Origin of the sequence: Pseudomonas parafulva (assembly GCF_002021815.1) — a bacterium.
Taxonomy (GTDB): domain Bacteria; phylum Pseudomonadota; class Gammaproteobacteria; order Pseudomonadales; family Pseudomonadaceae; genus Aquipseudomonas; species Aquipseudomonas parafulva_B.
Genome location: NZ_CP019952.1, coordinates 3,995,291 through 4,110,633, shown reverse-complemented (window position 1 = coordinate 4,110,633; position 115,343 = coordinate 3,995,291). Strand labels below are relative to the sequence as shown.

At 62.3% G+C, this 115,343-nt stretch carries 95 protein-coding genes, 5 tRNA genes, 3 rRNA genes, 3 pseudogenes and 1 riboswitch (2 of these 107 running past the window's edge); of the genes and pseudogenes, 48 read left to right on the top strand and 58 right to left on the bottom strand.

Translation table 11 applies throughout. From position 1 onward, the window contains the following. Positions 1-612, top strand: partial view of a cobalamin-binding protein gene (locus B2J77_RS18425; protein WP_078479189.1) — the 3' portion only. Its footprint begins 207 nt before the window's first position; the window shows 612 of its 819 coding nt (coding positions 208-819); the start codon falls outside the window, past its left edge; its stop codon occupies positions 610-612. Here the strand turns inward: B2J77_RS18425 and B2J77_RS18420 are convergent. From B2J77_RS18420 to B2J77_RS18385, 8 genes are all read right to left on the bottom strand, one after another. Next, complete coding sequence (locus B2J77_RS18420) at positions 584-2,455, bottom strand: TonB-dependent receptor domain-containing protein (protein ID WP_078479188.1); 1,872 nt, start codon at positions 2,453-2,455, stop codon at positions 584-586. The genes B2J77_RS18425 and B2J77_RS18420 overlap by 29 nt on opposite strands. Before the next feature lie 176 nt (positions 2,456-2,631). Then, positions 2,632-4,527 carry a 1-deoxy-D-xylulose-5-phosphate synthase gene (gene dxs / locus B2J77_RS18415; RefSeq protein WP_078479187.1) on the bottom strand — a complete coding sequence of 632 codons (1,896 nt, stop codon included), beginning with the start codon at positions 4,525-4,527 and terminating at the stop codon, positions 2,632-2,634. 118 nt (positions 4,528-4,645) lie between these two features. Continuing rightward, positions 4,646-5,533: a (2E,6E)-farnesyl diphosphate synthase gene (gene ispA / locus B2J77_RS18410; RefSeq protein WP_058638665.1), complete on the bottom strand. Its 888-nt coding sequence runs from the start codon at positions 5,531-5,533 to the stop codon at positions 4,646-4,648. Further along, on the bottom strand, positions 5,530-5,772 hold the full coding sequence (locus B2J77_RS18405) for an exodeoxyribonuclease VII small subunit (RefSeq protein ID WP_023534977.1): 243 nt from the start codon (positions 5,770-5,772) through the stop codon (positions 5,530-5,532). Before B2J77_RS18405 ends, ispA begins: the two co-directional genes overlap by 4 nt. Positions 5,773-5,897: 125 nt before the next feature. Next, a complete protein-coding gene (gene ribB / locus B2J77_RS18400) occupies positions 5,898-6,548 on the bottom strand; it encodes a 3,4-dihydroxy-2-butanone-4-phosphate synthase (protein WP_058638664.1) in 651 nt (216 codons plus the stop codon). An 80-nt stretch (positions 6,549-6,628) separates the two neighbouring features. After that, positions 6,629-6,770, bottom strand: a riboswitch (FMN riboswitch). Between the two features lie 58 nt (positions 6,771-6,828). Continuing rightward, entirely contained in the window at positions 6,829-7,749 is a 921-nt protein-coding gene (locus B2J77_RS18395; protein WP_078479186.1) for an alpha/beta hydrolase, read from the bottom strand. An 80-nt stretch (positions 7,750-7,829) separates the two neighbouring features. Continuing rightward, positions 7,830-9,176, bottom strand: a complete 1,347-nt coding sequence (locus B2J77_RS18390; protein WP_058638662.1) for a sensor histidine kinase — start codon at positions 9,174-9,176, stop codon at positions 7,830-7,832. Beyond that, the gene (locus B2J77_RS18385; RefSeq protein ID WP_058638661.1) at positions 9,176-9,868 is read right to left on the bottom strand and encodes a response regulator transcription factor; all 693 of its coding nucleotides are present in this window, start codon (positions 9,866-9,868) and stop codon (positions 9,176-9,178) included. Before B2J77_RS18385 ends, B2J77_RS18390 begins: the two co-directional genes overlap by 1 nt. A 182-nt stretch (positions 9,869-10,050) precedes the next feature. Between B2J77_RS18385 and B2J77_RS18380 the strand changes: the two genes are divergently transcribed. After that, positions 10,051-12,225, top strand: a complete 2,175-nt coding sequence (locus B2J77_RS18380; RefSeq protein ID WP_078479459.1) for a TonB-dependent siderophore receptor — start codon at positions 10,051-10,053, stop codon at positions 12,223-12,225. 299 nt (positions 12,226-12,524) lie between these two features. Here the strand turns inward: B2J77_RS18380 and B2J77_RS18375 are convergent, their stop codons facing one another. The 8 genes from B2J77_RS18375 to B2J77_RS18340 form a co-directional block, all read right to left on the bottom strand. Then, positions 12,525-13,226, bottom strand: a complete 702-nt coding sequence (locus tag B2J77_RS18375) for a LexA family transcriptional regulator (protein ID WP_078479185.1) — start codon at positions 13,224-13,226, stop codon at positions 12,525-12,527. A gap of 184 nt (positions 13,227-13,410) precedes the next feature. After that, entirely contained in the window at positions 13,411-13,938 is a 528-nt protein-coding gene (ppa, locus tag B2J77_RS18370) for an inorganic diphosphatase (RefSeq protein ID WP_023534987.1), read from the bottom strand. 92 nt (positions 13,939-14,030) lie between these two features. After that, positions 14,031-14,846: a zinc-dependent peptidase gene (locus tag B2J77_RS18365; protein WP_078479184.1), complete on the bottom strand. Its 816-nt coding sequence runs from the start codon at positions 14,844-14,846 to the stop codon at positions 14,031-14,033. A 15-nt stretch (positions 14,847-14,861) separates the two neighbouring features. Continuing rightward, positions 14,862-15,509, bottom strand: a complete 648-nt coding sequence (locus B2J77_RS18360) for a DedA family protein (protein WP_078479183.1) — start codon at positions 15,507-15,509, stop codon at positions 14,862-14,864. 295 nt (positions 15,510-15,804) lie between these two features. Continuing rightward, positions 15,805-16,623: an ethanolamine ammonia-lyase subunit EutC gene (gene eutC, locus B2J77_RS18355; protein WP_078479182.1), complete on the bottom strand. Its 819-nt coding sequence runs from the start codon at positions 16,621-16,623 to the stop codon at positions 15,805-15,807. 12 nt (positions 16,624-16,635) lie between these two features. Next, a complete protein-coding gene (locus B2J77_RS18350) occupies positions 16,636-18,030 on the bottom strand; it encodes an ethanolamine ammonia-lyase subunit EutB (protein ID WP_078479181.1) in 1,395 nt (464 codons plus the stop codon). A gap of 46 nt (positions 18,031-18,076) precedes the next feature. Continuing rightward, positions 18,077-19,525, bottom strand: coding sequence for an ethanolamine permease (eat, locus tag B2J77_RS18345; RefSeq protein WP_078479180.1), 1,449 nt, complete (start codon positions 19,523-19,525; stop codon positions 18,077-18,079). A gap of 165 nt (positions 19,526-19,690) precedes the next feature. Further along, positions 19,691-21,211 (bottom strand): aldehyde dehydrogenase family protein, encoded by a 1,521-nt coding sequence (locus tag B2J77_RS18340; protein ID WP_078479179.1) that lies wholly within the window; start codon positions 21,209-21,211, stop codon positions 19,691-19,693. A gap of 254 nt (positions 21,212-21,465) precedes the next feature. On the opposite strand from B2J77_RS18340, the gene B2J77_RS18335 reads away from it, so the two are divergent. The 4 genes from B2J77_RS18335 (at position 21,466) to B2J77_RS18320 (ending at position 25,737) form a co-directional block, all read left to right on the top strand. Beyond that, on the top strand, positions 21,466-23,412 hold the full coding sequence (locus B2J77_RS18335; RefSeq protein WP_058639682.1) for a sigma-54-dependent Fis family transcriptional regulator: 1,947 nt from the start codon (positions 21,466-21,468) through the stop codon (positions 23,410-23,412). Positions 23,413-23,477: 65 nt separating this feature from the next. After that, a complete protein-coding gene (mpl, locus tag B2J77_RS18330; protein ID WP_078479178.1) occupies positions 23,478-24,827 on the top strand; it encodes a UDP-N-acetylmuramate:L-alanyl-gamma-D-glutamyl-meso-diaminopimelate ligase in 1,350 nt (449 codons plus the stop codon). Beyond that, positions 24,824-25,453, top strand: a complete 630-nt coding sequence (gene ubiX / locus B2J77_RS18325) for a flavin prenyltransferase UbiX (RefSeq protein WP_058605303.1) — start codon at positions 24,824-24,826, stop codon at positions 25,451-25,453. Before mpl ends, ubiX begins: the two co-directional genes overlap by 4 nt. Beyond that, positions 25,450-25,737 (top strand): YceK/YidQ family lipoprotein, encoded by a 288-nt coding sequence (locus B2J77_RS18320; RefSeq protein ID WP_058605302.1) that lies wholly within the window; start codon positions 25,450-25,452, stop codon positions 25,735-25,737. The genes ubiX and B2J77_RS18320 overlap by 4 nt, the downstream gene beginning before the upstream one ends. A 35-nt stretch (positions 25,738-25,772) precedes the next feature. Here B2J77_RS18320 and B2J77_RS18315 read toward each other — a convergent pair whose 3' ends face one another. The 7 genes from B2J77_RS18315 to B2J77_RS18285 all read right to left on the bottom strand — a co-directional run bounded on the left by B2J77_RS18315 (position 25,773) and on the right by B2J77_RS18285 (position 33,672). Next, positions 25,773-26,417: an oxidoreductase gene (locus tag B2J77_RS18315; protein ID WP_058605301.1), complete on the bottom strand. Its 645-nt coding sequence runs from the start codon at positions 26,415-26,417 to the stop codon at positions 25,773-25,775. A gap of 27 nt (positions 26,418-26,444) precedes the next feature. Beyond that, positions 26,445-28,178 carry a C13 family peptidase gene (locus B2J77_RS18310; RefSeq protein WP_078479177.1) on the bottom strand — a complete coding sequence of 578 codons (1,734 nt, stop codon included), beginning with the start codon at positions 28,176-28,178 and terminating at the stop codon, positions 26,445-26,447. A 165-nt stretch (positions 28,179-28,343) separates the two neighbouring features. Further along, a complete protein-coding gene (locus tag B2J77_RS18305; RefSeq protein ID WP_228385201.1) occupies positions 28,344-29,411 on the bottom strand; it encodes a 2,3-butanediol dehydrogenase in 1,068 nt (355 codons plus the stop codon). 49 nt (positions 29,412-29,460) lie between these two features. Further along, positions 29,461-30,567: an acetoin dehydrogenase dihydrolipoyllysine-residue acetyltransferase subunit gene (locus tag B2J77_RS18300; RefSeq protein ID WP_078479175.1), complete on the bottom strand. Its 1,107-nt coding sequence runs from the start codon at positions 30,565-30,567 to the stop codon at positions 29,461-29,463. Beyond that, a complete protein-coding gene (locus tag B2J77_RS18295) occupies positions 30,564-31,586 on the bottom strand; it encodes an alpha-ketoacid dehydrogenase subunit beta (RefSeq protein WP_058639423.1) in 1,023 nt (340 codons plus the stop codon). The genes B2J77_RS18300 and B2J77_RS18295 overlap by 4 nt, the downstream gene beginning before the upstream one ends. A gap of 33 nt (positions 31,587-31,619) precedes the next feature. Continuing rightward, positions 31,620-32,597 carry a thiamine pyrophosphate-dependent dehydrogenase E1 component subunit alpha gene (locus B2J77_RS18290; protein WP_058605309.1) on the bottom strand — a complete coding sequence of 326 codons (978 nt, stop codon included), beginning with the start codon at positions 32,595-32,597 and terminating at the stop codon, positions 31,620-31,622. A 22-nt stretch (positions 32,598-32,619) separates the two neighbouring features. Further along, a complete protein-coding gene (locus tag B2J77_RS18285) occupies positions 32,620-33,672 on the bottom strand; it encodes an NAD(+)/NADH kinase (RefSeq protein WP_078479174.1) in 1,053 nt (350 codons plus the stop codon). A gap of 282 nt (positions 33,673-33,954) precedes the next feature. Here B2J77_RS18285 and B2J77_RS18280 point away from each other — a divergent pair, with 282 nt between their 5' ends. Next, positions 33,955-35,808: a sigma-54-dependent Fis family transcriptional regulator gene (locus tag B2J77_RS18280; protein ID WP_058639421.1), complete on the top strand. Its 1,854-nt coding sequence runs from the start codon at positions 33,955-33,957 to the stop codon at positions 35,806-35,808. 304 nt (positions 35,809-36,112) lie between these two features. On the opposite strand, the gene accC is transcribed toward B2J77_RS18280, so the two are convergent. The 6 genes from accC to B2J77_RS18250 all read right to left on the bottom strand — a co-directional run bounded on the left by accC (position 36,113) and on the right by B2J77_RS18250 (position 44,008). Next, on the bottom strand, positions 36,113-37,468 hold the full coding sequence (gene accC, locus B2J77_RS18275; protein ID WP_058639420.1) for an acetyl-CoA carboxylase biotin carboxylase subunit: 1,356 nt from the start codon (positions 37,466-37,468) through the stop codon (positions 36,113-36,115). Positions 37,469-37,485: 17 nt separating this feature from the next. Beyond that, entirely contained in the window at positions 37,486-37,944 is a 459-nt protein-coding gene (accB, locus tag B2J77_RS18270; protein ID WP_023535179.1) for an acetyl-CoA carboxylase biotin carboxyl carrier protein, read from the bottom strand. Positions 37,945-38,040: 96 nt separating this feature from the next. Then, a complete protein-coding gene (gene aroQ, locus B2J77_RS18265; RefSeq protein ID WP_078479173.1) occupies positions 38,041-38,496 on the bottom strand; it encodes a type II 3-dehydroquinate dehydratase in 456 nt (151 codons plus the stop codon). Positions 38,497-38,675: 179 nt separating this feature from the next. After that, complete coding sequence (locus B2J77_RS18260) at positions 38,676-40,439, bottom strand: protein-disulfide reductase DsbD (RefSeq protein WP_078479172.1); 1,764 nt, start codon at positions 40,437-40,439, stop codon at positions 38,676-38,678. Between the two features lie 125 nt (positions 40,440-40,564). Beyond that, positions 40,565-42,412 (bottom strand): methyl-accepting chemotaxis protein, encoded by a 1,848-nt coding sequence (locus B2J77_RS18255; RefSeq protein ID WP_416231927.1) that lies wholly within the window; start codon positions 42,410-42,412, stop codon positions 40,565-40,567. A 237-nt stretch (positions 42,413-42,649) separates the two neighbouring features. Continuing rightward, positions 42,650-44,008: a sensor domain-containing diguanylate cyclase gene (locus B2J77_RS18250; protein ID WP_078479170.1), complete on the bottom strand. Its 1,359-nt coding sequence runs from the start codon at positions 44,006-44,008 to the stop codon at positions 42,650-42,652. Positions 44,009-44,256: 248 nt separating this feature from the next. Here B2J77_RS18250 and B2J77_RS18245 point away from each other — a divergent pair, with 248 nt between their 5' ends. The 4 genes from B2J77_RS18245 to speA all read left to right on the top strand — a co-directional run bounded on the left by B2J77_RS18245 (position 44,257) and on the right by speA (position 48,499). Further along, positions 44,257-45,324 carry a DUF2333 family protein gene (locus B2J77_RS18245; RefSeq protein ID WP_058639416.1) on the top strand — a complete coding sequence of 356 codons (1,068 nt, stop codon included), beginning with the start codon at positions 44,257-44,259 and terminating at the stop codon, positions 45,322-45,324. 1 nt (position 45,325) lies between these two features. Continuing rightward, positions 45,326-45,862: an NUDIX hydrolase gene (locus B2J77_RS18240; protein WP_078479169.1), complete on the top strand. Its 537-nt coding sequence runs from the start codon at positions 45,326-45,328 to the stop codon at positions 45,860-45,862. Positions 45,863-46,063: 201 nt separating this feature from the next. Continuing rightward, entirely contained in the window at positions 46,064-46,435 is a 372-nt protein-coding gene (locus B2J77_RS18235; protein WP_058639414.1) for a translation initiation factor Sui1, read from the top strand. A gap of 150 nt (positions 46,436-46,585) precedes the next feature. After that, positions 46,586-48,499, top strand: coding sequence for an arginine decarboxylase (gene speA, locus B2J77_RS18230; protein ID WP_078479168.1), 1,914 nt, complete (start codon positions 46,586-46,588; stop codon positions 48,497-48,499). A 100-nt stretch (positions 48,500-48,599) separates the two neighbouring features. On the opposite strand, the gene B2J77_RS18225 is transcribed toward speA, so the two are convergent. Next, positions 48,600-49,937, bottom strand: a complete 1,338-nt coding sequence (locus B2J77_RS18225) for an MATE family efflux transporter (RefSeq protein ID WP_078479167.1) — start codon at positions 49,935-49,937, stop codon at positions 48,600-48,602. A 204-nt stretch (positions 49,938-50,141) separates the two neighbouring features. On the opposite strand from B2J77_RS18225, the gene B2J77_RS18220 reads away from it, so the two are divergent. Continuing rightward, positions 50,142-55,043 (top strand): alpha-2-macroglobulin family protein, encoded by a 4,902-nt coding sequence (locus B2J77_RS18220; RefSeq protein WP_078479166.1) that lies wholly within the window; start codon positions 50,142-50,144, stop codon positions 55,041-55,043. Positions 55,044-55,096: 53 nt separating this feature from the next. Here B2J77_RS18220 and B2J77_RS18215 read toward each other — a convergent pair whose 3' ends face one another. Continuing rightward, positions 55,097-55,390: a hypothetical protein gene (locus tag B2J77_RS18215; RefSeq protein WP_023535173.1), complete on the bottom strand. Its 294-nt coding sequence runs from the start codon at positions 55,388-55,390 to the stop codon at positions 55,097-55,099. 77 nt (positions 55,391-55,467) lie between these two features. Here B2J77_RS18215 and pbpC point away from each other — a divergent pair, with 77 nt between their 5' ends. Next, positions 55,468-57,825 carry a peptidoglycan glycosyltransferase PbpC gene (pbpC, locus tag B2J77_RS18210; protein WP_078479165.1) on the top strand — a complete coding sequence of 786 codons (2,358 nt, stop codon included), beginning with the start codon at positions 55,468-55,470 and terminating at the stop codon, positions 57,823-57,825. Positions 57,826-57,861: 36 nt separating this feature from the next. On the opposite strand, the gene B2J77_RS18205 is transcribed toward pbpC, so the two are convergent. From B2J77_RS18205 to B2J77_RS18170, 8 genes are all read right to left on the bottom strand, one after another. Beyond that, complete coding sequence (locus B2J77_RS18205) at positions 57,862-58,617, bottom strand: response regulator transcription factor (protein WP_078479164.1); 756 nt, start codon at positions 58,615-58,617, stop codon at positions 57,862-57,864. A gap of 140 nt (positions 58,618-58,757) precedes the next feature. Continuing rightward, complete coding sequence (locus B2J77_RS18200) at positions 58,758-59,228, bottom strand: A24 family peptidase (RefSeq protein WP_058605282.1); 471 nt, start codon at positions 59,226-59,228, stop codon at positions 58,758-58,760. Positions 59,229-59,384: 156 nt separating this feature from the next. Then, positions 59,385-59,954 (bottom strand): DUF4136 domain-containing protein, encoded by a 570-nt coding sequence (locus B2J77_RS18195; protein WP_078479163.1) that lies wholly within the window; start codon positions 59,952-59,954, stop codon positions 59,385-59,387. Positions 59,955-59,973: 19 nt separating this feature from the next. Beyond that, positions 59,974-60,603, bottom strand: coding sequence for a DUF4136 domain-containing protein (locus B2J77_RS18190; protein WP_078479162.1), 630 nt, complete (start codon positions 60,601-60,603; stop codon positions 59,974-59,976). Positions 60,604-60,622: 19 nt separating this feature from the next. Then, positions 60,623-61,372, bottom strand: coding sequence for a methyltransferase domain-containing protein (locus B2J77_RS18185; protein WP_058638401.1), 750 nt, complete (start codon positions 61,370-61,372; stop codon positions 60,623-60,625). Next, positions 61,369-61,674, bottom strand: a complete 306-nt coding sequence (locus tag B2J77_RS18180) for a MazG-like family protein (protein ID WP_023535180.1) — start codon at positions 61,672-61,674, stop codon at positions 61,369-61,371. The genes B2J77_RS18185 and B2J77_RS18180 overlap by 4 nt, the downstream gene beginning before the upstream one ends. An 81-nt stretch (positions 61,675-61,755) precedes the next feature. After that, positions 61,756-62,613: a MaoC family dehydratase gene (locus B2J77_RS18175; RefSeq protein ID WP_078479161.1), complete on the bottom strand. Its 858-nt coding sequence runs from the start codon at positions 62,611-62,613 to the stop codon at positions 61,756-61,758. A gap of 2 nt (positions 62,614-62,615) precedes the next feature. Beyond that, entirely contained in the window at positions 62,616-63,968 is a 1,353-nt protein-coding gene (locus B2J77_RS18170) for a 3-oxoacyl-ACP reductase (protein ID WP_078479160.1), read from the bottom strand. A gap of 116 nt (positions 63,969-64,084) precedes the next feature. Between B2J77_RS18170 and B2J77_RS18165 the strand changes: the two are divergent. Beyond that, positions 64,085-64,306 (top strand): annotated as a pseudogene (locus tag B2J77_RS18165) (acetyl-CoA C-acyltransferase); the annotation flags it as partial. On the opposite strand, the pseudogene B2J77_RS21775 reads toward B2J77_RS18165, so the two are convergent. Beyond that, a pseudogene (locus tag B2J77_RS21775) lies at positions 64,305-65,201 on the bottom strand (SDR family oxidoreductase); the annotation flags it as partial. The pseudogenes B2J77_RS18165 and B2J77_RS21775 overlap by 2 nt on opposite strands. A gap of 116 nt (positions 65,202-65,317) precedes the next feature. Here B2J77_RS21775 and B2J77_RS18155 point away from each other — a divergent pair. Continuing rightward, complete coding sequence (locus B2J77_RS18155; protein WP_078479458.1) at positions 65,318-66,595, top strand: acetyl-CoA C-acetyltransferase; 1,278 nt, start codon at positions 65,318-65,320, stop codon at positions 66,593-66,595. Between the two features lie 107 nt (positions 66,596-66,702). Then, positions 66,703-67,482: an AraC family transcriptional regulator gene (locus B2J77_RS18150; RefSeq protein WP_078479159.1), complete on the top strand. Its 780-nt coding sequence runs from the start codon at positions 66,703-66,705 to the stop codon at positions 67,480-67,482. Positions 67,483-67,551: 69 nt separating this feature from the next. Here the strand turns inward: B2J77_RS18150 and B2J77_RS21975 are convergent, their stop codons facing one another. The 5 genes and pseudogenes from B2J77_RS21975 to B2J77_RS18130 all read right to left on the bottom strand — a co-directional run bounded on the left by B2J77_RS21975 (position 67,552) and on the right by B2J77_RS18130 (position 72,914). Continuing rightward, a complete protein-coding gene (locus B2J77_RS21975; protein ID WP_392475787.1) occupies positions 67,552-68,280 on the bottom strand; it encodes a methyl-accepting chemotaxis protein in 729 nt (242 codons plus the stop codon). A gap of 129 nt (positions 68,281-68,409) precedes the next feature. Further along, positions 68,410-69,297 (bottom strand): annotated as a pseudogene (locus B2J77_RS21970) (cache domain-containing sensor histidine kinase); the annotation flags it as partial. A gap of 375 nt (positions 69,298-69,672) precedes the next feature. Next, the gene (gene cueR / locus B2J77_RS18140; RefSeq protein ID WP_058638396.1) at positions 69,673-70,083 is read right to left on the bottom strand and encodes a Cu(I)-responsive transcriptional regulator; all 411 of its coding nucleotides are present in this window, start codon (positions 70,081-70,083) and stop codon (positions 69,673-69,675) included. Beyond that, positions 70,080-72,476, bottom strand: coding sequence for a heavy metal translocating P-type ATPase (locus tag B2J77_RS18135; protein ID WP_078479157.1), 2,397 nt, complete (start codon positions 72,474-72,476; stop codon positions 70,080-70,082). Before B2J77_RS18135 ends, cueR begins: the two co-directional genes overlap by 4 nt. Positions 72,477-72,527: 51 nt before the next feature. Then, positions 72,528-72,914 (bottom strand): hypothetical protein, encoded by a 387-nt coding sequence (locus B2J77_RS18130; protein WP_078479156.1) that lies wholly within the window; start codon positions 72,912-72,914, stop codon positions 72,528-72,530. Positions 72,915-73,051: 137 nt separating this feature from the next. On the opposite strand from B2J77_RS18130, the gene B2J77_RS18125 reads away from it, so the two are divergent. The 3 genes from B2J77_RS18125 (at position 73,052) to B2J77_RS18115 (ending at position 75,588) form a co-directional block, all read left to right on the top strand. Continuing rightward, complete coding sequence (locus B2J77_RS18125; protein WP_058638393.1) at positions 73,052-73,249, top strand: heavy-metal-associated domain-containing protein; 198 nt, start codon at positions 73,052-73,054, stop codon at positions 73,247-73,249. A gap of 99 nt (positions 73,250-73,348) precedes the next feature. Continuing rightward, positions 73,349-74,530, top strand: coding sequence for a multidrug effflux MFS transporter (locus tag B2J77_RS18120; protein WP_058638392.1), 1,182 nt, complete (start codon positions 73,349-73,351; stop codon positions 74,528-74,530). A 344-nt stretch (positions 74,531-74,874) separates the two neighbouring features. After that, positions 74,875-75,588: an ArsR/SmtB family transcription factor gene (locus tag B2J77_RS18115; RefSeq protein WP_058605269.1), complete on the top strand. Its 714-nt coding sequence runs from the start codon at positions 74,875-74,877 to the stop codon at positions 75,586-75,588. 5 nt (positions 75,589-75,593) lie between these two features. Here the strand turns inward: B2J77_RS18115 and B2J77_RS18110 are convergent, their stop codons facing one another. The 5 genes from B2J77_RS18110 to B2J77_RS18090 all read right to left on the bottom strand — a co-directional run bounded on the left by B2J77_RS18110 (position 75,594) and on the right by B2J77_RS18090 (position 79,965). Beyond that, positions 75,594-76,541, bottom strand: coding sequence for an adenosine deaminase (locus tag B2J77_RS18110; RefSeq protein WP_078479155.1), 948 nt, complete (start codon positions 76,539-76,541; stop codon positions 75,594-75,596). An 85-nt stretch (positions 76,542-76,626) separates the two neighbouring features. Continuing rightward, positions 76,627-77,313 carry an SDR family oxidoreductase gene (locus tag B2J77_RS18105; protein ID WP_078479154.1) on the bottom strand — a complete coding sequence of 229 codons (687 nt, stop codon included), beginning with the start codon at positions 77,311-77,313 and terminating at the stop codon, positions 76,627-76,629. A gap of 384 nt (positions 77,314-77,697) precedes the next feature. After that, the gene (locus B2J77_RS18100) at positions 77,698-78,282 is read right to left on the bottom strand and encodes an IMPACT family protein (RefSeq protein WP_058638388.1); all 585 of its coding nucleotides are present in this window, start codon (positions 78,280-78,282) and stop codon (positions 77,698-77,700) included. 9 nt (positions 78,283-78,291) lie between these two features. Further along, positions 78,292-78,954, bottom strand: a complete 663-nt coding sequence (locus B2J77_RS18095) for a TetR/AcrR family transcriptional regulator (RefSeq protein WP_023535181.1) — start codon at positions 78,952-78,954, stop codon at positions 78,292-78,294. Positions 78,955-79,044: 90 nt separating this feature from the next. Further along, the gene (locus B2J77_RS18090; protein WP_178091277.1) at positions 79,045-79,965 is read right to left on the bottom strand and encodes a LysR family transcriptional regulator; all 921 of its coding nucleotides are present in this window, start codon (positions 79,963-79,965) and stop codon (positions 79,045-79,047) included. Between the two features lie 115 nt (positions 79,966-80,080). Between B2J77_RS18090 and B2J77_RS18085 the strand changes: the two genes are divergently transcribed. The 10 genes from B2J77_RS18085 (at position 80,081) to B2J77_RS18040 (ending at position 92,562) form a co-directional block, all read left to right on the top strand. Next, a complete protein-coding gene (locus B2J77_RS18085) occupies positions 80,081-81,427 on the top strand; it encodes an aspartate aminotransferase family protein (protein WP_058638387.1) in 1,347 nt (448 codons plus the stop codon). A gap of 69 nt (positions 81,428-81,496) precedes the next feature. After that, entirely contained in the window at positions 81,497-82,990 is a 1,494-nt protein-coding gene (locus B2J77_RS18080; protein WP_078479153.1) for a CoA-acylating methylmalonate-semialdehyde dehydrogenase, read from the top strand. A 601-nt stretch (positions 82,991-83,591) separates the two neighbouring features. Then, a 16S ribosomal RNA gene (locus tag B2J77_RS18075) occupies positions 83,592-85,128 on the top strand. 85 nt (positions 85,129-85,213) lie between these two features. Next, positions 85,214-85,290, top strand: a tRNA-Ile gene (locus B2J77_RS18070). A 24-nt stretch (positions 85,291-85,314) separates the two neighbouring features. Beyond that, positions 85,315-85,390, top strand: a tRNA-Ala gene (locus tag B2J77_RS18065). A gap of 250 nt (positions 85,391-85,640) precedes the next feature. Beyond that, positions 85,641-88,533, top strand: a 23S ribosomal RNA gene (locus B2J77_RS18060). Between the two features lie 134 nt (positions 88,534-88,667). Beyond that, positions 88,668-88,783, top strand: a 5S ribosomal RNA gene (rrf, locus tag B2J77_RS18055). Together the 16S, 23S and 5S rRNA genes with 2 tRNA genes alongside form the textbook arrangement of a ribosomal RNA operon. 216 nt (positions 88,784-88,999) lie before the next feature. Beyond that, on the top strand, positions 89,000-89,659 hold the full coding sequence (locus B2J77_RS18050; protein ID WP_078479152.1) for a paraquat-inducible protein A: 660 nt from the start codon (positions 89,000-89,002) through the stop codon (positions 89,657-89,659). After that, positions 89,646-90,269 (top strand): paraquat-inducible protein A, encoded by a 624-nt coding sequence (locus tag B2J77_RS18045; RefSeq protein ID WP_058603173.1) that lies wholly within the window; start codon positions 89,646-89,648, stop codon positions 90,267-90,269. The genes B2J77_RS18050 and B2J77_RS18045 overlap by 14 nt, the downstream gene beginning before the upstream one ends. Then, positions 90,262-92,562, top strand: coding sequence for a PqiB family protein (locus tag B2J77_RS18040; protein ID WP_058638658.1), 2,301 nt, complete (start codon positions 90,262-90,264; stop codon positions 92,560-92,562). Before B2J77_RS18045 ends, B2J77_RS18040 begins: the two co-directional genes overlap by 8 nt. A 128-nt stretch (positions 92,563-92,690) precedes the next feature. Here the strand turns inward: B2J77_RS18040 and rpsT are convergent, their stop codons facing one another. Next, positions 92,691-92,969, bottom strand: coding sequence for a 30S ribosomal protein S20 (rpsT, locus tag B2J77_RS18035; protein ID WP_023533220.1), 279 nt, complete (start codon positions 92,967-92,969; stop codon positions 92,691-92,693). A gap of 250 nt (positions 92,970-93,219) precedes the next feature. Here rpsT and murJ point away from each other — a divergent pair, with 250 nt between their 5' ends. The 6 genes from murJ (at position 93,220) to ispH (ending at position 100,555) form a co-directional block, all read left to right on the top strand. After that, complete coding sequence (gene murJ, locus B2J77_RS18030) at positions 93,220-94,758, top strand: murein biosynthesis integral membrane protein MurJ (RefSeq protein WP_058638651.1); 1,539 nt, start codon at positions 93,220-93,222, stop codon at positions 94,756-94,758. A 118-nt stretch (positions 94,759-94,876) separates the two neighbouring features. Beyond that, entirely contained in the window at positions 94,877-95,827 is a 951-nt protein-coding gene (gene ribF, locus B2J77_RS18025) for a bifunctional riboflavin kinase/FAD synthetase (RefSeq protein ID WP_027915689.1), read from the top strand. Then, positions 95,824-98,655 carry an isoleucine--tRNA ligase gene (gene ileS / locus B2J77_RS18020; protein WP_058638650.1) on the top strand — a complete coding sequence of 944 codons (2,832 nt, stop codon included), beginning with the start codon at positions 95,824-95,826 and terminating at the stop codon, positions 98,653-98,655. Before ribF ends, ileS begins: the two co-directional genes overlap by 4 nt. Further along, positions 98,648-99,163, top strand: coding sequence for a signal peptidase II (lspA, locus tag B2J77_RS18015; protein WP_058638649.1), 516 nt, complete (start codon positions 98,648-98,650; stop codon positions 99,161-99,163). The genes ileS and lspA overlap by 8 nt, the downstream gene beginning before the upstream one ends. Further along, the gene (fkpB, locus tag B2J77_RS18010; protein WP_058603168.1) at positions 99,156-99,593 is read left to right on the top strand and encodes an FKBP-type peptidyl-prolyl cis-trans isomerase; all 438 of its coding nucleotides are present in this window, start codon (positions 99,156-99,158) and stop codon (positions 99,591-99,593) included. Before lspA ends, fkpB begins: the two co-directional genes overlap by 8 nt. A 14-nt stretch (positions 99,594-99,607) precedes the next feature. Next, positions 99,608-100,555, top strand: a complete 948-nt coding sequence (ispH, locus tag B2J77_RS18005) for a 4-hydroxy-3-methylbut-2-enyl diphosphate reductase (protein ID WP_058603167.1) — start codon at positions 99,608-99,610, stop codon at positions 100,553-100,555. Between the two features lie 36 nt (positions 100,556-100,591). On the opposite strand, the gene B2J77_RS18000 is transcribed toward ispH, so the two are convergent. Beyond that, positions 100,592-101,089 (bottom strand): GspH/FimT family pseudopilin, encoded by a 498-nt coding sequence (locus B2J77_RS18000; RefSeq protein WP_078479151.1) that lies wholly within the window; start codon positions 101,087-101,089, stop codon positions 100,592-100,594. Between the two features lie 109 nt (positions 101,090-101,198). On the opposite strand from B2J77_RS18000, the gene B2J77_RS17995 reads away from it, so the two are divergent. The 5 genes from B2J77_RS17995 to thiO are packed head-to-tail and all read left to right on the top strand — an operon-like array spanning position 101,199 to position 104,019. After that, the gene (locus B2J77_RS17995; protein ID WP_078479150.1) at positions 101,199-101,381 is read left to right on the top strand and encodes a type IV pilus modification PilV family protein; all 183 of its coding nucleotides are present in this window, start codon (positions 101,199-101,201) and stop codon (positions 101,379-101,381) included. Continuing rightward, a complete protein-coding gene (locus B2J77_RS17990; RefSeq protein WP_078479149.1) occupies positions 101,378-102,016 on the top strand; it encodes a PilW family protein in 639 nt (212 codons plus the stop codon). Before B2J77_RS17995 ends, B2J77_RS17990 begins: the two co-directional genes overlap by 4 nt. Further along, on the top strand, positions 102,013-102,477 hold the full coding sequence (locus tag B2J77_RS17985) for a hypothetical protein (RefSeq protein ID WP_078479148.1): 465 nt from the start codon (positions 102,013-102,015) through the stop codon (positions 102,475-102,477). The genes B2J77_RS17990 and B2J77_RS17985 overlap by 4 nt, the downstream gene beginning before the upstream one ends. A 1-nt stretch (position 102,478) precedes the next feature. Beyond that, complete coding sequence (locus B2J77_RS17980) at positions 102,479-102,865, top strand: type IV pilin protein (RefSeq protein WP_058638644.1); 387 nt, start codon at positions 102,479-102,481, stop codon at positions 102,863-102,865. A 56-nt stretch (positions 102,866-102,921) separates the two neighbouring features. Beyond that, a complete protein-coding gene (gene thiO, locus B2J77_RS17975; RefSeq protein WP_058638643.1) occupies positions 102,922-104,019 on the top strand; it encodes a glycine oxidase ThiO in 1,098 nt (365 codons plus the stop codon). Between the two features lie 8 nt (positions 104,020-104,027). Here the strand turns inward: thiO and B2J77_RS17970 are convergent, their stop codons facing one another. Together B2J77_RS17970 and B2J77_RS17965 are read right to left on the bottom strand one after the other, a co-directional pair. After that, positions 104,028-104,258, bottom strand: a complete 231-nt coding sequence (locus tag B2J77_RS17970) for a PP0621 family protein (RefSeq protein ID WP_023533255.1) — start codon at positions 104,256-104,258, stop codon at positions 104,028-104,030. Positions 104,259-104,352: 94 nt separating this feature from the next. Continuing rightward, the gene (locus B2J77_RS17965; protein ID WP_058638642.1) at positions 104,353-105,372 is read right to left on the bottom strand and encodes an outer membrane protein assembly factor BamD; all 1,020 of its coding nucleotides are present in this window, start codon (positions 105,370-105,372) and stop codon (positions 104,353-104,355) included. A gap of 147 nt (positions 105,373-105,519) precedes the next feature. On the opposite strand from B2J77_RS17965, the gene rluD reads away from it, so the two are divergent. The 7 genes from rluD (at position 105,520) to B2J77_RS17930 (ending at position 111,848) form a co-directional block, all read left to right on the top strand. Beyond that, a complete protein-coding gene (rluD, locus tag B2J77_RS17960) occupies positions 105,520-106,482 on the top strand; it encodes a 23S rRNA pseudouridine(1911/1915/1917) synthase RluD (protein ID WP_023533229.1) in 963 nt (320 codons plus the stop codon). Continuing rightward, the gene (pgeF, locus tag B2J77_RS17955; protein ID WP_078479147.1) at positions 106,479-107,219 is read left to right on the top strand and encodes a peptidoglycan editing factor PgeF; all 741 of its coding nucleotides are present in this window, start codon (positions 106,479-106,481) and stop codon (positions 107,217-107,219) included. Before rluD ends, pgeF begins: the two co-directional genes overlap by 4 nt. A gap of 173 nt (positions 107,220-107,392) precedes the next feature. Then, positions 107,393-109,957: an ATP-dependent chaperone ClpB gene (gene clpB / locus B2J77_RS17950; RefSeq protein WP_078479146.1), complete on the top strand. Its 2,565-nt coding sequence runs from the start codon at positions 107,393-107,395 to the stop codon at positions 109,955-109,957. A gap of 483 nt (positions 109,958-110,440) precedes the next feature. After that, positions 110,441-110,516 (top strand) — tRNA-Asn (locus B2J77_RS17945). 4 nt (positions 110,517-110,520) lie between these two features. Further along, positions 110,521-110,597: transfer RNA gene (locus B2J77_RS17940), tRNA-Pro, on the top strand. Positions 110,598-110,603: 6 nt separating this feature from the next. Further along, positions 110,604-110,679: transfer RNA gene (locus tag B2J77_RS17935), tRNA-Lys, on the top strand. A gap of 122 nt (positions 110,680-110,801) precedes the next feature. Beyond that, positions 110,802-111,848: an NAD(P)/FAD-dependent oxidoreductase gene (locus B2J77_RS17930; protein ID WP_078479145.1), complete on the top strand. Its 1,047-nt coding sequence runs from the start codon at positions 110,802-110,804 to the stop codon at positions 111,846-111,848. A 36-nt stretch (positions 111,849-111,884) separates the two neighbouring features. On the opposite strand, the gene B2J77_RS17925 is transcribed toward B2J77_RS17930, so the two are convergent. Together B2J77_RS17925 and B2J77_RS17920 are read right to left on the bottom strand one after the other, a co-directional pair. After that, on the bottom strand, positions 111,885-113,180 hold the full coding sequence (locus tag B2J77_RS17925) for an NAD(P)/FAD-dependent oxidoreductase (RefSeq protein WP_078479144.1): 1,296 nt from the start codon (positions 113,178-113,180) through the stop codon (positions 111,885-111,887). A 349-nt stretch (positions 113,181-113,529) separates the two neighbouring features. After that, the gene (locus B2J77_RS17920; RefSeq protein WP_023533234.1) at positions 113,530-114,159 is read right to left on the bottom strand and encodes a DUF1780 domain-containing protein; all 630 of its coding nucleotides are present in this window, start codon (positions 114,157-114,159) and stop codon (positions 113,530-113,532) included. 150 nt (positions 114,160-114,309) lie between these two features. Between B2J77_RS17920 and B2J77_RS17915 the strand changes: the two genes are divergently transcribed. Beyond that, positions 114,310-114,993, top strand: a complete 684-nt coding sequence (locus B2J77_RS17915) for an energy-coupling factor ABC transporter permease (RefSeq protein ID WP_078479143.1) — start codon at positions 114,310-114,312, stop codon at positions 114,991-114,993. A gap of 49 nt (positions 114,994-115,042) precedes the next feature. Here B2J77_RS17915 and yacG read toward each other — a convergent pair whose 3' ends face one another. Together yacG and coaE are read right to left on the bottom strand one after the other, a co-directional pair. Beyond that, positions 115,043-115,243, bottom strand: coding sequence for a DNA gyrase inhibitor YacG (yacG, locus tag B2J77_RS17910; RefSeq protein WP_023533231.1), 201 nt, complete (start codon positions 115,241-115,243; stop codon positions 115,043-115,045). Next, positions 115,240-115,343, bottom strand: the final stretch of a protein-coding gene (gene coaE / locus B2J77_RS17905) for a dephospho-CoA kinase (RefSeq protein WP_078479142.1). It continues 520 nt past the right edge of the window; 104 of the gene's 624 nt are visible here — the last part of the coding sequence; its start codon lies beyond the right edge, outside the window; its stop codon occupies positions 115,240-115,242. The genes yacG and coaE overlap by 4 nt, the downstream gene beginning before the upstream one ends.

The following is a 115,343-nucleotide window of genomic DNA, read 5'->3' as shown; positions in this document are numbered from 1 at the left end:
ATGGAGCGCTTGCTCAGTCTGCGCCCTGATCTGCTCTTGCTGTGGCCGGGCAGCGTACCCCCTGCGCAGCGCGACCAGCTCAAGCGTCTAGGCATCCCTACTTTCAGCGCAGAGCCCCGCGGCATCGAACAGTTGATTGGCCAGATCGAAGAAATTGCCGAGCACGTGGGCCGCGCTGATCAAGGGCGCCGCTACGCTCACGCCTTGCGGGCACGATTGAAGGCACTGCGCCAGCAATACCACCGTGACAGGCCTCTGCAGGTCTTCTACCAAGTCTGGGATCACCCTTTGTACACCCTGGGTGGGCAACAAGTGATCAGCGATGCGCTCGCCGTCTGTGGTGCGCGGAATGTCTTTGCGGATTTGAACCCGGCAGCGCCACAGGTGAGCGTGGAGTCGGTCATCGCCCGCGACCCCGACATCATCCTGGCTGCCGATGTGCAACAGTTGGCCAGCTGGAAGGCCTGGCCGATGCTGCGCGCGGTGGCGCAGGACGGGTTGCTGGTGGTACCGGACAACGGCATCGAGCGCCCCAGTGGGCAGATGATCGAAGCGACGGCTCGCCTGTGCGAACTGCTAGCTGCTAGAGCGCCGGTGTCCAGGTCACGCTGAACAACAACGTGCGCCCTTCTTCCCGATAGGCGTGGGGGTTGCCCTCGTAGCTGTACAGGGCGCGGCTGTAGCCACGGTCGAACAGGTTGTCCAGCTTCGCCTCCACCGTCAGCGCCTCGGTGGCTGCCCAACTGCCGCGCAGCCCCAGCAGCCCGTACCCACCCAAACGGCTGCGGTTGCCTTCATCGTCGTAGCTGCTGCTGACGGCTTGCACACTGGCACCGACGCCGAAGGGACCCACACGGCGGTCCAGATCCAGGCTCAGGGTGCGGCGTGCCCGTCGGGCCAATGTATGGCCACTGTCGCGGTCTCGGGGGTCGATCATCGCCAGGCCCAGCTGGCTGCTCCAGTCGCCCCACTGCTGGGCCAGGGCCAGCTCTACACCGTCGACGCGCGCCGAGGCCACGTTGCGGGGAATAGCATCCTGGCCGAACACGATCGCATCGCGCAGGTCGGTGCGGTACAAGGAAGCCTCCAGGCGGGTGTCGGAAGACAGCTGGCTGCGCCACTGCACTTCATGGGTTCTGGAATGCTCGGGGTCCAGGTCAGGGTTGCTGAACTGCGGGTAGTACAGGTCGTTGAACGTAGGTGCCCGGAAACCTTCGCTATAGGACAGCACTACATCATTGCGATCATCCAGCGCAACGGTCACGCTGCCACTCCAGGTGGTATGGGTGCCGAATTGCTCGTTGCGGTCCTGGCGTACGCCCACTTCAGTGGAGAACAGCGGGCCTTGGTAGCGATGCTGAAGAAACACCGCCCGGTTCCAACGGCTGTCCTTCTCGAAGTCGGTACTGGCGTGCACGCGGTCCTGATACCAGTCGGCACCGGCGAGCAGGCTGTGCTGGTCGTTCAGGGCCAGATCGTTCTGCCAGGTCATCTGGTCGCGGTAGGTGTTGAACACAAAGCGTTCACTGCTCAACGTGTCGCGCTTGTCGTCACGGTTTTCGCTGTGCGCTACCTCCAGCCGCGTGTGCCAGTTGTCGTTGGGCTGGGCGTCGAGGTAACTGCCCAGGCTGGCGATACTGAAGTCGGTGTAAGGCTGCTGGCCGACGCTTTCGTAGGTGACAGGGTCGAAGCCGCCGAATGGGTTGTCGTATTGACTGCGGCCCTGACTGTGCAGCAGGTTCATGCCGACTTCCACGCGCTCGCCGAGCGTCTGGCTCAGGCTGAAGTTGAGCGATTTGTTACGGTAAGCGTCATGGTCGGCGTCGCTGCCGAACGACGGTCCTGTTGAATCGATGCCTGCCGTTTCGTCCAGGCTTGCGCCCAGGTTGAAGCGCGTTGAGCCGTCGGCGCCCGACACACCCAGGCTGCGCTGGAAGGTTTTTCGGCTACCGGCGGCCAGACGCACACGCGGGTGCAGGCCATCTCCGACGCTGCGCCGGGTGAACACCTGGATGACCCCGCCAATGGCATCGCTGCCATACACCGCCGACCGGGAGCCGCGAAGCACTTCGACACGCTCGATCTGGTCGACGTTGAGAAACTGCAGGCCGCTGTCGCCTGAGGTCGCGTTGGCGATGCGTACACCATCGACCAACACCAGCGTTTGCGCAGTCTTCGTGCCGCGAATGAAAAGGCCTGGCAAGCTGCCGCGTCCGCCGGTCGGTGCCACCTGCACGCCCGGCACGCGGCTGAGCAGGTCCATGACGCTGCTCGGTTGCAGGCGGTCGATATCGGTCCGGGTGAACACGGTGTTCGCAGCACTGGTGGCGGTGCGCGACTCTACCTGGCGGCTGGCGCTGATGAGCACATCGGGCAGTTTGAGGGCTTCGTCGCGTTCGGACGCCAGCAGGGGCAGAGGGAGGCAAAGCAGGGTGGCGAGGGTCGGGTTTTTCACGGGCGGTACACGTCTGCGAAGTCTGCGCACTCCAACACGACGGGGCCCAGCGGAGAAAGGCCCTTGCCCTCAGAGTCGCCATGAACGAAGAAAAAGCCGGCAATCACCGACCTCGTTGGGTAAATGAATGCCGGCTCGTTTGGCTGAGCAACAGGGCTGCAGCGCAGCCCTGCACATCAAAGCCCCAGCTTGACCATGCGGGCTTTGACGCTCGCTTCGATGCCCGCTGCATCCAGCCCGCACTCTGCCAGCATCTGCGCAGGCTTGGCGTGTTCGACATAGAGGTCCGGCAAGCCCAGGTGCAGCAACGGCTTGACCACCGCCTCCCTGGCCAGGCACTCGCCTACGGCAGCACCGGCACCGCCCATGATGGCGTTCTCCTCGATGGTCACCAGCAGTTCGTGGCTACCTGCCATTTCCAGCACCAGGGATTCATCCAGAGGCTTGACGAAGCGCATGTCGACGACCGTGGCATTGATCTGTTCGGCCACTTGCAGGGCTTCGGCCAACTGTACGCCAAAGACCAACAGTGCGACCTTTTCACCCCGGCGACGCACCACGCCCTTGCCAATCTCCAGCGGTTCCAACCCCTCGTCGACAGCCGCGCCAGGGCCAGTACCGCGCGGATAGCGCACGGCAGCCGGGCCGTTGTACAGGTGGCCGGTGCTGAGCATTCTGCGCAGCTCGCTTTCGTCGCTGGGCGTCATCACCAGCATGCCAGGGATGCAGCGCAGGTAGGACAGGTCATAGCTGCCGGCATGGGTCGGGCCGTCTTCACCCACCAGGCCGGCGCGGTCGATGGCGAACAGCACGTCCAGGTTCTGCACGGCCACGTCATGAATCAACTGGTCGTAGGCCCTCTGCAGGAAGGTCGAGTAGATAGCCACCACCGGCTTGCTACCTTCGCAAGCCATGCCCGCCGCGAGGGTGACGGCATGCTGTTCGGCAATCGCCACGTCGAAGTAGCGTTCAGGGTAGCGCTCGCTGAACGCCACCAGGTCGGAGCCTTCCTTCATGGCCGGCGTGATGCCGACAAGGCGATCGTCGGCAGCGGCCATGTCGCAGAGCCACTGGCCGAACACGGCGGAATACTTCGGTCCGCTGGCCAGTTTCGGCGCAACCGGCTTGCCCACGGGCTCGAGCTTGGTGATGGCGTGGTAGCCGATCGGGTCGATCTCGGCCGGGGCGAACCCCTTGCCCTTTTTGGTCACCACGTGCAGGAACTGCGGACCCTTGAGGTCGCGCATGTTGCGCAGGGTGGCGATCATCGTGGGCAGGTCGTGACCATCGATGGGGCCGATGTAGTTCCAGCCCAGCTCTTCGAACAGGGTGCCGGGGACCAGCATGCCCTTGGCATACTCTTCGGTACGCCGCGCTATTTCCCACGCACCTGGCAGGCGCGACAGCACTTTCTTGCTGCCTTCGCGCATGCTGGTGTAGGTGCGGCTGGAGAGGATCTTGGCCAGGTAGTTGGACAAGCCTCCCACATTGCGCGAAATCGACATGTCGTTGTCGTTGAGGATCACCAGCATATCGGCGTTGACTTCCTGGGCGTGGTTCAACGCCTCGAAGGCCATGCCCGCCGTGAGTGCGCCGTCGCCGATGACCGCAATGGACTTGCGAGCGCTGTTTTGCAGGCGCGCCGCAATGGCCATGCCCAGTGCCGCGCTGATCGATGTGCTGGAGTGACCGACGCCGAAGGTGTCGTACACGCTTTCGCTGCGGCGCGGGAAGGCGGCTACGCCGTCTTTCTGGCGCAGGCTGAGCATGCGGTTGCGGCGCCCGGTCAGAATCTTGTGCGGGTAGGCCTGGTGACCCACGTCCCATACCAGCCGGTCATCGGGGGTATCGAAGACGTAGTGCAGGGCGATGGTCAGCTCGATGACGCCCAGGCCGGCACCGAAGTGCCCACCGGTCTGGCCCACGGTATACAGAAGCTCCTGGCGCAACTCGTCGGCCAGGGTCTCCAGGTCGGCTTCGGCCAGGCGGCGCAAGCCATCTGGCGTGTCAGCGCGGTCGAGCAGCGGCGTGACCGGGCGTTCGCGGGGGATCTCTTGAAACGTCGTGGGCATCAGGCGAGTCGTTATAGGTGTATTAAGACGCGGCAGTTTACCCCATTGTAGGAAAAGCTGCCCATTCAGACGGGTGACGCGCGGGCGGCTTCGCAGCCATCGCGCGGTACTCACCAGGTCAGTTGCGGCGTTCGACGATATAGCGCGCCAGGGCTCGCAGTGGTTCGGCCTTTTCGTCGAACCTTTCCAATGCGACCAGTGCCTGGTCGCGCAGTTCGATCGCGTAGGCCTTGGCCGCCTCCATGCCCAGCAGGGCAGGGTAAGTCGGCTTGTCGCGGGCGATGTCGGCGCCCTGGCGTTTACCCAGTGTAGCCGTATCGCTTTCCACATCCAGGATGTCGTCCTGAACCTGGAAGGCCAGGCCAATGGCCTGCGCATACACCTGCAAGGCATCGAGCTGCGTCTGGTCGGCACGGGCACTGGCCAGCCCACCCAGGCGGACACTGGCTTCGATCAGGGCACCGGTCTTGTGCCGGTGCATGAACGCCAAGGCCTGCTGGTCCAGCTTCATGCCCACCGAACCCAGGTCGATGGCTTGCCCGCCCACCATGCCAGCGGGACCGGCGGCCGTGGCCAGGGCCTGCACCATGGCCAGGCGAAGTGCGTCGGTCTGAGGGCTCAGGTGGGGGTCGAGCAATGCGTTGAAGGCCAGGCTTTGCAGGCCGTCACCGGCCAGAATGGCGCAGGCCTCGTCGAACGCCTTGTGTGTGGTCGGCTGGCCGCGACGCAGGTCGTCGTCGTCCATGGCCGGCAAGTCGTCATGGACCAGCGAGTAAGCGTGAATGAGCTCGACTGCGCAAGCGGCGCCGTTGGCGTGCTCCGCCGGAGCGCCCAAGGCCTCGCAGGCCGCATAGACGAGCAGCGGGCGTACGCGCTTGCCGCCGTTCATCACGCTGTAGCGCATGGCGGCATACAGGCGCTCGAGTTCGGGAGTGGGGGCGATGAACAACGGCTCGAGTGCGCCATCGACACGGGCCTGGCAGGCGGACTGATAGGCACCGATCATGCCTCGGGTTCCACGTCGAAGGGTTGGGCGGTCAGTTCGCCATCGCGCTCCAGCAGCACCTGCACCTTCTGTTCGGCCTGAGCCAGGGCGCCTTGGCAATCACGCGTCAGGGCAATGCCTTGTTCGAAAGCGGCAAGTGAGTCCTCCAGGGACAACTCGCCGTTCTCCAGGCGCTCGACCAGTGCCTGCAACTCGGCAAGGGATTGCTCGAAATCAAGGGAAGCTTTTTTGCGGGCCATGGCGGCAGTCTCGGCGGTAGTCTGAACGCCGCGACACTAGCAGAGCAGGGCGGGGTGAGCAAACCGCCATTGGCACGGCAGCGCCGGGTTGGCGCCGCCGTCCAGGCCTTGGATGGCCAGGTCGATCAGATCGCCGGAGCCGTTTGCGCCTGCAGCGCCAGGCGATACTGCGCCAACTCATCGATGGTCAGCGTGGGCAGGTTGTACTGGCGCGCATAGACGGCCACTTCCTCGCCGCGAGCCATCGTGCCATCAGGGTTCATCAATTCGCACAAGACCGCTGCCGGCCGCAGCCCGGCCAGGCGCGCCAGGTCAACCGACCCTTCGGTGTGGCCGCGACGCGTGAGCACACCGCCATTGCGCGCGCGCAGCGGAAAAACATGCCCAGGGCTGACAATATGCCGTTGCTCGGCCGAAGAGCGCAGTGCAGCGGCGATCGTGGTGACCCGGTCCTGGGCGCTTACGCCAGTGGTGATGCCCTCGGCAGCTTCGATGGTGACCGTGAACCCGGTGCCGTGGCGGGCCTGGTTGTTCTGGACCATGGGTGCCAGTTGCAGCTCATCGACCGTTGCCTCGTCCAGGCACAGGCAGACGATGCCGCTGCAATCGCGGATCATCATGGCCATGGTCTGCAACGAAATGTTCTCGGCAGCGGCAATGATGTCCGCTTCATCTTCACGGTCGTCATCGTCAAGCAGCAGCACGGGGCGGCCGGCCTTGAACGCGGCGATGGCGGCGGTGACATTGGGAAAGTGCACAGGGTGCAAAGTAGACATGAAACGCTCCTCGTAAATGATCGATGAACGTCTCGGGGCGAGCAAAATGCGTGCGCAGGGGTGCCCATGGGGCCCCTGCCTGACGCCTTCTTTCATCCGGACTATGACCGTCGGCCCTGGAATCTCACCAGGTCTGCTGACCTCCGGCACAGCCGGAGCGCTCGCGGGCTCATCTTTCGATTTACCGCCGGTGGGGACTTTCACCCCGCCCTGAAGACCGGGCAAGCATACCGCACCCGGTGCCTGGGTTGGCAACCCGCCGTCATGATCGGGGCCGCTGTCAGCGGCTGGACGAGGTGCCCTGCGGTGCTGCTTTGCTCAGGCTATCGATCAGCCAGTGCAGCGATGCCGGAAGCATCGGCCCATGCCCGAGGCCGTCGAACTGCTTGAAGGACACCTGCACGCCGTTGACCTGGGCCAGGCTGGCGGCGAGGCTCCGTGCCGTCTGATCGGCGTGGGGCTGGGCCGGTTCGCGGGGGCTGGCCGGCTCCAGTACGCCGCGCATCAACAGCACGCGTGGCTGGGCATCCCCCAACTGCGACGGCAGGCCTGCCGCTTCGTGCAGGATCGCGCCGTCGTGCCACCACAACGAGGGGCTGGCCGCCGCATAGACGGCGAATGACTTGGGCCGGGTGAAGAGGGCATGAAGCACGGCCAGGCCGCCATAGGAGTGTCCCCACAGGGTCTGCTGCCGGAGATCGATGCTCACCAGCGCTGCCAGCCTCGGGCGCATGCGCGTCTCCAGCAGGTCGAGAAACGCATCCACCCCGCCGCTGGGCTGCCCGGTGAGAGGGTCGCGCTGCTCTGTCTTCCCGGCAAGCGCCGGCGTGTAGTCGTAGGTTCGGCTGGCTCTGTCGATGCGCTGGTGGGTCTGGTAACCCACGGCGACCAGTACGGGGGCCTGGCCGGCGGCCAAGGCGTCGAGGCGTTGCCGGTCCAGGGCGCCCAGGGCTGCGTTGCCGTCCAGCATCCATAACACCGGGTAGCCGGTTGCGGGGGCGGCGCGCTTGGGCAGCCCTACCCATAGTCGGTAGTGACGCGCGCCGTCTGCCGAGTCAAGGTCCAGTTGGGTGAATCGGTAGGCCAGGTCCTTGCGTGCCAGCAGCGTCGTATTCATCGGCTGGTCATGCTCAGGCTGGGCCGTGGCGGCACCGGTCACAAGGGCCAGCGCAAACGCCAGGCCCCGGATCATTCTGTTCATCAGGCATCTCTTCACGGCATTGCAGGCACTGCAACTCAAGCAGCCAGATGATAGTCAGCCTCCAACACGCGTAAAGCGCCTTAACTTTCTAAACCGTTGGCGCTGGCCGGCAGGGTCAGGTGCAGGTGCAAGCCTGGGTGAGCATTGCAGGCCCAGAGTCGGCCACCCTGCAATTGCACGGCGCGCCGGGCGATGGCCAGGCCCAGTCCAAAGCCTGCGCCGCTGGCGCTCAGCCGCTGGTAGGGTTGAAAGATACGCTCAAGCGCTGCCTCGGGCACGCCGGGGCCTTGATCGCGCACGCACAAGTGCCAATGCGCGCCTTCGCGCCAGCCCTCCAGGCAGACGGTTCCATCGGGCGGAGAGTGTCGGATGGCGTTTCGCAGCAGGTTCTCCAGCGCCTGGGCCACGCTGTCCAGGTGCACCTGGACCACGCAGTCCTGCCCGAGCGTGCATGGCAGGCGCGCGAGGCTCCAGCCACTTTCGAAGCAGATGTCCTGGCACAGCGCCTCCCACAGCGATGTCATCAGGACCGGCTCGGTGGCCAGGACGGGCTGTTCGGTGTCCATCCAGGCCAGGTCGAGGGTGTCTTCCAGCAGTTTCTGCATATGGCTGGTTTCATAATCCATGCGCGCGCGTAGCTGGGCGGCAGGCAAGTTGCTGTCATGGGCAATACGCAGGCGTGCCAGCGGCGTGCGCAATTCGTGGGACAGTGTGCGCAATAGCAGCCGCTGCTGTTCCAGGCTCTGGCGCAAGCGATTGGCCATGTGATCGAAAGCCTGCGCCAGCTCGCCCAGCTCATCGCGCCGGTCTTGCAGGGGCAGGCCTGGGCTGTCCAGGTCATTGGCCCGCAGCGCGTCGGCGCGGTCACGCAGGCGGTTCAACGGGGCGACAAGGTGACGGTACAGTGCCAGCCCCATCAGCAGGGCCAGCAACGCCGGCGCCACGCCGTGGGTGACCAGGTGAGTCCAGGGTGTCAGCCCGGTGGGCAGTAGCCGCTCGGGCAGTTGCATGACCAGGCGCCCGTGTTCGGGGTGGCGCGGGAAGGCAATGCTGACGTAAGGCAGTTCGCCTTGCAGGCGGCGGCTCATGGGCCAGTTCAGCTTGCGCATGAAGGTCAGGTGACCTGCCTCCTCGGCTGTGAGCGGTGTGGTGCCCAGGCTTTGCAGGTAAGGGCCGACGACCGCTGCCCAGGTGTCCTCGGTCATTTGCACTTGCTTGCGCCAGGTCTCGACGCCCATGGCTCCCCCTTGCTCCCAGGCGAGCTCGGCCTGCCGGGCATAGCGCGCCAGGTAGTCCTGGTCGGCCTGGGCCAGGAAATAGGTGCTGCGCTCCACCGTCAGGCCCCAGGTCCAGATCAACCAGGTGAGCAGCAGGCAGAAGCTGACCTGCAGCAGGGCCAGCTTCCACAGCAGCGGATGTCGCCGCATCAGGCCGGGCTCTGCACGACCAGGACATAGCCCTGGCCACGCACAGCCTGGATGAGCAGATGCTGTATGCCGATGTCCGCCAGCTTGCGGCGCACGTTGCACACATGCACATCCAGGCCTCGATCCAGGCGCGTGTAGCCACGGTGCAGGACGGTCTGGTACAGGAAAGGCTTGCTCAGCGGCTCCCCGGCATGGGCGTGCAGGGTGATCAACAAGCGGAACTCCGAGCCAGTCAACCCAGCCGGCAGGCCGTTATGCATGACATCCTGTGCAGTGTGATCAAATACGGGCTCATCAGTACGCGTCGCCACGGGCGGCGTGCTGTGGAAGGCGACCCGACGCAACAGTGCATCGACCCGTGCATCCAGTTCCGCCAGACTGAAGGGCTTGGGCAGGTAATCGTCGGCACCCCGGGTAAATCCGGTGATGCGGTCCTGCTCGGCACCCAATGCCGACATGAGAATCACCGGTACTGCCTGCTTGCGCCGCAGTGCATCGAGCAGGCTCAGCCCGTCGAGACCTGGCAGCATGATATCCAGCAGCGCCAGGTCGAATACGCATCGGTGGGCATCGGCCAGCGCCGCGTCGCCCGTCGCGCATGCGTGTACCTCGAAGCCACGGTCGATGAAATGGCGGTAAAGGTCGTGGCGTAAGCGTGGGTCGTCTTCGACCAGCAGCAGGGAGGTGGGCACGGCGAGCCTTGAATGAGAATTTATATCAGTTGCAAATCATCCCACCGGACTCGACCCTAGGCAATGGCCCAATGTGTTAAGAAGGTTAATGCTGCTGCATGCCCTGTACCTGCTCCGGTATCGTTCGCAAAAAGCAATATGTTTCGTTTGCGAATTACTATCATATGGGCAAAGGGTGCGGCATGAACGTTTTCAGTGGGGCAGGGCGCGCGCGACGCGTGCGGGGATGGCTGGTGGCGGGGCTGGTAGCGCCGTTTTCACTTACGGCATTGGCGCAAGACGTAGCCATGGTGGTGAACGCTGACGATCCCCTCGACCTGCCGGCATTGACCATCGAGGGCAATCGGCTGTACGACATGCTGCCCTCCGAGGCCACTGGCGGGTACAGCGTGGACGCCGCCACCGTGGGCACCAAGACGCCAGCGGTCTTGAAGGACATCCCACAGTCGATCACCGTCTATACCCAGGATTACGTCAAGGATCGGCAGTTCGTTCACCTCGATGACCTGGCCAAATACACGGCCGGCCTGCGTACCCTGACCAACGACAGTGGTCGGTCATCGATCTACGCCCGTGGCTATGAGTACAGCGAATTCAACATTGACGGCCTGCCAGCACCGATGGCGAGCATCTTCGGGACCGTGCCATCGCTTGTGGCATTCGACCGTGTCGAGATCATGCGTGGCCCGGCCGGGCTGTTCAGCAGCACCAGCGAACTGGGCGGTATCGTCAACATGGTGCGCAAGCGGCCCACGGCCGACTTTCAGGGGCATGTCGAGGGCTACTACGGTACCTGGGATACCAATCACCAGGAACTGGACCTGAGCGGGCCGCTGGACGAAAACGGGCGGGTGCGTGGGCGCTTCATCGCCTCGCGCGACGACACTAATGGCGAAGTCGATTACAACGCCAATACCAGCAACAGCTACTACGGCGCGCTGGATGTCGACCTGGACGAGGCCACTACCCTGTCGTTCGGCCTGATCCACGAGGTCAAGAACATTACGCCGCACAATGGTTACCCGGCAACGTTGGACGGCAAGGTGCCTGACTTCAGCCATTCCCGTTTTCTGGGCGCAGACTGGAACGCGTTCGACGGCAAGACCACCGACCTGGTCGCTGAGCTGACCCATCGTTTCGACAACGGTGGCTATGGCCGCATCGCTGCACGCGGATCGCACCGCGATACCAACTATCTCTACGCGTTCACGGCCACAAACCCCACGACGGGCAAAAACTCCGAACGCGCCAGTGCGCGCGATTTCACCCAGGACACCTACGCGGTCGATGCCAGCTACAGCCAGCCCTTCGAAACCTTTGGCCAGGTCAGTGAGTTCGTCGTTGGCAGCGATTACAAGAACTACGACACCGAGTACCTGAACGGGGCCACGACGCTGGGCAACATCAACGTCAACACTTACTCACCCAAGCAGTTCGCCAAACCCGCTGCGAACTACACGACCGAGACGGGCATGCAGGAAGAGGAATACGGCTTGTATTCCAAGGTCACCTTCCGCCCGGTCGAGCGCCTGGCATTGATCGCCGGCGGGCGGTTCAGTTGGTACCGTGGCGATTTCTACACCACGACCCTCAAGACCGGTGTCACTGCGGACGATAGCAAGCAGGTCGATGGTCATTTCACACCCTATACCGGTGCGGTCTACGACCTGTCCGAAAACCATGCGCTGTATGCCAGCTATTCGCAGGTGTTCAAGCCGCAGTCGGCGACCGATGGCGACGGCCGAGTACTCAAGCCACGTGAAGGCGAGCAGTACGAAGTGGGTATCAAGAGCAGCTATTTTGGCGGCGCACTCAATACGCGCCTGTCGGCATTTCGCCTGACCGACGAAAACCGCGCCACCACCCGTTACGACAGCGAAGGCGTCGCGACCAAGGACTCGGTAGCTGCCGGCAAGACACGGGTCAAGGGGGCAGAAGTGGAAGTCAGCGGCAAGCTGACCGATAACTGGGAGCTGCTGGGCGGTTACACCTGGATGGATACCGAAACCGTGAAGGGCGATGCCGAAACCACGTTCTTCATCATGCCGCGCCACCAGGCGTCGCTGTGGAGCAAATACACCATCAGCCAAGGCGCGCTCACCGGGCTGGCCATCGGTGGCGGCGTCTCGGCGATGAGCAATTTCCACTCGGAAAACGGCGGGGTACGCATTGATGCGCCAGGTTATGCCACCGTGGATGCCATGCTTTCCTACCCGGTGACCTCCAAACTGACTGCCACCGTCAACGTCAACAACCTGTTCGATCGCGATTACCTGTCGCGGGTGGGTTCGACATCCACGTTCAACTTCTACGGCCCGTCGCGCAGCGTGCTGGTGGGTGCGCGTTACGATTTCTAAAGGCGTGTGCTAAAGGACAATTCGGCGGCGCCTATAGGGTCTCGCCGCTTTGTTCTGGCTGAAAGACAGGCATTAAAAAGCCGGCTTGTGGCCGGCTTCTCGGGGACGCTTCCGACTAATTTATGGTAAGCCGCAATCGCCTTAACGGTGTGGCCAAAAGAGGCCTGAAAGAGATGGCTGATGCCCGTATGGGGTATCGCCGAGCCCTCTGGACTGCGGCTTGCGCCGGTCGGGGCTGATGTGCGCGTAGCATACAAGGGCACGCACCTGATGCCCAGCAAAAAATGGCACAGGGTGTTTCAACCGGGGCGTTGCCGGCGAAAATGCGACCAGTGATAGACCCACCCCAGGATCTCCAGCCCTTGCGCCTGGCGCTGGCTGGGGGTCAAGCGCTCGACGGCGTAGTTGTGCCGGTCATGACTATGCAGGTAGAGCGTGCCGTGCTCGCCCATGGTCAGGTTATGCACGCGCAACGCGCCATTGATCAGCAGGGCATAGGTTTCGCCCTCGACGATCTGGGTCATGCTCATGTCGATGGCCAGGGTCGCTTCGACGGGGATCAAAGGGGCCATGTTGCCGCCTGGCATGGCCATGCAGATGGACGTGTCGTGTTTGACGCCCAGCATTCGCAGGGCGTTGGCAGGCAGGCGCAGGGCACGCCCTGACACCTTGCACAGCAGGCCATTGCGCACCTCGTGGAACGGCACATGTACCACGCGCCCGCGATGAACTGCACGCGGAATGGGGGCGTCTATCGGCACCGGGCGTGGCGGACAGGTGCGCAGGATGGCATTGGGATGTTTGGCGCCTTCGCCGGTGCGCAGCCAGCGACGGTGCACGCAGAACAGGTCGGCGAGCTCGTCCAGGCGAGCCAGCGGGACCCCGCGATTGAACCAGTTGTTGACGTGCTGAGGCGTCACGCCGCGCTGGGCTGCGAAGTTTGCAGGGGTCAGGCCGCATTCTTGAAGAAGGGCTCTTAAACGTTCACCAGATGTGTTCATGGAGAAAGTGTAGCGGCACGGTGCCACCAAGGGTATGAACAGGATGTTGATGCGCGGAAGGGGAGATGTAGGAGTAGTCAGACGCGGGTGTAGGACGTTGTAGAACGCTTAAGCCGAGATTGGCTGTGAAGCCTATCGCGCGCCAAAAAAAACCCGCCGAAGCGGGTTTTTCATTCAATCAGGATCAGCCTTTGTAGGCTTCGACCGATTTGGTGATCGCAGCACGGGCGGCGTCGGCGCCGTCCCAGCCTTCGATCTTGACCCACTTGCCCTTTTCGAGATCTTTGTAGTTGGCAAAGAAATGCTCGATCTGCTGGATCAGCAGGGCAGGCAGGTCGGTGTATTCCTTCACGTCCACGTACAGCTGCGACAGCTTGTCGTGGGGCACTGCGATGACCTTGGCGTCGCCGCCGCCATCGTCGGTCATGTTCAAGACACCTACCGGACGGGCGCGGATGACCGAACCTGGGGCCACTGGGTAAGGGGTAACCACCAGCACGTCCAGCGGATCACCGTCGTCAGCCAGGGTGTTGGGGATAAAGCCGTAGTTGGCCGGGTAGAACATAGGGGTGGCCATGAAACGGTCGACGAACAGCGTGTCGCTGTCCTTGTCGATCTCGTATTTGATCGGCGCGTGGTTGGCCGGGATCTCGATGGCGACGTAGATGTCGTTCGGCAGGTCTTTGCCCGCCGGAATCTTGCTGTAGCTCATTGGGCAGTGCCCCCGTGTTTGACCAAAAAAGTGGCGGCGATTATAGGCATATTCCGACGGGGCATGCCACGTCTGGCCCAATGGACCGGGCGCTACACGGGGGGATGGCGATAGTCGGGATGCTCGCGTTGCAACCGGGCCAGGCGTGCAAGCGGGTTCTGCCGGTAGAACAGCGACAGTTGCTGGTAGACCTCGGGGTAGGCCTGGTGCAGCAGGTCGGGGGCGCTGAAGAAGTACTCGCTGGTCACGGCGAAGAACTCGGCGGGGTTTTCGGCGGCATAGGGGTCAATCGGCGTTTCGGCTTCCGGATCCAGGTCGAGTTGCCGGTTGAGGTCGTCGAAGGCCTGTTGCATGGCGTTCGCCCAGCGTTGCACAGCCATGTCGCTGTGCAGGGGAGGCAGGCCATTGGCATCGCCGTTGAGCATGTCCAGCTTGTGCGCCAGCTCATGGATGACCAGGTTGTAGGCTTCCCAGCCGCCACTGCCGAACACGCCATTGCAGGCCAGGATGATCGGGCCCTGCTGCCAGGCCTCGCCACTGTGTTCGCCGTCCCAGGCGTGCTCCACGCCGCTGGCGTCCCGGTGGCGCTGCGGGCTTTTGAAATCGTCGGGGTAGAGGATGATTTCGTGAAAGCCCTGATACCAGTTCAGGTCACCAAGGTGCAGTAACGGCAGCTGAGCTTGTGCCGCCAGCACCAGGCGTTGCTCATCGTCGAGCTCGACGCCTGACAGGCACGTCAGGTGCTTCTCGTTCAGGAACAGGATGCTGGCCTCGCGCAACCATTGGTCCTCGGCGTCGTCGATACCGTCCAGTATGGGCAAGCGCTCGCGTACGGCTTGCCATTGCTGGACGCTGATCGGGAAGCGCGCCAACGTGCGCTTGCGCCGCCAGGCGCTGAACGACCACATGCCCGATCAGGCGCCTCAGTGCGCCTTGGCCGTGCGACCCAGGCGGGTGCGCAGCAGGCCGAGAATCATCGGGACCAGCGACAGCAGGATGATACCCACTACCATCAGCGACAGGTGCTGCTTGATGAACGGCACGTTGCCGAAGAAGTACCCCAGCGTGACCAAGCCACCTACCCAGAGCAACGTGCCGGCAATACTGAAACCGAGAAAGCGCGGGTAGTGCATGCGGGCAATACCGGCCACGAACGGCGCGAATGTGCGCAGGATGGGCAGAAAACGTGCCATGGTGACCGTTTTGCCGCCGTGACGCTCGTAGAAGTCGTGGGTGCGCTGCAGGTGGTCGCGGCGGAAGATCTTCGAGTTCGGGTTGCTGAACAGGCGCTCGCCGGCCGTTCGCCCGATCACGTAGTTGGTGCTGTCGCCCAGGATGGCGGCGATCATCAGCAACCCGGCCAGCAGGACAGGGTCCATGCCGCCGCCCGCAGCGACTGCACCGGCGATGAACAGCAGGGAATCACCTGGCAGGAAAGGCATCACCACCAGCCCGGTTTCACAAAAAATCACAGCAAACAAAATGGCATAGATCCAGGGCCCGTAATTGGTGACCAACAGATCAAGGTATGCATCGAGATGGAGGATGAGGTCCAGCGGGTTGAAATCCATGTACAGCACCTGTGGTCTGGGTCGAAGGCTCGGTGACCTGGAGGAGTGAAATTTCACACATGACAAGTGGGCCATTATACGGCGAAGTCAGGATCACGCCCGCAGACTTTGTAGCGAGGGGTTACGGCAGTAGGAAGGCGTGAGCTGCGTTGTAGTACGGCCGACAGACACTGAGGTCGTGGACATCGTTCATCGTCCATGCTCGCCGCACGGAGGATACGGCGAGCGTGTTCAGTGGCCCGCCTGTAGCGCGCAGCAGGGCAGCCGGTGCAGCACCACCCTCCTACGCAGGTGCTCAGCCCTTGCCCAGAAGAAAGTTATCTTTCTGGCTGGCCAGTTCGTCACTTTCCAGGCTGTGAACTTCAGCCTCATCCTTAAGGTTCACGCCTGACAGCTGGCGCCGACAGGCTTCCCGCATCAGGTACAGCAGCCGATGCGCGGCCATGCCATAGCTCAACCCCTCCAGGCGCACATTGGAAATGCAGTTGCGGTAGGCGTCGGTCAGCCCGACCCTCGGGGCGTAGGTGAAATAAAGCCCCAGGCTGTCCGGCGAACTGAGCCCTGGCCGCTCACCGATCAGCATCACGGTCATGCGAGCGCCGAGCAGCTCGCCCACCTCATCTGCCACCGCCACGCGTCCTTGCTGGACCAACGTTATGGGCGCGCAAGTCCAGCCTTCGGCGTTGACCTGCTCCTCAAGGCGGGTCAGAAACGGGAGCGTATGACGGTGTACCGCCAAGGCGGAGAGTCCGTCGGCCACCACGATTGCCAGGTCGACCCCGCCTGGGTTGGCCTGGGCATGCTGGCGCAAGGTGGCGACCGAATCCTCGTTCAGACGCCGGCCCAGATCGGGCCGCTGCAGGTATTGATGACGGTCGCTTGCGGCGCTGTGTAACACCAGGCTATCGCGCCCCCGTTGATCGAGCTGTGCCGTCAGTTCAGTCACGTCGAAGGGCAGGTGCACGGCGTCCCGAGCCTGGGCATGGGCGAACTGGAAGTCCAGTTGCGCACTGGTCGGAAGGCTGGTGCCCACGCGCCCCAGGGCGATACGGGCGGGGGTCAGGTTGCGCAGGGCCAGCCAGGGGTTTTCGGGGGTGGGGGTACGGTTGTCCATGATCGGCGATTCCTATGCAAGCTGTGCCAGGGCCTGCCGGAAGGCTGGCGGCAGGTTGTCACCAAAGCGTATCCGGCCGTCGGCCTGGGTGAAGATGCCGGTGCGCGCCAGCCATGCTTCGAACTCAGGCCCAGGCTTGAGGCCCAGGGTTTGGCGGGCATACAGGGCGTCATGGAACGAGGTGGTCTGGTAGTTGAGCATGATGTCGTCCGAGCCGGGGATACCCATGATGAAGTTGATCCCGGCGACCCCCAGCAGCGTCAGCAGCGTGTCCATGTCGTCCTGGTCGGCTTCGGCATGGTTGGTGTAGCAGATATCGCAGCCCATTGGCACGCCCAGCAGCTTGCCGCAGAAGTGGTCTTCAAGGCCCGCACGGATGATCTGCTTGCCGTTGTACAGGTACTCCGGACCAATGAAACCGACCACGGTATTGACCAGGAACGGCTTGAAGTGGCGTGCGACGGCATAGGCGCGGGTCTCGCACGTCTGTTGGTCGACACCATGATGAGCGTTGGCCGACAGCGCACTGCCTTGGCCGGTTTCGAAATACATCAGGTTCTGCCCCAGGGTGCCGCGCTTGAGCGATAGCCCTGCTTCGTACCCCTCCTGCAACACGTTCAGGTTGATGCCGAACCCCGCATTGGCCGCCTCGGTGCCGGCGATGGACTGGAAGACCAAGTCCAGGGGCACGCCCCGGTTGATCGCCTCGATCGAGGTGGTGACATGGGTGAGCACGCAGGACTGGGTCGGAATATCGTAGCGCTGGATGATGGCATCGAGCATTTCCAGCAGCGCACAGATGGAAGCGGTGCTGTCCGTGGCTGGGTTGATGCCGATCATGGCATCGCCGTTGCCATACAGCAGGCCGTCGAGAATACTCGCCGCGATACCGGCCGGTTCGTCGGTAGGGTGGTTGGGCTGCAGTCGGGTCGACAGGCGCCCGCGCAGGCCCATGGTGCCGCGAAACTGGGTAACGACACGGATCTTCTGGGCCACCAGCACCAGGTCCTGGATGCGCATGATCTTCGACACGGCGGCGGCCATTTCCGGCGTCAGCCCCGGCGCCAATGCGCGCAGGCTGTCTTCATCGGCCTGCTCGCTCAACAGCCAGTCACGCAAGCCGCCTACGGTCAGGTGACTGACCGGTGCGAACGCCTGTGCATCGTGGGTATCGATGATCAAGCGGGTGACTTCGTCGCTTTCGTAGGGGATCAGTGCTTCGCTCAGAAAATGCGACAGCGGAATATTGGCCAATGCCATTTGCGCAGCCACGCGCTCGCCATCGCTTGAAGCCGCGACCTCGGCGAGGTAGTCGCCGGAGCGTGCGGGGCTGGCCTTGGCCATCACCTCCCTGAGGCTGTCGAAGCGATAGACCAGGTTGCCCACGGTGTGTACGAAATTTGCCATGCAGATTCTCCAAGGCCGCGGGGTGGCCCGCGGCGAGTGTCGTCGATCAGTGCAAGGCCTCTTCGGCCTTCTGGATCGCGGCGAATTCCTCTTCTGGCGTGCCCGCTACCAGGTGGTGACGGCTGTAGAACGCAAAGTACCCAATCAGCACCGCATAGATCACGGCAGCGCCGATCACCACGCGTGGGTCGACCAGGAAGCCGGCGACCACGGCGATACAGGCCAGCACCAGGGCTAGGCCCGAGGTGAAGATGCCGCCTGGGGTGCGGTAAGGGCGCTCCATTTTCGGGCGACGGATGCGCAGGGTGATGTGCGCCGCCATCATCAGTACATAAGACAAGGTAGCCCCGAACACGGCAACCAGGATGAGCAAGTCGCCTTGACCTGTCAGCGACAGGGCAAAACCGATGATGCCCGGAATCACCAACGCCATGACCGGCGCCTTGCTCTTGTTGGTCTCGGACAGCTTGCGCGGCAGGTAGCCGGCCCGCGACAGCGCGAAGATCTGGCGCGAGTAGGCATAGATGATCGAGAAGAAGCTGGCGATCAGGCCTGCCAGGCCCACCAGGTTGACGAAGCTGCCCATCCAGGTGGAACCGCCGTAAGCCTTGGCCAGCGCCTCGACCAGGGGGTTACCGGAGGCCTTGAGTGCTTCGGAGCCTGCACCGCCGGGGCCGACGATCAGGATCAGCAGGGCGAACGCCACCAGCACCAGCATCGCGCCAATCAGGCCGCGTGGCAGGTCGCGCTTGGGGTTCTTGGTTTCTTCGGCGGCCAATGGCACGCCCTCAACCGCCAGGAAGAACCAGATCGCATAGGGGATGGCTGCCCACACGCCTACATAGCCGAACGGCAGGAAGCTGCTGGCCCCTGCGGCATCGGTGACGGCGATGTCGAACAGGTTGGCTGCATCAAAATGGGGCACCATGGCCACCAGGAACACGGCCAGTGCAACGGCGGCGATGGCGGTGATGATGAACATCAGCTTGAGCGCCTCGCCCACGCCAAAGATGTGGATGCCGATGAACACCACGTAAAACGCCAGGTAGATCATCCAACCGCCGATGCCGAACAACGATTGGCAATAGGCGCCAATGAAGGTGGCGATGGCCGCCGGCGCGATGGCGTACTCGATCAGGATGGCGGTGCCGGTCAGGAACCCGCCCCAGGGCCCGAAGGCGCTGCGGGCGAACCCGTAGCCACCGCCGGCAGTAGGGATCATCGACGACAGTTCGGCCAGGGAGAAGCACATGCACAGGTACATGGTGGCCATCAGCAGGGTGGCGAGGAACATGCCGCCCCAACCGCCTTGGGCCAGGCCGAAGTTCCAGCCGGCGTAGTCGCCGGAGATGACGTAGGCAACGCCCAGGCCGACCAGAAGCACCCAGCCGGCGGCGCCTTTCTTGAGTTCACGTTGTTGGAAATAGTCTGAACCGACTTTCTCGAAATCTACGGAAGAGCCTGCCGGGCTACCGGCTGGGTGTTCGCTTGGCATGGTTTCACCTGTTCTTTTTCTTGATGGCCGCAAGGAGTTCGGGCCGCTGGTGATCTGTACTGCAGGAAGCGAGCCAGAGCGGTTGGTGCATGACAACCGCCCTGGACAAAGGGCCAGTCAACGCCGGCCTTTGCATCGTGACCGGCGAAAAGACCGGCGCAGGGCTTAGAAGAAGCCCAGCGGGTTGATGTCGTAGCTCACCAGCAGGTTCTTGGTCTGCTGGTAGTGATCGAGCATCATCTTGTGGGTTTCACGGCCTACACCGGACTTTTTGTAACCACCGAAGGCCGCGTGCGCCGGGTAAAGGTGATAGCAGTTGGTCCAGACACGCCCGGCCTTGATGCCGCGGCCCATGCGGTAGGCACGGTTGATGTCGCGGGTCCAGACCCCGGCGCCCAGGCCGAACTCGGTATCGTTGGCAATGGCCAGGGCTTCGGCCTCGTCCTTGAAGGTGGTGACGCTCACCACAGGCCCGAAGATTTCCTCCTGGAACACCCGCATCTTGTTGTTGCCCTTGAGCAGGGTCGGCTGGATGTAGTAACCGGTGGCCAGCGCGCCTTCGAGTTTCTCGACCTTGCCCCCGGTCAGCAGCTCGGCGCCTTCCTGCTGGGCGATCTCGAGGTAGGACAGGATCTTTTCGAATTGCTGTTGCGAGGCCTGCGCACCGACCATGGTGTCGGTGTCCAGCGGGTCGCCGCGCTTGATCTGCAGCACCTTCTTCATCACCACTTCCATGAACTGCGGATAGATCGACTCCTGTACCAGCGCACGGGATGGGCAGGTGCACACTTCGCCCTGGTTGAAGAAGGCCAGGACCATGCCTTCGGCAGCCTTGTCGATGAAGCTCGGTTCGGCCTGCATGATGTCTTCGAAATACACGTTCGGCGATTTGCCGCCCAGTTCCACCGTCGACGGGATGATGTTCTCGGCCGCGCACTTCATGATGTGCGAGCCCACGGGCGTAGAGCCTGTGAAGGCAATTTTGGCGATGCGCTTGCTGGTGGCCAGCGCCTCGCCCGCTTCACGGCCGTAGCCCTGCACCACGTTCAGCACGCCCTTGGGCAGCAGGTCGCCGATCAGCTCCACCAGCACGGTAATGCCAAGGGGCGTCTGTTCGGCGGGCTTGAGCACCACGCAGTTGCCTGCTGCCAGCGCTGGCGCGAGCTTCCAGGCGGCCATAAGGATCGGGAAGTTCCACGGGATGATCTGGCCCACCACGCCTAGCGGCTCATGGATATGGTAGGCAACGGTGTTTTCGTTGATTTCCGCAGCGCCGCCTTCCTGGGCGCGGATGCATCCGGCGAAGTAGCGGAAGTGATCGACCGCCAGCGGGATGTCGGCATTGAGGGTTTCTCGCACGGGCTTGCCGTTGTCCCAGGTTTCGGTGATGGCCAGGACTTCGAGGTTCTGCTCGATACGGTCGGCAACGCGCAGCAACACGTTGGAGCGGTCCTGGACGGACGTGCGGCCCCAGGCATCGGCAGCCGCGTGGGCAGCGTCCAGGGCTTTGTCGATGTCTTCGGCGGTGGAACGGGGGAATTCGGCAATCGGTTGCCCGTCCACGGGCGATGTGTTGGTGAAGTACTCACCCTTTACCGGAGGAACGAACTCACCACCGATGTAGTTGCCGTAGCGGCTCTTGAAGGAAACCTTAGCGCCTTCGGTACCGGGATGTGCATAACGCATGGTGTGTCTCCTGGCTATTGTGTTTGTGTGGAGTGCAAAGCGTAGAGCAAAGGTTGGGCCATCGTTTTGCACTTCAATGAAATCAAGCAGTTGACGGGTACTGACGCTCTCTGGCGACCCGCGATGTACCGTGCTCGATACAGGCTTGGGTGACAGTGTGTACCGCCGGTGGCACGCCTCGTGGCGGGTGCATTGCAAACCGGCCTGCTGTAGAGGATGCTGGCTTTAGCCTCTATCTGCGGAGAATCACAATAATGCAGAGCAACCCATTCACCCAGCATGCCCGGCAAGTGCACACGGTCGCCCATGGCGGGCGTGTCGAAGGCGGCAGCGACCCGTCCATTGCCCGCTCCTGGCTGCGCTGCCTGGAGGACTACCACCTGGATCCGGCGCTGGCCGAAGCACCGGTGGTCCTGGAGCATGGCCGCCTGCTGGAAAGCCGCGAGCGCATGCGCCAGGTGCTGCAAATCGCCGATCAGGAAATGAACAGCCTGCACCAGCAGCTTTCCGGTGCTGGCCATGCGGTGTTGCTGACCGATGCCCGCGGGGTGATCCTCAACTGTGTCACCGCCCCCACCGAACGGCGCAGCTTCGAACAGGCCGGGCTGTGGCTGGGCGCTGACTGGAGCGAGGCGCGAGAGGGCACCAACGGCATCGGTACGTGCCTGGTCGAACGTCAGGCGCTGACCATTCACCAGCACGAGCACTTTCGTGGGCGGCATACGGGGCTGACCTGCTCGGCCAGCCCGGTGTTCGACCCTCAGGGGCATTTGCTGGCCGTGCTGGACGTGTCTTCAGCGCGGCCCGACGTTTCGCGCCAAAGCGAATTCCACACCATGGCCATGGTGACCTTGTCGGCCAAGATGATCGAAAGCTGCTATTTCATGCGCCAGTTCGAGCATCACTGGCTGCTGCGTTTTCACCTGCAGGCCGAATCGGTCGGGCTGTTCAGCGAGGGGCTGCTGGCGGTCGACGGCGATGGCCGTATCTGCGCGGCCAACCAGAGTGCGCTGAACCTGCTGGGCCGCGTGCGCGCCGATGTGCAAGGGCAGACCCTGGAGCAGTTTTTCGCCTGCACCCACGACGAGCTGTTCAGCCGTGCCATGCCCGATGGCAGCGCAGCCTGGCCGCTGCTGACCCTGGACGGGCGGCAGGTGTTCGCCAGCCTGCGTGGCCAGGCACGTACGCCGGTCTGGACCGTGCCCGCCGGGCATTCGCGCCGCGTCGTCCGGCAGCCACCGCAGGTCTGCCTGCTGGACCCTGCACTGCAACAAGATTTTCGCCGCAGTGTGCGGGTATTCGAGCGCAATGTGCCGCTGTTGCTCAGCGGTGAGACGGGTTGCGGCAAGGAAGCCTTCGCCCAGGCCGTGCATCAGGCCAGCGAGCGTCGAGACAAGCCATTCGTGGCCATCAACTGCGCGTCCATCCCCGAGAGCCTGATCGAAAGCGAGTTGTTCGGCTATCGGGCCGGCAGCTTTACCGGGGCACGCAAGGAAGGCATGCGCGGCAAGTTGCTGCAGGCCGACGGCGGCACCTTGTTGCTGGACGAGATCGGCGACATGCCGCTGGATCTGCAAACACGGCTGCTGCGCGTGCTCGAAGAGCGGCAGGTGGTGCCAATCGGCGGCGAGCCGCAGGCCGTGGATGTTCGCATCATCAGTGCCACCCACCGGGACCTGCTGCAACGGGTTGCCCAGGGTACGTTCCGTGAAGATCTTTATTACCGCCTCAACGGGCTTGAAGTGGCTTTGCCTGCCGTGCGCGAGCGCAGCGACAAAGCGCAGTTGCTGGACTTGCTGCTGCGCCAGGAAACCCAAGGCCAGTTGATTGAACTCGAGCCCCAGGCGCGTGAGGTACTGCTGGACTACCCCTGGCCTGGTAACGTGCGGCAGATGCGCAACGTGCTGCGCACCCTGGCTGCCCTGTGCGACGAGGGCCGCGTCACGCTGGCAGACCTGCCTGCCGTGGTGCGCACGGCGCGTCGCCAAGACGCAGCGCCAGTGGCCACGGCGGTCTTGCCGGATGAGGGGTCACCGGTACCTGAGAGCAACACCGCATTGGAGACGGCCGAACGCCAGGCACTGCTGGCCGTTCTCGAGGCCCGGCATTGGCAGCTCACCCGGGTCGCCGAGCACCTGGGCATCAGCCGTAACACGCTGTATCGCAAACTGCGCAAGCATGGCATCACCCGGCCCGACTGACGAAACAGCGGGTGCGATTTGTCGCGCCCTGGGCTACCCTGCCTCGATGTTTTGCGAGGTCGACCATGCATATTCACATTCTCGGTATTTGCGGCACTTTCATGGGTTCGCTGGCGGTGCTGGCCAAGGAACTTGGCCACCGCGTCACCGGATCGGACGCCAACGTCTATCCGCCGATGAGCACCCAGCTCCAGGCCCAGGGCATCGAGCTGACCCAGGGTTATGACCCTGCTCAGCTGGAGCCGGCTCCCGATCTGGTGGTCATTGGCAACGCCATGTCCCGTGGCAACCCGGCGGTGGAGCATGTGCTCAACAAGGGCCTGCCCTATGTGTCGGGCCCGCAATGGCTGGCCGACCATGTGCTGCAGGGCCGCTGGGTGTTGGCAGTCGCCGGTACCCATGGCAAGACCACCACCAGCAGCATGCTGGCCTGGGTGCTTGAGCATGCCGGCATGAGCCCTGGCTTCCTGATCGGTGGGGTGCCGCAGAATTTCTCCGTATCGGCGCGGTTGGGTGATACGCCGTTCTTCGTGGTCGAAGCGGATGAGTACGACAGTGCCTTCTTCGACAAGCGCTCGAAGTTCGTGCATTACCACCCGCGCACGGCGATCCTGAACAACCTGGAATTCGACCACGCCGACATTTTCCCTGACCTTGCTGCCATCGAGCGACAATTTCATCACCTGGTACGCACCATCCCCAGCGAAGGCCTGGTGATCCATCCCACGTCCGAACAAGCGCTGGCGCGGGTCATCGACATGGGCTGCTGGACGCCCGTGCAGACAACAGGCGACGGCGGGCAGTGGCAGGCACGCCTGCTCAGCCCGGATGGGTCGCGCTTCGAGGTGCTGTTCGACGGGCACGTGCAGGGTGTGGTGGATTGGGCCCTGACCGGTCAGCACAACGTGGCCAATGCCTTGGCGACCCTGGCGGCCGCCCGTCACGTTGGCGTGGCACCGGCGATCGGTATCGAAGGCCTCAGTGCGTTCAAAAGCGTCAAGCGGCGCATGGAAAAGGTCGCCGAAGTGCAAGGCGTGACCATCTTCGATGATTTCGCCCATCACCCCACGGCCATTGCCACCACCCTGGACGGCCTGCGCAAGCGCGTGGGTGATGCACCGGTGATTGCCGTCATCGAGCCGCGCTCCAATTCGATGAAACTGGGCGCACATCGCGATGGCCTGCCTGAGAGCGTCAACGATGCTGACCAGGTGATCTGGTACGCCCCGGCCAACCTGGGGTGGGACCTGGCAGCCACGGCCGCGCAATGCAAGGTGCCCAGCGTAGTGGCCGACAGCCTCGAGGCGATCATCGAGCAGGTCAAGCGCCAGGCGCGGCCAGGTACCCAGGTGGTGATCATGAGCAACGGTGGCTTTGGCGGCCTGCACGGCAAGCTGGCCGAGGCGCTCAAGTGAGCGGGCCGGAACGCATTACCCTGGCGATGACCGGGGCATCGGGTGCGCAGTATGGCCTGCGCTTGCTCGATTGCCTGGTGCGCGAAGATCGGGAGGTGCACTTTCTGATTTCCAAGGCCGCACAGCTGGTCATGGCGACCGAAACCGACGTACTCCTGCCTGCCAAACCGCAGGCGATGCAGGCGTTCCTGACCGAATACACTGGCGCTGCCGATGGGCAGATTCGGGTGTATGGCAAGGAAGACTGGATGTCGCCCGTGGCGTCGGGTTCCGGCGCACCAGCGGCCATGGTGGTGGTGCCGTGTTCTACCGGCACGCTGTCGGCGATTGCCACGGGTGCGTGCAACAACCTGATCGAACGGGCTGCCGATGTCACCCTCAAGGAGCGTCGGCAGTTGATCCTGGTGCCTCGTGAGGCGCCGTTTTCCACCATTCACCTTGAAAACATGCTCAAGCTGTCGCAGATGGGTGCGGTGATGCTACCGGCCTCGCCTGGTTTTTATCATCAGCCACAGACCATCGACGATCTGGTCGACTTCGTGGTGGCGCGCATCCTCAACCTGCTGAACATCCCACAGGACATGCTGCCGCGTTGGGGTGAGCATCATTATGGGGTGGATGATTGAAAAGAGGGCTGGCCGGTACGCTGGCTGTGTTGATGCTCGGTGGCTGCGCCACGGTACGCACCCTGGATGGCACCAAGCCAGGGGCGCCGGTGGTGTATGCAGGCACCCGTCTGGATTGGTATGCGATCAGCGGTGGCTGTTGCCCCCAGGCGCGCTTCGGTGTCGACGCGCCCCGGTTCGCCTCCCTCGATCTGCCGGTCAGTTTTCTTCTCGATACCTTGTTACTGCCGTTGACCCTGCCAGCTGCCGCCGGCATTTACTATCACGGCAGCGGCGGCTTTTGAGTGCTGCATGCAGCCGCTAGCAACCCGGCAGCGGCTCAGTTTTTCCCCAGCTTGCGCAACTCGTCCGACTCCACGATCCGGATGCCGTCCTCTTCCTCCAGCGCCAGGCGCCACAGCGCTCGTGCCAATGTGCAGGCCTCAATACCCCGGTACTTGCCAGGCATCAGCTTGGAAAAGGGAGCGGCCAGGGTTTCGGTGAGCCTTGGCTCGGTGCGTTCTCCCAGCAACAGCGACGGGCGGACGATGGTCAGTTGAGGCCAGTCCTGGGCTTTGAGGGCTTCTTCCATCTCGCCTTTGACGCGGTTGTAGAAGATCGAGGATGTCGGGTCGGCGCCCACGGCACTGATCACCAGCAAGTGCCTGGCCCCCATCTCACGGGCTCGCTTGCTGAAGGCCACTACCATGTCCAGGTCCACGGCTTTGAATGCGGACTCCGAGCCTGCCTGCTTCAATGTCGTGCCCAGGCAGCAATACGCGATGTCTACGCGGCCCTCCAGCTGGGGCAAAAATACAGCCGGATCGCCTACGGGGTTATCCAGATGGGGATGTTCTGCCAAAGGGCGGCGTGTAGGCGCCAGCACGCGGGTGATGGTGGGCTCATTGAGCAGGCGGTCGAGCAGGTGCTCGCCAGTCAGGCCGGTCGCTCCGGCAAGCAGGACATGCTGAGGCGTCAAGTACATGATGTCTCTCCCTTGTTACACACAAGCTTAGTGGCTGCGCGGCGTTTTTGCCTGTGCCCCCACCGCTGCCTGTGTCGTATTGCGCAAGGCTTCTTCGGCCTGGTTCCGGCGTAGGCGCTGCCAGTGCTCCAGCACGTTTGGCGGTGCCCACAGCTGCGGCTCGGACGCTTCGAAGCCTTCGTTTCGTTCACGTTCGGCAACATGGGTACGCGCCAGTTCAAACGCCTGTTTCAGGTCGTCCGTCTGATTCAGGGCCTGGGCGAAAAGGGCGTCGCCAAAGTAGGTGAAGTCGGCTTCTTCCGAGCAACCGAAGGACACCCGGTCGGCTCGGGCGGCTGTCATGAGCAGCGTGCGCGAATCTTTCAGGGCATCGATGTAGCCACCGGAATAACACGCGGAAATGACGATGACCTTGTCTCGATTTTTCAAGGGGGCCAATGCATCGGCCAACTCGTCGGCGGAAATATCGGCCAACTGCAGGCGTGGTTGATCGAGGACCAGTTGGTGGTCCTGGCTACCGTGGCTGGTGAGGTAGATGAACAGCAGGTCTTCCGGGCCGCTGCGCTCGGCCAGGGTGCTGGCGGCTCGGGTGATGCTCTGCCGCGTGGCCATGGGGCGCGTCGCCATGAAGTCACGATGGTTGACCAGCGTGACCTGGCCTTTGGCACCGAAGCGTACCTTCAGCAGGTTGCTCACGTAATCGGCTTCGCGCAGAAAAACGCTCTGCTGCCCGTCGCCCCCCACCACCAGGCTGTACAGCTCGATTGCCGGCTGGGACCGGGGCACGGTGGCCAAGGCTTCCTTGAGCAAGCGCCCTTGATTGAGCAGTGCCATATCGAGCGGGTCCGGCAGCAAGGTGCCACGCTCATCGCGAACCCGAACGCCATTGGCCCAGGTACCGCTTTGTACCTTGCCGTCGGCCAGTGTCAGGCGCCCTTGCCCGTGGTAGGCATCATCGAGCATATGGCCCACGTACTGACTGCCATCAGCCAGTTGCAGGCTGCCCTGGCCCGACATGCGCCAGTCGAGGAACGTGCCTTTGTAGTGGCTGCCGTCACTGCCCAGCATTTCGCCTTCGCCGTTGAGCGAACCGTCCTTGAACTGGCCGATCCACACATCGCCTTCGGCGTTTTCGTAGCGCCCGCGGCCTTCGAGGCGGTTGTCCTTGAACTCGCCGATGTACTGCTCGCCTTCGACACTGTCGTAAGTGCCAGTGCCTTGCAGTTGGCCGTCCACGAACCTGCCGCTGAACTGATTACCGCTAGCATCGCTGCGCACGCCGGCGCCGTTGGGCTTGCCCTTGGCGAACAGGCCCCGGTAGCGACTGCCGTCGGCCAACTCCAGTTCGCCTGCCCCTTCGTAGAGGTCGTCCTTGAACTGCCCGCGGTAGGTTTGCCCAGTCTGCTTGAGGGTGCCTTCGCCATCGCGCCGGCCATGGCGGAAGGTGCCCGCATAGTGGCTACCTGGTGTGGTCAGGTCGCCAAGCCCTTCGAACAGGCCGGCGACGAACTGGCCGCGGTAGACTTCGCCGTTCTGCCCGTGCCATTCCCCCTGGCCGTGCCATTGGCCATCCTTGAAACCGCCGGCATACCAGCTGCCATTGGGGTAGTCGATACGGCCCTGGCCCTGCAGCAAGCCGTCGACGACCTGGCCTCGGTAGCGACCGCCGTCTGGCAGACGGGCATCGGGTGGGCTCAGGGATTCGCCATCACCACAGGCAGCGAGCAACAGGAGCAGGGTCAGGGGAAGCAGTGGACGCATGGCGAGGACCGGGCAGTGAGTGCGTCGATTATGACTCAGATCGAGCGCCTGAAACAGCGAGTGGCGGGTGGGGCGAGGGGGCTTTGCGCCCCGTTTGCAAGCGATGGGGCCTCGGGTAGGGGCGGCCTGATCAGGCCGCCCCAGGGGAACTTCGATACCGTGCGCCTAGCGACCCAATCCCGGCGACACGATGATCTTCACGTTTTCCTCCTTGTTGTTCACCAGTTCCTCGAACCCCAGTTCGACGATCTGCTCCAGCCCGATGCGGCCGGTCACCAGCGGGCGTATATCCAACCGACCGTCGGCGATGAAGGCGATCACGTCGGCGAACTCGCCGTTATAGGCCAGCGCACCGATCACCTGCTTCTCGGTGGACACCAGTTCGAAGAAGTTGAATTCGCTCGGCTCCTCGAAAATTCCCACCATCACGCACTTGCCGGCCTTGCGAAGGGTGTCGATGGCCAGCTTGGCCGTGTGCTTGTTGCCGATGCACTCGAAGCTCACGTCAGCCCCCAGCCCGGCGGTGAGCGCACGAATCTCGGCCAACGCATCGCACTGATTGGGGTCCAGGACCACGCTGGCGCCCACTTCCAATGCCTTGGCTTTGCGCGCCGAAGACATCTCCAGGGCGATCACCCGCGCCGCGCCTGCCGCCTTGGCGCACATGATGGTGCACAGTCCGATGGTACCGGCGCCCACCACCACCACGGTCTGGCCCAGCAGGCTGCCTGCTTTTTTGACCGCGTGCATGCCGACCGCCAGCGGTTCGATCAGGGCCCCTGCCTCGGCCGGGAAACCGGGCGGCAGCCGGTAGAGCAGATTGGCCGGCACATTGACCCGCTCGGCGAAGGCGCCATTGTTCATCAAGCCTGTGAACGCCAGGCGCTCACAGATGTTGTACATCCCGTGGGTACAGTAATAACAGGTGCCACAGTGCTGGCAGGCATCTGCCGCCACCGGATCGCCCACGGCATAGCCCTCGACGCCTGCGCCGAGCTTGGCGATCCGGCCGCAGAACTCGTGGCCGAGGATGCATTGGCCCTGAATACCGGTCAGCGGGTGTGGCGCGTCGACCGGGATGAAGACCGGTCCGGCCACGTATTCGTGCAGGTCCGAGCCGCAGATGCCGCACCAGTCCACCTGGATCTGCACCCACCCAGGTGCAGGGTCGGCCGGCAGGGGCACCTGCTCGACCCGGATGTCGTTGCGCCCGTGCCAGACCGCCGCGCGCATGTGTGGATTGCTCAAGTCGTTCATAGGAATCTCCAGAAGCCAGGAAGGGTCAATGGCTGCGCAGGAAAGCGAGCAGGTGCTGGTTGACCGTGTCGGCGGCCTCCATCTGCACCATGTGGCCAGCTTCCGGCACGACGACCACCTGGGCCTCCAGACCCTGGGCATGACTGGCCGGAATGATCGCGTCCTTCTCGCCCCAGATCACCAGGGCCGGGTGCTGGCCCAGGACGCTGCGCAGGTCGTGGCGTTGCCGGTCGCCGTCGGCCAGGGCCGAGGCCAGCACCTGCAGCGCCTGGTCTACGCCCTCCAGGCGCTTGAACTTGAGCATGTCTTCGAGCAGTTGCCGCGTGACCAAGGCCGGATCGGCGAACAGTTGCACCATCTGCGGCTTGAGGGCGTTGCGGCTACTGGCCGCGACGAACCCTTGCAGGTACTGCCCATTGATGGCCTCGCCCAGACCCGCGCTGGCGATCAGGCCAAGGCTGGCCACCCGGTGCGGTGCCAGGCGCGCAAGGCCCAGGCAAACCGCACCGCCCATGGAGTGACCGACCAGATGAGCACGTGGAATGTCCAGGTGATCGAGCAGGGCCAGCACCGTTTCGCTCAGTTCCTCCAGGTCACCGCGCTGCAAGGCTTTGGCCGACTCGCCATGGCCCGGCAGGTCGAGGGCGATTACCCGTCGCTCGGCGGCCAGGGCAGGGTGGTTGAACAGCCAGTTGTTGAGGTCGCCGCCAAAGCCATGTACCAGCACCAAGGGCGTCCCGCCTTCGCCCAGTTCGAACCAGCGCAACAAGCGCCCCTTCACCTCGGCTTTCTGCGGCGCCGGGCCTTGGGCCTGGTCGGTGCTACCGTCGGCCACGAACTCGGCCTGAAAGCGCTGTACCACAGCGTCGATGTCGGCGTCGTCGGCTTCGCCTTCTACCACCACGGCCAACAGCGCACCCACCGGCAGGGTCTCGTCCGGCCTGGCCACCAGGCGGCGCAGCACGCCACTGAACGGCGCCTCGACGCTGCTGCTGATCTTGTCCGTCTCCACGTCCAGCACTTCGTCGCCCTTGGTGATGACGTCGCCTTCCTGCTTGAGCCAGGTGTCCACCCGGCCCTCGGTCATCGACAACCCCCATTTGGGCATGGTCAGGGTATGGATCTGGCTCATGCGGCGCTCCTTGCAGCGTCGATAACGGTGCGCACGGCTGTTTCGATTTTGGCAGCGTCGGGGATATACAGGTCTTCCAGAGCGTCGGAAAACGGAACGGGCGTATGCGGCGCCGTCACCATTTCGATGGGCCCCTTCAGCGCACCGAATGCCTTCTGCGCAACCAGGGCGCTGATGTCCGTGGCCATCGAGCACCGGGGGTTGGCTTCGTCGATCACCACCAGGCGCCCGGTCTTTTCGACACTTTCAAGGATGCTGTCTTCGTCCAGCGGGCTGGTGGTGCGCAGGTCCAGGACTTCGCAGTCGATGCCCTGACGGGCCAGGTTGTTGGCGGCTTCCATGGCCACATGCACCATGCGGCCATACGTCACCAGGGTGACATCGCTGCCATCGCGCAGGTAATTGGCTTCGCCGAACGGCACCGTGTACACCTCCTCCGGTACTTCGCCCTGCATGCCGTACAGCAGCTTGTGTTCGCAGAAGATCACCGGGTCGTTGTCGCGGATGGCCTGGATCAGCAGGCCCTTGGCGTCGTAAGGCGAGGACGGGCACACCACCTTCAGGCCCGGGATGTGCGTCCACAGCGAGGTGAGCATCTGCGAATGCTGGGCCGCGGCACGCAGCCCGGCGCCGTACATAGTGCGCATGACCAGCGGGGTCACGGCCTTGCCGCCGAACATGTAACGAAACTTGGCCGCCTGATTGAGGATCTGGTCCAGGCAGCAGCCGGCGAAGTCGACGAACATCAGTTCGCAGACTGGGCGCAGGCCCTGGGTGGCCGCGCCGACGGCGGCGCCTACGTAGCCGATCTCCGAGAGCGGCGCATCCAGTACGCGGCCTGGAAACTGGTGATACAGGCCCTTGGTCACGCCCAGCACGCCACCCCAGGCATCGTCTTCGCCAGGCGCGCCTGCACCGCCGGCCACATCCTCACCAATGATGAACACGGTATCGTCACGGCGCATTTCCTGGGCCAGGGCTTCGTTGATGGCCTGCTGGTAACTGATCTTTCTTGCCATGGTGGTTCTCCTGTTGTTCTTGTTTTGAGCGGCTCAGGGATAGGCGACGTAGACGTCGGTGAGCAGGTCGGCAGGTTGCGGCTTGGGGTCGGACTTGGCGCGTTGCACGGCATCCTCGATCAGGTCCTCGACGCGGGCATCGATGCTGTCCAGTTGGCCTGCTTCGAGCAGACCCGCGCGCACGGTCTTGTCGCGGAACTGCAGCAGGCAGTCGCGGGTTTCGCGCAAGTTCTTCACTTCATCGGGGGCGCGGTAGGTTTGCGCATCGCCCTCGAAGTGGCCGTAGTAGCGGCTGAGCTTGACCTCGATCAGCGACGGCCCCTGGCCGGCACGTGCGCGCTCGATGGCGGCACCGGCGGCCTCGTGAACCGCGAAGAAATCGAAGCCGTCGATGGTGACCCCTGGCATGCCGAAGCCGGCGGCGCGGTCGGCTATGTGATCGCAGGCCACTGACCAGTTGGACGCGGTGGCTTCGGCATAACCATTGTTCTCGGCGACGAAGATGCACGGCAGGTTCATGATCGCAGCCATGTTCATGGCTTCGAACACTGCGCCTTCATTGGAGGCGCCATCGCCGAAGAAGACCACGGACACATCGTCGCGACCCTTGAGCTTGGCTGCCAGCGCAGCGCCTACCACCAAGGGTGCGCCAGCGCCGACGATACCGTTGGCGCCGAGCATGCCCTTGCCCAGGTCGGCAATGTGCATCGAGCCGCCCTTGCCACCGCAGACCCCGGTCTTCTTGCCGTAGATCTCGGCCATCATGCCGTACACATCCACGCCCTTGGCGATGCAGTGGCCATGGCCGCGATGGTTGGAGGCAATGCAATCGCTGTCGCGCAGGTGGGCCATCACCCCCGCCGCGCTGGCCTCTTCACCGGCGTAAAGGTGAACGAAGCCGGGTATTTCGCCTGTGGCGAACTCGACGTGCAGGCGTTCTTCGAAGGCACGAATGGTGCGCATCACTTCATAGGCATGCAGCAGTTGTGCGGAACTCGGTTGATTGGACATCTTGTTGTTCTCCGGGGTTGTCTCAACGGGTCGCGGGGTGCAGCGGGTGGCCCAGGGGTAAAGCCAGCAGACGATGCTGGGCGGCATGCGTGAGCACTGCCTGCACGTCCACACTCAACGGGCCCAGGTGATCGAGGGTGATGGTGGGGGTGTCATGGGCGCAGAATTCGATTTCCCGCTCGCCGTCCAGGGCCAAGGTGCCCTGGACGAGGGCCGGGCGGTACGGTTCGTCGGGCGCCATGTGGCCGGAGGCGGTGATGCCGCAGCCTTGCAGCACGCCAGGGGCCACAGGGGCCAGCAGCGCCTGCCCGGCGTTCTCGTCCAAGCGCACCCAGGCGCCGTGGGGCGCTTGCCGCGAGACCGGATTCCACAGGCCGCACAGTGCCGACAAGCCAATCGCGTGGGGCTCGGCGAAGCAGGCGAAGATTTCGCTCAGGTCTTCGCTGCGGCTCAGCGCCCGCGCGCCGATGAAACGCTGGGGCGACACCGCTACCTCCACCAGCGCCCATTCGCTCAGTTGCTGCTGGGGCACCCTGACCAGCAAGCGTTTGTTGCGGCGCAGGCCGATGGAGGTTGGCACCTTGCCGCCGACGATCAGGCCGCCTGCAAGCCCCGCGCTGGTCGCTTCGCGCAGCTCCGGGAAGGCGTTGTTGGTGCCGGTGGACAAGGTCAGCAGGGGTACGTCGCCAGCTTCTGCCGCCACGGCCTTGTGGGTACCGTCGCCCCCCAGCACAGCGATCAGCGACACCCCCCGCGCGACCATGTTGCGCGTGGCAAGCCGGGTGTCGCTGACGGTCTGGGTCAGGGGCAGGTCGAGTATCTCGAGGGCAGGCCAGTGCTGATCGCGCGCCATCGGCCCGGCGCAGGCCTTGACCACGGCAGCGGCGATGCCGGTCATGTCGCTGGGCATCAGCACGTGGCCGACACCCGTGGCGCCGAATGCGGCGAGCAGGCGGGCGATGGCGGCGGCCTTGTCGGTGCTGGAGTACAAGCCGGCAGTGGCGGTCAGGCGACGCAGGTCTCGGCCTGAAGCAGGGTTGGCAATGATGCCGACCAGTGGGGCGGGTAGCGGCATGGCGCACCTCGTGTTCTTGTTTGCAAGGACCAGAGCAAGCGCGGTGCCAGCTTTGCACGAAACCCCGCAAAGGTCCGTCGCAGAGTCCTTGCATGGTCTTTACCGCTGCCAGGCGGGCTACCGTGCTGAGACGCCAGGTGCCGGCCTGGGCGTTGTGCGGCGAGACGTTGAGACGCTGCGTCTCAACCACACCTTTGATCACACCGTGCTTGTCCAGGCCTGCGCGCAGGCGCTTAATGGCTGCACAACCACAAGAACAGCAACGAGAACCGGAGGGCCTGAATGCTTGCCGCGAACTCCCGCGCTCACGTCGACTGCGTCAGCAGGGTACTGAAGAACGCCGACCGTCTGCCCCAGGCGCCAGTACCGCCGTTGATCCTCGATTCCTGGCGTCGCTCCATGGAGCTGTACCGTCTCGATCCCGCCTCCGAGCAAGGGCCGCGTATTCTTTCCCAGGCGCTGCTCAATGAATGCCGAGAGCGCTCGGAGCTGTTCCTGCGCATTGCCGGGGACGCCGTGGCGCGCCTGCACGAACAGGTGCGTGAGGCCGACTACTGCGTGCTACTGACCGATGCACAGGGCCGCACCATCGATTACCGGGTCGAATCGACCATTCGCACTGACTGCCGCAAGGCCGGTCTGTACCTGGGCACCTGCTGGTCGGAGGGGGAGGAGGGTACCTGCGGGGTAGCGGCAGTACTGACCACCAAGGCACCGGTCACCGTGCACAAGCGCGATCACTTTCGCGCTGCCTTCATCGGCCTGACCTGTAGCGCGGCGCCTGTTTTCGACCCCTTTGGCGAGTTGCTGGGGGTGCTGGACGTCTCTGCCCTGCGCTCGCCCGACGACCGCCGCAGCCAGCACCTGATCCGGCAACTGGTCGAGCAGACCGCACGCGAAATCGAAAACGCCTTTTTCATGCACAGCGCCCAGGGCCACTGGGTGATGCGTGCCCACGGCACACCAGGTTATGTGGAAAGCCAGCCTGACTACCTGCTGGCCTGGGACGCCGACGGCCGCCTGCAGGCGATGAACAGCCTGACACGGCAACGCCTGATGCAACGCCTGGGGCGCTTGCCTGCTCACATTGGTGAGCTGTTCGACCAGGCGCAATTGCGACGTGTCAGCAACGCGTCGGCGCAACGTCTGCCAGGGTTGGGCGAGCTGTATGGCCGGGTCAGCGCCCCACAGCGCAAGCCGCCGGTCGAGCCTTTGCTGCAAGGCCTGGACCGACGCATCGAACAACATTTGCGCCTGGCCACGCGGGTCAAGGATTGTAACCTTGCCGTGCTGGTGCAGGGCGAGACGGGTACAGGCAAGGAAGTCTTCGCTCGCCAGCTGCACCAGCAAAGCAAGCGCGGCAACGGCCCGTTCGTCACGCTCAACTGCGCCGCCATCCCCGAGAACCTGATCGAGAGCGAGCTGTTTGGTTATGTCGCGGGAGCCTTCACCGGGGCGTCGAGCAAGGGTATGCAAGGGCTTGTACACCAGGCCGATGGCGGCACGCTGTTTCTGGACGAGATTGGCGACATGCCACTGAGCCTGCAGACCCGCCTGTTGCGGGTGCTGGCTGAGGGTGAGGTAGCACCTTTGGGGGCTGCGCGGCGCCAGCGCGTGGACATTCAGGTGATCTGCGCTACGCACCGCGACCTGGCAGCGAGGGTGGAGCAGGGGCAGTTTCGTGAGGACTTGTATTTTCGCCTGGCCAACGCCCGCTTCGCGTTGCCGGCGCTGCGCGAGCGCGAAGACCGGCTGGGGCTCATTCACCAGTTGCTGGCCGAAGAGGCCGATGCGTGTGGGGTGAGCGTGGCGCTGGCCGACGATGCCTTGCAGGCATTGCTGGAGTATCGCTGGCCGGGGAACCTGCGCCAGTTGCGGCAGGTGTTGCGTTATGCCTGCGCCGTGAACGAGGGAGGGCAGTTGCGCCTGCTTGACCTGCCGGAGGAGGTTCGTGGGCAGGAGGTTGGCCGGGTAACGAGCGAGGCGTCCTGCCCGGCGCGGCAACGGTTGCTGGATGCGTTGATTCGCCATCGCTGGAAGCCCGCCGAGGCTGCCCAGGCGTTGGGTATTTCGCGTGCGACGCTGTATCGCCGGGTGCACGAGCACCGCATCGAGATGCCTCGTATGAAGGGGTAGAGTCGCAGCTGCAGCTTGTTGCGGCTTCTGCCCGCGCGACAGTTCAGGCACCGCTGATCGCGACTTCAGGGGGCCTTCCTACACAGAACCTGCGTTCGGACTTCTGCGGTCTTCAGATCGAACATACAAGCCAGATCATTAATTCACGCCAGTCAGAGAGGGTCACGGGGATGCGCAGATTGCTCTGCTAGGTCGGACTTGGCCACAAGCACCCTGAAGGGCCGCATCAGCCATTGATCAAGCCCAAACAGGCAATAAAAAACCCCGGAGCCAGTCCGGGGTTCTTGTACTTCACACTACGCGATCAGTCCTGGTTGGCCAGTTTGTGCTCGAGGTAGTGAATGTTGATGCCGCCTTTGCAGAAGCCTTCATCACGCACCAGATCACGGTGCAGCGGGATGTTGGTCTTGATGCCATCGACGACGATCTCGTCCAGGGCATTGCGCATGCGGGCCATGGCTTCGTCACGGTCCTTGCCCCAGGTGATCAGCTTGCCGATCAGCGAGTCATAGTTCGGCGGAACCGAATAACCGCTGTACAGGTGCGAATCGACACGCACGCCGTTGCCGCCCGGTGCGTGGAAGTGCTTCACCTTGCCAGGGCTCGGGATGAACTTCTTCGGGTCTTCGGCGTTGATACGGCATTCCAGCGAATGGCCGTGGACCACCACGTCCTCCTGACGGAACGACAGCTTGTTGCCAGCGGCGATGCTCAGCATCTCCTTGACGATGTCGATGCCTGTAACCATCTCCGACACCGGGTGCTCAACCTGCACACGGGTGTTCATCTCGATGAAGTAGAAGCGGCCATCTTCGTACAGGAACTCGAACGTCCCCGCACCGCGGTAGCCGATCTCGATGCACGCGTCTACGCAGCGCTTGAATACTTCCTGGCGTGCTTTCTCGTCGATGCCTGGGGCCGGGGCCTCTTCCAGCACCTTTTGGTGGCGGCGTTGCAGGGAGCAATCGCGGTCACCGAGGTGGATTGCATTGCCCTGGCCGTCGGACAAGACCTGTACTTCCACGTGACGTGGGTTGGTCAGGAATTTCTCCAGGTACACCATCGGGTTGCCGAAGGCTGCACCGGCTTCGGTACGGGTGAGCTTGGCCGAGGCGATCAAATCCTCTTCCTTGTGCACCACACGCATGCCGCGACCACCACCGCCACCGGCGGCCTTGATGATCACCGGGTAGCCGACGTCGCGGGCGATGGCCAACGCAACTTCTTCGTCTTCCGGCAGCGGGCCGTCGGAGCCCGGCACGGTCGGGACGCCCGACTTGATCATCGCGTCCTTGGCCGAGACCTTGTCGCCCATCAGGCGAATGGTGTCGGCCTTGGGGCCGATGAAGGCAAAGCCGGACTTCTCGACCTGCTCGGCAAAATCGGCGTTTTCCGCCAGGAAGCCGTAACCGGGGTGAATCGCGGTCGCGCCGGTGACTTCGGCAGCGGCGATGATCGCCGGGATGTGCAGGTACGAATCCTTTGACGATGCAGGACCGATGCAGACCGACTCGTCTGCCAGGCCCAGGTGCATCAGTTCACGGTCGGCGGTGGAGTGCACGGCGACGGTCTTGATACCCAGCTCTTTGCAGGCACGCAGGATCCGCAGGGCAATTTCCCCGCGGTTGGCGATCAGGACTTTTTCGAGCTTCCCAGACATCGTTGGCTCTCCGCGATTCAAACGATGGTGAACAGCGGCTGGTCGAACTCAACCGGCTGGCCGTCTTCTACCAGGATGGCGTCGATGACACCGCCGACATCGGCTTCGATGTGGTTCATCATCTTCATGGCTTCGACGATGCACAGGGTGTCGCCTTTCTTCACGCTCTGGCCCACTTCAGCGAAGTTCGGCGAGGTCGGCGAAGGCTTGCGGTAGAAGGTGCCTACCATTGGCGAGCGGATGACGGTGCCTTTGAGGGCCGGTGCCGCGGCGGCAGCTTCGACAGCAGGTGCGGCAGCGGCGACCGGGGCAGCGGCAGGCGCAGCCATCGGGGCAGGTGCGTAGAACTGCTGGGCAGCTGGGGTCTTGCTGTGACGGCTGATGCGAACCGACTCTTCGCCTTCCTTGATCTCCAGCTCGTCGATGCCAGACTCTTCCAGCAGCTCGATCAGTTTCTTGACTTTACGGATATCCATTAATCATCAACTCCCAAAGGTTCGGTCAGGGGGCGAAATTGTTAAAGCGTGTCGACACGCTTCTCTTGACCCTGACCACCGAGGCCAGGGCTTTCATCATTTGGGCTGTGCGTTGGCAGCCAGCTGTTCCAGCGCGGAATCCAGGGCCAGGCGATAACCGCTGGCGCCCAGACCGCAGATCACCCCTACGGCTACATCGGAAAAGTAGGAGTGATGACGGAACGGTTCGCGTTTGTGCACGTTGGACAGGTGCACTTCGATGAATGGGATGCTCACCGCGAGCAATGCGTCACGTAATGCAACACTTGTGTGGGTGAATGCAGCCGGATTGATCAGGATGAAATCCACACCCTCGTTGCGTGCCGCATGAATACGATCGATCAACTCGTATTCGGCGTTGCTCTGCAAATACTGCAAATGGTGGCCCGCGGCGCGAGCACGTTGCTCCAGGTCCTGGTTGATCTGGGCCAGGGTCACGGCGCCGTAATGGCCGGGCTCGCGCGTACCGAGCAGGTTCAGATTGGGGCCGTGAAGCACCAGTAGCGTTGCCATCTGCGAGTTCCTTGGATTTGTAGGGCAATTCGACACAGCGCGGCGAGTGTGCCTAAAGCGACGGCAAGTGTCCAGTTCCCGGCAATAGCCAGCACGATGAGCGAGATTCGCGCGAAGTATGTGACCAGATAGCAGGATCCGGTCACTGAGCGCCGACATGTTCCCATGCCAGCGGGCCGTTACAGGCCTGCCTGGCCGCGAACGCGGGACAAAATGGACGCAAAGTTCTCGGCATTTATCTCGCCAATCACCCGATCAGCGGTCAGTTCGCTGCCGTTGGCGGCAAAGAACATCAATGCCGGCGGGCCGAACAATCGATAGCGGTCCAGCAGGGCACGCTGGGCCGCATCGCTGCGCGTCACATCCACGCGCAGCAGTTTGAAACCCGCCAGCTGGGGCAGCACCTGAGGTGCATTCAACACCTCGTGCTCGATGACTTTGCAACTGATGCACCAGTCTGCGTACCAGTCCAGCAGCACTGGCTGGCCTGCGGCCTTGGCATCGGCCAGTGCAGCATCGAGCGCCTGGGCGGTGGTCAGTGTTCGCCACGCCTGGGCAGGGGACGCAGCCTGACCAGCCGTGCTCCCTCCTGTAGGGGGCAACGGTCGCAGCGGATCACCCTGGCCGCTGAGGGCGCCATACCAGCAGGCCAGGGCGTAGACCAGCAGTGCCAGGCCAAGCAGTTGGGCCAGGCGTTGGCGAGGCGTCTTCACGACGAACTCCAGGGTCCCCAAGAACACGGCCACCCCGGCAGCGAGCAAACCGATCAGCCCCAGGGTGACAGGCCCTGGCAAGACCCTGCTGAGCAAACCGATGGCCAGCCCCAGCAACAGGACGCCGATGGCGTTCTTCACGCTGTTGAGCCATGGGCCGCTTTTCGGCAACCAGGCGGCGCCACCGGTGGCGACCAGCAGCAGCGGGGCACCCATGCCCAGGCCCAGCGCGAACAGTTTGAGCGCACCGCCCAAGGCGTCTCCACTGGCGCTGATATACAGCAACGCACCCGCCAGCGGCGCCGAAACGCAAGGTGAAACCAACAGGCTGGACAATACGCCCAAGGCCGCCGCGCCCAGCAGCGAGCCGCCTTGGGTGCGATTGGCGACCCCGTCCAGGCGGTTGCTCAGGGCCTGGGGCAGCTTGAGTTCGAACAAGCCGAACATGGCCAAGGCGAAAGCCACGAAGAACAGCGCGAAAGGCACCAGCACCCAGGCCGACTGCAGGCGCGCCTGCAGGTTGAGGCCTGCGCCGAACAGGCCCATCAAGGCCCCAAGGGCGGCAAAGCTGGCGGCCATGGACAGCACATAGGCCAGTGACAACGACAGCCCACGCAGCCCACCTGCCTGACCGCGCAAAACCACCCCCGAAAGAATGGGCAGCATGGGCAACACGCACGGCGTGAACGTCAGGCCCACGCCGGCGATGAAGAACAGCAAGAGCGCTTTCCACTCCCAAGCGTGTGCGGCCTGGCTGCTCGGCGCACCTTCACCTTCAATGCTCAGGTGTTCGGTTTCAGGTGGGTAGCACAAGCCTTTGTCAGCGCAGCCCTGGTAACCCACCTGCAAGGTGAAGGCCCTGGGGTCATTGCGTGGCAATTCAATGTCGACGATGCCGTGATACACCTCCACATCGCCGAAGAACTCGTCATGTTTGGCCTCGCCCTTCGGGATGACCGGCGTGCCCAGTGCGATGTCGGCCGGCTCGGTGCGAAACACGAAGCGGTGGCGGTACAGGTAGTAGCCGTCGGTGGCCACCAGGCGCAGCTTGATGGCATGGGCGTCGGCCTGGATAAGGCTCAGCTTGAAGGCTTCGTGTACCGGGAGGAAATCGGCGTTGCCGGCCAGTGAGGAAGCCCCGAGGGTAGCGCTGGGGCGATTGTCCAGCAGCCCCGTGGCGAACACCGGGCTGGCCAGCAGTAGGCACAACAGGAAAAACAGGCGGCGCATGGTGAACTCGCAAGATCGAACGTGCCGCGCATCATAACGGAGTTGGCGCTCAAGGAACCATGTGTGGGCCCGCCCGCCTTGCCGGTGATGGTCTAAGGCTATTTCGTGGAGCCAGGGCGGTCGGTTCAGACCCTGAAGGCACCCACCGCCTGGTTCAGGGCACTGCCCAGGCTGAGCAGGTGATCGCCTTGCTCACGCCCCTCACCGATGCGTTGCAGGTTATCGCCACCCAGCTGATGAATCCGCTCGCTGTGGTCACGGATCTCGCTGACCGCATCACTTTGTTGCGCCGTCACTTCGGCAATGCGCAGGGCAGTGTCGGCGATAGTACGGATCGCACACACGATTTCGTCCAATGCGCCATCGGCAGTCTGGGCCTGGTTGGCAGTGGCCTCGGCATGCTTCAGTTGTACCCGCGTACCGTCCACGGCGCCCTTGGCTGCCTGCTGCAACCTGTCGATCAGGGTCTGGATTTCCCCAGTGGCACCAGTGGTGCGCTGGGCCAGGGTACGGACTTCGTCGGCCACCACAGCGAACCCGCGACCCATCTCGCCAGCGCGGGCGGCTTCGATGGCGGCATTGAGTGCCAGCAGGTTAGTCTGTTCCGCAATGGACCGGATCACCGTCAGCACGCCACCGATCGTGGCCGATTCCTCTGCCAGTTGTTCGATCATGCGGGCGTTGCCTTGCACCTCGTCGACCAGCGTGCGTAGACCCGACAGACTTTGCCCGATCACAGCCTGACCCTGTTCCACGGCCCGGCCTGCGTCACGACTGGCCAGGGCCGCAGCGCTGGCGTCGCCAGCCACCTGCTGGATGGTCGCTTCCAGTTCCCCAAGCGCGTCGCGAATCTGCCCGGTATCCCCGGCCTGTCGTTGTGCGCCATCGTGCAAGGCAGCACTCATGTCGGCCAGCGCATGACTGCTGCCGGCCACTTGCGCGGCATTGTGCCGCAATGCGCCTACCAGTTCGACCAGGTACTGGCGCAGGCGATTGAGCGAAGCCTGGATGTCATGCAACTCGCGGTTGGTCCTGCCCATTTCGACAGGCTGGGTAAAATCGCCCTCGGCCCAGCGCGACAGCGCAGGCACCAAGCCGGTGAGGGTGCGTGCAAGGCGACGTTGCAGGGTGTCGATGAGCAGGGCGATCAGCAGGATCATCACGATCATCGCCCCTTGCAGGGTGCGCACTTCCCCCGCGATGCTGCCATGCAGGCTGCGCACTTGTGGCTCCAGGGCCGCGATGGCCTGGCGCACTGCCTCCAGCTGTTGCGTGGCGCGGGTCGCCAGGGCGGCGCGCTGGGCGATCTGGGTACGGGTACGTTGCAGCTCGGCCGGGTAGCGCCCAACCAGGCTTTGCAGCTCGCGCTTGAGGCCCACGGCGACGTCTTCTTGCTGGGCGCGGGTATCGTTCTGCAAACCCATCAGCGCGGCAAAGTCATCCGCGTCCGATTCGGCAATACGGGTCACGCCCAGCAGCGGCAAGCCTTCGATGACCTGCGCCTGGGCCTGGATCGATTGCAGCTCGCGCTCCAGCTCAGTCGCCAGTTCGGGCCGGCCGCTGCCCACCAGCTTCTCCCGCGCCAGGCCCAGCCTGCTCAGGTGCAGGGTTGCCTCAACAAGCGGCAGCAGATAGCGCCCAGCGTCGGGGTTGGTGCTGTCGCGCGCATAGGTGGTCAGTTGCTCCAGGTTGGCCCCCAGCTCGCGTTCGGCTTGCAGCAACAGCGCCTGGGGGTCACCGGCCAGCTTTCCGGCTGCCAGCAACTCGCCCGCGCTGAAGGCCTGGAGGTGGTCCAGGCTGGGGCGCAGTTGGCTGGCCAGCGCCTCGGGCCAGTCGGCCAGCGAAGCTTGCAGTTGCTCCGTGGCCTGCAGTGCCGCCGCATGGCGCACGGCATCGCCGCTACCAAGATAAGCTTGAATGTTCTGGGCAGCCTCAGTCTGAAAATGGCGCGACAGGGTCAGGTAGCGTTCCATCATCTGGTAGGGACGCTCCAGCGCCCGCTGCGACCACCACAGCGTGACGCCCAGAGCAATGCACACCGTCACCAGCAACAATGTATTCAAATTGGTTAGCCATTTCAGGCGCATAGCCGCGTGCTTCCTGCGGGGGAGGGAAGAGTCAGGGGCCTGAAGTTATTGCGTTCGTGTGACGCGATGATGACGGCGGCACGCAATTGAATGGCAAAGTGCCTTTATTCTTTGCCCACCCCTTCAGGGCTCCACACGCACCACGCAATTACGTCCTGCATGCTTGGCCCGGTATAGCGCCTCGTCGGCCGCGCTGGCCATGGTCAGGGCATCGAGCCCGTCATCGAGTTGCACGACGCCTGCACTGAACGTACAGCGCAGGTCATGGGGTTGGGCCGGGTAGAGGATTTCGGCAAAACGCCCGCGGATGTCATCGAGCACCTTGTACGCCGCCTCCAGGGCGGTATTGGGCATGACGATGGCGAACTCTTCGCCGCCGTAGCGGCCAATGAAGTCGGTCTTGCGCAGGCGCTGCTTGAGAAACAGCGCCAGGCTCTTGATCACCCGGTCGCCCATGGGGTGGCCATGGCGGTCGTTGATTTTCTTGAACCGGTCGATGTCGAGCATGGCAAAACTCAGCGGCTGCTGTTCGCGGCGGGCACGGAAGCTGCAATCCTCGAGCAACTGCAGGATATGCGTGTGGTTGTACAACCCGGTCAGGCTGTCGCGGACCATGCGCGCCTTCAGATGCCGAGCGCGGGCAGCGCGGTTGCGCACGGTGGTGATCAGGTGGCGCGAGCGAAACGGCTTGGTCAGAAAATCATCGCCGCCTTCGCTCATGGCCTCGAGCTGCTTGTCCAGGTCATCCTCGGCCGACAGATAGATGATCGGTACGCTGACGTAGCGGTCGTTGTGGCGAATCACCTTGGCCAGTTCAGGGCCGGTGCACGCCGGCATGTACAGGTCGAGGATGATCAGGTCAGGCTGGAAATCAGCCAGCTCGGCCATGGTGGCGATCGGGTCGGTCAGGCTGCGAGTGATCATCCCGGCGCCTGCCAGCACCCGTTCCGTGAACAGGGCCTGGGTGCGTGAGTCATCGATGATCAGTACGCGCAGGGGATCGTACGGCGCGGCATCGGTCAGGCGCTCGACCTTCTCCAGCAGGCTGGAAGCCTCCAGTGTGCCGGTGAGGAAATCGCGCCCGCCGGCCCGCACGGCGGCCAAGCGCGTAGGAGTGTCGGTTTCGTGGTGGCTGAAGAACAGCAGCGGCAGGGGTTTGGCCTGCCGCGCCTGGACTTCGGCCGCCAACGCCAGGCCCTGGCCGACCCCATTGAAGTCGACGTCCATGATGACCGCCGAAGGCGGGCATTCGCCTACCGATGCGCGAAAGGCATCGGCAGTGGGCAAGGCCTGTACGCCCAGGCCGAAGAACTCCAGTTGCTGGGCCAGGCGTTCGGCGCGGTCGTGGTCCTGCAAGAGGATATAGACCGGCCTGCGCTGGGGCGCCAGCAGCAACTGGTCGCGTGGGTCGTCCTTGCGCAGGCCGCTACGCACAAGATGCTCAGGGGGGCACTGCGGGCTCGGCTCAACTGCTTGGCTCATGTCCTGGCTACTTGTCGTTAGGGGTATGCAGGGGCAGTGATGGCTCTATGCTAGCAGTTCTTGAGCTGCGTAGGCGTGCCCCCTTTCAACAAAGTGGGCTGAATGACTATTCAGTTACCGACCAAGGGGTCGCTTATGCGTAAGGCGGTGTCTGCTTTATAGTGCTGTCAGGCGGGCTTGCCGTGGCACCCTGGCGTAGGCCTGTGGTCAAAGCCCCTGAACCGTCGTGACTGATCAAGGATATAGCCATGCTGGACTGGAAAAACCGCGAGGCCAAAGCCGAGCCCCGCGAGCGTGTCGACGGCCGCGGCGCTGCCGCCCGTAGCTATTTTGGTGGCCTGTTAGGCCGCTCACTGTTAGCCCTGGTTGGGCTTTACCTGCTGGTGTGTATCGGCCTTTCCTGGTACTGGAGCCAGGAGCCCGAATTGTTCCCGGTTCAGCAGAACGCGCAGAGCGCAGCCGAGCGTAATGGCCAGCAGATGGTAGTGGGCTACACCACTGTCGAAACGCTCAAGACCGTGGCGAGCACCTTGCTGAACAAGCCAGGTGGCTACATTGCCAACGACCGTCTCCCGCCTGGCTTGTGGATGGACAACATGCCCAACTGGGAGTACGGCGTACTGGTCCAGGTGCGTGACCTTTCCCGCGCGCTGCGCAAGGACTTCGCCCGCTCCCAGTCGCAATCGACCGAAGATGCCGACCTGGCCAAGGCCGAGCCGCGCTTCAACTTCGATTACAAGAGCTGGATCCTGCCGTCCAGCGAATCGGAATTCGAAGAAGGCATCAAGTCGCTGACGCGCTACCAGGCTCGCCTGGCTTCGGGTGACAAGGGCGCGATCTTCTATACCCGCGCAGATAACCTGAACAACTGGCTGGGCGACGTCGCTACCCGCCTGGGCTCGCTATCGCAACGTCTCTCGGCCAGCGTAGGCCGCGTGAAGCTCAACACCACGCTCAAGACCGAGTCCGTGGTGGCTGGTCAGGCGCCGCAGGTGGACGAGGAAGTCGTGGAAACCCCATGGCTGAAGATCGACGACGTGTTCTACGAAGCCCGTGGCCAGGCCTGGGCACTGTCGCACCTGCTGCGTGCGATCGAAGTCGATTTCGCCGACGTGCTGGCCAAGAAGAACGCGACCGTGAGTGTGCGTCAGATCATCCGGGAACTGGAGGCCTCGCAAGAGCCCCTGTGGAGCCCGATGGTGCTCAACGGCAGTGGTTTCGGCATGTGGGCCAACCATTCGCTGGTCATGGCCAACTACATCTCCCGCGCCAACGCGGCGGTCATCGACCTGCGCCAGCTGCTGTCGCAGGGCTGAGATGACCTTCAGCCCTGATGAAGCCGCCCACCGGGCGGCTTCGGACCGGGAACGGGTCACCTGGGTAGACAAGCACGACCAGGTGCTCGGCGCATTGCCCAGGGCACAGTTGCGCGAGCGCGGGCTGATCGGGCGCTGCACGTTCATTCTGCTGTTCAATGGTGCCGGTGAACTGTGCGTGCACCGGCGTACCCTGAGCAAGGCGCTGTACCCCGGGTATTGGGACGTTGCCGCCGGCGGCATGGTGGCCGCCGGTGAAACCTACGCCGAATCGGCCGCGCGCGAGCTGGCCGAGGAACTGGGCATAGCTGACGTAAACTTGCGTTTTCACGAGCGATTCTTCTTCGATCAGCCTGACAATCGCCTGTGGTGCGCCTTGTACTCGGCAGTGTCCGATGCGCCGCTGCGGCTGCAGCCTGAGGAAGTGATCGAGGCACGTTTCATCGGTATTGATCAAGCCCTGGAGGACAGTCGGCTCAGGCCTTATTGCCCCGACTCGATGGCAGCATTGATGCGCTACAGGAACAGCCCCGTTTAACCCGTGCACGCAAGGTCGCAAAACATTCGCAAAATGGCGCAATCCGGTACTTAGCAACTGCACCGTTTATCGTTACACTGCGCGGCCTTTTCGGGCTGCCGCACGTTGCGGCAGTAGCGCCGCCCCTGCCAGAGTGGGGCTTCGCGGTCGGCCTCATGTGCAGGTACGACCAGTTTTTGTCCTCAGCACCGAGGCACAAAAGTGGCCAAGAAAGCTTCTTCCCTCTCCGCCCTCGGCGGTCTTGTTTATTCGACCGATGCCGGTCGTCATTGCCCTGACTGTGGCCAACCCGTGGATGCCTGTACCTGCAAGCAGCAGGTCGTCCCCGAGGGTGATGGCATCGCCCGCGTGCGCCGCGAGAGCAAAGGCCGTGGCGGCAAGACCGTGACCACCGTCACGGGTGTGCCGTTGCCGCCCGATCAGCTCAAGGAGCTGGCTGCCACCCTCAAACGCCGCTGTGGTACCGGTGGCGCGCTCAAGGACGGCGTCATCGAGATCCAGGGCGATCATGTGCAATTGCTGCTCGCCGAGCTGATCAAGCAGGGCTTCAAGGCGAAGAAGTCGGGCGGCTGAGTCGCTCGGCAGGTTTTCGTCCTGCGCTTTCTAAACTCGTCGCGGTGACCAGGGTCTACCCCAGAGCACGGACGAACCGTCATTTTTGGCTTCTACACTGCCTTCCCGGTTTGCCCAGCAGTGTCTTGACTCAATTTATAGGGGACTTGAATGTCCGTACGACGCACACGCAAAGACGATGGTAGCCAATGGACCGTGGCCGACAGCCGCAGTGTTTATGGCATCCGCCATTGGGGCGCAGGGTATTTCGCCATCAATGAAGCCGGGCGCGTCGAAGTGCGCCCCAACGGCCCTGACAGCTCGCCGATCGACCTGTACGAGCAGGTTGATCAGCTGCGCCAAAGCGGCCTGTCGCTGCCTTTGCTGGTACGCTTTCCCGACATTCTGCAGGACCGCGTGCGCCAGTTGACCGGCGCCTTCGACGCCAACATTGCGCGCCTGGAATACCAGAGCCAATACACCGCGCTCTACCCGATCAAGGTCAACCAGCAGGAGGCGGTGGTCGAAAACATCATCGCCACCCAGAACGTGTCCATTGGGCTTGAAGCCGGCTCCAAACCCGAATTGCTGGCGGTACTGGCCTTGGCCCCCAAGGGCGGCACCATCGTCTGCAACGGTTACAAGGACCGTGAGTTCATCCGCCTGGCGCTGATGGGGCAGAAGCTGGGCCACAACGTCTTCATCGTCATCGAGAAAGAGTCCGAAGTGGCCCTGGTGATCGAGGAAGCGGCCGACCTGAAGGTCAAGCCGCAAGTGGGCCTGCGCGTGCGCCTGTCGTCGCTGGCATCGAGCAAATGGGCTGACACCGGGGGCGAGAAGTCCAAGTTCGGGCTTTCTGCCGCGCAGCTGATTTCCGTGGTGCAGCGTTTCCGCGATGCCGGCCTCGACCAAGGTATCCGCCTGCTGCACTTCCACATGGGCTCGCAGATCGCCAACCTGGCGGACTACCAGCACGGTTTCAAGGAAGCCATCCGCTATTACGGCGAATTGCGCGCCCTGGGCCTGCCGGTGGACCACATCGATGTGGGCGGCGGTCTCGGTGTGGACTACGACGGCACCCACTCGCGCAACGCCAGCTCGATCAACTACGACATGGATGACTATGCCGGCGTGGTGGTGGGCATGCTCAAGGAGTTCTGCGACGCGCAGGGCCTGCCGCACCCGCACATCTTCTCGGAGAGCGGCCGTTCGCTGACGGCTCACCATGCCATGCTGGTCATCCAGGTCACTGATGTAGAGCGCCACAACGACCAGGTGCCGACCATCGAGAACAAGGACGCGCTGCCGGAAACCGTGCAGTGGCTAGCCGATCTGCTGGGGCCCACCGATATCGAGATGGTGACCGAAACCTACTGGCGCGCCACCCACTACATGGGCGACGTGGCCGCCCAGTATGCCGACGGCAAGATCAGCCTGGCCGAGAAAGCCCTGGCCGAGCAGTGCTACTACGCGGTGTGCCGTCGCCTGTACAACTCGCTCAAGGCTCGCCAGCGCTCGCACCGCCAAGTACTCGATGAGCTGAACGACAAGCTGGCGGACAAGTACATCTGCAACTTCTCGGTGTTCCAGAGCCTGCCCGATACCTGGGCCATCGGCCAGGTGCTGCCGATCATCCCGCTGCACCGCCTGGACGAAGAGCCCCTGCGGCGCGCCGTGTTGCAAGACCTGACCTGCGACTCCGACGGCAAGATCAACCAGTATGTCGATGAGCAGAGCATCGAGACCAGCATGCCGGTGCATGCCCTGAACGAGGGCGAGGACTACCTGCTGGGCGTGTTCCTGGTCGGGGCCTACCAGGAGATCCTGGGCGACATGCACAACCTGTTCGGTGACACCGACTCGGTGAACATCTACCAGAATGCCGATGGCAGCGTGTACCACGCCGGTATCGAGACCCACGACACCATCGAGGACATGCTGCGCTACGTGCACCTGTCTCCCGAGGAGCTGATGACTCACTACCGCGACAAGGTGGCCAGTGCCAAGATCAGCGCGCGCGAGCGTACCCAGTACCTTGATGCGCTGCGCCTGGGCTTGACCCGTTCGTCCTACCTCTCGTCCTGAGAAGCCTCAGCCCCTGAGGGGGGCTCATCGCCGTCACGCCTTCGCAGCGTGGCGGCGGTGAGCACCGCCTTGAGTTGCTCGCTGGCCCATGCCAGTCATCTTACGCCACCCAGGCGTCCTTGCCCTGCAGGCGCCACCCCACCCAGGCCAACGTCATGGCGCGCACGCCCATGAAGCCGAGAAACGCCAACCACAGCCCATGGTTGCCTAGCCCGCTCAGGGCCAAGGCCAACGGCAATGCAATGGCGAGCGATGCCAGCATGGCATTGCGCATTTCCCGGGCGCGTGTGGCCCCGATGAACAGCCCATCGAGCAAATAGCTCCACACGGCGATCAACGGCAGGCACGCCAGATAGGGCAAGTACGGATAAGCCGCCGCCCTGACACTGTCGATATCGGTTTGCAGATCGATGAACAGGTGTCCCCCCACCCAGAACAGAACGGCAAAGACCGAACTTGCAATCAGCGACCATCCACCGGCTACCACCAGCGCACGGCGCAGGGTGCCGCGGTCCCGGGCACCAATGGCGTGACCGCACAGCGCCTCGACCGCGTGGGCCAGGCCATCGAGGGCATATGCCGTCAGCAACAGGCCGTTGAGCAGCAGTGCATTGGCCGCTACCGTCGCCTCGCCCAGGCGTGCGCCCTGTACGGCGATCAGCAGGAAAACCAGCTGCAAGGCAAGGCTGCGCAAAAAGATGTCGCGGTTCACTGCCAACAGCGGGCGCCAGGCCTGCCAGCGTCTGAGTGCTGCCCAGGCGATGTGGCCCGGATAGGCGCGCAGGGCCGGGCGGGTAAGTGCCAGGCCCAGCAGGGCCGCGCACCATTCGGCAATCACCGACGCGCGTGCCGAGCCCAGGACGCCCCAGTCCAGGCCGAGCACGAACCACAGGTTCAGCACGATGTTGAGCAGGTTGGTGGTCAGCAGGATCGCCAACGGCGCCCGGGCATTCTGGGTCCCCAGAAACCACCCGACCAAAGCGTAACTGGCCAGTGCCGCCGGCAGGCCCAGCAACCGGGTGTGGAAGAAGGTTTGTGTGGCCTGCCCCAGGGCCGCGCTGGGCTGCATGGCATGCAGGGCCAACTGGCTGAAGGGCAGGGCCAGCAGGCCGATGAGCAATGCGAAGCCTACTGCCAGCAACAGGCCCTGAACCAACACCTGGCGCAGGGCGGCGCCATCGCCTCGGCCCGCGGCCTGGGCGGCGAAGCCTGTCGAGCCCATGCGCAAGAAGCCCATCAAGCCGACCATGAAGGTAAACAGCGTAGCGCCCACGGCCACTGCGCCCAGCTGATGGGCATGGGGCAGGTGGCCAATGACGGTGCTGTCGACCAGCGCCACCAGTGGCACCGAGACATTGGACAGGATCATGGGCGCGGCCAGCCCCCACACCTTGCGGTGGGTGGGGCGGTGGTGCCAGTCGGCGAAGAATCGGGGCATGTTCATTCCAGCGAAAACGAGGACTGCAAGCGCTTGATCGGGGCGCCCGCCGGGCGGCAATGCAAGCCAAGGGCGACAGTGTAACGGCCACGCAACCATTGCGTGCGACCAAGGTCTCATCTGGCGCACAACGCTGGGTGTAGCACCTGGCCTTGCGCTATAGTTGCTGCCTTCATCTACACCCTGCCTTCGAGTGTCTACTCCATGTTCAACAAAGGATTGTTGCTGGCCTGCGCGCTGGCCTTGCTCAGCGGCTGTGACTCCTCAACGCCTGACGCCCCAGCGCCTGCCCAGAAGCCAACCGCCAGCGCCAGCGCCGCCGCCAAGACGCCACAGCGCGAAGATCCTGCGGTGCTTGCCAAACGCTACGAGGGCCGTGAGCTGACGGTACTGGATGTGTCGGAAGTACAGCTCGATGGCGCGGCCACACTGTCGGTCAGTTTCTCGGCGCCGCTGGATGCCGACCAGGATTTCACCAACAAGGTCCACCTGGTGGACACGGTCAAGGGCAAGCTGGACGGCGCCTGGGAGCTGTCCGACAGCCAGATGGAGCTGCGCCTGCGTCACCTGGAACCGCAGCGCAAGCTGGTGCTGACGGTGGACAAGGGGCTGCTGGCCGTCAACGGCAAGGCGTTGCAGGAAGAGTCGATCACTCGCCTTGAAACCCGCGACATGCAACCCACCGTTGGCTTCGCCAGCAGGGGCTCGCTACTGCCGACGCGGCTGGCAGAGGGCCTGCCGGTCATCGCATTGAATGTGAACAAGGTGGATGTGGAATTCTTCCGCGTCAAACCCGGCATGATTTCCTCGTTCATGGCCAACTGGGGGCGCAGCAGCAGCCTGGAGTACTACCAGTCCAAGGACACGCTGAGCATGGCCGAACTGGTCTACAGCGGCCGCTTCGACCTCAACCCTGCACGCAACACGCGCGAAACCGTGCTGTTGCCCATTGCCGGCATCAAGCCGCTGCAAGAGCCCGGTGTGTACCTGGCCGTAATGCGCGCCTCGGGAACCTACAATTACTCCCAGCCAGCCACCCTGTTCACCTTGAGCGACATTGGCATATCGGCCCATCGCTACCGTGATCGCATCGATGTATTCGCCCAGGCCCTGGAAGGGGGCAAGGCGATGGATGGCGTGAACATCGAGCTCCACGACAAGAAAGGCAAGCTGCTGGCCCAGGCCAGCACTGATGGAAAAGGTCATGCTGAACTGCCGATCACGTCCAAGGCCGATACCCTCATCGCCACCCAAGGCGTGCACACGACCTTGCTGCAGCTCAATACTGCGGCCTTGGACTTGGCAGAGTTCGACATCACCGGCCCCCAGGCCAATCCGCTGCAGCTCTTTATCTTCGGCCCGCGCGACCTGTATCGCCCAGGCGAAACGGTGCTGCTGAACGGCCTGCTGCGCGACCAGGACGGCAAGCCCGTCAAGGCTCAGCCGGTGAACGTTGAAGTACGCAGGCCGGATGAACAAGTCAGCCGCAAGTTCGTCTGGGAAGCAGACGATAAGGGTCTGTTCCAGTACCAGCTGCAACTGGCCACCGAGGCGCCGACCGGCCGCTGGCAACTGCTGCTCGACCTGGGCGGTGGACGCAAGCAGGTCTACGAGTTCCTGGTCGAGGACTTTCTGCCTGAGCGGCTGGCCCTCGACCTCAAGGGTAGCAGCAAGCCCCTGGCCCCTGAGCAGGACGCGCGCATCGAGGTGACTGGCCGCTACCTGTACGGTGCGCCGGCCGCTGGCAATCGCCTGAGTGGCCAGGCCTATGTGCGCCCGCTGCGTGAAGCGGTACCTGCACTGCCGGGCTACCAGTTCGGGTCGGTTACCGAAGGCGAACTGGAGCAGGACCTGGAGCTCGATGAAGTCACCCTCGACCAGGCGGGCAAGGCGGTCTTGGATATTTCCAGCCGCTGGGCAGAGGCGCGTTCGCCGTTGCAACTGACCGTGCAGGCAAGTTTGCAGGAGTCCGGCGGCAGGCCCATTACGCGCCGCCTCGAGCAACCTGTTTGGCCGGCCGAACGCCTGCCAGGCCTGCGTGGCCTGTTCGACGGCGATGAAGCTGACAGTGAAGGCCCGGTGGAATTCGAGTTTCTGGTCGCTAACCGCGAGGGCAAGAAACTGGCCGCCGACGACCTCAAGGTCAGGCTGATCCGCGAGCGACGCGATTACTACTGGAACTACTCGCAAGATGACGGCTGGAGCTACGCCTACAACGAAAAATTCCTGACCCAAGTGGAAGAGACGGTAAGCGTCAAGGCCGACGCCACGGCCAAGCTGAGCTTCCCGGTCGAGTGGGGCCCCTATCGCGTGGAAGTCGAAGACCCGCAGACCGGCTTGGTGTCCAGTCAGCGCTTCTGGGCAGGCTACCGCGCCCAGGACAATGCCGAAGGCGGAGCTGTACGCCCCGACCAGGTCAAGCTGGCCTTGGACAAACCCTCCTACGCCGACGGTGCAACGGCCAAGGTCACGGTTACGCCGCCGGCCGCAGGCAGTGGTTACTTGATGATCGAGTCCAGCGACGGCCCGTTGTGGTGGCAGGAAATCCAGGTACCTGCAGAAGGCAAGACCTTCGATATCCCGCTGGACAAAGCCTGGGCACGCCACGACCTTTACCTCAGCACCTTGGTGGTGCGCCCAGGTGAACGCAAAGCCAATGCCACGCCCAAGCGTGCGGTAGGCGTGTTGCACCTGCCGCTCGACCGTGCCGATCGCAAGCTGGCAGTCAGTTTGCAGGCACCGGAAAAAATGCGTCCCAAGCAGCCGCTGACGGTCAAAATCAAGGCGGCAAACGCCGACGGCAGCGTGCCTGCACAGATACGGGTGCTGGTGTCGGCGGTGGACGTCGGCATTCTCAATATCACCGACTTCAAGACCCCGGATCCATTCGCAAGCCTGTTTGGCCGCAAGGCCTACGGTGCCGACCAGCTCGACATTTACGGGCAACTGATCGAAGCCGGGCAAGGGCGTCTGGCCAGCCTGGCATTCGGTGGTGATGCGGCCATGGCCAAGGGTGGCAAACGCCCCAATACCACCGTCACCATCGTGGCCCAGCAGAGCCTGCCGGTGACCCTGAACGACAAGGGAGAAGGGCAGGCCACGGTCGATATCCCTGATTTCAACGGCGAGCTGCGGCTCATGGCTCAGGCCTGGACCGAGGATCACTTCGGCATGGCAGAGGGCAAGACCGTGGTGGCCGCACCGCTGATTGCCGAACTCTCGGCCCCACGGTTCCTGGCAGGCGGCGATCAGACGCGCCTGGCGCTGGACCTGGCCAACTTGTCGGGAGCTGCCCAGCAGCTGACCGTGCAGGTGACCACCGAAGGACAAGTGAGCCTGACCGGCAATGCCACGCAGTCTGTGGCGCTGGCCGAAGGCCAGCGGACGACCCTGATGATTCCGGTGCAAGCCCAAGGTGGCCTGGGGCAGGGCAAGGTGCATGTGCAGGTGACCGGCCTGCAGTTGGCCGGCGAGGCGCCGACCACGTTCGAGCGCGAATGGACGCTGGGCGTGCGTCCGGCCTATCCCGCCATGCTCAAGCACTTCCGCGTGGCCTTGAAGGATCAGCCCTGGACGCTGCCCGAGGCGGACCTCGCGGCCTTCGAGCCTGCCGGCCTCGAGGGCACGCTGGCCCTGTCGAGCCGACCCCCGCTCAACCTCGCCGAACAGATCCGGGCGCTGAAGGCTTACCCCTATGGGTGCCTTGAGCAGACCACCAGCGGGCTGTACCCGTCGCTGTATGCGGACGCCGATACCCTCAAGCGGCTTGGCATCGAGGGTGAACCGGCCGAGGTGCGCAAGCGCAAGATCGAAATGGGCATCGAGCACCTGTTGGGCATGCAGCGCTACAACGGCAGCTTTGGCTTGTGGAGTGCCGACAGCGAAGAGGAATACTGGCTGACGGCCTATGTCACCGACTTCCTCCTGCGCGCGCGCGACCAAGGCTATGGCGTACCCGCCGAGGCGCTGAAGAAAGCCAACGAGCGGTTGTTGCGCTACCTGCAGGAGCGCAACCTGATCGACGTGGACTACAGCGACGATGCCGATCACACCCGTTTTGCCGTGCAGGCTTACGCCGCGCTGGTGCTGTCGCGCAGTCAGCAGGCGCCCTTGGGCGCGCTGCGCGGGTTGTTCGAGCGCCGCGCCGACGCGCGTTCAGGTCTGCCGTTGGTGCAACTGGCCGTGGCCTTAGACAAGATGGGTGACAAGCCTCGTGCCGACCAGGCCCTGCAGGCAGGGCTTGCCGTCAGCCGCGGCAAGAACTGGATGGCAGATTACGGCAGCCCCCTGCGTGACCAGGCGTTGATCCTGGCACTGCTGCAGGAGAACAAGCTTGCCAGTGGCCAGGTGGACCAGCGGCTCTTCGCCCTGTCCGATGAAGTGGCTGCCAATCGCTGGCTGTCCACCCAGGAGCGCAACGCCTTGTTTTTGGCCGGGCGTGGCCTGCTGGGCACGCCGGAAGTCAAGTGGCAGGCCCGCCTGGACAGCGCCGGTGAGCTGCGTGACTTCAATAACGCCGAAGCCGGCATGAAGTTGGAAGGGCCACTGCTGGCATCGCCGCTGACGGTGCAGAACCAGGGCAGCCAGACCGTCTACCAGCAGCTGACCCTGTCGGGTTACCCGCGTCAGGCGCCGCCTGCCAGTAGCAATGGCATGCAAATCCGCCGCGAGTACCTGGGCATGAAGGGCCAGCCGCTGGACCTGGCGAACCTGCGTAGCGGCGACCTGGTACTCGTGCACCTTGCCCTCAAGGCCGATGAGCGCGTTCCCGATGCCTTGGTGGTCGATCTATTGCCTGCGGGCCTGGAGCTCGAAAACCAGAACCTTGCGCAAAGTGCAGCCAGCCTGGATAACGCCAGCGGCGCCGTGAAGCAATGGCGCGAATCGATGCAAAATGCCATCGTGGTTCACCAGGAGTATCGCGACGACCGTTACGTCGCAGCGCTCAAGCTGGACAGCTACGCAACTACGCATCTGCTGTACCTGGCGCGAGCGGTGACCCCTGGCACCTACCGGGTACCACCGCCGCAGGTCGAGTCGATGTACCGCCCGAATCTGCAGGCCGTGGGGGAAGGGCAGGGTGAGATGACGGTCAAGCCTCGCTAGGGGCAGGCCTTGTGCGACGAGCAGAGGCTTTCACCTGTTCGTCGCACGGCCTTTCAATGGATCACCCAGCTCATTACCCACAGGCCCAATACCAGCCAGATGATGCCTAGGATGATCGAGGCACGCATGAAAGCGCGGATCGCCGAAAACAGCAGCATCAGGCCCACGATCAGGGCCAGGATGCTGACCAGCGAGGTGTCCATGCCCAAGGTGCGCGACAGGCCATCGACGAAATTGCCGCCGGCATTGGCCAACAGGTTGAACAACCCGCTCAGCGCGTCGACGACGATGCGGATCAGCGATCCCAGTGCTTGCCCCAGCCATTCGAAAAAACCTTCTACATGCATAGTTGCTTCCTGATCAACATGGCGGCGTTCTTGCCGTTTCCAGTGCTTTGGCCCTTTTCAGGGCAGGTCGGTTCCCGATGCCAAGCTTAGCCCGCTGGTGGCGATCGCGACCATGCAAAGCAGTGCGTGCCCTGGTGATTGGCGTGGTGGCCTTGATGGGCCTGCTGTGGCTGGCCGACCGGATCTGGCCTTTGCCCATGCCGTCCGACGACCTGGCCCGAGTCGTGCTGGCTGAGGATGGCACACCGTTGTGGCGATTCGCCGATGCCGACGGGGTGTGGCGCTATCCGGTGAGTCCCGAGCAGGTCTCGCCGTTGTACCTGCAAGCGTTGCTGACGTACGAGGACCGCTGGTTCTACCGGCACCTGGGCGTGAACCCGATGGCCCTGGTCAGGGCGGCGTGGTTGAACGCGCGGGGAGGGCGCGTGGTGTCAGGCGGCAGCACGTTGTCGATGCAGGTGGCACGCCTGCTCGATCCCCATGATCGCACCGTGGCGGGCAAGCTGCGGCAGCTGTGGCGCACACTGCAGCTGGAGTGGCACCTGTCCAAGCGGGAGATTCTGCAAATTTACCTGGACCGCGCGCCGTTCGGCGGCACCTTGCAAGGTGTTGCCGCTGCCAGCTGGGCTTATCTGGGCAAGTCGCCCTTGCATCTGACGCCGTCGGAGGCAGCCCTGCTGGCGGTACTGCCGCAAGCCCCCAGCCGGCTACGCCCTGACCGCCACCCCGAGCGCGCCGAACGCGCACGCAACAAGGTGCTGCAACGGTTGGCGCAGTATCAGGTGTGGCCCGAGCAGCGCCTGCGTGAAGCGGCCGAAGAGCCGCTGGTGCTGGCGCCGCGTCAGGAGCCGGCACTGGCGCCTTTGCTGGCCCGCCGTCTGAACACCCCGGGTAGCCCGCCGTTGATCCGTACCACCGTGGATGCAGGGTTGCAGCGCCGGCTGGAAGACTTGCTGCTGGGATGGCGCGCGCGTCTGCCGGAGCGTACGTCTGCCGCCATCCTGGTGGTCGATGCGCAAACCATGGCTGTACGCGCTTATCTGGGCTCGGTCGACCTCACGGACGCCCGGCGTTTCGGGCACGTGGACATGGTGCGGGCGTTGCGCTCGCCTGGCTCCACGCTCAAGCCGTTTCTGTACGGCCTGGCGATGGACGATGGGCTCATTCATTCCGAGTCGCTGTTGCAGGACGTACCACGGCGTTACGGTGACTACCGTCCGGGCAATTTTTCCAGCGGCTTCAGTGGGCCGGTGTCAGCGAGTTCGGCACTGGCCCTGTCGCTCAACTTGCCCGCCGTGCAACTGCTCGAAGCGTACGGCCCGAAGCGCTTCGCCGCACAACTGCGCATGGGCGGCTTGCCGCTCACGCTACCTCCGTTGGCCGAGCCCAATCTTTCGCTGATCCTGGGCGGTGCCGGTAGCCGTCTGGAAGACCTGGTAGGTGGCTACGCGGCCTTGGCCCGGGAGGGTAGAAGCGCCCAGGTGCGGTTGCAGCCCCAGGCACCCCTGGTGGAGCACCGGCTCATGTCTCCGGGCGCAGCGTGGATCATCCGGCGTATTCTCAGCGGCCAGGCTCGGCCCGACCGCGACCCGCATGCCGAACTGGTACGCCGTCCCCAGCTGGCCTGGAAAACCGGCACCAGCTACGGCTTTCGAGACGCCTGGTCGATTGGCGTCGGCCCTCGCTACCTGATCGGGGTATGGATTGGTCGGCCCGACGGCACCCCTGTGGCCGGGCAGTTCGGCCTGGCCTCGGCCGCCCCGTTGATGCTGCAAGTGCACGACCTGCTCAGCAACCGGGACAGCCAGCGCGGGTTAGAGGCCCCGGTGCAGCGAACGCCTGCCAATGTCGGGGTGGCGGCGATCTGCTGGCCTCTGGGGCAGGCGATGAGCCGCCAGGACGGCAATTGCAGGCGCCAGCGTTTTGCCTGGACCCTGGACGGCACTGTTCCTCCCACGTTGCAGGCGGCCGATCAGCCGCTGGGCCTGGGTTTGCGCGAACACATCTGGGTCAACGACCGCGGCTTGCGCGTGGACAGCAATTGCCCAGGCGCTCAGGCGCGCGAGGTGGCCCTGTGGCCCGCCCCCCTGGAACCCTGGTTGCCTCGGACTGAACGGCGGGCTGCCCGTCTACCGGCCATGGACCCCACATGCCCACCGCAAGGCCCGGTCAGTGCCCCGCCGCTGGCCATCGTCGGTATTCGTTCTGGCGACCATCTGCGTCGCCCCGCCACCAGTGGGGAACCGCTGCAAGTGGCGGTGTCGGCGCTGGGCGGTAGTGGGCGGCGTTGGTGGTTCCTCAATGGACAACCGCTGGGCGAAACCCAAGGGCAGGACAGCCTGATGGTGCGCCTGCCGCAGGCAGGGCAGGCCGAGTTGAGTGCGTTGGACGAAAGTGGTGAAACGGCGCGGGTGGTGTTTCAGGTCAATGAGTAGTATGGCGGTGTGCCGGTGCCGTGGCACCGGCACCTGTCAGTGCGCCGTGAACCGTTGATTCACCGGGGATGAGCCTGGTGTCAGTGCCAAGGCCAGTTGCGTGCGGTTGTGCATATGGGTCAGGCGCAACACCTGGGACACGTACAGTTTCACCGTGTTTTCGGTGATACCCAGTTCACAGGCGATCTGGTAATTGGTCTTGCCCTTGCCCACCAGCCGCGCCACTTCCAATTGACGTGGCGACAGCTTTTCGAATACCGAGGGCAGCTCGGCCTCGGCTTCCTCCATGTCGCCGGCGCGCCGGTGAGCCCCTTGTCCGCGGGCTTTTTCCAGGTCTTGATACAACTCGTCGACGGACTCTGCCAGATCCTGCAGGCGCTGATTGAGCCCACTGAGGTCGTGGAAGTCGCGCTGACGTTCCTGCAGCACCTGCTCCTGGCGGCGTACCCCTTCGAGCAGCTCGTCGAGATCCATCGGTTTCTGGTAGTAGTCGGCAAAGCCTTCGCGCAGCGCCCGAATAACGTCCTGCTTTTCGGCACGGCCGGTCAGCATGATGGCTTCGAACATGCGGTGGCTACCGTCGATCTGCTTCAGGGCGCGCATCAGCTCGATGCCATCGCGTCCGGGCATGTGAAGGTCGCAGATGATCAGACCGATGGCGGGGTCGGCCTCATAGCGTTTTACCGCCTCATCTGTGGAGAGTGCCGATACGCAACTGTATCCCTTGGCTTCCAGGAACTCGCATAGCTGTTCGACGATGACTGGCTGATCATCGACTACCAGCACTTTCATTTCACTTACAGGTTTGGACACGATCAACTCCCTGTGAATATACGGCCCTGCTCCCGGGCTAGACGCTCTGGCAGATTAAAAGTAGCCGTACCTCTCGTAGTTGTACAAGGTGTGTACAAGGTTAGGGACCGCTGGATTCTTCATTGGATCCATACAGCTGTCAGAAGGTAGCCTGCCAGCACGTAGGGGACGAATGCCTGCTTGTCGCCCATGGCTTCGGTCAAGGCCTGGAGGCGTTTTTTCACCTTGGGGTTGAGCAGCGTCCACAAGCGCCTTCGGGTGGTCAGCCAGATCAACAGCGCGACCCCGGCCCCGATGAAGGTCCCGAGCACATGATCGGTGCCGGTGGCCAATGCCAGCGCGCCCATCAGTTTGACGTCATCGGCGCCGAAGTGGCCGAGCATGTAGCCGGGCAAGGTGAGCAGCATGACGATGGCCAGGCCCCAGCCTGCCGAACTGGGATCGGCGCCAAGCCAGGTGTGGCCGGTTGCGAACAGCCACAGCAGGGCCCCTACAGCTACGCCCAGCGTCAACAGGTCCGGGAGCTGGCGCTGGCGCACATCCTGTTCGGTACACAAGGCAAGCCACAGAAGAAGAACAATGCTTTGCATCGACAGGTCGCCTTTCCTAGTAGATGAACACTTACCCGTGCAGTCAGGTTTCCTTAGTCAAGATAGACCGGAACCTGCGTGACGGCCGTGTGCCGCAAGGAAAAGGCGTTGGGAGAATGGGTTTTGTCGCAGTCGTCGTCTGTTGCGGGGCCTCTGCTAGCGTTTGCTGCCAGGTGGATAGTTGCCCAGCACCTGAGCCACCGTTTTCTGAATAGCCTCGTTGCGTTCCTGCGGGCTTGGCGGGTAGTTGTTCATGATCTGCTCGGCACTGCCGCGCCAGACCAGCTTGCCATCGCGCCCATCAAGCAAGTCGACTTGAATGGTTGCGACCTTGTAGTCGACGCTGCGGGTTTCGTTGTACATCGGCCCGCCCCAGTACCCTCCCCAATAGCCACCCCAACCGCCGCCATAGTTGGTGGTGACCTGTTGCTGGCGCTGTTCCACGATCAGGTAGGTGCGCACATTGAGGTCAGCACGCGTGCCAGGGGGCGCTGGGCGTAGGCCCCGCTGATCAAGCTGGTCGCTGACCGCCTGGCGGATGCGCTGCTCGGTCAGGTCGCTCTTGATGCGTGGATCGTCAGGACGATATTGCAGGCCGGGCTCCTGCCAGGCCCAGTTGCGGTAGGCGGCAAAATCACGACTCGCGTCGTAGTCCTGCTGCACGTTATGGCTTGAGCAGGCAGCCAGCAAGGCCGCAAACGACACGAGTAACAGGCGGCGCAACATGATGATTCTCCGTTAGGCGTTAACTGGGAGGATAGCCGCTGAGGGCCTTGCGCACGGCGTCGCGCACGGCATTTTCACGGTCCCGCGGTGAACCCTGGTCGTTGCCGCTTTCGGCACTTGCGCTCCAGATGGCCTGGCCGCTGCGGCTGTCGTACAGGTCGATGCGCACTACCATGACCTCAACCTGATAGGTGCGTACGACCGGAACACTGGCGTAACCCCCGTATCCGTTGCGGTAACCGCCATAGCCCACGTTGCCGTAGGGCCCATGGTAAGGGTCGTAGCTGTCGTAGTCGCGCACTTGGCGCAGGCGTTTTTCCAGGCGGATATCGGCGCCGACGAGCAGGTCACCAACGCCGCTGCGGGCGGGGCGCAAGCCCTGCTGATCGAGCGCTGCGGCCACGGCATCGGCCAGCTGTGCAGGGTCGGCATTGGCCGAACCGCTGGGCAGGCGCCCGTCACGCCAGCTCCAGCTGCGGTAGCGGCCGTAGTCCCTTGCAGGTGCGGGATAAGCGCTTGCGTCGAACGTGGTCGCTGCCTGAGGCGGGGCCGGTGGCAGTGGGCGGCTGCTGGCGACGTAGGGATTGGTCCCTTGGCACCCGGTCAGAACCAAAGCCAGCAGGGCCAGTGGCAACAGACGGTACGGCATGCTTGCTCCTCACGGCAGGTCAACGTGGGCGACAGACCCAATGCAGGTAACGGCCCAGGCCGGCGAAACTCGGATGGCGGCGGTGAGCGAGCTCCATTTCCAGCACGTCCAGCAGCTCGGCGCGGTCCTGGAATTCCTTGGGCATGTAGTCATGGAAAACACGTATGCCGCTTTCACTTTCGACCTGCCACAAAGGTTCAAGTTGCGCCCTGAGCGCCCGCGGATCAAGTGGTTTCTGCGGGGTAAGGCTCTGCTTTTCACCTTCAAGGCGATTACTGCGAAGCTTGCGGAAATGCCCCTTGAGCAGGTTGCGGTAGACCAAGGCATCGCGGTTATAGAACGCCAGCGACAGCCAACCCCCGGGGGCTGTGAGTTGATGCAGAACGGGCAGGATACTTTCCGGCTCAGCCAGCCATTCGAGTACCGCGTGGCACACGACCACGTCGTAGGGCTCGGTCAGCTCACCCAGCAGCGCTTGCCAGGGCGCCTGGATGAACGTTGCCGCCTGGCCGGCCTCGGCAAAGCGGGCCCGTGCCCCTTCGAGCATGGGCTCGGCGGGTTCGGCCAGCGTAAGCTGGTGGCCGCGTTGGGCCAACCATAGCGCCATGTGCCCCAGGCCGGCACCGATATCGAGGATGCGCAATGGGCGATCCGGCAGGGCTTCGGCCAGGTCGGCCTGCAAGACTGCCAGCCGGATCGCCCCCTTTGCGCCACCGTAGATTTTCTCTGCAAATCGGGTGGCCAGTTCATCGAAATGACGGTCGTTCATCGTGCGAAGCGCCTTTCGCTGTCAGCCAGCTTGGCGCGGACCACCTGGTCCATGTCCAGCCCCAGTTCACTGCACAACAGCAACAGGTAGAGCACGACGTCGCCCACTTCCTGCCCGGCGTGGGCCAGCTGTTCGGGTGGCAGGCGACGTGACTCGTCCTCGCTGAGCCACTGGAAGATTTCAACCAGCTCGGCCATTTCGACGCTGGCGGCCATGGCCAGGTTCTTTGGGCTGTGGAAACGTTGCCAGTCATTGGTATCGCGGATTTGATGCAGGCGTTGAGTCAGTTCTTGCAGGTTCATCGGGTTCTCCTCATGGCGCATAGCTTCCGCGCAGGGCCATTGCAAAGCAAGCTTCCCTGCACGGGGCGCAGCATGCGCCAGTCAGCCCTGCAAGCGGGCCCAGCGGCCGAGCATGTGTACCACGTCCGTCTGGCCGTCCAGGCGCAGCTCACCCACAGGGCCGACCTGGCTGGCGCTGAGCACCACCTCCGAGGGCAAACGCACGGGTTTTTTAAAATCCACCTCGAACCGATAGCCACTGTGAGGCAAGTGTCCGTGCAGCGCGGCCATGGCCATGGCCTTGCTCCACATGCCGTGGGCGATGGCAGTGGGGAAACCGAACAGCTGGGCGCTGGGTGCGCTGAGGTGAATGGGGTTGTAGTCGCCGCAGACCCTGGCATAACGGCGGCCGATATCACTGTCGGCATACCAGCGCGTGACTTCAGGCAAGTGGCTGGCCTGACCCTCGTCCGCCTCTGCCAGGTTGCCGTCGAGTTTCAACCCGCGCACGAGCATGCGGCTGGTTTCCCGCCAGAGCACGCCAATACCGTCCGCCGCCTCGGTGATCAGGTCGAAGGTTCCGCCTTTGGGGTGGGGCTGCAGGTTGTCGGCATGAACCGCCATGCGCAGCGACTCGATGCCCCCAAGCGGGCGGATGACATTGATGCGGTTGTGCAGGTGGACCAGGCCCAGCAACGGAAAGGGGAACTGCTCGGCGGTCATCAACTGCAGCTGCAGGTTGAACGCCATGATGTGCGGGTATGTAGCAGGCAGCCGGCCATCGTCGACGAAACGGCACAACTGCCGGTAGGCATGCAGTTGCTTAGGCTGAACCGCCAGGGTGCAGCGCAGCCCGTGCGTGGGCAGTTGATTACCGCTGATGCGGCGTTTGCCCGCTGCGCGCAGGTACAGGCTGGCGCGGCTGGCCGGTTGATGCAGGTCGTGCCAGTGTCGTTGCATGCTCAAGCCCCCATCAGTGCCTGGCCGCACACCCGCAGCACCTGGCCGTTAACGGCGCCAGAGCCAGGTTGGCTAAGCCAGGCGATGGCTTCGGCCACGTCCTGGGGCTTACCGCCCTGGCCGAGCGAACTCAGGCGTCGCCCCGCTTCGCGCAAGCCCATGGGCATGGCGCCCGTCATATGGGTTTCAATGAAGCCAGACGCCACTGCGTTGATGCTGATGCCTTGTTCGGCAAGCGTCGGTGCCCAGGCCTGGGCCAAGCCAATCAGCCCAGCCTTGCTGGCAGCGTAGTTGGATTGCCCCCGGTTGCCGGCGATACCGCTGACCGAAGCCAACAGGGTGATGCGGGCGTCCTCGTGCAACGCGCCGTTATCGAGCAGGGCCTGGGTCAGCAGCTGAGGAGCCTTGAGGTTCACCGCCAGTACGGCGTCCCAATATTCGGGGGTCATGTTCGCCAGGGTCTTGTCACGGGTGATGCCTGCGTTGTGCACCAGGATGTCGAGGCCATCGGGCAATGCCGCCAGCAACTGCTCGGCAGCGTCACCGGCGCAGATGTCCAGGACCAGCGCCTTGCCACCCAGGCGCGCAGCGAGCGCCTGCAATTGCTCGCTGGCCGGGGGCACATCGAGCAGCAGCACATCGGCACCGTCGCGGGCCAGGGTTTCTGCAATGGCGGCGCCGATGCCGCGGGCAGCCCCAGTGATCAGCGCGCGCTTGCCGCTGAGCGGCCGTGTCCAGTCCTCGACCTGAGCCTGGCAGGGCTGTAGGCGCAGCACCTGGCCCGACACGAAGGCGCTCTTGGGCGACAGGAAGAAGCGCAACGCGCCTTCGAGTTGAGATTCGGCGCCGTCACCCACGTACAGCAACTGGGCAGTAGCGCCGTTGCGCAGTTCCTTGGCCAGCGAACGGCTAAACCCTTCGAGGGCACGTTGGGCGACACTGGCCATCGGGTCGGCGACGGCCTCAGGCGGGCGACCCAAGACCACTATATGGGCGCAAGGCGCCAGGTTGCGCAGTAGCGGCTGGAAGAATTCGCGCAACTGCGTGAGCGCATCGCTGTCGGACAAGTGACTGGCATCGAACACCAACGCCTTGATCTTGGGGCCCAACCCAGCGACCCAGGGTTCGCACTGGAGGCCTTGGCCGTTGAAGCCGTAAACCGCGTCGGTCAACCGCGCTGCGAGTGTTTCGACCTGGCGTGCCAAGGGGCCGCCGCCAAGGACCAACGGCCCGTCCACTGGCCGCATGCGGCCCGCTTCCCAGCGCTCCAGGGTGGCTGGACGAGGCAGGCCAAGGCTGTCGACAAGTTTGCGGCCGAGGCTGGAGTTGGCAAAACCAAGGTAGCGATCGCTCATGGTGGGTCCTCCGAAAGCAAGTCTGACAGTGTGGACCAGGATTGTGGGCAGGTCGTTCGAATGCGGCAAAAACACCTAGGCTCTACGGATCAAATTGTTTCAGGAGGAACATGCGCATGCGCTCACTTCGCCGGGTCGCTATTTTGGGCGGCAACCGAATTCCATTCGCCCGTTCCAATGGTGCGTACGCCACAGCCAGCAACCAGGACATGCTGACTGCCGCACTCGAGGGGCTCATCGAACGTTACCGTCTGCACGGCCTGCGCCTTGGCGAGGTGGTGGCAGGCGCGGTACTCAAGCATGCCCGGGACATGAACCTGACGCGCGAGTGCGTGCTGTCTTGTCACGGGTGATGCCTGCGTTGTGCACCAGGATGTCGAGGCCATCGGGCAATGCCGCCAGCAACTGCTCGGCAGCGTCACCGGCGCAGATGTCCAGGACCAGCGCCTTGCCACCCAGGCGCGCAGCGAGCGCCTGCAATTGCTCGCTGGCCGGGGGCACATCGAGCAGCAGCACATCGGCACCGTCGCGGGCCAGGGTTTCTGCAATGGCGGCGCCGATGCCGCGGGCAGCCCCAGTGATCAGCGCGCGCTTGCCGCTGAGCGGCCGTGTCCAGTCCTCGACCTGAGCCTGGCAGGGCTGTAGGCGCAGCACCTGGCCCGACACGAAGGCGCTCTTGGGCGACAGGAAGAAGCGCAACGCGCCTTCGAGTTGAGATTCGGCGCCGTCACCCACGTACAGCAACTGGGCAGTAGCGCCGTTGCGCAGTTCCTTGGCCAGCGAACGGCTAAACCCTTCGAGGGCACGTTGGGCGACACTGGCCATCGGGTCGGCGACGGCCTCAGGCGGGCGACCCAAGACCACTATATGGGCGCAAGGCGCCAGGTTGCGCAGTAGCGGCTGGAAGAATTCGCGCAACTGCGTGAGCGCATCGCTGTCGGACAAGTGACTGGCATCGAACACCAACGCCTTGATCTTGGGGCCCAACCCAGCGACCCAGGGTTCGCACTGGAGGCCTTGGCCGTTGAAGCCGTAAACCGCGTCGGTCAACCGCGCTGCGAGTGTTTCGACCTGGCGTGCCAAGGGGCCGCCGCCAAGGACCAACGGCCCGTCCACTGGCCGCATGCGGCCCGCTTCCCAGCGCTCCAGGGTGGCTGGACGAGGCAGGCCAAGGCTGTCGACAAGTTTGCGGCCGAGGCTGGAGTTGGCAAAACCAAGGTAGCGATCGCTCATGGTGGGTCCTCCGAAAGCAAGTCTGACAGTGTGGACCAGGATTGTGGGCAGGTCGTTCGAATGCGGCAAAAACACCTAGGCTCTACGGATCAAATTGTTTCAGGAGGAACATGCGCATGCGCTCACTTCGCCGGGTCGCTATTTTGGGCGGCAACCGAATTCCATTCGCCCGTTCCAATGGTGCGTACGCCACAGCCAGCAACCAGGACATGCTGACTGCCGCACTCGAGGGGCTCATCGAACGTTACCGTCTGCACGGCCTGCGCCTTGGCGAGGTGGTGGCAGGCGCGGTACTCAAGCATGCCCGGGACATGAACCTGACGCGCGAGTGCGTGCTGGGTTCGCGCCTGTCGGCCTCGACCCCCGCCTATGACATTCAGCAGGCCTGCGGCACCGGGCTGGAAGCGGCATTGCTGGTGGCCAACAAGATTGCCCTCGGGCAGATCGACTGCGGCATTGCGGGCGGCGTCGACACTACGTCCGACGCACCCATCGCCGTGAGCGAAGGCCTGCGCCGGATGATGTTGCAAGCCAACCGGGGCAAGGCGCTGGGTGACCGCCTCAAGCCTTTCCTGGGCTTGCGGCCTCACCACCTCAAGCCTTCGCTGCCGCGCAACGGAGAGCCACGCACCGGGTTGTCGATGGGCGAGCACTGCGAACGCATGGCCAAAACCTGGCGCATTGGCCGGGCCGAGCAGGACGAATTGGCGCTGCGTAGCCATCAATGCCTGGCACGTGCCTACCAGGAAGGTTGGCAAGACGATTTGATGACCCCTTTTCGGTCGCTGACCCGGGACAACAACCTGCGTCCCGACTTGACGCTGGAGCAATTGGCCAAGCTCAAACCGGCCTTCGACCGCAGCGATGAGGGCACCTTGACGGCAGGCAATTCCACGCCGCTGACCGATGGGGCCTCGCTGGTGTTGCTGGGGACCCAGGAGTGGGCAGACCAACATGGCCTGCCGGTGCTCGCCTATCTGGTCGATGGCGAAACAGCCGCGGTGGATTTCGTCGATGGCCGCGAGGGCCTGCTGATGGCGCCCGTTTATGCGGTGCCGCGCTTGCTGGCCCGCAACAACCTGACGCTGCAGGATTTCGATTACTACGAGATCCATGAGGCATTCGCAGCCCAGGTGCTGTGCACCCTCAAGGCCTGGGAGGATGCCCAGTACTGCCGGGAGCACCTCGGGCTGGATGCGCCGCTGGGGGCGATCGACCGTTCCCGGCTGAACGTGAAGGGCAGCTCACTTGGGGCAGGGCATCCATTTGCCGCCACCGGTGGGCGCATCCTGGCCAACTTGGCCAAGCTGCTGTCCACGGCGCCCCAAGGACGCGGCCTGATCTCCATCTGCGCCGCAGGTGGGCAGGGCGTTACGGTCATCGTCGAGCGGTGAGCGTCGGTGTTCATCCGGCTGGGTGACCGAAGGTGCACATGGAGCCGGATAACGCCGAGGGCATTTAGGCTGGTAGGCTTGGCCGATCATCATGATAAGAAATCGCCATGCCTGCCATCGGACATCCTCGTCCCATTCCAACGCTCGATTGCCTGCCTCGACCGCTCTATGCACGCGCCGAGCGACTGGTGGCCGGCTCGTGGACGACGTCGCATCAACATGACTGGGTGCAGTTTTCCTATGCCATCAGTGGCGTACTGGGGGTGTATACTCAGGAAGGCAGCTACTTCGCCCCGCCGCAATGGGGCGTGTGGATACCGGCGCAGGCCGAGCATGCCGTGTCCAGTTCGATGCAGGCCGAAATGCGCAGCCTCTATATACGGCGCGATGCCTGCCCGTGGGCCGCGGAGCGTTGTCGTGTACTGGAAGTGACCCCCTTGGCCCGTGAGCTGATCAAGCAGTTCTGCCTGTACCCTGCGCATTACCCCGAAGGCGATAGCGCGCAGGCGCGCCTGGTCGCCGTGCTGCTTGACCAATTGCAGGCGTTGCCGGAAGTGGCGTTTTCGTTGCCGCTGCCACAACACCCAGGCTTGCTTGCCCTGTGCAATGGCCTGATTGCTACACCGGATCAGCCGCAGACCTTGCAGCAATGGGCGTGCGAACTGGGGTGTTCGGAAAAGACCCTGATGCGGTTGTTCCTGCGCGAGACTGGGTTGAGTTTTCGCAACTGGCGCCAGCGCATGCGCTTGCTGTCGTCCTTGACCGCGCTCGAGGCGGGGCACACGGTCACTGACGCGGCGCTGGGCTGCGGGTACGACTCGACCTCCGCCTACATCGCCGCCTTCAAGCAGCTGTTCGGTGCCACGCCGGGCGAGTTGAAGCTCTAGCGGCTTACCGGGTGCGGCGCTGCGCGAGCCCGTGAACGTGCAGGCCCGATGCTCGCGAAGCTCTTGCCGTCAGGTACGGAACCTGCGCACCAGTGAGTCCAGCTCGTTGGACAGGCCGGCGAGGCTTTCGGAGTCCTGGCGGGCGGCCTGGGCCAGTTCCGCCACCAGCTGGGCATCGCCGTGGATCTGGCTGATGTGCCGGTTGATGTCCTCGGCTACCTGGTGCTGCTCTTCGGCTGCCGTGGCGATCTGCGTGTTCATGTCACGGATCACGTCCACCGACTCGCGTATTTGCCCAAAGCTGTCGCGGGCCATGCCGATACGGCTCACCGATTGCTGCGAAACTTCGAGGCTGGCGTGCATTTGCGCCGCCACCTCGGCCGTGCGCCCGGCCAGGTTGCCCAGCAGGCCGTCGATTTCGGCCGTGGAGTCGGCGGTTCGCTTGGCCAGGGCACGTACTTCGTCGGCCACCACCGCGAACCCGCGCCCTTGCTCACCGGCACGGGCAGCTTCGATGGCGGCGTTGAGCGCCAGCAGGTTGGTCTGCTCGGCAATGGAGCGAATGGTGCCCAGGATCGACTGGATGGCGTTGCTGTCGCGCTCAAGCTGCTGGATCGACTGCGCCGACTGCTCGATCTCGTGGCTCAGGCGGTCGACGCTGCTGACGGCGGCATCGATCTGCTGCTGGCCTTCGCGCGCCTGCTGCTGGCCGCTATCGGCCGACTGCGCCGCCTGGCTGCAGGAGCGCGCGACCTCGTTGGCAGTGGCGACCATTTCATGGAAGGCGGTGGACACCATGTCAACGGCCTCACGCTGGCGCCCGGCGGCCTCGGCCATGTCGCTGGACACGCGTGTCGAGCTGGTGGAGGTGTTGAGGATGTTGCCGGCTGCGGCGCTGATGTGCTGGATCAGGCTGCGAATGGCCCCCAGGAACTGGTTGAACCAGCTCGCCAGCTGGGCAGTTTCGTCACGGCCGCGGATTTCCAGGTTGCGGGTCAGGTCCCCTTCGCCCTGGGCGATGTCCTCAAGCCCATTGGTGACGCTGTTGATCGGGCGCACGATCAGTTTGGCGAACGTGGCACCCACGACGGCGAACACGGCAGCCAGTACCAGCGCGACGATCCCGATCAGCCAGGTCAGGCGGGTGGTGGTCTGCATCACCTCGCGTTGCTCGATCAGCCCGATCAGCGTCCAGCCCAGCTGTTCGTCCGGGTAGATATTGGCCATGTAGCGAACACCGTCCAGCTCGACCTCAGCCAGGCCCTTGCCGTGCTTGGCAAGCTCGGCGTAGCCGTCGCCGAAGCTCGCCAGTTGTTTGAAGTTGTGCGCAGTGTCCCGCGGGTCTACCAGGACATTGCCGTTGTTTTCGACCAGCAGCAGGTACCCGCTCTCGCCCAGCTTGATCTGCTTGACGATTTCGGTGAGGCCTTTGATGGAAACGTCGACGTTGACCACGCCGCCAGGGTTACCCAGCTGGTTGGCCACGGCACGTACGGTGCTGACCAGCACGGCATCGTCGGCGGCCCAGTAGTAGGCACCGGTGCGCAGGGTCTTGCCAGGGTTAGCCATGGCCAGCTGGTACCAAGGGCGTGTACGCGGATCGTAGTTGACGAACTTCTGCCCTGCCGGCCAGCCGACGTAGCCCCCGTCGGCGACCCCGTAGGAGAGGTAGGCATAGGCAGGATGGGCATTGGCCAGGCTGGTCATGAACGCCAGAATCTTGCTCGATTGCTCGCCCAGTTCGTAGGACGGCGTGGCGCTCATGTACTTGGTCAGTTCGTTGCCAGTGGCCGCCACCAAGGGTTGCGAGGCCATGTACTCCACGTTCTGGCTGATGCCTTGGAAGAAGATGTTCATCGCGTTGCTGACCTGACGGATTTCTCGACTGCTGCTGTCGAGGAAGCCATCCCTGGCCTCGCCGCGTAGGTTCAGTACCACCAAGGTGGCCACCAGCACGATGGGCAGGGCGGCGATGATCGCAAAGGCCCAGGTCAGTTTCTGTTTGATGCTCATCGGCGCTCCCGAATTATTGTTGTCGACACATGAGGCAGGTACCTAATGCATCGGCAGCAACCGAATTTTATGTAGGAAAACGCCCGTAAATATTGGGCGAAGTCGCTATTGATGCCTATTCGGTCGCGTTTGGACGGGAATGCCCTATGAGCTTGGTTGCGGGGCTGTCGGAAATGCTCAGCGGCAGCAGCGCCCCGGCGCTTCGTTGGCCAGTTCCTTGAGAATCGGACAGTCCGGGCGGTCATCGCCGTGGCAACTGGAAACCAGCTCGACCAAGGTGTCGCGCAGGCTAACCAGTTCCTCGATGCGCCTGTTCAACGCATCGATATGCTGGCTGGCCAGTGCCTTGACATCGGCGCTGGCTCGCTGCCGGTCCTGCCACAAGGTGAGCAACTTGCCGACTTCCTCAAGGGAAAACCCCAGGTCGCGCGAGCGTTTGATGAAGGCCAAAGCATGCAGGTCCGCAGGCTGATAGATCCGATAACCGCTGTCGCTGCGCAAGGCAGGCTTGAGCAGGCCGATGGATTCGTAATAGCGGATCATCTTGGTGCTGAGCCCGGTACGGGCTGCCGCTTGGCCAATGTTCATGGTGCCTCCTGATCAAGGGCGGGCTTCCAGGCCTTGAGCAACAGCGCATTACTGACCACGCTGACGCTGGAGAGCGCCATGGCCGCGCCTGCCATGACCGGGTTGAGGTAACCGAAGGCAGCCAGCGGGATGCCGACGAGGTTGTAGATGAACGCCCAGAACAGGTTCTGGCGAATCTTCGCGTAGGTTCTACGGCTGATTTCAAGGGCTGCTGGCACCAGCCGCGGATCACCGCGCATCAGGGTGATGCCGGCGGCCTGCATGGCCACATCCGTGCCACCGCCCATGGCGATGCCGATGTCTGCAGCCGCCAACGCCGGTGCGTCGTTGACGCCATCGCCGACCATGGCTGCGGCACCGCCTTGCTTGAGGGCCTCCACGGTGGCGGCCTTGTCCGCTGGCAGCACCTCGGCGTAGACATCGGTAATGCCGAGGGCGGCCGCCACGGCCATGGCGCTGCCCCGGTTGTCGCCAGTGAGCAGGTAGCTGCTGATGTGCTGATTGCGCAGGGTCTGGACCGCCTGATCGGCCCCGGGCTTGAGGCTGTCACCGAACGCGATCAGGCCAAGCACGTTGGGAGAGGTCCCGCTCTGGACGAGCCAGGACAAGGTGCGCCCCTGTGCTTCCCAGGCGTCAGCCGATGCGGCCAGTTCACCGGGCGCCAGGCCAAGGTCTTGCAGCAGGCGGCGATTGCCCAGTGCCAAGTCACGCCCATCGACACGTCCGGCAATGCCGCGACCGATCAGGGACTGGCTGTCGGCCACCTCGGGCACACGCAGGCCACGGTCGGCGCAGGCGTCCAGCACGGCTTTGGCCAGCGGGTGTTCACTGCCGCGCTGAAGCGCGCCGGCCAATCGGTAAAGTTTGTCCGAATCGCCGTCCAGCGCTTGGCTATGCACCACTTTCGGGCTGCCGGAGGTGAGCGTACCTGTTTTATCGAACACGACGCGGTTGACGGCCTGCGCGCGTTCGAGTGCTTCTGCATCTTTGATGAGGATGCCGTGGCGTGCGGCAACGCCTGTGCCCGCCATGATCGCGGCCGGCGTTGCCAGCCCTAGCGCGCATGGGCAGGCGATGACCAGAACGGCCACTGCATTGATCACGGCGGTTTCAAACGGCGCGCCGGCCAGCCACCATCCCAACAAGGTCATCGCGGCGAGTATCAGTACCGCCGGCACGAAGACCTGGCTGACTCGGTCGACCAGTTTCTGAATGGGAGCCTTGGCAGCCTGGGCGTCTTCGACCAGGCGGATGATGCGAGCCAGGACGGTCTCTGTGCCAAGCGCTTGCGTGCGGACCAGCAACCGACCCTCGCCGTTGATCGCACCCCCGGTGACGCTGTCTCCGGGTTGCTTGGTGACTGGCAGGCTTTCGCCGCTGATCAGGGCTTCATCGGCATGGCTGTGGCCGTCTTCGACGATACCGTCGACCGGAAAACGCTCACCAGGCTTGACCATGACCAGGTCACCCACGCGCAGGTGGGCGATGGCGACCTCCTGCTCCACGCCATCGATGACCCTCAGCGCACGTTCGGGACGCAGCGCTTCCAGGGCGCGTATGGCACTGGCGGTCTGGCGCTTGGCACGGCTTTCCAGGTACTTGCCCAGCATGACCAGGGCGATGACCACTGCACTGGCTTCGAAGTAGAGGTGGGGTGTGCTACCCGATGGCGCGTTGGCCCATTGATAAAGGCTCAAGCCGTAACCGGCACTGGTACCGAGGGCAACCAGCAGGTCCATGTTGCCGCTGCGCGCACGCACGGCTTTCCAGGCCGCCACATAGAAGCGGGCGCCCAGGATGAACTGCACCGGCGTTGCCAGCAGAAACTGCGCCCAGGCCGGCAGCATCCAGTGCAGGCCCAACGGTTGTACCAGCATGGGCAACACCAGGGGAAAAGCCAGCAGCAGCGCCGCGGCGACTGCAAGGCGTTCCCGGCGCAAGCGGCGTTGGGTCGTCGCCTGTTCACTTTCGGATGCGTGCGGCAGGCTGGCGTGGTAACCGGCTTGCCCTATCGCATCGATCAGCGCCGCATCCTGAACGCCATCGAGGACATTCAGGTGGGCACGTTCGTTGGCCAGATTGACGCTGACCTTGAGAACCCCCTGCACCTTGGCCAGCGCACGCTCGACCCGGCCGACGCAGCTGGCGCAGGTCATGCCGGCGATCTGCAATTCCACCGTATGGCTGGGCACCGCGTAACCGGCTGCGTGTACAGCGTTGACCAGTGCATCCAGGCTATCGGCCGGCGCCTGCACACGGGCCTGCTCGTTGGCAAGGTTGACGGTGACGTGTTCTGCGCCGGTGACCTTGCGCAAGGCGCGTTCCACTCGGCCAGCGCAGCTGGCGCAGGTCATGCCGGAGACGGGCAGGTGATAAGTGACGGGCGTGGACATGATTTCCTCCTTGGGCACGCTGCCAGCATCAACCTTGCCATGCGGGGAAGGTCAATAGTCCAACGGCGCTCGCTTGAGCTCCATCCCATACTGGCCCATCGCGATGCGGTACTTGTTGATCTGCCCGGCTTGCAGGTTCAACCGGGTGCTACGTTGATCTTCAAGACCCGGGGCGCAACCGGGTGTCTGCCCAGGCAGCAGGCGCAGGCGCACATCGACAGGGCCCGCAGGCAGGTTGAACGACGTGGACTGTTCCTGGAACAGTCGCCCCGACAGTTGATCGTTCAGGTAGACACCGATCTCGCAACTGGTGGCCACTTCAAGCCGTTCGCGGGAAATGATCAGCACGCTGTAGGCCGAGTTGTCCTCGGCGATGGCCGGCGGCACCGCCGCGAGCGCACCCAGCAGCCCGATGAAGCCCATTGCTGTCCTGAACATGAACACTCTCCTGCTTGCCTGTTTCAAAGTCGCAGCTTGGCCGAGGTGGACGCGAATTGCCACCTCCAGACACGCACGCTTGACCTTGCCCCCATGGCAAGCTTGAAACTCGCTGAAAACCCAGAGGAGGTATTCCCATGCACGTATTCTCGGTAGAAGGCATGACCTGTGGCCATTGCGTGAAGGCGGTTACCCAAGCCGTCCAAGCCCTAGATGGCGCTGCCAAGGTCGATGTCGACTTGGCAAAGAAGCAGGTCCGCGTCGACAGCAGTGCTAACCCGGCGCAGATACGGGCGGCCATCCAGGAAGAGGGTTATCAGGCCGAGATTGCATAAGCGCTCGAGCCAGGTAACGCGATTGTTGGATTGTTTTGCGCAGGACGGGGTCCACAGCAGGTAGAATGTGCAACTTTGTTAGCTTGCTATGGATTCCCGATGAACCTGCGAATGGTCCTTATCCTGGGCGCACTCAGTGCGTTCGGGCCTTTGGCGATCGACTTCTATCTGCCTGCCTTTCCGGCGATAGCCCAGGCGTTCGCCACTGATGAAAAACACGTCCAGACTACCCTGGCTGCCTACTTTCTCGGGCTGTCCATCGGGCAGTTGCTCTATGGCCCGGTGGCTGACCGTTTCGGTCGGCGCAAGCCATTGCTGTTCGGCGTGGCGCTTTTTACCCTGGCATCGCTGGCCTGCGCCTATGCGCCCAACCTGGACACCCTGATCCTGGCGCGCTTTGTCCAGGCACTGGGCGGCTGCGCGGGTATGGTGCTGTCGCGGGCGATTGTCAGCGACAAGTGCGACCCGGTGGCTTCGGCCAAAGTGTTCTCCCAGCTGGTGCTTGTCATGGGTTTGGCGCCGATCCTTGCGCCCATGCTGGGCGGCGTGTTGGTCAACCATGTTGGGTGGCAGTTCATATTCCTGTCCCTGAGCCTGTTCAGTGCCGGCTGCCTGCTCGCCGTCAGCCTCGGGCTGCCTGAAAGCATGCCTGATCATATTCCCCGGCAGCCATTGTCAGGCGCTTTGCGTCAGTACCTGCGCCTGCTCGCCGACCGCGTGTTCCTGGGGCACGCCTTGACGGGCGGTATCGCTATTGCCGGCATGTTCGCCTACATCGCAGGCTCGCCGTTCGTGTTCATCAAGTTGTACGGGGTACCTGCCGAGCATTACGGCTGGTTCTTCGGTGCCAATGCTGCGGGGTTCATCCTGATGGCTCAGGTGAACGCCCGCCTGCTGGCCAAACGCGGGCCCGCTTGGCTGCTGAGCCGTGCGGTATGGGTGTACCTGATAGCAGGCCTGACATTGCTGAGCATGGCGGCGTTCAAGCCCGCAGCGCTCTGGCCGCTATTGGTACCGCTGTTCGTGTGCATCGCGAGCCTGGGGTTCATTCTGCCCAATGCCTCTGCTTGTGCCATGAGCGGGCAAGGCGCTCGGGCGGGCAGCGCTTCTGCCTTGATGGGCTGCGTGCAGTTCAGTGTTGCCGCAGGGGCCGCGGCGTTGGTGGGTGTACTGCACGATGGCAGCGCGGTGCCCATGGCGTTGGTGATGAGCCTGTGCGGGGCGCTGGTGGTAACGGTTGCGCTGTTGACGCGGCGCCTGCAATCGAGGCGCTCGGTGTGAGGCATGAAGAACCTTCGATAATATCTGCGCTATTTGGTGAAGACGGCTGTGGGCATCTTCCGAATTCGCAATAAGCGATATGCCTTGACTCATCCCATGCTGAGCCATTTTTTCTGTCAAACCGCCGAGATACAGGCTGCTTTGCGAACATGCCGCTGAAGAAGCCTCCTGCAAAGGGTAGCCCTACCCAGTGGCATTTTTGCGACAACGAGGCCTGGCAGTGGCGCCAGGGTGGCTCCAGGTGCGGCTTATACTGACGAGCCAGGCCAGCGCGAGCGAGGGCGTTCGTGGGCCAGGGTCGGCCATCGCATCTACACAGTGAATTTGCAGGGAGTCACAGGGACATGAACGCAGCCAGCAGCATCAGCCAGATCGCCAGCCTGATGGCCGACCCCAAGCGCAGTGCCATGTTATGGGCCTTGATCGATGGCACACCCCGCCTGGCCAATGAGTTGGCCATCATGACCGGGCTAAGCGCCTCATCGGCTTGTGCACACCTTTCGCTGCTTTCTTCAGCGGGTCTGCTTCGGCATGAGGCCCGGGGGCGCAAACGTTATTTCCGCCTGGCAACGCCTCAGGTGGGCGCCGCTGTGGAGGCCCTTGCCAGCGTGCAGCTCGAACAGGCAAGAAATCGTCATGCCCACACGCCGCGCCCTACATTGCCCATGTCCGTGCGACGCGCCAGACGGTGCGGCGATCACTTGGGCGGTGAGCTTGCGGCCGAACTCTACCACCGCCTGGTAGTGGCCGGATGGCTGGATGGTTGTGGGCGGCAGTTGGTGGTCAGCGATGAGGGGCGGGCGCAACTGGCTAGCCTTGGCGTATACATCGATGCGTTGGCACCGCATCAGCCCAGAGCATGCACGATGTGCCGCTGCACCGAGTGGCATGACATGGAGCCGCACCTGGGGGGCGTTCTGGGCCAGGCGCTGTTCCGCCTGTTCCTGCAATCGGGATGGATACGCGAGGCCGAGGATACCCGGGCGCTGCACATATCACCGCTGGGTATCCAGCAGATCAATCGCATCGCCCGGGTCGAGACGCTGCAGGTGGGCTGAGTGCGTCAGACCAGGCGCGCATCCAGGCTGTTCTGGGCAAGCCGGCGAGCCTGGTCTTGGGTCATTCCCAGGTGAGTGTGCAGGGCATGGAAGTTTTCCGTCACGTAGCCCCCGAAATAGGCTGGGTCGTCTGAGTTGACGGTGACTTTTACGCCTTTTTCCAACATGTCGAGAATGTTGTGTTGGCTCATGTGGTCGAACACGCACAGCTTGGTGTTGGACAATGGGCACACGGTCAAGGGAATCTGCTCGTCGATGATGCGCTGCATCAGGCGCTCGTCTTCGATGGCGCGCACGCCGTGATCGATACGTTTGATCTGGAGCAGGTCCAGCGCTTGCCAGATGTACTCAGGCGGGCCTTCCTCGCCGGCATGCGCAACGGCCACAAAGCCTTCGCTGCGTGCCCTGTCGAACACACGTTGGAACTTGCTGGGTGGGTGGCCCATTTCGGAACTGTCCAGCCCAACGGCAATGAACGCATCGCGAAACGGCAGGGCCTGGTCCAACGTCTTTTGGGCTTCGTCTTCGCTCAGGTGGCGAAGGAAGCTCAGGATCAGGCCGCTGCTGATGCCCAACTGGTCACGGCCATCCTTGAGTGCCTGGTTGATGCCATTGAGCACCACTTCAAAAGGAATGCCGCGGTCGGTGTGTGTCTGTGGATCGAAGAAGGGCTCGGTGTGAATCACATTCTGCGCTTTGCAACGCTGCAGGTACGCCCATGTGAGGTCGTAGAAGTCCTGTTCGGTGCGCAGAACGTCGGCGCCCTGGTAGTACAGGTCGAGGAACTCCTGCAGGTTGTTGAAGGCGTACGCACCGCGCAACGTCTCGACATTAGCCCAGGGCAGGGCAATCTTGTTGCGCTCGGCCAGGGCGAACAGCAGCTCGGGTTCCAGGGAGCCTTCAAGGTGCAGGTGCAGTTCGGCCTTGGGCAGGGCGTTCAACCAGTCATACATATAAGGTGATCTCAATCAGGTACGGTTGCCGCCATTCTACAGGGCCAGGCCTGGCCGTGCGCCCCAATGGCGGCAACCTGCCCAATCACCAGACCAAGGGTTCGCCCTTGTAGTTGATGAAGCGAAGGCCCGCCGTTCCACTTTGGGCCTTGATCTGCTCAAGCATGCCACGCGTGCTGGTCAGCACGTCGATCTCCGCGTTTTCTCCGCCCATGTCGGTTTTCACCCAGCCTGGATGCATGGCCAATACGCACAGGTCATGGCGCGGCTGGGCCGCCACAAAACTGTTGATCATGGAGTTCAGGGCAGCCTTGCTGGCTTTGTACAAGCAGATCTCCCCGCCATCAGGCACTGCGACACTGCCCAGAATGGAGCTCATGAAGGCGAGTACACCGGTCTGTTCACGTACATGTTCAACCAGACGGCGTGCGACACGAATCGGTGCAACGACATTAGTCATGAACAGGTCACCAATTTCTTGGTGCGTAACGCTTTCCACATCCTGTGGGAGAGGGCCCATCACGCCTGCGTTGATAAATACCAGGTCGAATAGCTGACCGGTCAGGCGCTTAGCCAGGGTGTCGAGTTGGGCTGGGTCATTCATTTCCAGCTGTTCGATACGCACGCCTGGAACATCCGCCAGAGCGCCTGGTTCTTGCGGATTGCGTACTGTGGCAGTGACCTTCCACCCGTCTTCGTACAGGCGGTTGACCAGGCCCAATCCCAGGCCGCGTGAGGCCCCGATGATCAGAGCGGTTTTTGAATCGGCCATGAGCGTGCTCCATAGGGTTGTTAGAGCCTGTGAGCATAATTCATAGGACGCCTGGATGTGCCCGGCCATTTGTGACGCTGCACTGCGGCGCCTTGCTGCTTGAAAAATGAGCAACCCTCGGCGCGGCCATGTGCCACAGGTGCCCTGTCGTTTCACTCACGGGTTATCCACAGGCTGCTCCACAATTAATGTGTGCAAACCGCAGTTATCTGGTCGCATGGCCGCCTGCGCATGGGGATAACTTAGGCTGGCTTAACTGAAGCTGCCGATTTCGTAACCTTGGTCAAAATTTGATCAAATCTATGGAGGGGGCATGCTCATTGGGCTCTAGGCGTATGCCCCAAGCTTATCCACAGCCAGGCCCACAGTTGCTGTGGGCAACACTTAGCAACTTTCTAGCAGGATTCGGCCGCGGCTCAGGTCTGCCAATTGTTGTTGCAGAGGCAGCCTGTGGACATCTTCGAAGGCAATCTTCAGGTCTACACCGTTGGCGGTGAAGTGCTCTTCAAGCACCAGACCCTGGACGTCGGCGACCCGCAGTTTCACCAGCGCCAATTCGCTGAATGCACAACTGCAAGTGAACTCGCTGCGTTGTACCAGCAGGCGCTTGGGGGCCTGTTGCAGGCATTTGTTGGCGCCGCCGCCGTATGCCCTGGCCAATCCGCCGGTACCAAGCTGAATGCCACCGTACCAGCGGATGACCAGCACCACCACCTGATCGCAGTCCTGTGCCTCGATGGCTGACAGAATCGGGCGGCCGGCCGTGCCGCCAGGTTCGCCGTCGTCGCTGCTGCGGTATTGGGGCCCGATTTTCCATGCCCAGCAATTGTGGGTGGCGTCGGGGTCGCTGTGACGCTCGATGAAGCTCATGGCATCGCTGGCACTGGCGATGGGCCCGGCCAGGGTAATGAAGCGGCTTTTGCGAATGTCCTCGCGGAATTCGCAGAGGTCGAGCAGGGTAGAAGGCATAAATGTCGGTCAGGCAACTGGCGCGATGCCGCATCCTTTGAGAATGATGTGGATAAGGTTGGTGCTGGCATCTTCCATATCTTGCTTGGTCAACCGGCTGCGACCGGTCACCTGGCAGATCTGGGTGGCGAAATCGGCGTAGTGCTGGGTGCTGCCCCACAGCAGGAAGATCAGGTGGACCGGGTCGACAGGGTCCATCTTGCCTGCATCCATCCAAGCTTGGAACACTGCCGCCCGGCCCCGGAACCACTCGCGGTAGTCAGCGCTGAAGTACTCGGTCAGGCAGGAGCCGCCGCTGATCACTTCCATGGCGAAGATTCGCGACGCCTGCGGGTTGCGCCTGGAGAACTCCATCTTCGTGCGAATGTACCGGCTAAGCGCCTCGCCCGGGTCGTCCTCGACGCTCAAGGCGTTGAAGGTGCTGTCCCATAGCTCGATGATGTTGCTGAGTACGGCAATGTACAGGCCCAGCTTATTGGTGAAGTAATAATGCAGGTTGGCTTTGGGCAGCCCTGCCTTGAGGGCGATGGTGTTCATGCTGGTGCCCTTGAAGCCATGACGGGCGAACTCGTCTTCGGCGGCCTTGATGATGGCCTGTTCATTTTTCTGTCGGATACGGCCTGCGGGTTTGCCGGAGGCGGATAGGCGGTGCGCAGGGACTTCTAATGTCATGAACGATTCCGTGCAGGGGGATGGCTGCGTCTGTAGGACAAGATTACCTTCCCACGGCAAAGTAACAAGCATTGGCGGCAGAGAGTGGCATCAACGTGTCGCAGCCAGACTTTCCAGAAAACTCTCAAGCACCAGGTTGGGCCGTCTGCCTTTTCGCGTCACCCAGCTCAAGCTCAGGTCATAGAAGCGTTGCTGGGGCTTGAGCGCTCGTAGTCGTCCTTGCTGGACCCAAAGCGCAGCGTAGTGATCAGGCAGGTAACCCATGTAGCGCCCTGTCAGGATCAGGAACGCCATGCCTTCGCGATCCGACGCGCTGGCCGTGCAGTTGAGCACCTGGTAGTGCGCCTGGATTTCGGCAGGCAAGCGGAAGGTCGGGGCAATGGCCTCCTGGCGATTGAGGCGTTCATCGTCGAGCAGATCGTCATCGGCGTAGAACAGCGGATGACCGACGGCGCAGTACAGCAGCGAGCGTTCGCTATACAGCGGTTGATATTCCAGCCCCGACAACGGGCTGGTCTGGGGGACGACGCCCACATGCAGACTGCCATCGAGAACACCGTGCTCCACCTGGCTGGGTGCGATCATGCGGATCTGGATACGCACGTCCGGACCCCGGTCCTTGAGTTCAGCCAGCGCATGGGTAATGCGCATATGAGGCAAGGTGACGAGGTTGTCGGTCAGGCCTATGTTCAACTCGCCGCGCAAATGCTGGTGCAGGCCGTTGACTTCGGTGCGGAAGGTTTCCAGCGCGCTGAGCAGTTGCAGCGCCGAGTGATAGACCTCCCGGCCTTCCTCGGTCAGCGAGAACCCTGCACGCCCGCGCTGGCACAAGCGCAAGCCCAGACGCTGTTCAAGATCGTTCATCTGCTGACTGATAGCCGATCGCCCGATACCCAGCACGTTTTCTGCGGCAGAAAACCCGCCACATTCCACCACGCTGCGGTAGATTTTCAACAGGCGAATATCGAAGTCGCTGACTTGTGCAAGCGGATCGGGGCGTCGGCTCATCAGTTTAGTCGTGGCCTGTGTAAAGGTTAGAAATGCAGGCTTTTTCAGACTTTATCGCCGTGCCAAGTTAGCTGCAACAACATCCATCGTTGCCTAATCGTCTTCCGAGGAACCGCCGATGAACATGCTCCAAACCGCGCCTGCCGGTATCGCCAGCCAGCTCAAGCTGGATGCGCACTGGATGCCCTATACCGCCAACCGCAATTTCCAGCGCGATCCTCGGCTGATCGTGGCGGCCGATGGCAATCATCTGGTGGACGACAAGGGGCGCAGGATCTTCGATGCCCTGTCCGGGTTGTGGACATGTGGCGCGGGCCATACCCGCAAGGAAATCACCGAGGCGGTGTCGCGCCAGATCGGCACCCTTGACTACTCGCCGGGGTTTCAGTTCGGGCACCCGCTGTCCTTCCAGCTGGCTGAAAAGATTGCCGAACTGACGCCGGGTGACCTGAACCATGTGTTCTACACCAACTCAGGCTCCGAATGTGCCGATACGGCCTTGAAGATGGTGCGCGCCTACTGGCGCCTGAAAGGCCAGGCCACCAAGACCAAGATCATTGGCCGCGCCCGTGGCTACCACGGGGTTAACATCGCCGGCACCAGCCTGGGCGGGGTCAACGGCAACCGCAAGATGTTCGGGCAGTTGCTGGACGTCGATCATCTGCCGCACACCGTATTGCCGGTCAACGCGTTCACCAAGGGCCTGCCGGAGGAAGGCGGCATTGCGCTGGCTGACGAGATGCTCAAGCTGATCGAGCTGCACGATGCATCCAATATTGCAGCGGTGATCGTCGAGCCGCTGGCAGGTTCGGCCGGCGTGCTGCCGCCGCCCAAGGGTTACCTCAAGCGTCTACGTGAAATCTGCACCCAGCACAATATCCTGCTGATCTTCGACGAAGTGATCACAGGCTTCGGCCGCATGGGCGCGATGACCGGCGCCGAGGCCTTTGGCGTTACGCCTGACCTGATGTGCATCGCCAAGCAGGTGACCAACGGGGCGATCCCCATGGGGGCGGTGGTTGCCAGCAGCGAGATCTACCATACGTTCATGAACCAGCCGACGCCGGACTATGCCGTGGAGTTCCCCCATGGCTACACCTACTCCGCGCACCCGGTCGCCTGCGCGGCAGGGCTTGCTGCGCTGGATCTGCTGCAGAAGGAAAACCTCGTGCAGTCCGCTGCAGACCTGGCGCCGCATTTTGAGAACCTGCTGCACGGCGTCAAAGGCACCAAGAACATCGTCGATATCCGCAACTTTGGCCTGGCAGGCGCCATCCAGATCGCCGCCCGGGACGGAGACGCCATCGTGCGCCCTTATGAAGCGGCGATGAAACTGTGGAAAGCGGGCTTCTATGTGCGATTCGGCGGCGACACCTTGCAGTTCGGCCCAACCTTCAACACCAAACCTGAAGAGCTGGACCGTCTGTTCGATGCCGTGGGCGAGACGCTGAACCTGATCGACTGATTTCCTGCGTTCAAGGCAGGCGCCTGTCGCACACACGCCTGCCACGCCTTTTTCTATCTGGAGTGTTACATGAGCATTGTTCAGCACCTGATCAACGGTGACCTGGTTACCAAGGGCGAGCGCACCGCCGATGTGTTCAACCCCTCCACTGGCCAGGCCATTCGCAAGGTCGAACTGGCCAGTCGTGCGACCGTGCAGCAAGCCATCGATGCTGCCAAGGTCGCGTTCCCGGCCTGGCGCAACACCCCGCCGGCCAAGCGCGCCCAAGTCATGTTCCGTTTCAAGCAACTGCTCGAGCAGAATGAAGCGCGAATCGCACAAATGATTAGCGAGGAGCATGGCAAGACCCTGGAAGACGCTGCCGGGGAGTTGAAGCGTGGTATCGAGAACGTCGAGTTCGCCTGCGCTGCACCTGAATTGCTCAAGGGCGAGTACAGCCGAAACGTGGGCCCCAATATTGACGCCTGGTCCGACTTTCAACCGCTGGGGATAGTAGCGGGGATCACGCCGTTCAACTTCCCGGCGATGGTGCCGCTGTGGATGTATCCACTGGCCATCGCCTGCGGCAACGCATTCATCCTCAAGCCGTCGGAGCGTGACCCCAGCTCGACGCTGTTCATCGCGCAGCTGTTGCTGGAAGCGGGCTTGCCCAAGGGCATCCTCAATGTGGTGCACGGTGACAAGGAAGCGGTGGATGCCCTGATCGAGGCGCCGGAGGTCAAGGCGTTGAGCTTCGTGGGTTCTACGCCAATTGCCGAGTACATCTACGCTGAGGGTACCAAGCGTGGCAAGCGCGTCCAGGCACTGGGCGGCGCGAAGAACCATGCAGTGCTGATGCCCGATGCCGACCTGGACAATGCCGTCAGTGCGCTGATGGGGGCTGCCTATGGTTCGTGCGGTGAGCGCTGCATGGCCATTTCGGTCGCGGTGTGCGTGGGTGACCAGGTGGCCGATGCGCTCATTGCCAAGCTTGAGCCGCAAATCAAGGCACTGAAGATCGGTGCGGGCACGTCGTGCGGCCTGGACATGGGGCCGCTGGTCACGGCGGCGGCTCGCGACAAGGTGGTTGGCTACATCGATGAAGGCGTAGCGGCGGGCGCCAGGCTCGTGGTGGACGGGCGCGGCTTGAGCGTGTCGGGTAATGAAGAAGGCTATTTCGTCGGCGGCACCTTGTTCGACAAGGTGACCCCGCAAATGCGCATCTACAAGGAAGAGATCTTCGGGCCGGTGTTGTGTGTAGTACGGGTCGACAGCCTCGAGCAGGCCATGCAACTGATCAATGATCACGAGTACGGCAACGGTACCTGCATCTTTACCCGTGACGGTGAAGCGGCGCGGTTGTTCTGCGATGAAATCGAGGTAGGCATGGTAGGGGTTAACGTTCCGCTGCCGGTCCCTGTGGCCTATCACAGCTTCGGCGGTTGGAAGCGTTCGCTGTTTGGTGATCTGCATGCCTACGGGCCAGACGGCGTGAGGTTCTACACGCGGCGCAAGGCCATTACTCAACGCTGGCCGCAGCGGGCCAGCCATGAGGCATCGCAGTTCGCATTCCCTAGTTTGTAAGCGAGCTGTTGGGGAGCAAGGAGGCCATGGGGCCTCCTTCTTCTATATAAGATAGCTTCATCCATTAGCGGCGCCTTCCCAGCTCACGGCCAGAATATTTCAAATACATGAAATTAATGGTTGACGCGGTTTCGAATCCCCTTATAATGCGCCCCACTTCCAGCGACATCGGAACGCGAAACTCCTTGAGATTCAATGAGTTAGCTAGTTCGGGTGGTGCTGTAAAGGCTACGATCGAACAGATCGACAGCGGTTGAGAAGAAGGTTGACAGCGTGTTGAAACGCTGTAGAATTCGCCTCCCGCTACGAGAGATCGAAGCGAGTCAAGTGTTTGAAGTTGAACGAGTTTCTCGAAATAAACTTCAAAATAAACGCTTGACAGGCAATGAGGAAAGCGTAGAATGCGCGCCTCGGTTGAGACGAAGCACTCTCGGCCAAACGCTCTTTAACAAATCGAATCAAGCAATTCGTGTGGGTGCTTGTGAGTACGGACTGATAGTCAAAAAGATTATCAGCATCACAAGTGGCCATGCGAGAAATCACATAGTCATTTGAGATTGCTGAGCCAAGTTTAGGGTTTCTTAAAAACCCAAGCAGTATTGAACTGAAGAGTTTGATCATGGCTCAGATTGAACGCTGGCGGCAGGCCTAACACATGCAAGTCGAGCGGATGACGGGAGCTTGCTCCTTGATTCAGCGGCGGACGGGTGAGTAATGCCTAGGAATCTGCCTGGTAGTGGGGGACAACGTTTCGAAAGGAACGCTAATACCGCATACGTCCTACGGGAGAAAGCAGGGGACCTTCGGGCCTTGCGCTATCAGATGAGCCTAGGTCGGATTAGCTTGTTGGTGAGGTAATGGCTCACCAAGGCGACGATCCGTAACTGGTCTGAGAGGATGATCAGTCACACTGGAACTGAGACACGGTCCAGACTCCTACGGGAGGCAGCAGTGGGGAATATTGGACAATGGGCGAAAGCCTGATCCAGCCATGCCGCGTGTGTGAAGAAGGTCTTCGGATTGTAAAGCACTTTAAGTTGGGAGGAAGGGTTGTAGATTAATACTCTGCAATTTTGACGTTACCGACAGAATAAGCACCGGCTAACTCTGTGCCAGCAGCCGCGGTAATACAGAGGGTGCAAGCGTTAATCGGAATTACTGGGCGTAAAGCGCGCGTAGGTGGTTTGTTAAGTTGGATGTGAAAGCCCCGGGCTCAACCTGGGAACTGCATCCAAAACTGGCAAGCTAGAGTACGGTAGAGGGTGGTGGAATTTCCTGTGTAGCGGTGAAATGCGTAGATATAGGAAGGAACACCAGTGGCGAAGGCGACCACCTGGACTGATACTGACACTGAGGTGCGAAAGCGTGGGGAGCAAACAGGATTAGATACCCTGGTAGTCCACGCCGTAAACGATGTCAACTAGCCGTTGGAATCCTTGAGATTTTAGTGGCGCAGCTAACGCATTAAGTTGACCGCCTGGGGAGTACGGCCGCAAGGTTAAAACTCAAATGAATTGACGGGGGCCCGCACAAGCGGTGGAGCATGTGGTTTAATTCGAAGCAACGCGAAGAACCTTACCAGGCCTTGACATGCAGAGAACTTTCCAGAGATGGATTGGTGCCTTCGGGAACTCTGACACAGGTGCTGCATGGCTGTCGTCAGCTCGTGTCGTGAGATGTTGGGTTAAGTCCCGTAACGAGCGCAACCCTTGTCCTTAGTTACCAGCACGTTATGGTGGGCACTCTAAGGAGACTGCCGGTGACAAACCGGAGGAAGGTGGGGATGACGTCAAGTCATCATGGCCCTTACGGCCTGGGCTACACACGTGCTACAATGGTCGGTACAGAGGGTTGCCAAGCCGCGAGGTGGAGCTAATCTCACAAAACCGATCGTAGTCCGGATCGCAGTCTGCAACTCGACTGCGTGAAGTCGGAATCGCTAGTAATCGCGAATCAGAATGTCGCGGTGAATACGTTCCCGGGCCTTGTACACACCGCCCGTCACACCATGGGAGTGGGTTGCACCAGAAGTAGCTAGTCTAACCTTCGGGAGGACGGTTACCACGGTGTGATTCATGACTGGGGTGAAGTCGTAACAAGGTAGCCGTAGGGGAACCTGCGGCTGGATCACCTCCTTAATCGACGACATCAGCCTGCTGATGAGCTCCCACACGAATTGCTTGATTCATTGTAAAAGACGATGTTGTAAAGCGACCCTGTTATAGGTCTGTAGCTCAGTTGGTTAGAGCGCACCCCTGATAAGGGTGAGGTCGGCAGTTCAAATCTGCCCAGACCTACCATTACTTGGTTCAGCCGTAGAATACGGGGCCATAGCTCAGCTGGGAGAGCGCCTGCCTTGCACGCAGGAGGTCAGCGGTTCGATCCCGCTTGGCTCCACCAATCCTTCAGGCTTCAGGTTTGCAGCACTGTTCAGAACACAGAAATGAACATTCCAGCGTGAATGTTGATTTCTGACTTTTGTCAGATCGTTCTTTAAAAATTCGGATATGTGATAGAAATAGACTGAAGACCAGTTTCACTGCTGGAATTCAGGCTAAGGTAAAATTTGTGAGTTCTGCTCGTAAGAGCGACGTGCGAATTTTCGGCGAATGTCGTCTTCACAGTATAACCAGATTGCTTGGGGTTATATGGTCAAGTGAAGAAGCGCATACGGTGGATGCCTTGGCAGTCAGAGGCGATGAAAGACGTGGTAGCCTGCGAAAAGCTTTGGGGAGTCGGCAAACAGACTGTGATCCAGAGATCTCTGAATGGGGGAACCCAGCCAGCACAAGCTGGTTATCTTGTACTGAATACATAGGTGCAAGAGGCGAACCAGGGGAACTGAAACATCTAAGTACCCTGAGGAAAAGAAATCAACCGAGATTCCCTTAGTAGTGGCGAGCGAACGGGGACCAGCCCTTAAGTTGATTTGAGATTAGTGGAACGCTCTGGAAAGTGCGGCCATAGTGGGTGATAGCCCCGTACACGAAAATCTCTTGTCAATGAAATCGAGTAGGACGGAGCACGAGAAACTTTGTCTGAATATGGGGGGACCATCCTCCAAGGCTAAATACTACTGACTGACCGATAGTGAACCAGTACCGTGAGGGAAAGGCGAAAAGAACCCCGGAGAGGGGAGTGAAATAGAACCTGAAACCGTATGCGTACAAGCAGTGGGAGCCTACTTTGTTAGGTGACTGCGTACCTTTTGTATAATGGGTCAGCGACTTATATTCAGTGGCGAGCTTAACCGAATAGGGGAGGCGTAGCGAAAGCGAGTCTTAATAGGGCGTTTAGTCGCTGGGTATAGACCCGAAACCGGGCGATCTATCCATGGGCAGGTTGAAGGTTAGGTAACACTGACTGGAGGACCGAACCGACTACCGTTGAAAAGTTAGCGGATGACCTGTGGATCGGAGTGAAAGGCTAATCAAGCTCGGAGATAGCTGGTTCTCCTCGAAAGCTATTTAGGTAGCGCCTCATGTATCACTGTAGGGGGTAGAGCACTGTTTCGGCTAGGGGGTCATCCCGACTTACCAAACCGATGCAAACTCCGAATACCTACAAGTGCCGAGCATGGGAGACACACGGCGGGTGCTAACGTCCGTCGTGAAAAGGGAAACAACCCAGACCGTCAGCTAAGGTCCCAAAGTCATGGTTAAGTGGGAAACGATGTGGGAAGGCTTAGACAGCTAGGAGGTTGGCTTAGAAGCAGCCACCCTTTAAAGAAAGCGTAATAGCTCACTAGTCGAGTCGGCCTGCGCGGAAGATGTAACGGGGCTCAAACCATGCACCGAAGCTACGGGTATCATCTTATGATGATGCGGTAGAGGAGCGTTCTGTAAGCCTGTGAAGGTGAGTTGAGAAGCTTGCTGGAGGTATCAGAAGTGCGAATGCTGACATGAGTAACGACAATGCGAGTGAAAAACTCGCACGCCGAAAGACCAAGGTTTCCTGCGCAACGTTAATCGACGCAGGGTTAGTCGGTCCCTAAGGCGAGGCTGAAAAGCGTAGTCGATGGAAAACAGGTTAATATTCCTGTACTTCCAGTTATTGCGATGGAGGGACGGAGAAGGTTAGGCCAGCCTGGCGTTGGTTGTCCAGGTTTAAGGTGGTAGGCTGAAATCTTAGGCAAATCCGGGATTTCAAGGCCGAGAGCTGATGACGAGTTGCCTTTAGGCGATGAAGTGGTTGATACCATGCTTCCAAGAAAAGCTCCTAAGCTTCAGATAACTGGGAACCGTACCCCAAACCGACACAGGTGGTTAGGTAGAGAATACCAAGGCGCTTGAGAGAACTCGGGTGAAGGAACTAGGCAAAATGGCACCGTAACTTCGGGAGAAGGTGCGCCGGCGAAGGTGAAGGGCTTGCCCCGTAAGCTTTTGCTGGTCGAAGATACCAGGCCGCTGCGACTGTTTATTAAAAACACAGCACTCTGCAAACACGAAAGTGGACGTATAGGGTGTGACGCCTGCCCGGTGCCGGAAGGTTAATTGATGGGGTTAGCGCAAGCGAAGCTCTTGATCGAAGCCCCGGTAAACGGCGGCCGTAACTATAACGGTCCTAAGGTAGCGAAATTCCTTGTCGGGTAAGTTCCGACCTGCACGAATGGCGTAACGATGGCGGCGCTGTCTCCACCCGAGACTCAGTGAAATTGAAATCGCTGTGAAGATGCAGTGTATCCGCGGCTAGACGGAAAGACCCCGTGAACCTTTACTATAGCTTTGCACTGGACTTTGAATTTGCTTGTGTAGGATAGGTGGGAGGCTTTGAAGTGGGGACGCCAGTTCTCATGGAGCCATCCTTGAAATACCACCCTGGCAACTTTGAGGTTCTAACTCAGGTCCGTTATCCGGATCGAGGACAGTGTATGGTGGGTAGTTTGACTGGGGCGGTCTCCTCCCAAAGAGTAACGGAGGAGTACGAAGGTGCGCTCAGACCGGTCGGAAATCGGTCGTAGAGTATAAAGGCAAAAGCGCGCTTGACTGCGAGACACACACGTCGAGCAGGTACGAAAGTAGGTCTTAGTGATCCGGTGGTTCTGTATGGAAGGGCCATCGCTCAACGGATAAAAGGTACTCCGGGGATAACAGGCTGATACCGCCCAAGAGTTCATATCGACGGCGGTGTTTGGCACCTCGATGTCGGCTCATCACATCCTGGGGCTGAAGCCGGTCCCAAGGGTATGGCTGTTCGCCATTTAAAGTGGTACGCGAGCTGGGTTTAGAACGTCGTGAGACAGTTCGGTCCCTATCTGCCGTGGACGTTTGAGATTTGAGAGGGGCTGCTCCTAGTACGAGAGGACCGGAGTGGACGAACCTCTGGTGTTCCGGTTGTCACGCCAGTGGCATTGCCGGGTAGCTATGTTCGGAAGAGATAACCGCTGAAAGCATCTAAGCGGGAAACTTGCCTCAAGATGAGATCTCACTGGGATCTTGAATCCCCTAAAGGGCCGTCGAAGACTACGACGTTGATAGGTTGGGTGTGTAAGCGCTGTGAGGCGTTGAGCTAACCAATACTAATTGCCCGTGAGGCTTGACCATATAACACCCAAGCAATTTGCTTCTGCAGATTGCGGTGGTGAAGATGACATGAACCGAAAGTTCGCAACGCATCGCAAACATCACATATCCGAATTCGCTGGGCTGTCCAACAGGACATTCTGGCTACAGAATTTCTTGACGACCATAGAGCATTGGAACCACCTGATCCCATCCCGAACTCAGTAGTGAAACGATGCATCGCCGATGGTAGTGTGGGGTTTCCCCATGTGAGAGTAGGTCATCGTCAAGATTCATTTCGCAAAACCCCTATCTGCGCACGCAGGTAGGGGTTTTGTCTTTGGGCGTCAAAAAAATTTTCCAAGCCTGCCTGTCGCTCAAGGCACCCCTCCCTGATCGGCAAGAATCCAAATTTAGATCGCCGGGCCATTCGAAGCTGTATCTCCAGCCTATGCCGCCCTCCATAAGATCACTAGAATAACCCCACGCACTTACTCAGAAGCGTCCTATGTCCAACCCCGTCGAGCCAGAAACGCTGGCTGATCTGCCACTCGAAGACCTGGTCGCATGCCATGAATGCGATCTACTCTTACGCAAACCTGTAATCCACCCCGGTGAAAAAGCGCTTTGCCCACGCTGCGGCTACGAGCTCTATGCGCACCGGCATAATGTGGTCAATCGCAGCCTGGCGTTGGTGCTGACGGCGCTCACGCTGTTCATCCCAGCCAATTTCCTGCCGATCATGCAGTTGCATCTGCTAGGCCAGACATCGGACGACACCGTCTGGAGCGGCGTACTGGGGTTGTACGATTCGGGCATGCAGGGGGTGGCCATCGTGGTTTTCCTGTGCAGCATGGCGATACCGTTGGCAAAACTGATGTGTCAGCTGGTCGTTTTGCTGGCGATTCGGCTTAACACAGGGCGCAGGCTAGGGTTGTTGCTGTACAGGACCTATCACCACTTGCGTGACTGGGGCATGCTCGAGGTCTACTTCATGGGCGTGCTCGTGGCTATCGTCAAATTGGTGGACCTGGCAGAACTTACCGTAGGGGTTGGGCTGTTCTGCTTCATCAGTCTGCTGTTGATTCAGGTCTGGCTGGAGGTCGTCATGTCACCGCATCAGGTCTGGAGTGCATTATCGGGGGAGGACCCGCATGCGGGCGATTGATGCAGGTATCGTTGTCTGCAACGAGTGTCATGAACTGAACAGGCAAGCCACAGGCGACGCATCCCAAACCTGCACGCGGTGCGGTGCCAGGGTGCATCCGCGTCGACCGAACAGCATCATGCGCACCTGGGCGCTGCTCATCGCTGCCTCCATTCTTTATATTCCGGCCAACGTGCTGCCGATCATGACCGTCAGCTCATTCGGTCAAGGCACGCCCGACACCATCATGTCGGGCGTCATTGCCCTGCTCAAGCACGGCATGGTACCGATTGCGGCCGTGGTATTTACGGCCAGTATCCTGGTGCCTACGTTCAAGCTGGTGGGGATCGGCCTGCTGTTGTATTCCGTGCAGCGCAGGCAGCCCCTGTCGGCGCGTCAACGGATCTGGATGTACCGTTTCATCGAATTCATAGGACGTTGGTCCATGCTCGACATATTCGTCATCGCCATTCTGGTGGCAGTGGTGAATTTCGGCAGGATAGCCAATGTCGAAGCCAATCTGGGCGCTGTCGCCTTCGCAACTGTGGTGATCCTGACAATGCTTGCTGCTTTGACTTTCGATCCCCGACTGATTTGGGATAACACGGAGTCGGATGACGACCATGAGTGACCTGCCAACGGCTAAAACCCGCCCTGCCTCCAATTGGTCGGCCATCTGGATCCTGCCCCTGATCGCACTGATGATCGGAGGCTGGCTCGCATGGCAGGCCTACCGTGAGGCTGGCGTGCAGATCGAGGTGCGTTTCGAGTCGGGCGAAGGCATCGTCGCCAACAAGACCGAAGTCATCTACAAAGGCATGCCGGTCGGCAAGGTCAAGAGCCTGGTGCTGGATGCAGAGGGCGAGAATCAGGGTGTCATCGCTACCATCGAGATGAACCAGGCGGCCGAAGGGCATCTGAACAAGGGCACGCGTTTCTGGCTGGTCAAGCCGAGCGTCAGCCTGGCAGGCATATCCGGCCTCGAGACGTTGGTGTCTGGTAACTACATTGCCGTCAGCCCTGGAGAAGGGGAGCCCACCAAGCGGTTCACCGCGCTCAAGGTGGCACCCCCACTGTCGGATTCCGAGCCTGGTTTGCACCTTACCCTCAAGGCCGAGCGCCTGGGGTCGCTCAATAAAGACAGCCCGATCTTCTACAAGCAAATCCAGGTCGGCCGCGTGAAAAGTTACCGGCTTTCCGAAGACCAGAGCACGGTCGAGGTGAAGATTTTCATTGAGCCGGCCTATGCGAGTCTGGTGCGCAAGCACACACGCTTCTGGAATGCCAGCGGCGTCAGCATCGACGCCTCGCTGTCGGGGGTGAAGGTGCGCAGTGAGTCGCTGTCGAGCATCGTCGCCGGCGGTATCGCCTTTGCCACGCCAGAGCACCGCAAGGACAGCCCGCCCACTGACCCAAGCCTGCCATTTCGCCTGTACGAGGACTTCGATGCAGCTCAGGCCGGTATTCGAGTAAAGGTAAAGCTGAGCGACTACGAGGGCTTGCAGGCAGGCCGTACGCCCGTCATGTACAAAGGTATCCAGGTGGGCTCTCTCAAGACCCTGAAAATGGAAGACAACCTATCCAGCGCCACCGCCGAGCTGACGCTGGACCCATTGACCGAAGACTATCTGGTTGATGGCACCCAGTTCTGGGTGGTCAAGCCTTCCATTTCCCTGGCGGGCATCACGGGCCTGGAAGCGCTGGTCAAGGGTAACTACATTGCCATCCGCCCTGGCGAGAAAGGCGCTCGCCCTGAGCGCGAGTTCGAAGCGCGCGCCAAAGCGCCGCCGTTGGACCTGAAGGCGCCGGGCCTGCACATGGTGCTGTTCGCAGATACCCTGGGCTCCCTGGAAGTAGGTAGCCCCGTAACCTTTAAGCAGGTGAAGGTAGGTAGCGTGCAAAGCTATCAGTTCGCCCGTGACAGCAACCGCATTCTGATCGGTGTGCACATCGAGAAAGAATACGAAAAACTAGTAAACGGCTCGACACGGTTCTGGAACGCCAGTGGTATTACCCTCACCGGTGGCCTGTCCGGCATCAAGATCAAGAGTGAATCCCTGCAGACCTTGATGGCAGGCGGCATTGCCTTCGACACGCCACGGCCCAATGTGCCGCTAAAGCGCCATATCCCGCGTTTCCGCTTGCATGAGAGCCAGGAGGCAGCCAATCGTGCCGGTACCCTTATCACCATCCGCGTAGAGCGTGCCGATGGGCTCAAGCCAGGCACCGCCATCCGCTTCCGGGGGCTGGATGTGGGCAGTGTAGAAAGTGTGGACCTTACCAAGGACATGCAGGCAGTGCTGTTGAAGGCGCGTATTACCGAAGCGGCAGAGCGCATAGCTCGTGCCGGCACTCAGTTTTGGGTGGTCAAGCCATCCTTCGGCCTGGTGCGCACCGAAAACCTCGACACGCTGGTAGGCGGGCAGTACCTGGAGGTACAGCCTGCGGTCAAGGACAGGGGTCCTCAGCGTGACTTCATCGCACTGGCCGAAGCGCCCGAGGTTGCGGGGCCCGAAGTGGGTTTGCCAGTGACCCTCAGCGCACCTCGGCTAGGCTCCATCAAGCCCGGTGTGCCCGTGACATTCCGCGAGGTGGCGGTGGGCAAGGTGACCGATGTCGAGCTGGGGCAGAGTGCCGACAGGGTGTTGATCCACATTCTGATCGAGCCACGTTATGCCAGCCTGGTACGTAGCGGCAGCCGCTTCTGGAACAGCAGCGGCTTTGGCTTCGATTGGGGCTTGTTCAAGGGCGCCACCGTGCGCACGGAGTCGCTGGAAACATTGATCGATGGCGGTATCGCCTTCGCGACGCCCGAGGGTGAACGCATGGGCACCCCGGCTCGGCCAAGGCAAACCTTCCCGCTGTTCGAAAAAGCCGAAGACGAATGGCTGCAGTGGGCACCCAAGATCCAGATCGCCAAGTGATACAGGGCAGGGCCGCCATGCGGCCCTGCAACTATTCAGAGCGTGCGTTGAGCCACGAACCGGGAAACTGACAAAACGCAGGCATAAAAAAACCGACCCTGAGGTCGGTTTTTTGACTAGCGCGTCGCTTAGGCAGCTGCAGCTTCTTTCAGCGCCTTGATGTGGCCATTCAGACGGCCTTTGTGACGAGCAGCCTTGTTCTTGTGGATGATACCTTTGTCGGCCATACGGTCGATTACAGGTACAGCCAGAACGTAAGCGGCTTGCGCTTTTTCGGCGTCTTTTGCGTCAATGGCTTTAACTACATTCTTGATGTAGGTGCGGACCATGGAACGCAGGCTGGCGTTGTGGCTGCGACGCTTCTCAGCCTGTTTTGCACGTTTCTTGGCGGAAGGTGAGTTGGCCACCGTCGAGCTCCTCGAAAGACTTTAGGTAAATAGCAAACAAAATAGGCCGCGAATCATGCCGATCAGTCGGACGGATGTCAAGGCCACTTGCAAGGTTCCGCCGAGCGGTGCGCCAACAAGCGGGAAAGATTCCTTTCTGCTGCGCGACCTGTACACTCGGGAATTTTTGGCTCCCCTGCGAAGGCGCGGGAGTATCGCACATTCGGGCGCGCTCTGGCAGCGTCCTCTGTCATTGGCGTGAATCTTTTCGATGAACCTGCTCAAATCCCTGGCTGCGGTAAGCTCGATCACCATGATTTCGCGGGTGCTGGGCTTTGTCCGCGACACCATTCTGGCGCGTATTTTCGGTGCCGGCGTTGCCACCGATGCCTTCTTTATTGCATTCAAGCTACCCAACCTGCTGCGCCGCATCTTTGCCGAAGGGGCGTTCTCCCAAGCATTCGTGCCCATTCTTGCCGAATACAAAAGCCAGCAGGGCGAAGAGGCCACGCGTACTTTCGTGGCCTACGTCAGCGGCTTGCTGACGCTGGTGCTGGCCGTTGTGACCGGCATCGGCATACTGGCCGCACCCTGGGTGGTGTGGGCCACGGCGCCTGGTTTCGTCGACAACGCCGAGAAATACCAGCTCACCACCGATCTGCTGCGGGTCACCTTTCCTTATATATTGCTGATCTCGCTGTCATCGCTGGTGGGCGCCATCCTCAACACCTGGAACCGCTTCAGCGTGCCGGCCTTCACGCCGACCTTGCTGAACGTGGCGATGATCGTGTTCGCCGTATTGCTCACGCCGTATTTCAATCCGCCGATCATGGCGCTGGCCTGGGGCGTGCTGGCCGGTGGCCTGGCGCAACTGCTCTACCAGCTGCCGGCCCTGAAAAGGATCGGCATGCTGGTGTTGCCGCGGCTGAACCTGAAAGATGCAGGCGTGTGGCGGGTGCTCAAGCAGATGATCCCTGCCATCCTCGGCGTCTCGGTGAGCCAGATATCGCTGATCATCAATACTATTTTCGCCTCGTTCCTGGTGGCAGGTTCTGTCTCCTGGATGTATTACGCAGACCGGCTTATGGAACTGCCGTCTGGTGTCCTGGGCGTCGCTTTGGGCACCATCTTGCTACCGACCCTGGCCAAGACCTACGCCAACAAGGACCGGGAAGAGTACTCGCGCATCCTCGACTGGGGCCTGCGCTTGTGCTTTTTGCTGGTGCTGCCGTGTACGCTGGGGCTGGCGATCCTTGCCGAGCCGCTGACCGTGGCCCTGTTCCAGTACGGCAAATTCAGCGCGACCGATGCGGCCATGACCCAGCAGGCGCTGATTGCCTATTCCGTTGGCCTGCTGGCAATCATCATGGTCAAGGTGCTGGCGCCGGGCTTCTATGCGCAGCAGAATATTCGCACGCCAGTGAAGATTGCCGTCTTCACCCTGGTCTGCACGCAACTGTTCAACCTAGTGCTCATCGGCCCGCTGGCGCATGCCGGACTGGCCCTGGCCATCAGCCTTGGCGCCTGCCTCAACGCCGGCCTGCTGTTCTGGAAACTGCGCACCCAGCAGCTGTTCCAGCCGCAACCGGGCTGGGCCGTTTTTCTGCTCAAGCTGGTGTTGGCGGCAAGCCTGATGTCCGGTGTCCTGTTGGCCGGCATGCACTACCTGCCGGCCTGGGTCGAGGGGAACATGCTTGAACGACTGATGCGGTTGATGGCGCTGATCATGGCGGGCGTCGTCACCTACTTTGGTTGCCTGTACCTGTGCGGTTTCCGGCCTCGGCAGTTCGCCCGCAAAGCCTTGCACTGAGGCGGCGGGCGCGTCAGGCGTCGGTTTTTCGCAATCCACGCCGCCCTTGGGCGCTGCTGCCTGTCACCGGCGCCCGGGTGTGGTTATAATCGGCCACTTTATGAGCAAGAAGCGCGTTATGCAGCTGGTTCGAGGTCTTCACAACCTGCGCCCCGAACACCGGGGGTGTGTCGCCACCATTGGCAACTTCGACGGGGTACATCGTGGCCACCAGGCAATCCTGGCGCGCCTGCGCGAGCGCGGCCAGGCCCTGGGCCTGCCGACCTGCGTGGTAATCTTCGAACCGCAGCCGCGTGAGTACTTCACGCCCGACACCGCGCCGGCCCGCCTGGCCCGGCTGCGCGACAAGATCGCGCTGCTGGCCGGGGAGGGCATCGACCGCGTGTTGTGCCTGGCCTTCAACCAGCGCCTGGGTGAGCTCGACGCCGACGACTTCGTCAGGACCATCCTGGTCGATGGCCTGGGCGTGCAGCATCTTGAAGTGGGTGACGACTTCCGCTTTGGCTGTGACCGCAAAGGCGACTTCGCCTTCCTGGTCCAGGCAGGCGCGCAGTATGGTTTTACCGTAGAAGCCGCCAACACCGTGATCCAGGACGGCCTGCGGGTCAGCAGTACCGAGGTGCGCAAGGCGCTGGCGCAAGGCAACTTCGAGCTGGCCGAGCACCTGCTGGGCCGCCCGTACAGCATCACCGGCCGCGTGTTGCATGGCCAGAAGCTGGCCCGCCAGCTCGGCACACCCACCGCCAACATCCAACTCAAGCGCCGTCGTGTACCGCTGGCCGGGGTCTACCTGGCCAGTATCGAGATCGATGGCAAGGCCTGGGCGGGTGTCGGCAATATTGGCGTGCGTCCTACCGTTGCCGGTGACGGACGCCCGCACCTGGAAATCCATCTTCTGGACTATGCCGGTGACCTTTATGGCCGCCGCCTGACGGTGGTGTTCCACCACAAGCTGCGTGAAGAGCAGCGATTCGCCTCCCTGGAGGCGCTGAAGTCGGCGATCGATGCGGATATCGCCGCCGCACGTGCACATTGGCACGCTCAACCGCTAACCAAGAGCCTGAAATGACCGACTACAAAGCCACGCTAAACCTTCCGGACACCGCCTTCCCCATGAAGGCCGGCCTGCCTCAGCGCGAACCGCAGATTCTGCAGCGCTGGGACAGCATTGGCCTGTACCAGAAGCTGCGCGAGATTGGCAAGGATCGTCCCAAGTTCGTCCTGCACGACGGCCCGCCCTACGCCAACGGCAAGATCCACATCGGTCATGCGCTGAACAAGATCCTCAAGGACATGATCGTCCGTTCCAAGACCCTGGCCGGCTTCGATGCGCCGTACGTGCCGGGCTGGGACTGCCATGGGCTGCCGATCGAACACAAGGTCGAAGTCACCCATGGCAAGCACCTGACCGCCGACCGTACCCGCGAGCTGTGCCGCGAGTACGCTGCCGAACAGATCGAAGGGCAGAAGACCGAGTTCATTCGCCTGGGCGTGCTGGGCGATTGGGACAACCCCTACAAGACCATGAACTTTGCCAACGAGGCCGGTGAAATCCGCGCCCTGGCCGAGATGGTCAAGCAGGGCTACGTGTTCAAGGGCCTCAAGCCGGTGAACTGGTGCTTCGATTGCGGCTCGGCACTGGCCGAGGCCGAAGTCGAATACGCCGACAAGAAGTCGCAGACCATCGACGTGGCGTTCCCTGTCGCCGATGACGCCAAGCTGGCCGCAGCCTTCGGCCTGGCGGCACTCGAAAAGCCGGCCGCCATCGTGATCTGGACCACCACCCCGTGGACCATCCCTGCCAACCAGGCACTGAACGTTCACCCCGAATTCCAGTACGCTCTGGTCGATATCGGCGAGCGCCTGCTGGTCCTGGCCGAAGAACTGGTCGAGTCCTGCCTCAAGCGCTACGAACTTGAGGGTTCGGTGATCGCCACCGCTCCAGGCTCGGCCCTTGAACTGGTCAACTTCCGTCACCCGTTCTACGACCGCCTCTCGCCGGTCTACCTGGCCGAATACGTCGAACTCGGCGCAGGCACTGGTGTGGTGCATTCCGCGCCGGCCTACGGTGAAGACGACTTCGTGACCTGCAAGCGCTACGGCATGGTCAACGATGACATCCTCACGCCCGTGCAGAGCAACGGGGTGTACGTCGAATCGCTGCCGTTCTTCGGCGGGCAGTTCATCTGGAAGGCCAACCCGGCCATCGTAGAGAAACTGGGCGAAGTCGGTGCGCTGATGCACACCGAGACCATCAGCCACAGCTACATGCATTGCTGGCGTCACAAGTCGCCGCTGATCTACCGTGCCACCGCACAGTGGTTCGTGGGCATGGACAAACAGCCACGCGACGGTGAACCGCTGCGCGAGCGTGCCCTCAAGGCCATCGAGGACACCAAGTTCGTCCCGGCGTGGGGCCAGGCACGCCTGCACTCGATGATCGCCAACCGGCCTGACTGGTGCATCTCGCGCCAGCGCAACTGGGGGGTGCCTATCCCGTTCTTCCTGAACAAGCAGACGGGTGAGCTGCACCCACGCACCGTCGAGTTGATGGAAGAGGTTGCCAAGCGCGTCGAGCAACAGGGCATCGAGGCCTGGTTCAAGCTCGACGCCGCCGAGTTGCTGGGCGCCGAAGCCGATCAGTACGACAAGATCGCCGACACCCTGGACGTATGGTTCGACTCTGGCACCACGCACTGGCATGTACTGCGCGGCTCCCACGACATCGGCCATGCCACCGGCCCCCGCGCCGATTTGTACCTGGAGGGTTCCGACCAACACCGCGGCTGGTTCCACTCGTCGCTGTTGACCGGCTGCGCCATCGACGGCCACGCCCCGTACCGCGAGCTGCTGACCCACGGCTTCACGGTGGACGAGAACGGCCGCAAGATGTCCAAGTCGCTGGGCAACACCATCGAGCCCGAGAAGGTCAACAACACCCTGGGTGCCGATATCCTGCGCCTGTGGGTAGCTGCCACCGACTACTCCGGCGAAATGGCAGTGTCCGAGCAGATCCTGCAGCGCAGCGCCGATGCCTACCGGCGTATTCGCAACACCGCACGCTTCCTGCTCTCCAACCTGACCGGCTTCGACCCGGCCCGCGACCTGCTCGCGCCGCAGGACATGCTGGCCCTGGACCGTTGGGCGGTGGACCGCACCCTGTTGCTGCAACGCGAGCTGGAAGAGCACTACGGCGAGTACCGCTTCTGGAACGTCTACTCCAAGGTGCACAACTTCTGTGTGCAGGAGCTGGGTGGTTTCTACCTCGACATCATCAAGGATCGCCAGTACACCACCGGTGCCAACAGTGTCGCCCGTCGCTCCTGCCAGACCGCGCTGTACCACATCAGCGAGGCGCTGGTGCGCTGGATCGCGCCGATCCTGGCCTTCACCGCCGACGAAATCTGGCAGTACCTGCCGGGTGAGCGTAACGAGTCGGTCATGCTCAATGGCTGGTATGAGGGCCTGAACGAGCTGCCGGAAGGCACCGAACTCGATCGCGCCTATTGGGATCGGGTGATGGCGGTCAAGGCTTCGGTCAACAAGGAACTGGAAAACCAGCGGACCGCCAAGGTCATCGGCGGCAACCTGCAGGCCGAAGTCACCTTGTATGCGGACGAGGGCCTGAGCGCCGACCTGAACAAGCTGGGCGACGAGCTGCGCTTCGTGCTCATCACCTCGGCTGCCAGCGTTGTGCCGTTCGCGCAGGCGCCTGCCGAGGCGGTGGCGACCGAAGTGGAAGGCCTCAAGCTGAAAGTGGTCAAGTCTGGCTACACCAAGTGCGGCCGTTGCTGGCACTTCCGTGCAGACGTCGGCAGCCATCCGGAGCACCCGGAAATCTGCGGTCGCTGTGTGGAAAACCTGACCGGCTCCGGCGAGGTGCGCCACTATGCCTAACCTTGCAGGGGGGCGCTTCGGGCGCCTCGCGTGGCTGTGGCTGAGCGTGCTGGTCCTGGTCGTCGACCAGGCCACCAAGCTGTACTTCAACAATGCCCTGACCATGTACCAGCAAATTGTCGTCATCCCCGACTACTTCAGCTGGACCCTGGCCTACAACACTGGCGCTGCGTTCAGTTTCCTGGCCGATGGCGCCGGCTGGCAGCGTTGGTTGTTCGCCCTGATCGCCGTGGTGGTCAGCGCAGTGCTGGTGGTGTGGCTCAAGCGCCTCGGTCGTCATGAAACCTGGCTGGCCGTAGCGCTGGCCCTGGTACTGGGTGGTGCTATCGGGAACCTCTACGATCGCATCGTGCTGGGCCATGTGGTCGATTTCATCCTGGTGCACTGGCAGAACCGCCACTACTTCCCGGCCTTCAACGTGGCTGACAGCGCCATCACCGTCGGCGCAATCATGTTGGCGCTGGATATGTTCAAGAGCAAGAAATCCGAGGAGCCGGTCCATGACTGACATTCGTATCGGCCAGAACACCGAAGTCACCCTGCATTTCGCCCTGCACCTGGAAAACGGTGACACGGTCGACAGCACGTTCGACAAGGCACCTGCCACCTTCAAGGTGGGCGACGGCAACCTGCTGCCGGGCTTCGAGGCCGCGCTGTTCGGTTTCAAGGCTGGCGACAAGCGTACCGTGGAGGTTGCCCCGGAGAACGCCTTCGGCCAGCCTAACCCACAGAATGTGCAGGTTATGCCGAGGTCCCAGTTCGAAGGCATGGAGCTGTCCGATGGCTTGCTGATCATTTTCAAGGACGCCGCCAACGCCGAACTGCCGGGCGTGGTGAAGGCCTTCGACGACGATCAGGTGACCATCGACTTCAATCACCCACTGGCTGGCAAGACCCTGACCTTCGAGGTGGAGATCCTCGAGGTGAAGGCCCTGTAGGCCTGGAGCCGATCATGCAAATCAAACTCGCCAACCCGCGCGGCTTCTGCGCGGGGGTCGACCGGGCAATCGAAATCGTCAACCGCGCGCTGGAAGTGTTCGGCCCGCCCATCTATGTGCGTCACGAAGTGGTGCACAACAAGTTCGTCGTCGAAGACCTGCGCAGCCGTGGCGCCATTTTCGTCGAGGAGCTCGATCAGGTGCCGGACGATGTCATCGTCATCTTCAGCGCCCATGGGGTTTCCCAGGCCGTGCGTCAGGAAGCCGGTGGGCGCGGCCTGAAGGTGTTCGATGCCACCTGCCCGTTGGTCACCAAGGTGCACATCGAGGTGGCCAAGTACAGCCGCGATGGCCGTGAGTGCATCCTGATTGGCCATGCCGGGCACCCGGAAGTCGAAGGCACCATGGGGCAGTATGACGCCAGCAACGGCGGGGCCATCTACCTGGTAGAAGACGAGAACGATGTGGCCAATCTGCAGGTGAAAGACCCTGACCACTTGGCATTCGTGACGCAAACTACCCTGTCGATGGACGACACCAGCCGCGTGATCGACGCGCTGCGTGCGCGCTTTCCCAACATCGGCGGGCCGCGCAAGGACGACATCTGCTACGCCACGCAAAACCGCCAGGATGCCGTGAAGCAACTGGCCGACGAGTGTGATGTGGTCCTAGTGGTCGGCAGCCCCAACAGTTCCAACTCCAACCGGCTGCGTGAACTTGCCGAGCGCATGGGCACCCCGGCCCATCTGATCGACGGTGCTGAAGACCTGCAGCGGGCCTGGTTCGACCAGGTTGGCCGCATCGGCATCACCGCAGGCGCGTCCGCGCCGGAAGTGCTGGTGCGCGGCGTCATCGAACAGCTCAAGGCATGGGGCGCTACGGGCGCCGAAGAGCTGGACGGGCGTGAAGAGAACGTCACCTTCTCGATGCCCAAAGAGCTGCGTGTGCGCTCATTGATCTGATCGCCTGCGCGGGCCTGAGCGTTTATCCATAAACGCTCAGGCCCCAGCATCTGTGCACCTTCGACTATCGCGGATTTCATTCGATACCCGGACCCTGCCGCTGGACGCCATCACCACTTGATGCTGGCTGGTGCCGGCCGAGCGCGTGCATACCTCGAAAGTCGCCGCCAGCCAGTTGCCGGCAGGGTTGACTGGCAGGCCCATGGCCGTGAACGTCATCGTCGTACCCAGGTTCGCGGCGATCTGCAGAGGCCGGCGCAGGCGTTGTTCACGCAGCACCCGCGAATCCTGCACCAGCATCACTCGCCATCCGTTGCCCCACGCATCGTCGAGCGCCTGCACCCGCACATCCTCACCCAACAGCATGGCGTGCCCGCGTGCGCTACGCAGCGTTTGCGCCAAGTCCCGCGTGACGGCAGCACGGTGTAGGTCATCGCTGAGCTTGACGTAGGCAGGCGCCCCAAGCTGCGTCAGGACAGCGAGCACCGCCAGCGCCGACACCGTTTGTATCAGTGTTACTCCCTGTTGCTTCACCGTGCATTTCTCCTTGGGCGTGCTTGGCTTTAGCTTCACGCACGCGGGGTCACCCTTCCAGTGGCAGGCGCACATCGACAACGCATGAAAAGTCGCAGGAGCTGCAGGGATGCAGGTAACGCAACGGGGCATGACGCTCTTGGAAACGCTGTTGGCCATGGTGGTGATTGCCGTGGGCATGTTTGCCGCAGCGGCGCTGCACATGCAGGCTTTGCAGGCCACGCATGACGCTCGGCAGCAGGCGCAGGCGGTGCTGGCATCTGCCAGTGCACATGAGCAGGCGCTGCCATGAGGCTTCGGCAAAACGGGGTCGGATTGCTCGAACTGCTGCTGGCGCTGGCACTCGGGTTGATGCTGTTGGCCGGCGCCGGCCAGTTGTTCACCTCTGCCCACCGGGCGTGGCAGTTGCAAGCGGCTGCGCTGCGCATGCAGGAAGATGCACGGCTGGCCCTATTGCGCATGGCCCAGGACGTCCGTATGGCTGGCATGTTCGGCTGCCTGCGCTTAGAGCCTGCTGATCTGCCGGACGGCGACACCCTTGCCGCCTTTAGCCGACCACTGGAAGTCGAGGAATCAAGCCTTACGGTGGTAGTGGCCGACCTTCCGGGCCATTCGCTCAAGCCCCAATGGACCCTGCTCACTGACTGCGTCGGATACGCCAAAGTACATCGTGGACATGTCCACGCCGTCGCGCCGCTGATGGCCATCCCCATCACCCGGCATCGTTACGCCGTCAGGGACGATACCCTGTACTTCACCCGTGGCAGCAGCACCCAGCCCCTGCTTGAGCATGTACGCCGTCTACACGTGGTGGCTGCGGACGATGGCCAGCGCATCGACCTGCACTTGAATCTGTTCGACCCTTTGTTGGCGCTGGAGCAGCAGTACGTTGTCAGTGTGGCCCGCCGCAACGGGGGCGAGCCATGACACGTGAGCGGGGGGTGGTGCTGCTGTTGGCGTTGGGGCTGAGCCTTTTGTTGGGGGTGCTGAGCACTTCGGCGCTACGTGCAGCCGCCGTTGAAACGCAAATGGTAGGCCTGTTCAAAGAAGGTCAGCTGGCCTTCGAGCAGGCCGAAGCCACATTGGCGGTTGGCAAGCAATCGATCGTGCAGGCGCCGCCACCGCCGTGTGAAGTGTGTCTGCCGCCTGAGCAGCCTCATCGCCTGGCCGGGGCCTGGCAAGCCGGGCCGGAAGGTTTTTTTCAGGTGCAGAACCTGGGTACTACGCAACGCGCCGTGGCTATCCCGATGGGGCGACCAGTGACCGTGTTCCGGGTCACCGCGGTCAGCCAGCGAAGTCATCCGCGGCAGGCAGTGGAAGCGGTGTATGCCAACGATGGCGGTGAGCTTGTCCGCATGGCGTGGCGACAAAGATTCAGAGGAGACTGACATGCAGCAAGGCATTAGCCTGATCGAGCTGTTGATTGTGCTGGCCGTCACCGGCATTCTGGCAGCCATTGCCTACCCCCGTTACAACGACCACCTGCGGCAGGCAGCGCGCCACGAGGTGGTCGCCCTGTTGCAAGATGCCGCATTGCGCCTGGAACGCCATCGCTTGCTTACTGGCCAGTATGCCGAAGGCGACCCGAGTCTGCCTTCGGGCAACCGCTACTACAGCCTGCAAGCGCTGCGCGAGGACCAGACCTTCACCCTGCGTGCCCGACGTTTGCCCACAGGGCTCATGGCCGAAGACCGCTGTGGCGATTTCGAGCTTGATCAAGCTGGGGTAGGGCGCAACCACGGCGCCAGCGACAGCGCGCGCTGCTGGGGAGGCTGAACGGTCACAGGTGCCCGGTGCATCGCGGTTTTTTACTTCAGGTGTTGAATCGACAGATGAGCAAGCAAGTAGTGGTGGTCGGTGGCGGGGTCATTGGCCTGCTGACGGCATTCAACCTGGCGGCGAGCGTTGACCAGGTGGTGATATGCGACCAGGGCGAGGTAGGCCGCGAGTCATCCTGGGCCGGGGGCGGTATCGTCTCACCCCTGTATCCGTGGCGCTACAGCCCGGCAGTGACCGCCCTGGCGCATTGGTCGCAAGACTTCTATCCACAGCTGGGCGAGCGCCTGTTCGCCAGCACGGGCCTGGACCCTGAAGTGCATACCACCGGGCTTTACTGGCTCGACCTGGATGATCAAGCCCAGGCCTTGGCTTGGGCGAGCCGTGAGCAGCGCCCGCTGAGCGCCGTGGACATTTCGGCGGTGTACGACGCAGTCCCTGTGCTGGGGCCAGGCTTTGAGCGGGCCCTCTACATGGAAGGCGTGGCCAATGTGCGCAACCCACGCCTGGTCAAATCGCTGAAGGCAGCGTTGCTGGCATTACCCAATGTGAGTGTGCGTGAGCACTGCCAGATCACGGGTTTTGTGCAGCAGGACGGTCGTATCGTTGGGGTGAGCACCGCTGAAGGCGAGCTGGCCGCCGACGAAGTCGTACTCAGTGCCGGCGCCTGGAGCGGCGAACTGCTACGCCACCTGGGCCTTGAGCTTCCGGTCGAGCCGGTGAAAGGGCAGATGATCCTGTTCAAATGCGCTGAAGATTTTCTGCCAAGCATGGTGCTTGCCAAAGGCCGTTATGCCATTCCGCGCCGGGATGGGCACATTCTGGTAGGCAGCACGCTGGAGCATGCCGGCTACGACAAGACCCCCACCGATCAGGCGCTGGCAAGCCTCAAGGCATCGGCGGTGGATCTGCTGCCCGGCCTGGATGGCGCGCCCGTGGTGGCCCACTGGGCCGGGCTACGGCCAGGTTCGCCTGAAGGCGTTCCGTTTATCGGGCCGGTGCCAGGTTTTGATGGGTTATGGCTGAACTGCGGCCATTATCGAAACGGGCTGGTGCTGGCGCCAGCCTCGTGCCAACTGCTGGCTGATTTGCTCAATGGCGCCGAGCCCATCATCGACCCGGCACCCTACGCCCCCCATGGGCGTCTTGGCTAACCGCCCGATCAGCCCTGGCGGCCAGGCCCCTGCTGCAAGTGCGCCTGGCTGCAATACCAGGTGTTGCCCTGCGCCAGTGCTTGGTCGGTGGGCAGGTGCACGCCGCAATGCGCGCAGCGAACCATTTTCAGAGGCGCGTCGAGTTTGGCCTCTTGACGCGGTTGCTGGCTGAGTTTGAATTTGCGCCACAGCCAGAACGCGGCGGCGATCAGGACGATCCAGAAAAGTAGGCGAACCATGGTGTTCAGCTTGTCGAATGAAAGAGGATGACAGTCTAGGGCGCAGGCAATAAAAAAGGGAGGTCCAGGACCTCCCTTTCATGCAACGCCCGAATCAGTCGAACAGACCAAAGGTCATGTAGCTGAACCAGGAGCGGTTGCTATTGGCTTCCTTGGGCCCTGGTGGCTCGATCGGGTCGCCGTTTTCGTCCTTGGGCAGCAGCTCCTTGGGCATTTCGTCACGCGCATCCTGGAACTGCTTGATCACGTCCTGGTTGGCGCGGGTCTGGCCCGGTGGCAGCGGGGTGTCGGTTTCGATCAGGCCCAGCGTAGCCTTGGACAGCCAGCCGCGACCGTCAGACTCGGTCTGCTTGGGCTGGAACTCGCCATCGGCCAGGCTCGGGTGGTCCGGGTAGTTGAGCTTCAGGGTCTCGAGGCTAGTGGCAGCCAGGTCGTCCAGGTGCATCTTCTGGTACGCCTCGACCATCACCGCCAGGCCGTCGCCAACCGAAGGCGTTTCCTGGAAGTTCTCCACCACGTAGCGGCCACGGTTGGCGGCAGCCACGTATGCCTGACGGCTGAGGTAGTAGTCGGCCACGTGGATTTCATAGGAGGCCAGCAGGTTGCGCAGGTAAATCATGCGCTGCTTGGCGTCCGGGGCGTAACGGCTGTTGGGGAAACGGCTGGTGAGCTGCGCGAACTCGTTGTACGAGTCGCGTGCCGCGCCCGGGTCGCGTTTGGTCATGTCCAGCGGCAGGAAGCGCGCCAGCAGGCCACGGTCCTGGTCGAAGGAGGTCAGGCCTTTGAGGTAGTAGGCGTAGTCGACGTTCGGGTGCTGCGGGTGCAGGCGGATGAAGCGCTCGGCAGCCGACTTGGCAGCCTCCGGCTCCGAGTTCTTGTAGTTGGCGTAGATCAGCTCCAGCTGCGCCTGGTCGGCATAGCGGCCGAACGGGTATCGCGACTCCAGGGCCTTGAGCTTGTTCACGGCGCTGGTGTAGCTGGAATTGTCCAGGTCAGCCTGGGCCTGCTGATACAGCTCGGCCTCGCTGAGGTTCTCGTCGATGACTTCCTTATTAGAGGAACAGGCCGCGGTGAGCCCGAGGATGGCGATCAGCAGCAGGTGTTTCACTTGCATGGCGGCTTGCGTCCCTTTGACGGCCGCTGTCTTGGGCGGGGCCGTCCTGTTATGATGAGCGCCCCGGCCAACCCCGGGACAAAAGAAGCCGTATTTAACCACAAGCTCGCAGCTGAAACCAAAGGCTGTGCGCCCACTGAATCGAGCATGTCCGAGATCATTCAACTTAGCGCAGAGGTCCCGTCCGAACTGGGCGGTCAACGCCTCGACCAGGTCGCCGCCCAATTGTTCGACGAGTATTCGCGCTCGCGGCTGACGGCCTGGATCAAAGATGGCCGTCTGACGGTCGACGGTGCTGTACTGCGCCCGCGTGACACCGTGCATGGCGGTGCCGTGCTGGCCCTGGAAGCCGAGCAGGAAGCCCAGGGCGAATGGGAGGCCGAGGACATTGCGCTGGACATCGTCTATGAAGACGACCAGATCCTGGTCATCAACAAGCCTGCGGGCCTGGTGGTGCACCCGGCTGCCGGCCATGCCAGCGGTACCTTGCTCAACGCCTTGCTGCATCACGTGCCCGACATCATCAACGTGCCACGTGCCGGCATCGTCCACCGCCTGGACAAGGACACCACCGGCCTGATGGTCGTGGCCAAGACCTTGCAGGCGCAAACCCACCTGGTGGACCAGTTGCAGAAGCGCTCGGTCAGCCGTATCTACGAATGCATCGTGGTGGGCGTGGTCACCGCCGGCGGCAAGATCGACGCCCCCATCGGTCGCCACGGCGGCATGCGCCAGCGCATGGCTGTCACAGACGGTGGCAAGCCAGCGGTCAGCCACTACCGTGTGCTCAAGCGTTTCCGGTCGCACACTCACGTGCGGGTCAAGCTCGAAACCGGCCGTACCCACCAGATTCGCGTGCACATGGCCCACGTCGGCTTCCCCCTGGTCGGTGACCAGACCTACGGCGGGCGCTTCCGCATCCCGCCTGCGGCAAGCCCGACCATGGTCGAGGCGGTCAAGACCTTCCCGCGTCAGGCCCTGCACGCACGCTTCCTGGCACTGGTGCACCCGGCGACGGGCGAGCGCATGGAATGGGAATCGCCACTGCCCGATGATTTCGTCTGGCTGCTGTCGCTGCTCAACCAGGATCGCGAGAGTTTCATCGGATGAGTGGCCTGACGCAGTCGCTGCTGACACCGGACTGGCCTGCGCCAGCCTCGGTTCGCGCCTGCGTCACCACCCGCCAGGGCGGCGTCAGCCTGCCGCCTTTCGATACCTTCAACCTGGGTGACCATGTGGGGGACGACCCTGCGGCCGTTGCCCAGAACCGTCTGCGCCTGAGCGGCGAGTTCGACATCCAGCCCGCCTGGCTCAAGCAGGTGCACGGCTTGGCCGTCGTCAATGCCGACCCCTCCCGCGTGGTCGAAGCCGATGCCAGCTGGACCGACCGGCCAGGCATCGCCTGCACGGTGATGACCGCCGATTGCCTGCCTGTACTTTTCTGTGACCAGGCCGGTACGCAGGTGGCGGCAGCCCATGCGGGCTGGCGCGGGCTTGCCGGGGGCGTGCTGGAAGCCACCCTGGATCGCTTGGACGTACCACCGGCTCAGGTGCTGGTATGGCTGGGCCCGGCCATTGGGCCCCAGGCATTCGAAGTGGGCCTGGAAGTGCGTGATGCCTTCACTGCGGTGCACCCGGAGGCCGCGCGGGCATTCGTCGACGGTGAGCGACCCGGCAAGCTGATGGCCGATATCTACGCCCTGGCCCGTATTCGCCTGGCAGCCCGTGGGGTCACGGCTGTTTACGGTGGCGGCTTGTGCACGGTGAGCGACGAGCGGTTCTTCTCCTACCGGCGTACCCCGCAAGGTGGGCGTTTCGCTTCCTTGGTGTGGCTGGCGCCGCGCTAGCAATGGGCCGCACCTGCCTTTACACCGGTGCAAATCCAACAGCTTGACCTCCGTCAACCCCGCTACGCTTGAATCTTCCAGAATCAGCCTTATCTATAAGACATCTCAGGCAGGTTTCTTCATAAACAGGCGCTGTCCATCGCTCCGACCTGCCCTTTACAGGAAGGTACATCATGCGAATAGACCGTTTGACCAGCAAGCTCCAGCTTGCAATATCCGATGCGCAATCCCTGGCCGTTGGCATGGATCACCCCGCTATCGAGCCTGTCCACTTGCTCCAGGCCTTGCTCGAACAGCAGGGTGGCTCTATCAAGCCACTGCTGATGCAGGTCGGCTTCGACATCAATAGCCTGCGTCAGTCGATGGTCAAGGAACTTGATCAACTGCCGAAAATCCAGAACCCCACGGGCGACGTGAACATGTCCCAGGATCTGGCACGCCTGCTCAACCAGGCAGACCGCCTGGCCCAGCAAAAGGGTGACCAGTTCATTTCCAGCGAGCTGGTCGTGTTGGCGGCCATGGATGAGAACAGTAAGCTGGGCAAGTTGCTGCTCAGCCAGGGCGTGAGCAAGAAAGCCTTGGAGAACGCCATCAAAAACCTGCGCGGTGGTGCGGCCGTGAACGATGCCAACGCAGAGGAATCGCGTCAGGCACTGGACAAGTACACCGTCGACCTGACCAAGCGTGCCGAAGAAGGCAAGCTTGACCCTGTGATCGGCCGTGACGACGAAATCCGCCGCACCGTCCAGGTGCTGCAACGCCGTACCAAGAACAACCCCGTGCTGATCGGTGAGCCCGGCGTGGGTAAGACCGCCATTGCCGAAGGCCTCGCCCAGCGCATCATCAACGGTGAAGTGCCAGATGGCCTGAAAGGCAAGCGCTTGCTCGCCCTGGACATGGGGGCCCTGATTGCCGGCGCCAAGTACCGGGGTGAATTCGAAGAGCGCCTCAAAGGCCTGCTCAACGAACTGTCGAAGCAGGAAGGGCAGGTGATCCTGTTCATCGACGAACTGCACACCATGGTCGGCGCCGGTAAAGGCGAGGGTGCCATGGATGCGGGCAACATGCTCAAGCCGGCCCTGGCCCGTGGTGAACTGCATTGCGTAGGCGCCACCACCTTGAACGAGTACCGCCAGTTCATCGAGAAGGATGCGGCCCTGGAACGTCGCTTCCAGAAGGTGCTGGTGGAGGAGCCTAGCGAAGAGGACACCATCGCTATTCTGCGTGGGCTGAAAGAACGCTATGAAGTGCACCACAAGGTGGCCATCACCGACGGCGCCATCATCGCGGCGGCCAAGCTCAGCCACCGCTACATCACCGATCGTCAGTTGCCTGACAAGGCCATCGACCTGATCGACGAGGCAGCCAGCCGTATTCGGATGGAAATCGACTCCAAGCCTGAGGTCCTCGACCGTCTCGACCGCCGTCTGATCCAGCTCAAGGTCGAGTCCCAGGCGCTCAAGAAAGAAGAGGATGAGGCTGCCAAGAAGCGCTTGGAGAAGCTGACCGAGGAAATCGAGCGCCTTGAGCGTGAATATTCCGACCTCGAAGAGATCTGGGCGTCGGAAAAAGCTGAAGTGCAGGGTTCGGCCCAGATTCAGCAAAAGATCGAGCAAGCGCGTCAGGAACTTGAGGCCGCCCGCCGCAAAGGCGACCTGAGCCGCATGGCTGAGCTGCAGTACGGGGTAATCCCGGACCTGGAGCGCAGCCTGCAGATGGTCGACCAGCACGGCAAGACCGATAACCAATTGCTGCGCAACAAGGTGACCGAGGAAGAAATCGCCGAAGTGGTTTCCAAGTGGACGGGCATCCCTGTGTCCAAGATGCTGGAAGGCGAGCGCGAGAAGCTGCTGAAAATGGAAGCGCTGCTGCACCAGCGTGTGATTGGCCAGAGCGAGGCCGTTACCGCCGTGGCCAACGCGGTGCGCCGGTCCCGGGCAGGCTTGTCCGATCCTAACCGGCCCAGCGGCTCGTTCATGTTCCTCGGCCCGACCGGCGTGGGCAAGACTGAACTGTGCAAGGCGCTGGCCGAATTCCTGTTCGATACCGAGGAGGCCATGGTGCGTATCGATATGTCCGAGTTCATGGAGAAACACTCCGTGGCGCGGCTGATCGGTGCACCACCAGGCTATGTGGGGTACGAGGAGGGCGGTTACCTGACCGAGGCCGTGCGCCGCAAGCCGTACTCGGTGGTGCTGCTCGACGAGGTAGAGAAGGCTCACCCCGACGTGTTCAACGTGCTGTTGCAGGTACTGGAAGACGGACGCTTGACCGATAGCCACGGCCGCACCGTGGACTTCCGCAATACGGTCATCGTGATGACGTCCAACCTCGGCTCGGCACAGATCCAGGAGTTGGTGGGCGATCGCGAGGCGCAGCGTGCTGCCGTGATGGATGCGGTGGGCGCGCACTTCCGTCCCGAATTCATCAACCGGATCGACGAAGTGGTGGTGTTCGAACCGCTGGGCCGCGAGCAGATCGCCGGCATTACCGAGATCCAGCTGGGACGGCTGCGCAGCCGCTTGATGGAGCGCGAGCTTTCGCTGAGCTTGAGCCCGCAAGCCCTGGACAAGCTGATCGCCGTGGGTTACGACCCGGTGTATGGAGCGCGGCCGCTCAAGCGCGCGATTCAGCGCTGGATCGAAAACCCGCTGGCGCAGTTGATCCTGTCGGGCAAGTTCGTGCCAGGTACGGCGATCACTGCCACGGTGGAAGGCGACGAGATCGTCTTTGCGTGACGTTAAGTTGTTGGGGCCGTCTCGCGGCCCATCGCGGCTGGTCCGGCGCCCCGGCAATGTCGCTCCAAATCCTAATGCATTAGCCATCATGCGGTCAGGGTAGGAGCGGCCTCGTGCCGCGATGGGCCGCAAAGCGGCCCTGACAACCCTTATGCTGTCATCGACGAGCCCAGCCAACCCCCGTAAATCCGGGCCTTTGCGCTAATCCAAGATAACTTGCTGAAATTTTTGAAATTTATGCTTGCATGATCAATCGAGTGGCCCTAATATACGCCGCGTTGTCAGGCACTAAGCGAATCACCAGCAACACAGGTGACCGCAAAACAACTTAGAAATCAGTAAGTTGAATGAAAAAAAGTGGTTGACAAGCAAAACGAAGAATGTAGAATAGCCGGCCTCAGCAGCGATAACGCGAAAGCGGATAGCTAAAGAGTCCGAAGTTAACACAAGCTTCGAAGATGTAAGGTTGTACCGAAGTTCAGTTCCGCGATAGCTCAGTCGGTAGAGCAAATGACTGTTAATCATTGGGTCCCTGGTTCGAGTCCAGGTCGCGGAGCCAATCTCGGGGTGTAGCGCAGTCCGGTAGCGCGCCTGCTTTGGGAGCAGGATGTCAGGAGTTCGAATCCCCTCACCCCGACCATTTTCCGGGTCGTTAGCTCAGTTGGTAGAGCAGTTGGCTTTTAACCAATTGGTCGTAGGTTCGAATCCTACACGACCCACCATGTAAGAAGGGCATCTCGAATGAGATGCCCTTTTTCTTTTGCCTCGGTTTTTCTAAGCCCTGTATTTTCCCGCAAATCCGCTATTCTGGCCTGTGTCTTTCGCAGTCTGGGGACCTATTGGCATGGGAGCCAACACATCAAGTGTCGTGGTCGTGGGTGGAGGCATCATGGGTGCTTCCATTGCGTGGCACCTTGCAAGGCTCGGTGCTCGGGTCACTGTTCTGGAGCAAGGGTCTCGAGCCGCCAGTGGCGTTACCCGTTGGTCATATGGCTGGGTAGGCACTGCCAGCGCCAGTGCATCGGACAACCCGGCGGCATTTTCCTCCACATTGCAGGCCATCGCCGACTTCAACCGGCTGGCGCTTGACCTCGGGCCTTTGCCGATTGCCGCCCGTGGCGCCATGGTGTGGTTGGACAACGATGCGCAAACGGCCGCCCTCATCGACCAGCAACGTTCTGCCGGCGTAAACCTTCAACCACTGGACGCCCAGCAGATAAGCGCCCTTGAGCCGTGCATGATCACGCCACCCGCACTGGCCGCTTGGGCGCCGGACGATTTTGCCGTGGAACCTGTTGCCTTGGCGAAAATGCTGTTGAGCGGCGCCGAGCAAGCCGGGGCAGAGGTTCTATACGGCCGGCGGGTCGATGGCATAGAGACGCACAACGGACGCGTGACGGCCGCCAGGTGCGCAACGCAAACCTACGCCGCCGATACCGTGGTGCTGGCCAATGCCGGTGCCGCAATCGGCCTTGCAGCAGGTGTCGGTCTGCCCTTGCCCTTGCTTACCCGGCCAGCTGTACTGATGCGCTTCGCGGCGCCAGCCGGTGTAGTGCGGCACCTGGTTTACGGTAATGGCTTGGAGTTACGTCCGGCATTGGAAGGGGGCGTGGCCTGCGCCGAAGAAGCGCCTGCCGAGGGTGAGGCAGGGTTGCCAGCCTTGGTCGAGCGCACCACAAAAGCCATCCGGCAGATGTTCATCGGCGCCACGGCGCTTTCGCTGCGCGCGGTCAGTATCGGGCACCGACCGATGACCCCGGAAGGCAAGCCTGTGATGGGTTACCTTGCTGGTGTCGAGGGGGTGTATGCCTTGGTGGCACATCCGGGGATCGTGCTTGCGCCCCACCTCGGCCGTCTGGCAGCCGAGGAAATCGTTCGAACGCGACGCTAGCCGGGCGCATGCGAGTGCACCCAGCCAGCAGCCAGGTCAGTGCAACTTCAGCCGTGGTTCTGTGCCGCGACCAATCTTGCTGCCCAGCATCATCAGGGCCGTGCGGAAGAAACCGTACAACGCCATCTGGTGCATACGATACAGCGACACGTAGAACATCCTTGCGAGCCAGCCTTCGAGCTTCACACTGCCCATCAAGTTACCCATCAGGTTACCCACGGCCGAGAAGCGCGAGAGCGACACCAGCGAGCCATAATCCTTGTACTGGTAGGTCGGCAGCAGCTTGTTCTCAAGGCGCGCCTTGATGCTCTGCGCCAGCATCGACGCCTGCTGGTGGGCCGCCTGCGCCCGGGGCGGTACGTTGCGATCGCTGTTTGGCTGCGGGCAGGCGGCGCAGTCACCGAAGGCAAAAATAGCGTCATCACGGGTGGTTTGCAGGGTGGGCCGTACGACGAGTTGGTTGATGCGGTTGGTCTCCAGGCCATCGATTTCCTTCAGGAAACCCGGCGCCCGGATGCCCGCTGCCCAGACCTTCAGGCTGGCCTGGATCACTTCGCCGTCCTTGGTCTTGAGACCTTCGGCCGTCACTTCGCTGACGGCCGCGTTGGTCATTACCTTCACCCCCAGCTTCTCAAGGGTCTGATGCACGGGCACGCTGATGCGCTCCGGCAGTGCCGGCAGCACGCGCGGGCCTGCCTCGATCAAGGTGATGTGCATGTCTTTCGGTTGGATGCGGTCCAGGCCGTAGGCCGCCAGTTCATGGGCCGCGTGATGCAGCTCGGCAGCCAGCTCCACGCCCGTGGCGCCGGCACCGACGATGGCTACGCTGATCTTTTCGCTGGCCACATCGCCTGCATGGGCGCGCAGGTAATGGTTGAGCAGTTGCTGGTGGAAGCGCTCTGCCTGCTTGCGCGTGTCCAGGAACAGGCAATGCTGCGCCGCACCCAAGGTGCCGAAGTCGTTGGTATTCGAGCCCACGGCAATGACCAGGGTGTCGTAGGCAAGGGTGCGCGCGGGCAGCAGTTCGCGGCCGTCTTCATCGAGCGTGGCAGCCAACTGGATCCGCTTGCTCTCACGCTCCAGGCCGCTCATGCGCCCCAGTTGGAAGTTGAAGTGGTTCCACTTGGCTTGCGCCACGTAGTTCAGTTCGTCTTCGGAGGAGTTCAAGGAGCCGGCGGCCACCTCGTGCAGCAGCGGTTTCCAGATATGGGTGAGGTTGGTGTCCACCAGGGTGATGTCAGCCTGCTTGCGCTTGCCCAGGGTCTTGCCCAGGCGGGTAGCCAATTCCAAGCCGCCGGCGCCGCCGCCGACAATCACGATGCGATGAGTCATGGGAATATCTCATAAGGTTTACGGAATTCTTGGCCCAACGGGCCGGCCGCACGGGGTAAGAGGGGAGGGCGAGCGCAAGGCAGCTCATAGCTCCGGTCCACTCAACGGGCGCCAGACCCAAGACAGCGGGGGTGGCGAGATGCTCGACCCCAGTGTATGCAGGGCTTGCAGGTCATCATCGACACTGGCTGACACGCAGGGTTCAGGCGTGGGTCATGCTGGGCCTCTACGGATAGACGTTCGTGCAGGGGCAAACGCTACAGTGGTCGCTCACGCGGCTGTAACAAATGATAATGCTTTCTATCCGCGCCGCCGAGTGTACGTCATCGCAAACGATCACTGCACAGGATCAAAGGCTGATCCCCACATCGAAGACGATGCTGCGCCCCAGGTTGCCGCGAAGAAAGTCCGGCGCATCCGGGTGAGCGAACAACACCCGGGCAAAGGTTGGCCCGACCAACGACAGCGAGCGCCAGCCCTGGCGCAAATACTCGGTGGGCGGCGGGAAGTGGGTGTTGAGGTCCAGCACCTCGCGCTTGAGGCTGGCGAAGGCAATGATGTCCAGCTCGTTCAGGTCCAGCCCGCGCTCACGGTAGTTGTGCGCTTTCTTGCGCAGGGTAGGTGCCAGCCTGCCCAGCAACTCGGTGGCACTGATGCGGCGAGGGCGCGCTTCGCGTCGCACCAGTTGCGCCAGTGAAAAGGCGCTGCGCCTGCGTTGCAGCTCTTCTCGCCATTCATCGTTAAGCCGGCGACCCTCGTCCAGCACGAAGAACACCTCGAAGGCCGCATCGCGGAACAATACGTCAGGCGGCTCCTGGCCGGCGGGCGTGAAGTCGTCGTTGCGATACGCGATGTTCAGGCCTTGCAGCAGGCGCTGGCAGACCCAACGCTCACGCTCCCATTTGCGGGCATTGGACAGAAACGCATTGGCTTGTTCGGCCTGGATGGTCAGCAGGCGCAAGTAATCGGAATCATCCATGAAGCAAGCTTAGCTGTAATTTGATGACGATCAGGTGTTGATCGCGCCTTGAATCAAAGAATTGCATGCTTGTGGTGTAGGGACACGCTGATACTTGGGCAATACGTGTAGACTCGCCTTTGTCCATGCATTGATTGAGGTTATTCCTACATGATCAGCGCGCAGGTGCTGTCGGGAACAACGCTGACCGTTGGCTGGCTCGGCTACGTGCCGCTGCTCGCCTGGGCCACCAGTCAGGCCCGCTGGGTCGAGCTGGTCACCGACCGGCGGCGCCAGCACTTGCTGTTCGGCACCGTGGTCGGGTTGTTCGCGCTGTGGTTGGTTCGGCGTGATTTCGACACGGGCGTGTCCTACCACTTCATCGGCATGACCGCCGTCACCCTGCTGCTGGACTGGCCGCTGGCAGTACTGGGTGGCTTCATGGCGCAAGTGGGTCTGCTGCTGCTCGGGCGTCAGGAGTTGACTGCATTAGGGGTCAACGGCCTGCTGTTGGTCGGCCTGCCGGTCTTGGTCACCGAAGTCTGTGCCATCGCGGTGGAACGCGCGCAGCCGCGAAACCTTTTCGTGTACATCTTTTGCTCAGGGTTTTTCCCGGCGGCACTGACGGTGGTCGTCTGCCTTAGTGCCGCGCTGGGATTGCTCTGGCTCGATGGGTTGTTCGCCATGCCGGAGTGGCTGAGTGATTTCGTGGGCTACCTGTGGCTGATGATGTTTCCCGAAGCGTTTATCAACGGAACCGTCATCAGCGCACTGGTGGTCTTCTGCCCCGAATGGCTGGAGACGTTCAACCGTACTCGATACCTGCAGGCTCCCTGGAAGGAAGGCGGTGGCTGACAGCCATGCCTCGCTGCACAGCATCTAGCTGGTGTATCTCCCAAAGTGATCAGTGACGAGGCTCCAGATCCCCTGAATACAGTTCGTCTTCCGAGTCCTCGGCTCCGGGAATCTTGTGCTCCTCGGACGCCCAGGCGCCCAGGTCGATCAGTTTGCAGCGGTCGGAGCAGAACGGCCGAAAGGTGTTCTTCTCGTTCCATTCCACAGGTGCGCCACAGGTCGGGCAATCGACGGTCAATGGCTGGCTCATGGCTGGCCTCCTCGTAAAGTCAGATAAAAGTGGTGCAGTCGGTCGATCTGCGCATGCAAGTGACCTAGGTCGCCGTCATTGACCACCACGTCATCGGCAT

Coding starts and splice junctions, on each gene's coding strand:
- B2J77_RS18295 (WP_058639423.1), bottom strand. CDS start 31,586: ATGGCAAGAAAGATCAGTTACCAGCAGGCCATCAACGAAGCCCTGGCC.
- pbpC (WP_078479165.1), top strand. CDS start 55,468: ATGCCAAGCTTAGCCCGCTGGTGGCGATCGCGACCATGCAAAGCAGTG.
- aroQ (WP_078479173.1), bottom strand. CDS start 38,496: ATGGCAACGCTACTGGTGCTTCACGGCCCCAATCTGAACCTGCTCGGT.
- B2J77_RS18350 (WP_078479181.1), bottom strand. CDS start 18,030: ATGGCAAATTTCGTACACACCGTGGGCAACCTGGTCTATCGCTTCGAC.
- B2J77_RS17985 (WP_078479148.1), top strand. CDS start 102,013: ATGACACGTGAGCGGGGGGTGGTGCTGCTGTTGGCGTTGGGGCTGAGC.
- B2J77_RS18260 (WP_078479172.1), bottom strand. CDS start 40,439: ATGCGCCGCCTGTTTTTCCTGTTGTGCCTACTGCTGGCCAGCCCGGTG.
- B2J77_RS17980 (WP_058638644.1), top strand. CDS start 102,479: ATGCAGCAAGGCATTAGCCTGATCGAGCTGTTGATTGTGCTGGCCGTC.
- B2J77_RS18150 (WP_078479159.1), top strand. CDS start 66,703: ATGCCTGCCATCGGACATCCTCGTCCCATTCCAACGCTCGATTGCCTG.
- B2J77_RS18280 (WP_058639421.1), top strand. CDS start 33,955: ATGCTTGCCGCGAACTCCCGCGCTCACGTCGACTGCGTCAGCAGGGTA.
- B2J77_RS18395 (WP_078479186.1), bottom strand. CDS start 7,749: ATGAACAGAATGATCCGGGGCCTGGCGTTTGCGCTGGCCCTTGTGACC.
- ppa (WP_023534987.1), bottom strand. CDS start 13,938: ATGAGCTACAGCAAGATTCCGGCGGGCAAAGACCTGCCGAACGACATC.
- B2J77_RS18115 (WP_058605269.1), top strand. CDS start 74,875: ATGAACGCAGCCAGCAGCATCAGCCAGATCGCCAGCCTGATGGCCGAC.
- eutC (WP_078479182.1), bottom strand. CDS start 16,623: ATGGACAACCGTACCCCCACCCCCGAAAACCCCTGGCTGGCCCTGCGC.
- B2J77_RS18240 (WP_078479169.1), top strand. CDS start 45,326: ATGACCTTCAGCCCTGATGAAGCCGCCCACCGGGCGGCTTCGGACCGG.
- B2J77_RS18310 (WP_078479177.1), bottom strand. CDS start 28,178: ATGCGTCCACTGCTTCCCCTGACCCTGCTCCTGTTGCTCGCTGCCTGT.
- B2J77_RS18290 (WP_058605309.1), bottom strand. CDS start 32,597: ATGTCCAATCAACCGAGTTCCGCACAACTGCTGCATGCCTATGAAGTG.
- B2J77_RS18335 (WP_058639682.1), top strand. CDS start 21,466: ATGCAGAGCAACCCATTCACCCAGCATGCCCGGCAAGTGCACACGGTC.
- ribB (WP_058638664.1), bottom strand. CDS start 6,548: ATGTCTACTTTGCACCCTGTGCACTTTCCCAATGTCACCGCCGCCATC.
- B2J77_RS18080 (WP_078479153.1), top strand. CDS start 81,497: ATGAGCATTGTTCAGCACCTGATCAACGGTGACCTGGTTACCAAGGGC.
- B2J77_RS18195 (WP_078479163.1), bottom strand. CDS start 59,954: ATGTTGCGCCGCCTGTTACTCGTGTCGTTTGCGGCCTTGCTGGCTGCC.
- B2J77_RS18225 (WP_078479167.1), bottom strand. CDS start 49,937: ATGCCCCGATTCTTCGCCGACTGGCACCACCGCCCCACCCACCGCAAG.
- rluD (WP_023533229.1), top strand. CDS start 105,520: ATGTCCGAGATCATTCAACTTAGCGCAGAGGTCCCGTCCGAACTGGGC.
- B2J77_RS18250 (WP_078479170.1), bottom strand. CDS start 44,008: ATGAGCCAAGCAGTTGAGCCGAGCCCGCAGTGCCCCCCTGAGCATCTT.
- B2J77_RS18380 (WP_078479459.1), top strand. CDS start 10,051: ATGAACGTTTTCAGTGGGGCAGGGCGCGCGCGACGCGTGCGGGGATGG.
- pgeF (WP_078479147.1), top strand. CDS start 106,479: ATGAGTGGCCTGACGCAGTCGCTGCTGACACCGGACTGGCCTGCGCCA.
- B2J77_RS18315 (WP_058605301.1), bottom strand. CDS start 26,417: ATGTACTTGACGCCTCAGCATGTCCTGCTTGCCGGAGCGACCGGCCTG.
- eat (WP_078479180.1), bottom strand. CDS start 19,525: ATGCCAAGCGAACACCCAGCCGGTAGCCCGGCAGGCTCTTCCGTAGAT.
- ispA (WP_058638665.1), bottom strand. CDS start 5,533: ATGATCGGTGCCTATCAGTCCGCCTGCCAGGCCCGTGTCGATGGCGCA.
- B2J77_RS17915 (WP_078479143.1), top strand. CDS start 114,310: ATGATCAGCGCGCAGGTGCTGTCGGGAACAACGCTGACCGTTGGCTGG.
- B2J77_RS18100 (WP_058638388.1), bottom strand. CDS start 78,282: ATGCCTTCTACCCTGCTCGACCTCTGCGAATTCCGCGAGGACATTCGC.
- dxs (WP_078479187.1), bottom strand. CDS start 4,527: ATGCCCACGACGTTTCAAGAGATCCCCCGCGAACGCCCGGTCACGCCG.
- B2J77_RS18220 (WP_078479166.1), top strand. CDS start 50,142: ATGTTCAACAAAGGATTGTTGCTGGCCTGCGCGCTGGCCTTGCTCAGC.
- B2J77_RS18045 (WP_058603173.1), top strand. CDS start 89,646: ATGCGGGCGATTGATGCAGGTATCGTTGTCTGCAACGAGTGTCATGAA.
- B2J77_RS18245 (WP_058639416.1), top strand. CDS start 44,257: ATGCTGGACTGGAAAAACCGCGAGGCCAAAGCCGAGCCCCGCGAGCGT.
- B2J77_RS18155 (WP_078479458.1), top strand. CDS start 65,318: ATGCGCTCACTTCGCCGGGTCGCTATTTTGGGCGGCAACCGAATTCCA.
- B2J77_RS18365 (WP_078479184.1), bottom strand. CDS start 14,846: ATGTGGTCGTTCAGCGCCTGGCGGCGCAAGCGCACGTTGGCGCGCTTC.
- B2J77_RS18050 (WP_078479152.1), top strand. CDS start 89,000: ATGTCCAACCCCGTCGAGCCAGAAACGCTGGCTGATCTGCCACTCGAA.
- B2J77_RS18215 (WP_023535173.1), bottom strand. CDS start 55,390: ATGCATGTAGAAGGTTTTTTCGAATGGCTGGGGCAAGCACTGGGATCG.
- B2J77_RS18110 (WP_078479155.1), bottom strand. CDS start 76,541: ATGTATGACTGGTTGAACGCCCTGCCCAAGGCCGAACTGCACCTGCAC.
- B2J77_RS18125 (WP_058638393.1), top strand. CDS start 73,052: ATGCACGTATTCTCGGTAGAAGGCATGACCTGTGGCCATTGCGTGAAG.
- B2J77_RS17995 (WP_078479150.1), top strand. CDS start 101,199: ATGCAGGTAACGCAACGGGGCATGACGCTCTTGGAAACGCTGTTGGCC.
- accC (WP_058639420.1), bottom strand. CDS start 37,468: ATGTCTGGGAAGCTCGAAAAAGTCCTGATCGCCAACCGCGGGGAAATT.
- murJ (WP_058638651.1), top strand. CDS start 93,220: ATGAACCTGCTCAAATCCCTGGCTGCGGTAAGCTCGATCACCATGATT.
- B2J77_RS18085 (WP_058638387.1), top strand. CDS start 80,081: ATGAACATGCTCCAAACCGCGCCTGCCGGTATCGCCAGCCAGCTCAAG.
- B2J77_RS21975 (WP_392475787.1), bottom strand. CDS start 68,280: ATGGTGTCCACCGCCTTCCATGAAATGGTCGCCACTGCCAACGAGGTC.
- B2J77_RS18180 (WP_023535180.1), bottom strand. CDS start 61,674: ATGAACCTGCAAGAACTGACTCAACGCCTGCATCAAATCCGCGATACC.
- thiO (WP_058638643.1), top strand. CDS start 102,922: ATGAGCAAGCAAGTAGTGGTGGTCGGTGGCGGGGTCATTGGCCTGCTG.
- B2J77_RS18360 (WP_078479183.1), bottom strand. CDS start 15,509: ATGGATTTCAACCCGCTGGACCTCATCCTCCATCTCGATGCATACCTT.
- fkpB (WP_058603168.1), top strand. CDS start 99,156: ATGACTGACATTCGTATCGGCCAGAACACCGAAGTCACCCTGCATTTC.
- B2J77_RS18190 (WP_078479162.1), bottom strand. CDS start 60,603: ATGCCGTACCGTCTGTTGCCACTGGCCCTGCTGGCTTTGGTTCTGACC.
- cueR (WP_058638396.1), bottom strand. CDS start 70,083: ATGAACATTGGCCAAGCGGCAGCCCGTACCGGGCTCAGCACCAAGATG.
- clpB (WP_078479146.1), top strand. CDS start 107,393: ATGCGAATAGACCGTTTGACCAGCAAGCTCCAGCTTGCAATATCCGAT.
- B2J77_RS18095 (WP_023535181.1), bottom strand. CDS start 78,954: ATGACATTAGAAGTCCCTGCGCACCGCCTATCCGCCTCCGGCAAACCC.
- B2J77_RS18340 (WP_078479179.1), bottom strand. CDS start 21,211: ATGCGTTATGCACATCCCGGTACCGAAGGCGCTAAGGTTTCCTTCAAG.
- B2J77_RS18375 (WP_078479185.1), bottom strand. CDS start 13,226: ATGAACACATCTGGTGAACGTTTAAGAGCCCTTCTTCAAGAATGCGGC.
- B2J77_RS18130 (WP_078479156.1), bottom strand. CDS start 72,914: ATGTTCAGGACAGCAATGGGCTTCATCGGGCTGCTGGGTGCGCTCGCG.
- B2J77_RS18305 (WP_228385201.1), bottom strand. CDS start 29,411: ATGCGCGCGGCGGTCTGGCACGGGCGCAACGACATCCGGGTCGAGCAG.
- B2J77_RS18105 (WP_078479154.1), bottom strand. CDS start 77,313: ATGGCCGATTCAAAAACCGCTCTGATCATCGGGGCCTCACGCGGCCTG.
- B2J77_RS18205 (WP_078479164.1), bottom strand. CDS start 58,617: ATGAAAGTGCTGGTAGTCGATGATCAGCCAGTCATCGTCGAACAGCTA.
- B2J77_RS17930 (WP_078479145.1), top strand. CDS start 110,802: ATGGGAGCCAACACATCAAGTGTCGTGGTCGTGGGTGGAGGCATCATG.
- yacG (WP_023533231.1), bottom strand. CDS start 115,243: ATGAGCCAGCCATTGACCGTCGATTGCCCGACCTGTGGCGCACCTGTG.
- ribF (WP_027915689.1), top strand. CDS start 94,877: ATGCAGCTGGTTCGAGGTCTTCACAACCTGCGCCCCGAACACCGGGGG.
- lspA (WP_058638649.1), top strand. CDS start 98,648: ATGCCTAACCTTGCAGGGGGGCGCTTCGGGCGCCTCGCGTGGCTGTGG.
- B2J77_RS18185 (WP_058638401.1), bottom strand. CDS start 61,372: ATGAACGACCGTCATTTCGATGAACTGGCCACCCGATTTGCAGAGAAA.
- B2J77_RS18120 (WP_058638392.1), top strand. CDS start 73,349: ATGAACCTGCGAATGGTCCTTATCCTGGGCGCACTCAGTGCGTTCGGG.
- B2J77_RS17920 (WP_023533234.1), bottom strand. CDS start 114,159: ATGGATGATTCCGATTACTTGCGCCTGCTGACCATCCAGGCCGAACAA.
- ileS (WP_058638650.1), top strand. CDS start 95,824: ATGACCGACTACAAAGCCACGCTAAACCTTCCGGACACCGCCTTCCCC.
- B2J77_RS18200 (WP_058605282.1), bottom strand. CDS start 59,228: ATGCAAAGCATTGTTCTTCTTCTGTGGCTTGCCTTGTGTACCGAACAG.
- B2J77_RS18285 (WP_078479174.1), bottom strand. CDS start 33,672: ATGCCGCTACCCGCCCCACTGGTCGGCATCATTGCCAACCCTGCTTCA.
- B2J77_RS17965 (WP_058638642.1), bottom strand. CDS start 105,372: ATGCAAGTGAAACACCTGCTGCTGATCGCCATCCTCGGGCTCACCGCG.
- ispH (WP_058603167.1), top strand. CDS start 99,608: ATGCAAATCAAACTCGCCAACCCGCGCGGCTTCTGCGCGGGGGTCGAC.
- B2J77_RS17990 (WP_078479149.1), top strand. CDS start 101,378: ATGAGGCTTCGGCAAAACGGGGTCGGATTGCTCGAACTGCTGCTGGCG.
- B2J77_RS18405 (WP_023534977.1), bottom strand. CDS start 5,772: ATGGCCCGCAAAAAAGCTTCCCTTGATTTCGAGCAATCCCTTGCCGAG.
- B2J77_RS18390 (WP_058638662.1), bottom strand. CDS start 9,176: ATGCGGCGACATCCGCTGCTGTGGAAGCTGGCCCTGCTGCAGGTCAGC.
- B2J77_RS18170 (WP_078479160.1), bottom strand. CDS start 63,968: ATGAGCGATCGCTACCTTGGTTTTGCCAACTCCAGCCTCGGCCGCAAA.
- B2J77_RS18300 (WP_078479175.1), bottom strand. CDS start 30,567: ATGAGCCAGATCCATACCCTGACCATGCCCAAATGGGGGTTGTCGATG.
- accB (WP_023535179.1), bottom strand. CDS start 37,944: ATGGATATCCGTAAAGTCAAGAAACTGATCGAGCTGCTGGAAGAGTCT.
- B2J77_RS18040 (WP_058638658.1), top strand. CDS start 90,262: ATGAGTGACCTGCCAACGGCTAAAACCCGCCCTGCCTCCAATTGGTCG.
- B2J77_RS17970 (WP_023533255.1), bottom strand. CDS start 104,258: ATGGTTCGCCTACTTTTCTGGATCGTCCTGATCGCCGCCGCGTTCTGG.
- speA (WP_078479168.1), top strand. CDS start 46,586: ATGTCCGTACGACGCACACGCAAAGACGATGGTAGCCAATGGACCGTG.
- B2J77_RS17925 (WP_078479144.1), bottom strand. CDS start 113,180: ATGACTCATCGCATCGTGATTGTCGGCGGCGGCGCCGGCGGCTTGGAA.
- B2J77_RS18255 (WP_416231927.1), bottom strand. CDS start 42,412: ATGGAACGCTACCTGACCCTGTCGCGCCATTTTCAGACTGAGGCTGCC.
- B2J77_RS18175 (WP_078479161.1), bottom strand. CDS start 62,613: ATGCAACGACACTGGCACGACCTGCATCAACCGGCCAGCCGCGCCAGC.
- mpl (WP_078479178.1), top strand. CDS start 23,478: ATGCATATTCACATTCTCGGTATTTGCGGCACTTTCATGGGTTCGCTG.
- B2J77_RS18135 (WP_078479157.1), bottom strand. CDS start 72,476: ATGTCCACGCCCGTCACTTATCACCTGCCCGTCTCCGGCATGACCTGC.